The sequence below is a fragment of the Mesorhizobium sp. M0870 genome (genome assembly GCF_040319775.1).
Taxonomy (GTDB): Bacteria; Pseudomonadota; Alphaproteobacteria; order Rhizobiales; family Rhizobiaceae; genus Mesorhizobium.
The window spans coordinates 55260-166388 of sequence record NZ_JAMYOI010000004.1 but is presented as its reverse complement, the minus strand read 5'-3'; the positions used below and the strand labels follow the sequence as shown (position 1 = coordinate 166388).

The following is a 111129-nucleotide window of genomic DNA, read 5'->3' as shown; positions in this document are numbered from 1 at the left end:
GAGACCGAAGAGGAGGCGATAGCACTCGCCAACGACACCGAATTCGGCCTCGCCTGCTATTTCTACACCGGCGATCTCGGCCGCGCCTTCCGCGTCATGGAAGGGCTGAAATACGGCATGGTCGGCGTCAATGAAGGCCTCATCACCACGCCGGAGGCGCCGTTCGGCGGCGTCAAGGAATCGGGTCTCGGCAAAGAAGGCGGACATCAGGGCATCGAGGATTATCTCGACACCAAATATGTCTGCATCGGCGGCCTCGGCCTCTGATAGGATATTCCCTGAGATGGGGAGGCCGATGGCCTGCCTGTCTCTCATGGGAAAACCAGCCGAAGTCTTCTGGATCAACTGGCATTTACGGGCATGGCGATGAAGGACGGCGAGGTTTTCGGCACGACGCAGCCTGGCGAGCAGGTGCGTCGCTTCACGATCAGGGGCGGCGGCATCACAGCCAACATCATCGGTCTGGGCGCGATCATCCAGGATCTGCGCCTCACCGGGCACGATGCGCCGCTGGTGCTCGGCTATGACAGTTTGGAAAGCTACGAGACGGATACGGCGTTCTTCGGTGCGGTCGTCGGTCGCTACGCCAACCGCATCCGCGACGGCCGTTTCACCATCGCCGGCAATCGCTATCAGACCGAGCAAAACTTCCTCGCCAGGCATACGCTGCATGGCGGTTCGCAAGGTTACTCCCACCGGCCGTGGACGGTTTCCTTGCATGGCAGGGATTTCGTCACGCTGACCCTGCACGATCCCGAGGGCGCGATGGGTTTTCCCGGCGCGCTCGATGTCACCTGCACCTACCGGTTGAAGATCCCCGGCACGCTCAGCGTCGAGCTGACCGCCACCTGCGAGGAGCCGACGCTGTGCAATCTGACCCAGCATTCCTATTTCAACCTGGATGATGGCGGCGCCGGCGACATTCTCGACCACAGGATGATGCTGAATGCCGGCGCCTACCTGCCGGTCGATGGCGACATGATCCCGACCGGCGTGGTCAAGCCGGTTGACGGTACGCCGTTCGATTTCCGCCAGGCGCGGCCGCTGCGCATGGAGACCGAGGGCGAACAGCTGCCCTACGACCAGAATTTCTGCCTCGCTTCGGCACGCGGGCCGCTCAAGCAGGCGGCATGGGCGCAAGGCGCCAGTTCCGGTGTCGAGATGGAGGTCTGGACCACTGAGCCGGGCGTCCAGCTCTATACCGGCCAGTACGTGACGCCGCGCACCGGGTTGGAAGGCCGCGACTACAAGGCTTTTTGCGGCTTCTGCCTGGAGCCGCAGATTTGGCCGGACGCGCCGAACCGGCCTTATTTCCCGCAGGCGACGCTGTGGCCGGGCGCGATCTACCACCACGTGACGGAATACAGATTCCGTCTGCCCTGAGGCCTGCCAATGTTCAGGTGAAGCCCGCCTGACCTGAATCGCAACAGACTTTAGCCGGCGAAGGCCGCGCGCAGCGTCTCGAACGGCGCCAGCGCGCCGCGCACCTGCACCACGGCGGCGGCGACGCGATGCGCACGGCGTGCTGCTTCAAGCGGGTCGTGGCCGGCAAGTCGAGCCGCAAGATAGCCGCCGTTGAAGGAATCGCCGGCGCCCGTCGTATCGGCGGGAGCGGCGACATGGATTGCCGGGACTTCGCGCAGCGTTCCTGCTTGGGCAATCAGTGCCGGTGCTTCGCCGTTCTTGACGACGACCTCGCCGACGAGTTGCCCGAGCCGCTTCGCTGTGGCTTGCGGTGTTGGATCGCCGAACAGCATCTGCTCGTCGGGGAAGGTCGGCAATGCGATGTCGGTGACGGCAAGGGCTTCGACGATCGCTGCCTGCGCATCCTCGCGCTCACGCCAGAGCCGCGGCCGATAGTTGGGGTCGAAGGCGATAAGTGAACCAGCCGAACGCGCCTTGGCGACGGCGGCCAGCAACTCAGCGCGCGCGGCTTCGTCCAGAATTGCCAAAGTGATTCCGGAAAAATAGACAAGTGCCTGATTTTCCAGGTTTTTCGATAATGCGGCCGGGTCCGAGACAAGCTGCCGCGCGGCGGCGTCGCCACGCCAATAGGTGAAGGAACGTTCGGCTCCCGTCAGCGTGATGGCATAGAGGCCGGGCCGCGCGCCCGCTATGAGCGGGCTGGAGCCGATGCCGATGCCGTTTTCAGCGAAGAAATCGATCTGGCCTTGCGAGAATGGATCGTCGCCGAAGGCCGAGACATAGGTTGCCGGCCGCTCAGCGCTCAGTGCATGCAGCGCCCACAGCGTGTTGAACGTGTCGCCGGCAAAGCCTATGCGCCAGTTCGGTCCCGTCTGGCCCGACAGTTCGAGCATGCATTCGCCGATCGAGGCGACGCCGTTTCCCGCCATCTGCAATCCTCCAGTGATCTCGGTGCTGTAGCTTTTTGCCACCGGCAGCGCCATGCTTGGCAAGCAGGGTTTTTTCCGCCACAGCGTTTTCCCACAGGCTGGCGGGATGCGATCCGTTCGGCAGAGCGTTGTCTGCAGAAGAGGAACCGGTTTGGCATCGATATGGCGTTATCTTCTGGCAGGTCTTGGTCTGGCTGCCTTGCTGGTCGGCATTCTCGCGGTCGTTTACCTGACGGCGCCGCGGTCGGCGCGGCCCGCCGGCCCGGATGTCTCTCGGACGAAGAACACCGCCAACGGGCTGTTCGTGGCAAGCTTCGCGCCGGAGCGAGGCGTTGTGCGGCTAGGCCAACTGCAATCCTGGCTGCTGACGCTGAAGACAAAGGCTGGAGCTCCGGTGGAAGGGGCGGCGATCGCGATCTCCGGCGGCATGCCGCTGCACAGTCACGGCCTGCCGACCAGCCCGCAAGCGACCGACTATCTCGGCGACGGGCGTTACCGGATCGAAGGGGTGAAATTCACCATGAGCGGCTGGTGGCAGCTGCATTTCGCCATCTCGGCCACCGCAGGCTCCGATACGGTGCTCTTCAACGTGGTGCTGTGAGCAGGACATGAGGCGGCGTTCGCGTTTTCTGGCGCTAATGGTGGCCGTTGTCCTTACCGGCTGCACGAAGCCGGATTTTTCCGACGCCGAGAAGACGACCATCGCCTCGCTGGCGCTGTCGTCGCTGCCGGCGCTCAAGCCCGACACCACCGATCGTTTTGCCGACGTGCCGGCGGCTGCCGCACTCGGCTCGACGCTGTTCTTCGACCAGGGCATGAGCGGTGACGGGTCGATATCCTGTTCGACATGCCACAAGATCGACCGCCAGTTCCAGGACGACCTGCCGCAAGCCGTCGGCGTCGGCCGTACCAGCCGGCGGACCATGCCGCTGGCCGGCGTCGCGCGCGATCCCTGGTTCTTCTGGGACGGCCGCCGCGACAGCCTGTGGGCGCAAGCGCTGACGCCGCTCGAAAACCCGCTGGAGCAGGCGGGAAACCGCACCGCCTACGCGCATTACATCAAGGCGCGCTTCGGCGAGCGCTATGAGCGCATCTTCGGGCCGCTGCCCGATCTTTCGGGCATGCCGTCGAATGCCAGCCCGCTTGGAAACGATGCCGAGAAGGCGGCCTGGAATGCGATGAGCGGCGCGCAGCGCAGCGCAATCGACGGCGTCTTTGCCAATATCGGCAAGGCGATCGCCGCCTTCGAACGCTCGATCGAGCCGGCGCCGACGCGTTTCGACCGCTTTGCGCTGGACCTCGCCACCGGTGCCGAGCCGAAGGGCGATGCTGTCTTTTCCAAACAAGAAATCCTTGGACTTAAACTGTTCATCGGCAAGGCCAATTGCGTGACCTGTCATAACGGCCCGCGCTTCACCGACAACAGCTTCCACAACACCGGCGTGCCATCCGTTGCGGGCCTGCCGCCGGATCGCGGCCGTATCGATGCCGTGCGCCAAGTCGAGGCGGACCCGTTCAACTGCTTCGGCGCCTATCGCGATGGCGACGCCAGCGCCTGCGGCGAGTTGCGCTTCATGGTCAAGGATGCGCCCGAACTCGTTCGCGCCTACAAGACGCCATCGCTGCGCGGTGCGGCAACGCGGTCGCCCTACATGCATGCCGGGCAGTTTTCGTCGCTCGACGAGGTCGTGGCGCACTACGCCAAGGCTGCACCCAGCGTGGAGGGTACGTCCGAAGTTCATCCGCTGGGGCTGTCGGATCGTGAACGTGCGGCGCTGGTGGCTTTCCTGAAGACGCTTTCGGAGTGAGTTAGAGCCCGATCCATCCCGATGTATCGGGATGGGGCTCTACGTTTGACCATGATCTTGTCCGAAAACCGGCTTCCACTTTTCGGGATCATGGTCATCGATCCTTGACTGTCTCCATCGCCACGAAGGTCGAGGTCTGGGCGACGTGGGGCAGGGCCGAGATGCGTTCGCCGAGGACGCGGCGGTAGGCGGCGATGTCCCTGGTGCGGACTTTCAGCAGATAGTCGAAGCTCGACGCCATCATGTGGCACTGCTCGATTTCCGGCACGGCCTGCACGGATCGGTTGAAGGCATCGAGCGCGGCGGACCTGGTGTCGGACAATTTCACCTGGACGAATGCAACATGGCCTTCGCCCATGCGCTCGCGGTCGATGATCGCCTGGTAGCCCCTGATGTAGCCGTCCTTCTCCAGCCGCTTCACCCGCGCCTGCACCGGCGTTTTCGACAGGCCGACGTTTGCCGCCAGTTCTGACATCGAAAGCCGGCCATCGCTTGCCAGCGCCGCCAGGATATTCCTGTCGATGCGGTCCAATTGGTCTTCTGTCATCGAAAATGCAGTCCATATGTCGGTTTTGAGCTGCTACGATAGATCGAATGACCTGCAATGTCGATTTCTTCGGACCGATTGAAAATTCGCATCTGTGCTAGCTTCCACCATTCGGTCCGGTGACCGCCGGCCCGATCCCTTTGCTCGATCCATGGGACCGCCATGCCAGCGCTCGATGCCATCCGCCAGCAGATCCGCGCCAACTACCTGCCCGATGAAGACGAGGCCGTGAAGCGGCTTGCCGACGCGACGGCGCTCTCCGGGAAAGACCGCAAGGCGATCTCGGCCCGCGCCGCCGATCTGGTGCGGGCGGTGCGCGGTTCGTCCGATCCCCGGCTGATGGAAGTCTTCCTCTCGGCCTATGGTCTCTCCACCAAGGAAGGCGTCGCGCTGATGTGCCTGGCCGAGGCACTGTTGCGCGTGCCCGATACCGAAACGATGGACGACCTCATCGCCGACAAGATCGCGCCGCACGACTGGTCGGCGCATTCGGGCGGTTCGAGCTCCATCTTCGTCAACGCCTCGACTTGGGCGCTGATGCTGACCGGCCGCGTCCTCGATGAGGGCGAGGGCGGCATCGAAGGCACGCTGCGCTCGATGGTGCGGCGGTTGGGCGAGCCGGTCATCCGCAAGGCGGTGGCCGCCGCCATGCGCGAGATGGGCGAGCAGTTCGTGCTCGGCCGCACCATCACGGAAGCCGTCAAGCGCGGCCGGCCGATGACGCAGAAGGGCTACCTCTATTCCTTCGACATGCTGGGCGAGGCGGCCCGCACCGAGGCCGACGCCTTGCGCTATCACAAGGCCTATGCCGACGCGATTTCGTCGCTCGATTCCGGCTCCAACGGTCCTGACATCAGGCAGAACCACGGCATTTCGGTCAAGCTTTCGGCGCTGCATCCTCGCTACGAGGTGGCGCAGAAGGAAGAGATGCTGCCTGTGATGGCCGAGCGGCTCTTGTCGCTGGCGCTTGCCGCGCGCCATTCGCGTATGGGCCTCAACATCGATGCCGAGGAGGCCGATCGCCTCGATCTGTCGCTCGACGTCATCGAGCGGGTGCTGGCCGAGCCGGAGCTCGCCGGCTGGAACGGCTTCGGCGTGGTGGTGCAAGCGTATGGGCCACGCGCGGCCTTCGCCATCGATTGGCTCTATGCGCTGGCCAGGAAATACGACCGCAACATCATGGTGCGGCTGGTCAAGGGTGCCTATTGGGACACCGAGATCAAGCGGGCGCAGACGCTCGGACTGTCAGGCTATCCCGTCTTCACCCGCAAGACCAACACCGACGTTTCCTACATGGCTTGCGCGAAAAAGCTGCTATCGATGACCGACCGCATCTATCCGCAATTCGCCACCCACAATGCCCACACCGTCGCCGCCATCTTGGCGATGGCGGATAATCGCGATTCCTTCGAGTTCCAGCGCCTGCACGGCATGGGCGAGGCGCTGCACGAGACGGTGCGACGGTCCGAAGGCACACGCTGCCGCATCTACGCGCCGGTCGGTGCGCATTCCGATCTGCTGGCCTATCTGGTCCGCCGGTTGCTGGAGAACGGCGCCAATTCCTCCTTCGTGCACCAACTGACCGACGAGGACGTCGAGCCGGAGGACATTGCGCGCGATCCGCTCGAAACGGTCGAGAGCCAGGGTCCGGCCACCAATCCGGCGATTGCCCGGCCTTCCGAGATTTTTGGGGCCGGGCGTCGCAATTCGAAAGGATTCGACATCACCGACACGGTGACGCTGGCGGCGATCGACAAGGCCAGGGTGGCCTTCGCTGGGCCGGATCGTTGGCATGCCAAGCCGATCACCCGTGCCGCCGGCTACGGCAAGCAGCGTCCCATAGTCAACCCAGCAAAGCCTTCCGAAGTGGTCGGTACGGTCAGCGAAGCCGCCGCCAAGCAAGTCGCGACCGCCGTGCGCTTTGCGGTGGAAGCGCAGCCGGCATGGGCAAAACGTTCCGTCGCCGAGCGCGCTGCCATCCTCAACCGTGCCGCCGTTCTCTATGAATCCAAAGCCGTCGAGTTCTTTGCACTCGCCACCCGCGAGGCCGGCAAATCGCTGGCCGACGGCGTCGCCGAAGTGCGCGAGGCGGTCGACTTCCTGCGCTACTACGCCACCGAGGCGGCCAATGCGGAGGCGGGCACGCAAGCGCGCGGCGCCATCGTGTGCATTTCGCCGTGGAATTTCCCGCTCGCCATCTTCACCGGCCAGATCGCGGCCGCACTTGTCACCGGCAATTCGGTCATCGCCAAGCCGGCCGAGCAGACGCCGCTGATCGCCTTCCGGGCTGTCGAGCTGCTGCGCGAGGCCGGTGTGCCGGAAGACGTCATCCAGTTGCTCCCTGGCGACGGCCCGTCGGTCGGCGGGCCGCTTACATCAGATCCGCGCATCGCCGGCGTCTGCTTTACCGGCTCGACCGAGGTCGCCAAGCTGATCGAGAAGCAACTGGCCAAGACGGCCGCGCCCAACGCCATGCTGATCGCCGAGACGGGCGGCCTCAACGCCATGATCGTTGATTCCACCGCGCTGCCCGAACAGGCGGTGCGCGACATCCTCGCCTCGGCATTCCAGAGTGCCGGCCAGCGTTGCTCGGCACTGCGCGTGCTCTATGTGCAGAAGGACGTGGAGAAGAAAATGCTGGAGATGCTGAAGGGCGCCATGGAGGCGCTCAGCATCGGCGATCCCTGGCGGATTTCGACCGATGTCGGCCCTGTCATCGACGACGAGGCGCAAAGCTCTATCCGCGAGTACTGCACGAAAATGGGCTTGCAGGGCCGGCTGATTGCCAAGCTCGAAGCGCCGAAGGAAGGTCGCTTCGTTGCGCCGCATGTTTTCCGCGTCAAGGGCATCGAGGACATGGAGCGCGAGGTGTTCGGGCCGGTGCTGCATGTCGCTACGTTCGACGCCGACGAAATCGACGCGGTCATCGCCGCCATCAACCGCAAGGGCTATGGCCTGACCTTCGGCCTGCACACCCGTATCGAGGGCCGCGTGCAGCATTTCGTCGACGGCATCCATGCCGGCAACATCTACGTCAACCGCAACCAGATCGGCGCCGTGGTCGGCTCGCAGCCGTTTGGTGGCGAGGGGCTTTCAGGCACCGGGCCGAAGGCCGGCGGCCCGCACTACCTCCGCCGGTTCCGCAAAGGGCCGGAGGCTGGCACCCATTTGCAGGATGGCCATAAGGTCACGGCGACCGAGCTTGCCGACAATCTGCCTGATCCCACACTTGGCGGCTGGTCGACGCGTCCGGACCGGATCGCCATTCTGAGGAAGCATCTGCGCGGCAAGGGTGCTGCGGCCATAGGTGCGGCCGCCGGCATCGATTTCGGCCAGATCGACCTGCCCGGGCCGACCGGCGAGGCCAACACGCTCTCGCTCTCGCCACGCGGACGGGTGCTGTGCCTCGGTCCCGATGGCGATACGCTGCTGGCGCAGACGATCCAGGCGCTCGCCGCCGGCAATGCGGTGCTGGCCGTGGCGCCCGGCGCACCGGCTGCCCTTTCCCCATTGACCGGCAAGGGCTTGCCGCTGGCCGCCATCGATGGTCGGCCGGATCCGGTCGAAGCACGCTCACTGCGCGTCGATGTCGTCGCCTTTTCGGGCACGCCGGAGGCTGCACGCATCGTGCGCAAGGTCATCGCCGACCGCTCCGGCCCGATCGTGCCGCTGGTCAGCGAGGTACTGAACCCGGCGGCCTATGCACATGAACGGGCTGTCTGCGTCGACACCACCGCCGCCGGCGGCAATGCGAGCCTGCTGGCCGGAGCTTGAGCCCGGCCAGTATTTAAGCGCCTTCGACGACCGAAAAACCTTCGAACTGGGGGTGACCGAGATAGTGGACCTTCGTCGTGCCGACATTTCGATGGGCGGCGCGGAAATTCTCCGACTTGGTCCAGGCGATGAAATCCTCGTGGCTCGCCCACACCGTGTGCGACGCAAACAGCGTGTAGCCTTCGGTCTCGTTGACCGGGCCACGCAGCAGGTGGAATTCCCGAAAACCCTTCATCTCAGCGAGGCTGGAATCGCGGTTCTTCCACACGGCTTCGAAATCGTTCTCCGAGCCGGTCTGCACCTTGAAGCGGTTCATGGCGATGTACATGGCGGTTCCTCTCGTGCGGATGTTGATGATTGGCGGCTGCAGCGTTTGTTCTGCGCACATTCAAAATGGGCCGATTTCGGTCTCGAACTCCAAATTTGCGCTTGCTGCCTGTGGTGGAATTGGAGGGAAGGGGGCTGCCTTGCGGACAATGCCAAGCGCCGCCTGATCGAAAGCCGCCGACCCTGAGGTCTCCAGGATGCGCAACTCGTTTATGTTGCCCTTCCTGCCTATGACGAAGGTGACAACCGCATTGTTGCGTGCCGCCAGCTGTAGGGAAGGCGGGAGGGTGCGATTGACGCTGCCGAGTTTTCTAAAAACATCGCCGCGGTAATTGTCTTCCGCGGCCGTGCCTGCCTCTTTTTGCCTTTTGCCCTTGCTGGCTGCTTGCGCCGACCGGTCCTCGCCATTCGCCGTGCCGCGCTTCTCATCCGCCGTCTTTGAAGGGGCAGCTGCCGACGTTGGCCTGGCGCTGGGGATCGGTGGCTGCTTTGGAACGGCGACAGGCACTTCGGCGCTCTCGGCCTGCACGATCGGCTGCGCCGGCGTTTCGGCCTTGGGAGCCACGCTCTGGTCATCGGGGCGAGGGGCGCCGGCCACCAATATGTCGGGCGTCACCGTCTGCTGTTTGGCAGGTTCCGGCAAAGGCTTGAGCGGCTTTGCTGCGTCCTTCGCGGGTTGCGAAGGCTCTGTTGGCGGCGTTGGCTTGGGCGGCGTTGCCGGCTGTGGTTTGGCGGGTTGCGGGTTCGGCACCAGTGCAACGTTTATTGCCGTCGGGTCCTTGTCCAGCGCGCTGCCGACCACGTTGGTGCCCGACTGTTCACTGCCTTCCGGCTGCTCGGCATCTTGGAAACTGGAAGTCCCCGTAGGGGAGATCAGAAAGGCCGCTGCCACCGCGGCATGGAGCAGGCAGGAGACGACGATCGCCGCCGTCCACTTGCGGTTCCAGGCCGATGGCCGCGGTAGCGCGAGCGGCTCGGTTGGCTCTATCGCCAGCTCGGCGCTGGCTTCGGGGAGGGGACTGATATCCTGCATGTCTCGCCGCGAGACCTGCAGCGACAAGAGCAGAATTGTCAAATCAAGATCGTTCGCTCGCAGCGGCAGTCGGCAGTGGCCGGCAACTGGCCACGCCGCATTGTTTTGCAGGAATGCGGGATGCAGTCCCACCTTAGACTCCGAAAGCGATCCCGGTCTTGGTGTCCGTCTTCAGCTTGCGCATGCAGGCGTTCGGTTCGACGCCGGTACCGGTGCATTCGGTCGCGCTGTTGATCAGCACGCGGCTGACTTTCGAGCACTCGGTGCCGGCCAGATCGAAACGCGTCACCTTGGTCTTGCCCGCCGGCAATTCCTTGAAATCGAGCACGGTCAGCCGGTCGACGACGCCTGCCTCGTTGAACAAGGCGATCTCGAACGCAGCCTTGGACAGGTCGGCGCCGAGATTGTTGTTGACCACGAACGTCAGGCGGCAACCCTTGTCGGAAGGTTGCGCACCATTGAGTTCTAGGGTGAGTGCGGGGACCGGCGCGGACTCTTGTGCCCACGCCGGAACCATCGCAAGCGACATCGCCAGCATCGAGGTCAGCAGACGAAGGGATGTCATCAAGCTCGTCATGGTCATCAGCCTCCAAATCGCATCGTCGCCGCCAGCTTCAGGGTGACGCCGGGCTCGTAGGCCGCGAAGACCGGCTGCGGCGGCTGGCCGGCCGTGGTCAGGTTGAGCGGGTTGGCGTATTTGACATCGAACAGATTGTCGGCGCGGAAATCAATCTTCAAATTGTCCGTCGCCTGGTAGCTGGCAAAAGCATTGACCAGCGTGTAGTCCTCGGCGATCGGGTTGCCCTTGGGCTTGCCATTGTATTGCACTTCGCCGCCCACGGTTAGCTTGTCCTCGAGGAAGCGCAAGCCGAGCTGCGCGGTGACCTGGGATGAGGGGATGGTCAGCAGATCGGCCCGAACGTCCCTGTAGGAAATGGTATGACCATTGGTGATTGAGGCCGAAAGCCCGGCATAGCCCCATCCGGCATCATAGACGCCCTCAAGTTCGAAGCCGTCGATCTTGGCCTTGGCAAAATTCTGGTACTGGAAGCATATCGGGATACCGGGTCCGCTCGGGCAGCCGGCTGTCGGGTCAAACCGCGACAGGGTAACGCCATCGATGTAGTCTTCGACATCGTTGTTGAAATAGGCTGCCTTGATGCGCAGCGCATCGTCGGCTTCGAGGATATCATTCTGCTTGTAGTTGACGCCGAATTCGACGGTCTTTCCGGTTTCCGGCCGCAGATTGGGATTGGGCAGGAACGGGAAGGTGACACCCGCCGGATGGCGACCGCTGATCAGTGTTTCCGACAGGGAGGGTGACCGGTATCCTTCCGCATAGGTGCCGTAGAATTGCAGGCCGGCAAGGCTGGCGCTGTCGAAAGGCGAGACGCCGACGGTGATGCGCGGCGACAACCGGTCCCCCGACGTTTCGTGTGTGTCATCCTTGAGGCTGTAATTGTCGTAACGCAGCCCGGCGATGACTTCGAGCCACTCCCAGGTGAGCTTGTCCTGGACATAGGCGCCGGAGACGTTCCGCTTACCGGAAGGCGTATAGAAGCTGTCGCCACCGGCCGTGCCGCCGGTCTCGACGTTATCGCCGGCCCAGTCGCCGCCATAGGTCAGTTCGTGCGCGATTCCCGCGGTCTCGAATCTGGACGTGTTCCAAATGTCGATGCTGGTCGTGCCGATGTCGAATGTCGATGTCGAGCCAGCCGGCAAAACAACTGGAAGGCCGGTGCTCGGATCAAACCGGTTGAGAGGCACGAGGCTGGTCAGATCGAGATTGGTCTTGTTGTAGGAGGTGTTGATATGGAGATCGAGCCAGCTCTTGTCCTCATCCGTAATGTTGTAGCGGGCGGTGAAGGTGTTCGACTTCAGGTCGACGTCATTGACCGGCACGCCGCCGCTGATCTCGTTCCAGCCGTCGCTCGAGCCGACCCAACCGAGCTTCAGTTCGCTGTTGTCGGTCGGGCGGATGGTGGTCTTGAGCAGACCGCTCAGCACATCGAAGCCGGTGCCCTTGACCGTGTCGCCACCGCCATCCTTGTAGTCGTCATAGTTGCGGTAGACGATGTTGCCGAGCACATCCCAGTTCTCGTTGAGGCGGTAGGCACCGGATGCGCTTGTTGTCCAGCCCTTGCCGTTGCTCTCATAGCGTCCCGTGACGGAGCCGGCCCATGTTTCTTCCGGCTTGAGGAAATCCCCGGCGTCCTTGGTATCGAAGAAGACAACGCCGCCGATGGCGCCCGAGCCGTAGGTGTTGGCGACAGGACCGCGGATCACGTCGACGGATTTGACGAGTTCGGGGTCGATGTAGAAGGTCGACTGCGTGCCGTGGTCTGAGCGCTGGAAATTCTGGCGCGCGCCGTCGACAATGACCGCGACGCGGCCGAAATCCTGCAAGCCGCGGATGTTGATGCTGGTGCTGACACGCCTGGCGTCGGCCTGCGCGGCGACACCGGGCACGCCGAGCAGCATCTCGTTCGGCGTCGTCGCCATGCGGCGGTCGAGCTGTTCCTGGCCGACATGGCTGGTCGATGCCAGCGATTCGATCGCCGTTTCGCCGGTGCGGCTGATGACGAGGATCTTGTCGAGCAGCGTTGCGCCCGCTTGTGCCGCCTTTTCTTCGTCGGCCTTCTTCGTTTGATCTGTCTGCTGGTCCGCCGGCTGCGCCGCCTGCTGAGCGTTGGCCAGCTGCGCCGACAAGGCGATCGCCGCCACGCTTGCCAGCAAAGCCGCTGCGCCGTTCGCCGCCGACCGGCCGCGCCATTCCCAAGTCACAAACCCCATGCCCCAACTCCAAAGTCCAGGTTTCATGCTGGCTGGCCCGGGGCTGGCTGGCATTTTTGATCATGTCCGGGGTCTTAAATGTTGACTCATTTAATCCGGTATTGCACTGACTAGTAAACATGATTATTCAAGTCAAGAAATGAATCGGATTACGCAACGCCTAGCCAGACGCCCGGCACAGGAAAGGGATCCATCCAGATGAACACCCACAATCCCAACGATTTTCGCTATCGCGTCCGCCGTTCCGACGATGCCTCCGCCCGTTTCGACCGGGTTCCGCTGGCGGTGCGAACCCTGTCCAGCAACACCCTGTTCCAGGGCGAGCACGAGATCGGCATCGAGCATCATGGCGCGCTCTATCGGCTGAAGATCACCCGCCAGGGCAAGCTCATTCTCAACAAGTAAGGCAAGGCCACAGGGACCAAGACATGGACCAGCGCGTAAAACCCGCCCCGCATGAAATCCGGCGGGCACGGACAGACAATCCGAAGACGCGCGAGCGTGATCTCGCCGCCCAGCTCGGCATTTCGGAGGCCGAGCTGGTCGCAGCCCACTGCGGCGACGGCGTCGTCCGTGTCGAGCCACGCGTCAACGATCTTTTGACCGGTCTCGAAGCCGTCGGCGAGGTCATGGCGCTGACCCGCAATGAAAGCGCGGTGCACGAGAAGATCGGCGTCTATGACAAAGTCGTCACCGGCAACCACAATGCCATGGTGCTTGGCGAAAACATCGACCTGCGCATCTTCCCGAAGGTCTGGGCACACGGCTTTGCCGTCGAGAAGCGAGACGGCGACGAAATCCGCCGCAGCCTGCAGTTTTTCGATGCGGCGGGCGAGGCCGTGCACAAGGTGCATTTGCGTCCGGCCTCCAGCCTCTATGCCTATCAGAAACTGGTTGCCGCGCTCGAATCGTCCAATCAGGAGCCGACGGTCGACATTTCAGGACCACTCCCCGATGACGAGATCCATGGCGACGAAGCGAGCGCCAATCTCGACGATCTGCGCGACCGCTGGAGCCGGCTGACCGACGTGCACCAGTTCTTCGGCATGCTGAAGACGCTGAAGCTGAGCCGCCGGCAGGCGGTCCGCCTGGTCGGGCAAGACTATGCCTGGCAACTCGACAATGATGGCGTCCGTGCCATGTTCCATCACGCCGCGGAGGGCGAGATGCCGATCATGTGCTTTGTGGGAAACCGCGGATGCATCCAGATCCATTCCGGTCCGATCAAGTCGATCAAGCCGATGGGGCCATGGATCAACGTGCTGGACGAAACCTTCCACCTGCATTTGCGGACCGACCACATCCAGGAGGTCTGGGCGGTGCGCAAGCCGACCAAGGACGGTCATGTCACCTCGCTTGAGGTCTATGACGCCGACGGCAAGATGTTCATCCAGTTCTTCGGCAAGCGTCATGAAGGCGAAAGCGAGCGGGACGACTGGCGCTTCCTGGCGGAAAACCTGCCGCGCATCCCAAGCCCGACCGCAGCCTGAGGAAAATGCGATGCGTTTTTTCCCAAGATTGTCGACCGTGCGCGGATCTATTTTCGGGCCGGTGATCGGTCTCTCCATGGCTGTTATCGCACTGCAATCCGCCAGCGCCATGGAAGGCACGGCCGTGTTTGCCGATCCTTCGAAAATCGTGGCCGTTGGCGGCTCGATCACCGAGATCGTCTATGCGCTCGGCGAGGAAAAGCATCTGGTGGCTCGCGATTCCACCAGCCGGTACCCAAAGGCGGCGCTTGAGCTGCCCGATGTCGGCTACATGCGCGGGCTGTCGCCGGAGGGGGTGCTGTCGGTTAACCCGACCGGCATCCTGGCGCTGCATGGCAGCGGTCCCAAGCAAGCCGTCGATGTCTTGAAGAAGACGAGCGTCCCGTTCATCGAAGTGCCCGAGCACTATAGCCACGAAGGCATCCTCGAAAAGGTCCGTATCGTCGGCAAGGCGCTCGGCGTCGATGCCAAGGCCGAGGTGCTCGCCGGGGAGCTCGATGCCAAGCTCACGGCAGCTGAGAAGCAGACGGCGTCGATCAAGGAGCGCAAGCGCATCCTGTTCGTGCTGTCGATACAGGGCGGCAAGATCCTGGCGGCCGGCAGCGAGACCGCGGCCGACGGTATGGTCAAGCTGGCTGGCGGCGTCAACGCGGTCGAGGGCTTTTCCGGCTACAAGCAAATGTCCGACGAGGCGATCATAACCGCCAGACCGGACGTGATCCTGATGATGAGCAATGCCGGGCCTCCGGTGTCGGACGACGAACTGTTCGGCAATCCGTCGATCGCCTCGACGCCGGCCGGAACGGCGCGCAAGCTGATCCGCATCGACGGTGCCTATCTGCTCGGCTTCGGGCCACGCACGGCCGATGCCATCCACGACCTCGCTGTCTCGCTTTATGGCGGGCAGGTCACGGACTGAACGGGCGGATCATGGTCGATCAATCGATCGCCGGCCCGGTGATGGCAAGCGTATCCGAAGGCGACCGGTCGGGCCGCGCCCGCATCGTCATCCTTCTGCTGTGCCTGGGGCTCGCGGCTGCCATTTTTCTGTCGCTGACATCGGGGGCTTCGGACGCTTCGGCCGTCAACGTCATTGGCGACTGGCTGTTCGGCACAGTGCCTGATGACGCCGCGGTGAGCGCCCGCGACAGCCTGATTGTCTACGACATCCGCCTGCCGCGCATCATTCTCGGCATGCTGGTCGGCGCGGCGCTCGCGGTCTCCGGCGCGGTCATGCAGGGACTGTTCCGCAATCCGCTGGCCGACCCCGGCCTGATCGGCGTCTCGGCCGGCTCCAGCCTCGGCGCGGTTGCCGTCATCGTGCTCGGCGCCACGATATTGGCTCCGGTGACCGTCTTGCTCGGCACGCTCGCATTGCCGCTGGCGGCCTTCTGTGGCGGGCTCGCCACCACGCTGGTGCTTTATCAGGTCGCGACGCGGCGGGGGCAAACCTCGGTTGCCACAATGCTGCTTGCCGGCATCGCGCTGGCGGCGCTCGCCATGGCGCTGACCGGCATCCTCATCTTCATGGCCGACGATCGCCAGTTGCGCGACCTGACCTTCTGGCAACTCGGATCGCTCGGTGGCGCGACCTGGGCGAAGATCGCGTCGGTAGGGCCGATCATCGTGCTGGCGCTGGCGGCGATGCCGTTCCTGGCACGCGGCCTCAACGCGCTGGCGCTTGGCGAGGCGACCGCCGGTCATCTCGGCATTCCGGTGCAGCGGTTGAAATACACGGCTATCGTCGGCGTCTCTGCCGCGGTCGGCGCATCCGTCGCCGTCAGCGGCGGCATCGGCTTCGTCGGCATCGTGGTGCCGCATCTGCTGCGCCTGCTGATTGGTCCGGACAATCGCTATCTGCTGCCGGCGTCGGCGCTGCTCGGCGCCTCGCTGCTGCTTCTGGCCGATGCGGTCGCACGCACCATCGTTGCGCCGGCCGAACTGCCGATAGGCATCGTCACCGCGATAGCGGGCGCGCCGTTTTTCCTTTGGATCCTGCTGCGCAAGCGCGGCGTGGTTGATTTGTGAGGCTTGATGATCGAGGCCAAGGATGTTTCGGTTGATATCGCCGGCAAGCCTATCGTCAGTGGTGTCGATTTCCACGCGCGGCCCGGCGAGATCGCCGCCATCGTCGGCCCCAATGGTTCGGGCAAGACGACCTTCCTCAAAGCACTCTCCGGCGAACTCGCCTATACCGGGCGCGTTGCCCTCAACGGCCGAGATCTCTCGACGATGAAGCCGGTCGAGGTGGCCGTCCATCGCGCTGTGCTGCCGCAGGCGACGACGCTGTCGTTCCCGTTCACCGTGCGGGAAGTGGTCAAGCTTGGCCTTGTCGGCGGCCGCTCAGGCGTCCTGCCGGGCGAGGATGCGCGGCTGCCGGAACGGGCGCTGGCGCGTGTCGATCTCGACGGCTTTGCCGGCCGTTTCTACCAGGAGCTTTCGGGCGGCGAGCAACAGCGCGTTCAGCTCGCACGCGTGCTGTGCCAGGTCTGGGCGCCGGTGCTCGACGGCAAGCCGCGCTTTCTGTTCCTCGACGAGCCGGTTTCCAGTCTCGACATCAAGCACCAGCTGATCATCATGAACATTGCCCGCGACTTCGCCAGAAGGGGCGGCGGCGTGGTCGCCATCCTGCACGACCTCAATCTGACGGCCATGTATGCCGACCGGATCTTCGTCATGCATCGCGGCCGGCTCGCCGCCACCGGGTCGCCGCGGGATGTGCTGAGCGATGACCTGATCGAAAAAGTGTTCGACTGCCGGCTCAGGGTCGGCGTGCTGCCGGCCGGCAATATGCCGTTCGTGCTGCCTCAGTCAGCAGCTTAATTTATTGCAAACCTAGCCCGCGCCCCTGGCTGGGCTAGGCAGCCGGGGCGCGGCGCTCCAACATGTCGATGCCGAGCAGGTTGCGCACATTCGGCCGCGCCGCTACCAGATCGGCGATCGTGTAGCGGGCGAGCACGGCGAAGAACGCGTTCAGCGCCTCGCGCAGCGCCGAGTTCAGCGCGCAGCTGTCGACCAGCGGGCATTCGGCGGCATCGTTCTCGAAGCATTCGGCCATGGCGAAGCTCTCTTCTGTCACGCGCACGACATCGAACAGGCTGATGGCTTCGGCGGCACGGCCAAGCTTGACGCCGCCATTCCTGCCCCGCACGGTCTGGACAAGGCCGTGCTCGACCAGGGGCTGCAGGATCTTGAACAGGAAAAGCTCCGACACCGAATACGCGGCCGCGATCTCCGGGATGCGGCTCAATCGGTCATCATTGGCCGCGCAATACATCAAGATGCGCATGGCATAATTGGTCTGGCGCGTAAGCCGCATTTTGTCCTCACAAGGCACTGGTGCGGTGCAACCACGCCAGATCTGGAAATTCTTGCTGATGCGGCTTTGACCCGAATTTCCGGATTCGCCACATTGGCTCGGGCGGAATATGGCCTATACCTTGGAATAATTCCAGACTAGCTTCGTGCGATAGATGAATTTTCTCCTCAACTTTGTGTGCGCAGCCGGAGAAGATGCCGGACGAAACCCGCTGTCGCGGGTATTTCGGCGCTCGGAACACTAAATAGGCTGAGATCGACGAGGAGCGGCTCACCCATGTCACAATCGGCTTCGCCCCTGGCGCCGGTCCGTTTCGATGCCGAAGCGGATGCCAAGCTTTCCGCGTTGCGGCGGACGAAATTCCTCGCGGCCGCCGCGCTGGCGCTTTGCGTGGCGGTGTTTGCGCTCGCCAAATCGTTCGAGCACATCCACCCGTGGCTCGGCTTCGTCGCTGCCTTTGCCGAGGCGGCGACCATCGGCGGGCTGGCCGACTGGTACGCGGTGGTGGCGCTGTTCAGGCGACCTCTGGGGCTGCCGATCCCGCACACCGCCATCATACCCGAGAACCAGAACCGCATCGCCGACAATCTCGGCCGCTTCATCGAGGTCAACTTCCTGGCGCCTGAACCGGTGCGTGAAAAGCTCGCCGAGGTCGATTTCTCGGCACTCGTCGCCGACTGGCTGGCCGATGCGGAGCGCGCCGCCGGCCTGTCGCGCTTCGTCGTGCGGCTGGTGCCGCAGACGCTGGCGGCGATAGAGCAATCCGGCCTGCGCGGCTTCGTCACCAGCCGCATGCTCGAACAGATTGAAAAGGTGCCGCTGGCGCCGCTGGCCGCCGAGCTGTTGTCAGCGCTTACCGACGACCGCCGCCACCAGAAACTGTTCGACGAGTTCACCAAGGTGATCGGCAGGTTCCTCAATGACGAACAGGCGCTGGCGACGATGCGCGAGAAGATCCGCGAGGAACTGCCGTCGCTGTTCAACCTGTTCCGCGCCGACGCCTATCTCCTGAAGAAGATCGTCGCCTCGGCCGGTTCGCTGCTCGACGAGGTGAGGGCCGATCCCGATCACCCGATGCGCGCCGAATTCGACCATTTCGCTCAAGGCTTCATCGAAAAGCTGAGGACATCGAAGCAATACGCCAAACGTGCCGAGAAGCTGAAGCGCGATTTCCTGGCCCGGCCGGAAGTCAGGGGATTGGCCGGCGACATGTGGGCAAGCCTCAGCCAGTTCATCGAGCAGGACGCCAAGGCGCCGAATTCGGTTGTCCGCGCGCATCTTGCCAACATGTTCGTCGAGGTCGGCCGCCATCTTGCCGGCGATGCGCAGATCCGGGCCGACATGAACCAGGGGTTCGTGGTGGCGCTGGCGTCGTTCGTGGAGAGCCAGAAGGCCGGCGTGTCGACATTCATCGCCGACCAGGTCAAGCGCTGGGACCTTGCCCAGCTGACGCGGCTGATCGAGATGAACATCGGCAAGGACCTGCAATACATCCGCTTCAACGGCATGATCATCGGCGGCCTCGCCGGTGTCGTGCTCTATGTGGCCGAGCGGCTGTTCCTCGTGAATTGATGCGCGGCCCGATTGGCGCTCATTCCTCCGCGTTCATGGACTCGCGGCATGCGAGTGCTATTCTCCCGCCGAGGGTGCCCGCATCATGCGGCAAAGGGGAGCAAACGAGCATGGCAAAACAACCGGAATCCGATTCTTTCATGGACATGTTCGGCAGGTTCGGCCGCGACCTGAAGGTGCCCAATGTCGATGTCGAGGCGATCCTCGCCCATCATCGCAAGAACATCGAAGCGCTGGAGAAATCGGCACGAGCCGGTGCCGCCGGCGCCACCTCGCTGTTGTCCCGGCAGCGCGAGATGCTGCAGGATACGCTGCGCGAGGTCACCGATATCGCGCAAAGCTACAGGGCGCCGGGCAATCCGCAGGAACTGATGGCCAAACGGAGGGAGTTTGCCAGGAAGTCCTTCGAGGCCGCGTTGAAGAATGCGGGCGAAGTGGCTGAACTGGTCAAGAAATCCGGTGCCGAATCGGTCGACATCCTGCGCACCCGCATCAAGGAGGCGATGGAGGAAATCCGCGCCGGCTACGAGAAGAAGTAGCGGATGTGGCCGGGGCCGGCTCATTGCTGCCGACAGCGCCCTGAAGCCCGGAAAGCCCGATTTGACCTGCGACTGCGCCGGCGGCGTGGCACGATTGCGGCCGAAATCGACGGAACGGATTCGCGCAGAGCGAATTGACAGAGGCCGTCAGTTCGTGGTCCGGAGGCTCTGGAAGCGATCGGGAAACCAGGAATGAACGAAATACGGCCTAAAACGCCGCCTACCTACGAGCAGTTGAGGACGATGGCCGGGCTGGAACTCGGCGTGTCGGAGTGGACGACGGTCGACCAGAACCGCATCGACCAGTTCGCTGAATGCACCGGCGACCATCAATGGATTCATGTCGACCCTGAAAGGGCGCGGCGGCAAAGCCCGTTCCGCACGACGATCGCGCATGGCTATCTGACGCTGTCGATCATCGGCGCACTGGCGCTCGGCATGGGCATCGTGCCCGAGAATACGCAGGCCGCCTTCAATTATGGCTTCGACAAGGTACGCTTCCTGGCACCGGTCAAGGTCGGTGCCCGCATCAGACTGCGCATCACGCTGCTGTCCATGGAGGACAGGGGCCCCGGCCAGTATCTGATGAAGGCCGCCAACACGGTCGAGATCGAAGGCGAGGAAAAGCCTGCTTTGATGGCCGAAACGCTGGTCATGCTTTATGAACGCCGCAAGCGGGCAGGGGCGTGAGAGGCTGTTCACCTGGAGCGCAAAATCAGAGGTCTTGTGATACTTCCACCAGCCTCTGCCGCTTGAACTCGGCGCGGGCCGAGAGCAGTGCGAGGAACAGTGCAGCCAGCGCCAGCACCGTGGCCGTCTGAAATGTGACCTGCATTCCCCGTGCTGCGGCCTCGGAACTCAGAAGTCCAATGCCTTCCTGCCCTTTGGCCGATGCGACGGCGAATATGGCGCCCATCACCGATGCGCCGGTGATCAGCCCGAGATTGCGCGAAAGGTTGAGCAGGCCGGAAACGACGCCGCGCTGGCCGGCGCCGACACCGGTCATGACGGCTGCATTGTTGGATGTCTGGAACAGGGCATAGCCGATGCAGGTGACGGTGATCGCAACGACATAGCCGGCAATGCCGAGTCTGGTCACGGCGAGCGACAGCAGGAACGTGCCTGTCGCGAGGCTGAGCAGGCCTGCGACCATCATCCTGTGGGCGCCGAAGCGGTCGGCCAGGCGTCCGGCCACCAGCGCCGACAAGGTCGAGACGAGCGGCCCGGTCGACAGCGCGAGGCCGACCATTGCGGCATCGAGCCCAAGTCCTCGCGACAGGTAGAACGGGGCCACCACCAGGGTCGCCATCATCACCGTGGCGACGACGAGGCTCATGGCGAGACTGGCGCTCAGTTGGAGGTCGCGGAAGCTGGCAAGCTGGATCAAGGGGTTTTTCACTCTCGCCTGCGCGGCGGCGAAGAGAAACACGCCGATGCCGGCAGCTATCAGCAGGCTGATGTTGAGTGCGCCGAAATTGCCTCGGCCAAACGTCATGGCCAGTGCATAGGCGGCCAGCGTCAAGGCCAGCAAGGCGGTGCCCACGACATCGAACGTGCCTCGGTCGACCTGCTGCGCTGTCTTGCTGTGTGCCGGCAGGGCACGCCAGGCGAGAGCGAAGGTGAGCACACCCAGCGGGACATTGACGAGGAAGATCGCTCGCCAGCCGAAGCCGGCGATCAAAAGGCCGCCGAGCGAAGGGCCAAGTGTCGTGCCGATCGCGGACATGGCGCCGAGCAGGCCCATGGCGCTGCCAATTCTGTCTTTGGTCACGGTTTCGGCGACAAAGGCCAGCGTCAGCGCCATCATCAGCGCCGCGCCAAGTCCCTGCACGGCGCGTGCGGCAATCAGCAGCCAGAGTGTCGGCGCCAGGCCGCAGAGCACCGATGCCGATGTGAACAGCGCGATGCCGCCAAGCAGCAACGGCCTGCGCCCGAACATGTCGGCCAGCCGTCCGGCGCTGACGATCAGTGTGGTGATGGCGAGCAGATAGGCCAGAACCACCCATTGCACGGACTGGAACGTCGCGTCGAAATCCTGCATCAGCGACGGTAGCCCGACGCTGGCAATGCTGGTTCCCAACGACGACAGCAGCGTGGCGAGCGACAGGCTTGCCAGCGCCCAGCGGGCGGATTGCATCCGTGGCGGCGCCGATGCGCGCCCGTCCAGATTTTGCTCGGCAATTGCCACGGCGATCCCCTTCCATCAGTCCATAACCGGAACTGCTGGAGATCTAGTCCCTTGGCAGATGTGGCGGAAGGCGCAGCGTTTGCATCTTACTCGTGCGTTTGGCGCCATATCATGCCATGATCCGCCGATGACATCGCCCGATCTCAATCTGCTGTTCGCTCTCGACGTCCTGCTGACCGAAGGCAGCGTGGCGCGCGCCGCCAACCGCCTGCGCCTCAGCCCCTCGGCGATGAGTCGGACGCTGGCGCGGCTGCGCCAGGCGACGGGCGATCCGCTGCTGGTTCGCTCCGGTCGCGGCTTGGTGGCGACGCCGCGTGCGGAAGAACTGCGACAACAGGCTGGTCGTGTCGTCCAGGATGCGGAGGCGCTGCTGCGTCCTGCCACCTTGCTCGATCTCCCGAGCCTGGACAGGGTCTTCACGCTGCGCACCAATGAGAGCTTCGTCGAAGAGTTCGCCCCTCGTCTCGTTGCCCGTATCCAGGCCGATGCGCCCGGCGTGCGGCTCCGCTTTGCACCGAAGTCCGATGGAGACGTCATGTCGCTGCGCGATGTGGCGATCGACCTGGACATAGGCGTCGCTGGCGAGACCGGACCGGAGGTGCGCATCCAGGCATTGCTTCGCGACCGCTTCATCGGCGCCGTGCGAATGGGCCATCCGTTGAGCGAGGGCACGGTGACGCCAGAGCGCTATGCCGCAGGCCGGCACATCAGCGTTTCACGGCGTGGCCGCGAGAAAGGGCCGATCGACGAGGCTTTGAACCGGCTCGGGCTGCAGCGGACAATCGTGTGCATGGTGTCCGGGTTCTCGGCAGCCCTTGCCATGGCCCGCACATCAGACCTGATCGCCAGCGTTCCGGAGCGGCACACCGAGGGCGCACGCGTCGGCATGCACAGTTTTGCCCTGCCTGTTGCCACGGCTGGGGTCACCATCTCCATGCTGTGGCACCCGCGCCTGGATGCCGATCCGGCGCAACGCTGGCTGCGCGACTGCGTGCGGGAGATCTGCGCGGCGTCTCGCTGACAACGATGAGAAGCCTGCGCCAATCGCCCAGGCTTCTCATCTGTCCCGTTTATTCGGTTTGGCGTTTCCGCAAATATCTCAGCGCGCTTAGTGTGAGCGTCGCCATGACCGAACAGTAGCCCACCAGCGGCCACGCCGTGTCTCCATCAAGCAGGATGATGAACAGCGTGCCGAGGATGCCGACGACAAGGCTCTGGATGCAGAAGTAGAGCGCGACGGCGGTTCCCGCGACATCGCCGAAGGCCTCGAGTGCGCCGTTCGCGGTGACCGAAACAGTGAAGACGATGCCCACGGCGATGACCCACATCGGGCCGACGAATGTGACGAAGGACGGTGCCGCGAATACCTGTCCGAATGCCAGCAGTGCCGCGCCGAGCAGCAACATCGCCATGCCGCGCGCGACGCTGCCCGCGATGTCCCAGTGTGCAATGAACCTTTTGGCGAAGCGGGTGGTCACGATCATGACCAGTGCCGCGGTGGCAAAGGCAAGGCTGAAACCGAGTTGTGAAAAGCCGGCGCGATCCATGAGCACCCGTGGCGCTGTCGAAAAGAACACGAAGAAGGCGCCCATGGCGGCGCTGAAGCCGAGCGTATAGGTCCAGAAGGCTAAGCTGGAGAGAATGGGACGAAACGCCATTCGCCTGTCGTTGCCATTGGTGGGCCGTGTTTCATGCCATCTCGGCCATGCGTTGAGGGTGGCGGCTACCGCCAGACCGCCGAGCGTCAGGAAGATCGCGCGCCAGCCGAGATTGTCGGCGATCAATGCACCGGCAACCGGCCCCAACGCCGGCACGAAGGCCAGCATCGAACTGAACAGGCCGTAGATGACGGCACTTTCAGGCCTCTGCGCATAAACGTCGCGAACCGTTGCAAAGGTCGCAACGAGAATGGCGGATGCACCGATGGCCTGCACGACCCGCAAGGCGACGAACACCATGGCCAGCGAGGTGCAGGCGAGCAGGCCGGAAGCGCCTGCAAATAAAAGCGCGCCGCCGATCAGCACCGGACGCCTGCCGATCCTGTCGGAAATCGGGCCGAAGACGATTTGGCCGAGCCCAAGACAGATCATGTAGAGGCTCAGCGTCAGCTGGATGACATCAGGCGATGTCTTGAGGATTCCCGGCATCGCCGGGACGATCGGGAGGTAGATATCCATGGCCAGCGAGGCCAGGATGTCGAAGGGCGCCATCAGCACCATGGCTGCTGGCAGGGAAGTGGTCCATGTCGGGTTTTTTGGACAAGGCATGATTGAACATCCGCTCAAATGGCTACATTTGGCGGCGATCTGCCGTTCTCACTGAAAATGGGAAATGACGGGCCGCCGCAACAACGAACTGCTGTTGCGGCCTACTTGTCTGCTGACTTGCTGGTTCCCATAACCACTATCCCGGAATGATTGCGCGGACATTCTCTCGAGTGCGCTCGCGGTTCCCTAGCAGCCGAAGGTTGCCCAGGCAACAGGATCAGCTTGATGGGCATCAACGCGCCATCGCAGCTTCGATCACCGTGAAAATCCGCTCGTCCGTGCATTGGGCGACGTTGAAGCGCAGGAAGCGGCTGGCCGTTCCAGACAGGCTGAACGCGTTGCCGGGCGCCAGCACGATGTTGTCGGCCAAAGCGCGGCGGGCCACTTCAGCCGCATCGACGCCATCCGGCAGGCTGCACCACAGGAACAGGCCGGCCGGCTGGTCGATCCAGGGTGAGATACCGATCGCCTTCAGACGAACGCTGGTCTCGCCCATGGCGCGGGCAAGCTTCGCGCGCAGCAAATCCATATGCTTGCGGTAGCTGCCGTCCTTGAGCAGCGTCAGCACCAGTTCGGCCGCGAGCCGGCCGCCGCCGAAGGTAGTGGCGATCTTGAGGTCGGTCAGGGGCTCGATCCAGTCGCGCGGTGCAGCGATGAAGCCGCAGCGAACCGACGCCGAAAGCGTTTTGGAGAAGCTGCCGATGTGGACAACGCGGTTGAGACCATCGAACGCCGCCAGCCTCGGGGCGGGCGCATGTTCGAAATCGGCGAAGATGTCGTCTTCGACGATGGTCAGATCCGATTGGTCGGCGAGCTTGAGCAGCCGATGGGCGGTGACTGGCGACAGCACCGCGCCGGTCGGGTTGTGGATGGCGGAATTGGTGATGTAGAGGCGCGGCCGGTGCTCGGCCAACGCTTGCGCGAATAGATCGATATCCGGCCCCGACGGCGTGTAGGGGACACTGACGACCTTGGCCCGGTGGGCGCGCAACAGAGCGTGGAAGTTGAAGTAGCAGGGGTCGTCGACCAGCACGGTGTCGCCCGGCTCGATCAGGAACCGGCACAACAGGTCGATGGCCTGCGTGCCTGATTCCGTCAGCATGATCTGCCCGGGAGAGGCCTCGATGCCGTGCCCGGCCATACGCCGCGCCAGCAATTGCCGCAGCGGTGGCAGGCCGAGCGGCGTGCCGTAATCGACCAGTGCGATATCGTCGGCACGCGCTACCGTGCGCAGTGCCCGGCGCAGACCTGCCTGCGGCATCCACGAGGCCGGCAGCCAGCCGCAGCCGGGTTTCAGCATGTCGTCGCCGGCCTCCAGGGACTGGCGTGAGATCCAGAGGGGGTCGACCGCGCGGTCGAGGCGAGGACCAATCTCGGCCAGCGACAGCGGCGCCAGCGATCCGGCGGCATAGAATCCGGAGCCCGGCCGCGAGCGGATCGCACCTTCGGCGGCGAGCCGCTCATAGGCTTCGACCACGGTGGATTTGGACACTCGCATGGATTTGGCAAAGGTGCGGATCGACGGCAATTGCGCTCCCGGCGTCAGGCTGCGCGCCGCGATCCGCTGGCGGATCGTCGCCATGACGCCTTCGACCAGCGTTCCGCTGCTCTCGCTTCCTGTTGTCTGTTTGTCCATCCGTACTGCTCTTCTAAGCATGACAGTTGTGTGTAATTGTACCGCATTGTCTCTGGCGATACTACCGGCTCCGCGCGATACGGAGCCGACAAACGGAGCATACGATGGACAAGACCGCGAGCGGCTGGATGAATGGATTCATCGGCGTGTTGATCTTCAGCGGCTCGCTGCCGGCAACGCGCGTGGCGGTCAGGGATTTCGATCCGACATTCCTGACTTCGGCCCGAGCGGCGATTGCCGGACTGCTTGGCCTGGCACTGCTGCTCCTGTTTCGGCAAAAGCGTCCGGAGCGCGGCGACCTGCTGTCGCTGGTGATCGTCGCGCTTGGCGTGGTGGTCGGCTTTCCCTTGCTGACCGCACTGGCGCTCAAGCACGTCACCACGGCCCATTCCATCATCTTCGTCGGCCTGCTGCCGCTGGCCACTGCGATTTTCGGCGTGCTGCGCGGCGGCGATCGGCCGCGCCCGGCGTTCTGGCTGTTTTCATGCATCGGCAGCGCGCTGGTCGCGGGTTTTGCCCTGACGCAGGGCGTGACGGCCTCGCCGGTGGGTGATGGTTTGATGCTGGCCGCCATCATCGCCTGCGGTCTGGGCTATGCCGAGGGTGCCGCGCTGTCACGCAAGCTTGGCGGCTGGCAAGTGATCTGCTGGGCGCTGGTGCTGTCGCTGCCGATCATGCTGGTGCTGACGCTGATGACCATGCCGCCGTCGTTCGACGGCGTCGGCGTCAGTGCGTGGATAGGGCTTGCCTATGTCTCGCTGTTCAGCATGCTGATCGGCTTCGTGTTCTGGTATCGCGGGCTGGCGCAAGGCGGCATCGCCGCGGTCGGGCAGTTGCAGCTGCTGCAGCCATTTTTCGGACTGGCACTGGCAGCGACGCTGCTGCACGAGCAGGTCAGCCCGCTGATGGTGGTCGTCACGCTTGGCGTCGTGCTTTGCGTCGTCGGCGCCAAGCGATTCGCGAAGCAGGAATTGCCACGACGCGCGATCGCCTGACGACGGTACCGTCCTCGCCTAAAACTTCGTGACCACCCCAATACCAATGCCCTCGAAGCCGCCCATCGCCATCAGGGCCGCGGGCGCCTCGTCGAGGCTGATCCTCTTGCCGACCAGCAGTTCGGGCTTCAGCTTGCCGTTGCGGATCATGTCCATCATCGCCTGGTAGCGGTAGGCCTGCATGCCGTGGCTGCCGAGGATTTCGAGTTCAAAGGCGATCACCTTGTCCATCGGCACCTGCGGCCGGGCATGCTCGCCCAGCATCAGGCCGACCTGCACATGGCGGCCGCGCCGGCGCAGATTGGATATCGAATTGAACGAGGTGGTGGGGTGGCCGAGCGCGTCCATCGACATGTGCGCGCCGCCATTGGTGATCTGCTTGACCGCCTTGACCACGTTCGGTGTCGTGGATGCATTGATGGTGGCGACGGCGCCGATCTTTTTGGCGAAATCCAGTTTCTCGTCGGTGAGATCGATGGCGATGACATTGGCGCCCATTGAACTGGCGATCATGATCGCCGACAGGCCGACGCCGCCGCAGCCATGCACCGCGACCCATTCGCCCGGCTTCACCCGGCCCTGGTCGACGATGGCTCGAAACGAGGTGACGAAGCGGCAGCCGAGGCTGGCGGCGGTGGCGAATTCCATCTCGTCGGGCAAGCGCACGAGATTGGTATCGGCGTGTTCGATGGCGACATATTCGGCGAACGAGCCCCAGCCGGTGAAGCCAGGCTGTGTCTGGTGTTCGCAGACCTGGTGATTGCCCGAATTGCACTCGAAGCAGCGGCCGCAGCCGACGGCGAACGGCACGGTGACGCGCTCGCCGGCTTTCCAGCGGGTGACCTGCTTGCCGGCGGCAACAACGACGCCGGCCAGCTCGTGGCCCGGCACATGCGGCAGCGTGATGCCGTCGTCATGACCCATCCAGCCATGCCAGTCGCTGCGGCACAGACCGGTCGCCTCGACCTTGATGACGACGCCATCAGCGGCCGGCTTCGGATCAGGAACGGTCTGGATCCTCGGCGCTTCGCCGAATTTCTCGAAGACGACGGCTTTCATCGGTCACTCCACCCTCTGTGCTGCAGGAAACGATAGCCGATTCCCTGTCTGGTCGAGCAGAAATCGATTCCGCCAGGCCTGTTGGCAGGCAGCAGCTCTTAACCGGTTCCGCGGTTGCGAAAGTCGGCAAGCCGGGTTTCGCCGGGGGCAAGCTGCCGCCCGTCCTCGGCATGTACTTCCAGTCGCTTGATCGGCCGGCTGGTGAGATTGTCGACCATGAAGGTATAGGGTTCGCCCGGTCCGGCGAAGTAGGTTTCGCCCCATTGCCGCAGGGCAACCAGGACATAGAACAGGCCGCGTCCCTTTTGCGTCAGCACATATTCATGATGCGCGCTGCCGTCGGGCGCCGGGACCGTTTCGAGGATGCCATGCGCGACAAGATTGCGCAGCCGCGACGACAGGATGTTCTTGGCGACGCCGAGGCTCTTCTGGAATTCGCCGAAGCGCCGCAAGCCGTCGAAGGCGTCACGCACGATGAGCAGCGACCACCAGTCGCCAATCGCGTCCAGTGGTCGCGCTATGAAGCAATCCGCTTCGTGGTGGCTCGTTCGTTTCACCATGGCAGTCGTCGGTCCAATGCTCTAATTTCGGTTGCAACATAAAACTGTTCCGCCTATCCAGCAAGAGGTTTCAAGTTGAAACCTTTTGTGGAGAGAGACATGAACATGCAGGTGGCGAACAGCGGTGCAACAAGCCTCGAGCAATCCGATGGGCCGCATCGGGTGGCGCCGCCGCCTACGGGATTGTCACGATTGACCGCGCTGATCTTCGCCATCGCCTGCGGCCTGAGCGTCGCCAATATCTATTCGCTCATCCGCTGCTCGACGCCATAGCGCATGATTTTGCTATCGCGCCGGCCTCGGTCGGCATCGTGGTGACGGTCACGCAGATCGGCTATGGGCTCGGCCTGTTCTTCATCGTGCCGCTGGGCGACCTGTTCGATCGCCGCAAGCTGATTGCCGGGCAGGCGATTCTGTCTGCCGTGGCGCTGGTGGCGGTCGGGATCGCGCCCAACGCGGCGATGCTGCTGGCGAGCCTCGCGGTCGTCGGGCTGCTGGCGGTGGTGGTGCAGGTGCTGGTCGCCTTCGCTGCCGACCTCGCTGTAGCATCGGAGCGGGGGCGGGCGGTCGGCACCGTCACCAGCGGCGTCATCCTGGGCATCCTGCTTGCCCGCTTCGCTTCGGGGGTCGTCGCCGATTTCGCCGGCTGGCGCTGGGTTTATCTTGTCTCGGCCATGTTGACGCTCGTCATGGCGATGGTTCTCTACCTGATCCTGCCGCGCCACGAGGCGGAGCGGCCACGCACATCCTATCCACGCCTGCTCGCTTCGGTGCTGCTGCTGTTCGCGCAGGAGCCGCTGCTGCGCGTGCGGGCGGTGCTGGCCATGCTGATCTTCGCCAGCTTCAACGTGCTGTGGGCGCCGCTGGTACTGCCGTTCAGCGTCGCGCCATTTTCACTTTCGCATACCGAGATCGGGCTTTTCGGCCTTGCGGGCGTCGCCGGCGCGCTCGGTGCGCGCTGGACCGGCGGCCTCGTCGATCGTGGATGCGGCCAGTTGGTCACCGGCCTCAGCCTGCTGCTGATGATGGCGGCTTGGCTGCCGATCGCCTTCATGGGCATGTCTCTGTGGTTGCTCGTCGCCGGCATAGTCATGCTGGATCTGGCGATCCAGGCCGTCCACGTCACCAACCAGAGCCTGATCTTCGCCCGGCGGCCGGATGCGCGCAGCCGACTGGTTGGCGGCTACATGATCTTCTACTCGGTCGGCAGCGCCCTGGGCTCCATCGCCTCGACCATGGCTTATGGTGCAATGGGCTGGAATGGCGTCTGTGTGCTTGGCGCCGGCATCGGCCTGTTGGCGCTGCTGTTCTGGGCGTTGACGCTGCGCGTCGGCAGATAAGCCTATGGCCACGGCGCGGTGTCGAGAAGCGGCTGCCAGGCTCGGAACCAGTCGCTCGCCTCGGCCTGCCACGGCCAGATGCCGTCCACAGTGGGATAGATCAGCTGGAGAACACCGAAATCCAGGCCGTCGTAGAACCAGAGGTCCCAGCCGAAATGCTCGCGATAGTGTTCGATATGAACGGCGCCGAATTGACAGTCGAAACCTTCGATAAAACCGGACGATCGCTGCCCTGGTTGGAAAACCTCGCCGGAGCGGACGCGGCTGCAATACTCGTTGATGATGAACTGGGAGATTTCCGGCTTCAGGCCGATGACGATGAGTTCCGGCGCCTTGAAGTTGTGCTCTATTCCAACCGAATAGGTGAAAGGCGGATCGTCGCCTTCCTCCAGCACATGCAAGATGTGGCAGCCATAAGCCTCTATATCGGCCAGCGCCTTGGCTTCACCTGGGTCGGTGGCTTTTCTACTCGGCATCGATCTGGTTCCGGGGCGCGGCTTTCTGGAAGGCCGGCAGCGCCATGCAGGCGGCATTGATGCGCGCGATCGTCGGGTAGGGGGTCAAGTCGACGCCGAAGCGGGCGTTGCTGGCAATCTGCGCGGCGAGGCAGATGTCGGCCAGGCCCGGCGCGTCGCCATGGCAGAATGTACCCCTCTCCGCCGCCGACGCCATGATCTTTTCAAGCGGCTGAAAGCCCTCGTTCACCCAATGGCGGAACCAGTTGGCGATGTCTTCGTCGCCGGCGCCGAACAGCGTGCGCAGCGAGGTCAGCACGCGCAGATTGTTCACCGGGTGGATGTCGCAGGCGATCATCTGCGCCAGCATTCTCACGCGTGCCCGGCCGGCCGGGTCCTTCGGCAGCAGCGGTGGTTCCGGTTTGGTCTCGTCGAGGAACTCGATGATCGCCAGCGATTGCGTCAGCAGCGTGCCGTCGCCGAGCACCAGCGCCGGCACCAGGCCTTGCGGATTGACCGCGAGATAGGCTGGTTCCAGATGTTCGCCATGGCGCAGATGATGCGGGACATAGTCGTAGCTCAGCCCCTTCATCTCCAGCGCGATCCGCACCCGGTAGGAGGTGGAGGAACGGTAGTAATTATGCAGGACGAGGCCGCTCATGCGCTCACTTCGGCTGGCCGATGGTCACTTCGATGGTGCCGATGCCGTCGACGCCGCCGGTCATCGTGTCGCCGGGGCCAACCGCGCCGACGCCTGCCGGCGTACCGGTGAAGATCAGGTCGCCGGGCTCGAGCTCCATCGCCTCGCTGCAGATCGACACGATATCCGATATTGGCCAGATCAGTTCAGCGAGGTCGGCATCCTGCCTGACCTTGCCGTTGACGGCGAGCCAGATGCGGCCCTTCTGTGGGTGGCCGGATTTCGCCGCGGGGATCAGCGGGCCGCAAGGCGCGGAGCGGTCGAAGGCCTTCGACCAGTCCCACGGACGGGCGGCCTTCTTGGCCTCGTCCTGCAGATCGCGGCGAGTGAGGTCGATGCCGACGCCGTAGCCCCAGACGTGGTCCAGCGCCTTGTCGCGGGCAATGCGGAAGCCGGCTTTGCCGATCGCAGCCACCAATTCGATCTCGTGGTGTAGATCGGCCGTCAGCGGCGGGTAGGGGATAGCGGTGCCGGAATCGACCACCGCGTCGGCCGGCTTGGTAAAGAAGAAGGGCGGATCACGCTCGTCATTGCCGAATTCGCGGGCATGCGCCGCGTAGTTGCGGCCGACGCAGTAGATACGGCGCACCGCGAAACGATCGGACGAGCCCGCAATGGCCACCGATGCGGTTGCGGGCAAGGGAAGGACGAATTCTGTCATGTGGGTCTCTGCTTGGTTGCCGGAACATTCGACCGATTTGGGGGCCTGGACAAGGCGATTTGGTCGAGAAAGTGCCGGCGGCACTTTCCGCCGGAGATGGCGATATACTATTTGGCAATAATCTGGCCATGCTGACGAGGCTATTCTAATCGCCCACGAACTGAAATGAACCCCTATGACCGCAACCCACGATCGCGCCCGGTTCCTGATCATCGACGATCACCCGCTGTTTCGCGAGGCGCTGCACAGCGCCGTGCAGATGGCCTACCCGGAAGTCGACACCGTGGAGGCGCGCTCGATCACCGAGGCGCTGGACCTTCTGGCCGGCGCCAAGCCGTTCGATCTCGCGCTGCTCGACCTCAACATGCCCGACGTGCATGGCTTTGAAGGCCTGCTGCAGCTCCGGACCCGCTATCCGCGCCTGCCGGTGGTCATCGTCTCGGGCTATGAGGAGCCGAAGATCATTTCCGAGGCGCTGTCGTATGGTGTCGCCGGCTTTATCCCGAAATCGGCGCGCAAGAGCGACCTCGCCGCCGCCATACGCTCGGTGATGGAAGGCGCGATCTATGTGCCGGAAACTTATGAAGGCCGCACACCCGACGCTGAAAGCGTCGACCGCGCCGACATGGTGCAGCGCCTGTCGACGCTGACGCCCCAGCAACTGCGCGTGCTGCAGATGCTGCGCCAGGGCCTGCTCAACAAGCAGATCGCCTACGAGCTGCAGGTGGGAGAGACCACCGTGAAAGCGCATGTCTCGGAGATATTGCGCAAGCTCAATGTCTACAGCCGCACGCAGGCGGTGATCGAGGTTTCGAAGCTGGACAATGCGGAGCTGTTTCGGGATCAGGCTGGGTTTTGAGGCTCGCCGTCCCTCATCCAAGTAGGGTTGTCACCACCACGCTCAACACTGGCTGGGCGAACGTGGTAAAAGTGCACTGTCACCGTAATTCGAAAATCGCAACAATTTCGGCCTCTACATCTATTGGTACAGTAGCTCATCCCTCGCCGCATATGCAGCCATCGTTTCTCTAAATAGTCTTATCATACCAAACGCGCCGATAACCATTTGAGCAGCGCCTCGCCTTCCTTTCAGTTTCTCCATTAATATATCCCTCTTCGCAAGAATGTGGCCTTGAGATGCAGCGCTTTTTAGAAATATTTCAGCATCCGGATCAGTCGGTTCATTTTTCTGTATCAAGCGATAGCACCAGTAGGCGGCGGACGGGTTCCGGGTGGAGATTTTTTTAAACAGCTCTAAAGATTCAATATTGTCGCCAATTCTTTGTTTCAACCCAGCAATTCTATAAGTTGCCATTTCGATTCCGCCACTTTCTGCCATCGAATAGTAACTTACCGCCAGATCATCATCGTGACAATCGGTATTACTGTCATAAACTATCCCCAGAGAATACGCCGCCGCCGCTTTCTTGCTCTCATAGTTCATTGCGTCTAAGAGAATTGATATTGCTTTCTCCACTTCACCCTTGTGGAGGGCTTCCTTGGCTTGAACTAAATGCGTGTCGTCATCGGACATAGGTAGCTCCTCTTTCAATCATCACCTTTGCGCTATCAAATGCGTTGACAGTATGCACTATGGGCCGGGAGGACATATTAAGAGTGCACTGTCACCGTAATTGCCGGATCTCACAGTCGCGCCTGGACGATGCCCCTCATAATCACGGCACCGCGTCAGCGCGCATGAGCGTTACCTTCCTTATCCCATCTGCCGTGCCGCTTTTTATGGGGACGCCAAAATTATCAAGCACGTCCTTGCGACTGGATGAAAAGGAATGTCCAAGAGGTCTCGATCCAAATTGTCAAACTACTGCGTGCGGATACGTAATGTATGCGGACTTCCGGAAGATCATCGTCAACTTTTTTTCGGAATTTCCAATATTTAAACGGTGGCGATCTCAAAAGTGACGCCTCCGTCTTTCCAAGTAGTTAAGCATCGAATTGGTTATTGTCTAAGCCAGCAAATGTGCCAGCAGCGCCCTTAGCTGTGCCGGCTTCAGCGGCTTGCGCATCAGTTCGATGCCGCCGGAGCGGGCGGCTTTGGCGACCGCTTCCGAACTGTCGGCGGTGACGATCAGCGCCGGCACGGCGCGGCCGAGATAATCGCGGACTTCGGCGATGGTCGTGGTGCCGAGATCGCCGCCGTCGAGATGCTGGTCGGCAATGACGATGTCGGGCACCCAGTCGGTGTCGCCAAGCATGTCGAGCGCATCGTCGGTCGAGGTCGCGGCCCGCACCAGGCATTGCCAGCGTTCGAGCAGGAAGGTCATGGCCTGCAGCACTTCGATATCGTTCTCGACCAGCAGCACCTTGGTGCCGAACAGGCCATAGCCGCGCGGCCGTTCCATATCGGCAACGCTAGCGATGGCATCGGCTGGCGCACCGATGCCGACGGGAACATCGATGTGGAAGATCGTGCCGCGTCCGACCTTCGACGAGAATGTCACGGGATGGCCGAGCGCGCTGGCCATGCGGCGCACGATGGCAAGCCCGAGCCCGAGACCGCCACCGTCCAGTTCGGCATTGGCCGGCGAGGTGCCGCGATGGAACTCCTCGAATACCGCCTCGCGCTGGTCGTCGGGAATGCCGCAGCCCGTATCGGCGACGTCGATGCGGATGGTGTCGCCGCGATGTCTGGTGCCGACAAGCACGCCGCCCGAGCGTGTATAGCCCAGCGCGTTGGAAAGAATGTTCTGCAGGATGCGGCGCAGCAGCGTGCGGTCGGAGCGGACCACCGCATGGACCGGCCGGAATTTCAGCGACAGGCCTTTCATCTCCGCCACCGGCAGGAAATCCGAGCGAAGCGACGAGAACAGCGCCTCCAGGCTGACATCGCTTATGTCGGGCTGCACCACGCCGGCATCGAGCTTGGAGATGTCGAGCAGGGTTCGCAGCAGGTCCTCCATCGTTTCCAGCGAGCGCTCGACCTGCCGCACCAGTTTCTTGCCCTCGTCACTGGTCTGAACTTCGGCGAGCGCCGAAACCGAGAGATGGGCCGCGTTCAGCGGCTGCAGCACGTCGTGGCTGGCAGCGGCGAGGAAACGGGTTTTCGACAGGTTCGCCAGTTCGGCGTTTTCCTTGGCGGCGCTGAGGTCGATGTTCGACTGCTCCAGCCGGCGCAAGGTCGAGTGCAGTTCCTCGGTGCGGGTGCGCACCCGGTTTTCCAGCGAAATCGCGGTCTGGAACAGCGAAAAGGCGTTGCCTTGCTGGTCCATAGAGCGCTCGACGCGGCTGACCAGTGCCGCGTTGATCTTCTTCAGCTTTTCAAGATCGTTTATGTCCCTCAGCGGCATCTTGTTGCGCCGTCCTATTCCGCCGCCTGGCGCTCGCCGAAGGCGATGCCGGTAAAAGTCTGATTCAGATGCATCGACCGGTACTGTTCGCCATAGGTGCCGAAGCCGATGACATTGTTGACCCGGTAGAGTTCCGAAATCTCGCGAAACACCTGCCGATTGCGCGCGTCGAGCCGGCGCAGCACGCAGTCGAAGCCGAGGATCATGTCGATGCCGCCAAGCCTCTCCTCGACATCGCGCAGGGCGGCGCGCGTCGATTCGACCATGTCCTTTGGTTGGGCGATCGACAGCACGACGCCATCGTCTATGGCGCAGAAGAACGACAGCGAGCCGTCGGCATGCATCTTCTGGATCGATCGGCAATAATATTGGCCGCCCACCTTCACCACCACGGGATGCGAGGCGAAGCTCAGTGGCGTCAGCATCTGCGCGACGATGCCGACGGACGCGGCATATTCCTGCGCTGCATTGGTGGCGTTGAATTCGCGCACGATGCGGTGATCGGGATCGGAAGCCGTCACCACCAGTTTTTCATCGGTGGGAACGAAGTTGTCGGTCTTGAAGACATGGAAGGGAATTTCGGTCGATATCAGCACGATGATGGCGCTGTCGGAGGTGACCTTGCCGTTCGAGATCAGGCGCGTCGTCTCGAATTTCAGATCGTCGCCGGCGGAGCCGCCAAGCAGCGGTATGTCATCGAGGCCCCAGTGGATGGCTGAACTCACCGCTTCTTCGGCATAAGAGAGCCCGTCGATGAAGCAGAGCGCGAAAGTGCCTTTGGTCCGATCGCAACCGAGGCGCGCGCGCAGCGATCGCCGCAGGGTCTCCACCTCGCCGGTGATCCTGTCCATACCCGACGAGGACAGATTTTCGACCATCACGCTAACGGCGGTGAACGCGGTGGACGGAAGCAGCATGGCCAGCACATGACCATCCTCGAGACCTTGCGGCGTGATCTCGCCGGCAGTCGAACAGCCGGCGTGGTGGAGCGCCGGTGCGTGGGTCATGAGCGCCTGGGAAAGGGCGCTGGCTTCGACTAGGCTCTGGGAAAAGAACAGCAGGGCAAAGCCTGCGTCGATGGCGGCTGCTTCCAGTGCGATCGCCTTGGCGAACGCCTCCATGTCGGGCTCGTCCGTGGTGAGCGCCGACAGGCCGCATGCATAGCGCGTCTGTGAATTGGCCAGCGATGTTCTCCGCATTTCCTCCGACGCTTTTTTGTGCGCGGCTGTTTTTAAATGCTTCTGGCGCGCGGGCGTCGACCGACATTGTTGCCTTCAATCGGCGGTTTGGCAATGGGGCCACCGGCACCGCATGTTTGGGCGCGGCCATGACCGAAAGTACAATGTTCCGCGTTTGCGACGTGCTGTTTTTTGTCCGATGTGCGGTGTACGAATAATGCACCACCGAAGCGCGAATACCGCGTCGGCAGCGTGGATACCAAGGTTGATACCCAGGGAGGGACCATGTCGGACGTTTCGTTGATGGTGAACGGAAAGCGGGTCAGCGGTGCTGCCGAGGACCGAACACTTCTGGTTCACTTCCTACGGGAAAATCTCGGTCTTACCGGCACGCATGTCGGTTGCGACACCTCGCAATGCGGTGCCTGCGTCGTCCACGTTGATGGCAAGGCGGTCAAATCCTGTACGATGCTTGCGGTGCAGGCCTCCGGCTCCACCGTGTTGACGATCGAGGGCCTGGCCAATGGCGCCGACCTGCATCCGGTGCAGGCCGCCTTCAAGGAACATCACGGGCTGCAGTGCGGCTTCTGCACGCCGGGCATGATCATGACGGCGACCGACATGATCAGCCGCCACCCCGAAGGGCTCGACGAGGCGACGGTGCGCGCCGAGCTCGACGGCAACATCTGCCGCTGTACCGGCTACCACAACATCGTCAAGGCGATCCTCGCCGCATCGACGACGATGAAGGGGTCGAAGGGTAAGGCGAAACAAGCTGCTTAGGCAAGGGAATAAGGGAGTAGGGCAGTAGGGGAGTAGGGCAAAAAGGCCAACGCAACGAGGCCTCTTTTTCCCTACTCCCTTACTCCCCTACTGCCCTACTCCCATAAATTCCGGAGGAATTTCTGATGGGCATTGAAGGTGTTGGCGCTCGGGTCGCGCGCAAGGAAGACAAACGGTTCATCACGGGCGCCGGCCGCTATGTCGACGACATGGTGGTTCCCGGCATGAAGCACGCCGCGTTCGTGCGCAGTCCGCACGCGCATGCGCAGATCAAGAAGATCGATGTGAAGAAGGCCCAGGGCATGCCCGGGGTCATCGGCGTGCTGACCGGCAAGGAACTCAAGGCCGACGGCATCGGCAATCTCATCTGTGGCTGGATGATCCACTCCAAGGACGGCTCGCCGATGAAGATGGGGGCATGGTCGCCACTGGCGTTCGACCGGGTCCGTTATGTCGGCGACGCCGTCGTCATCGTCGTCGCCGAGACCAAGGGGCAGGCGCGTGATGCCGCCGAGGCGGTCGAGATCACCTACAAGGAGTTGAAGGCCGTCGTCGATGCCTCCAAGGCGATGGACAAGGGTGCGCCGCAGATCCACCCCGAAGCCGACAACAATCTGATCTTCGACTGGGACATCGGCAATGCCGACGACACCGCGGCGGCCTTCGGGAAGGCGGCCCATGTCGTCAAGATGGACATCATCAACAACCGGCTGGTGCCCAACGCCATGGAGCCGCGCGCCGCACTTGGCCATTACGACAAGGCCGAGGATCACTATACCTGCTGGACGACCTCGCAGAATCCGCATGTGGCGCGGCTGGTGATGAGCGCCTTCTACAATGTCGCGCCGGAAAACAAGCTGCGCGTGATCGCGCCCGATGTCGGCGGCGGCTTCGGCTCGAAGATCTACATCTATCCCGAAGAGATCGTCTGCCTGTGGGCGTCAAAGAAGACCGGCGTGCCGGTCAAATGGGTGGCCGACCGGACCGAAAGTTTTCTGACCGACGCGCATGGCCGCGACCATCACACCCATGCTGAAATGGCCTTCGACAAGGACCACAGGATCCTCGGCCTGAAGGTGGAAACCCAAGCCAATCTTGGCGCCTATATGTCGCTGTTTTCATCGGCGACGCCGACCTATCTCTATGCGACGCTGCTGTCGGGCCAGTACAACATCCCGGCCATCCACGCCAATGTGAAGGCGATCTACACCAACACCGCGCCCGTCGATGCCTATCGCGGGGCGGGGCGGCCGGAAGCGACCTTCGTCATGGAGCGCATGATGGAGACGGCGGCCCGCCAGTTCGGCGTTTCGCCGGCTGAGCTGCGGCGCAAGAACTTCGTCACAGCGTTTCCGCATCAGACGCCGGTCATCATGTGCTATGACGCCGGCGACTATGCCGCTTCGCTCGATGCGGCAATGCAGGCGTCGGATTATGCCGGCTTCGCCAAGCGCAAGGCCGCCGCCGCCAACAAGGGGTTGCTGCGCGGCATCGGCATGAGCTGCTACATCGAGGCCTGCGGCATCGCGCCGTCTGCGGCCGTCGGCTCGCTCGGCGCCGGTGTCGGCCTTTGGGAATCGGCGGAAGTGCGCGTCAACGCGGTCGGTACGATCGAGGTGCTGACCGGCTCTCACAGCCACGGCCAGGGCCATGAGACGACCTTCGCGCAACTGGTCAATGAGCGCTTCGGCGTGCCGCTCGATTCGGTCTCGATCGTCCATGGCGACACCGACAAGGTGCAGATGGGCATGGGCACCTATGGCTCGCGCTCGGGTGCGGTCGGCATGTCGGCCATCGTCAAGGCGCTCGACAAGGTCGAGGCCAAGGCCAAGAAGATCGCGGCGCACCTGCTCGAGGCCGACGAAGGCGACATCATCATCGAGAACGGCGCGCTGAAGGTGGCCGGCACCGACAAGAACGTGCCGTGGTTCCAGATGGCGCTGGCCGCCTACACTGCCCACAACCTGCCGGGCGGCATGGAGCCCGGGCTCAAGGAGACGGCGTTCTACGATCCGTCGAATTTCACCTTCCCGGCGGGCTGCTATATCTGCGAGGTCGAGGTCGACCCGGAAACCGGCGTCACCGAGATCGTCCAGTTCGTCGCCGCTGACGATTTCGGCAACATCATCAACCCGATGATCGTCGAGGGCCAGGTGCATGGCGGGCTGGCGCAAGGCATTGGCCAGGCACTGCTCGAAGGCGCCTATTACGACAACAGCGGACAATTGCTGACCGCGAGCTACATGGATTACACCATGCCGCGCGCCGGCGATCTGCCGTCGTTCAAGGTCTCGACCTCGAACACGCCTTGCCCGGGCAATCCGTTGGGGATCAAGGGCTGCGGCGAGGCCGGCGCCATCGGCTCACCGCCGGCGGTGATCAACGCCATCACCGATGCCATCGGCAGCAACGATCTTGCCATGCCGGCTTCGCCGTCCACCGTGTGGGCCGCGATCCGCGCGACGAAACATTGAACGCGAATGGCGAATAGGGAGTAGCGAATAGGGGGAGAACGCGATGTTCGCTACTTCCTGTTCGCTCTTTCACCCAGGGGAGAAAGACAAATGTACGCAGTCAACTATCACCGCGCCGCCTCGGTCGCCGATGCCGCCAAGCTGATCAAGACCGGCGACGCCAAGCTGCTTTCGGGCGGCATGACGCTGATCCCGGCGATGAAGACGCGGCTTGCCGCGCCGTCCGACCTTGTCGACCTGTCGCGGATCACGGAGCTGCAGGGCGTCACGGTGTCGGGCAAGACCGTCGCCATCGGCGCCGCCACCACGCATCACGCTGTTGCCAATGACGAGAAGCTGAAGAAGGTCTGTCCGGCGCTTTCTCATCTGGCATCGCTGATCGGTGATCCGGCGGTGCGCCACAAGGGGACGATCGGCGGCTCGATCGCCAACAACGATCCGGCGGCCGATTATCCGGCGGCGCTGCTGGCGCTGGGCGCCACCATCATCACCAACAAGCGCCAGATATCAGCCGACAAATTCTTCAAAGGCCTGTTCGAAACGTCGTTGAAGGATGGCGAAATCGTCACCGCCGTCACCTTCACCGCGCCGGCCAAGGCGGCCTATGAAAAATTCCGCAATCCGGCATCGCGCTACGCCATCGTCGGCGTGTTCGTGGCCAAGGGCAAGGATGGCGTCAGCGTCGCCGTCACCGGTGCCGGCGACGACGGCGTTTTTCGTTCGAAGGAGATCGAGGCAGCATTAGCCGGGAACTTCGCGGCCTCGGCACTCGAAGGGGTAAAAGTGCCGGCGAAGAATTTGATGACCGACATCCATGCCTCGGCCGACTATCGCGCCAATCTGATCGCGGTGATGGCCAAGCGCGCGGTGGCTGCCGCCAACGCCTGATACGGTCAGTTGTGAACACGGGAGAAGGGGTCATGCGGCCCCTTTTCCTTTTTGGGACGACCTGTAGTTGTCCAATTTTGATGGAATCGCCCCCCGCACCAATCGTTTGCCTGAGCAATTTCTTCCGCCGACACTTCACCTGGAACTGCACCGGCGGCAATCTCGCACTTGCACAAATCCATATTGCACTGCAATATGGATTTGGGCGGGAATGCGAGCTGGGTTCGAAATGTACCGTCGTACCCTTCGCATACCTATTGCGAGAGGATCGGCATGACCGACATTTCCGCGACGCATGTCGTTCCGTCCCGATCCGCCGCCGACAGATCAACCAGAACAAGACTGGCCTATCTCGACGGCTGGCGCGGCCTTTCGATCGCGCTGGTGCTGATCGGCCATTTCTTTCCGGTTCCGGGAATCAATCTTGGCGTGCTGGGCGTCGAATTCTTCTTCGTGCTCAGCGGCCGGCTGATGGGCGAGATCCTGTTCATCGAACGCTACCCGCTGAAAAAATTCTTCAAACGCCGCTTCTCCCGCATCTATCCAGCTCTTCTGGTCTTCGTAGTCGTCGCGATGATCGCGCTGGCCGGCACGTTCATCGCCTTCAAATGGAAGGCGGCGCTGACGGCGCTGACATTCACCTACAACTATGCCGGCATTCTCCTGACGCGGGCAGGGGCGCTCGACCATATCTGGTCGCTCTGCATCGAGGAGCACGCCTACATCATCCTGGCGCTGATCAGCGTCATCGTCTCAAGTCGCTCTCGCGTGGTCGTGCTGCTCCTGGCGCTGGCCTTGCTGGCCATGGCCAATGGCGCGGTTTCGTACTGGGTCTTCGGGATGGACTACGAAACCACTTATTGGCGCACCGACGTGCACATCGCGTCGATCCTGCTGTCGGCTTCGATCTGCCTGCTCAAGGCCGATGGCAGGCTGCCTGCGTTTTTGAGAGGCAAGCATGTGGCCCTGGTGGCAACGTTCTGTGCCGTTGTCCTGTTCCTGGATCAGGTGCCGACGCCGATCCACTATCTCTTCGCGGTGCCGCTGCTGGCGCTGGCCGTCAACGCACTCGATTTCAGCCCACGGTATTTTTCCGGATTGCTGTCCTCCTGGCCGATGGCGACGCTGGGCCTGTGGTCGTACTCGCTCTATCTGTGGCAGCAGCCGTTCTACAAATTCGTCTATGAACAAGGCAGCGCGCCGATCCCGATGCTGGCCGGCGTTTTTGCCTGCGCGCTCTGCAGCTACTACCTCATCGAGCGCCCGGCGCGCGAATGGCTCAACCGCAACTGGTGAATGCCGTCGTGCCCGGCCAGATGATCGCGAGTGCAGGTGGAGTGGATCGCGCTTCATAAGCAGACAATCAATTAATTATCTCTAATATAATTTTTTGGAAAGTAATGACCTGCTTTCGATATAGGCCAGTCTCATTAGACATTGGTCTTATGACGGGCATTCCTTATTGCCTCACCGGCTCACCCTCCTAGTTTGTTCGCAGGACACATCTGAGAAGATGGTTCGAAGACGCATCTGGGAGGATGGAATGGACACGACCGGGGAGAGGGCGGGCGGCTGGCTCGACCGCTCACGCACCGTCGCCGAACCTGGCTTCAGCAGGTGGATGGTGCCGCCAGCGGCGCTCTGCATACACCTTTGCATCGGCCAGGCCTATGCGTTCAGCGTTTTCAACCTGCCGATGTCGAAGTTGGTCGGCATCACCGACTCGGCGCCCGACGACTGGAAGCTGACCGGCCTTGGCTGGATTTTCTCGATCGCGATCCTGTTCCTGGGCATTGCGGCGGCGTTCGGCGGCGGCTGGCTGGATCGTGTCGGGCCGCGCAAAGCCATGGTCGCTTCTGCCTGCTGTTTCGGTGGCGGCTTCATTGTCTCGGCGCTCGGCGTCTATCTGCACCAGTTGTGGATCATCTATCTCGGCTACGGCGTGCTGGGCGGCATCGGTCTCGGCCTCGGCTACATCTCGCCGGTCAAGACGCTGATCACCTGGTTTCCGGACCGGCCGGGCATGGCAACCGGCATGGCGATCATGGGCTTCGGCGGCGGCGCCTTCATCGCCTCGCCGCTGTCGGTTTATCTGATGAAGCTGTTTTCGACGCCTGAGCATATCGGCGTCGCTGAAACCTTCCTCGTGCTGGGCATCGTCTATTTCGTCTTCATGCTGATTGGGGCTGTTATCGTCAGGGTGCCGCCGGAGGGCTGGCGGCCCGCCGGATGGACGCCGCCGGCGGCACAGGATGCGATGGTGACGACGTCCAATGTCCATCTCGACGATGCGTTGAAGACGCCGCAGTTCTGGCTGCTTTGGGGTGTGCTGTGCCTTAACGTCACGGCAGGCATTGGCGTGCTCGGGCAAGCCTCGGCCATGAGCCAGGAGATGTTCCCGGGACGCATCTCGCCGGCCGCTGCTGCCGGTTTCGTCGGCCTGTTGTCGATCTTCAACATGCTCGGCCGCTTCTTCTGGGCCTCGACCAGCGATTATATCGGCCGCAAGACAACCTATGCCATCTTCTTCGCGCTGGGCGTCGTCCTCTATGCGGCGGTGCCTTGGACCGGCCAGACCGGCAGCGTCTTCCTGTTCGTGCTGTTCTACGGGATCATCCTCAGCATGTATGGCGGCGGCTTCGCCACCATTCCCGCCTACCTGCGCGACGTCTTCGGCGTGCGTTACGTCGGCGCCATCCACGGCCGATTGCTGACCGCGTGGTCGGTGGCGGGCGTGCTTGGCCCGGTGCTGGTGAATTATATCAGGCAGTCCCAGATCGACAGCGGCGTGGCGAAGGCCGACGCCTACACGGTCACCATGTACATCATGGCCGGCCTGCTGGTCATCGGCCTCCTGCTCAACCTGATGATGCGGCCGGTCAATGCGCGCTTCCACATGAAGACCGAACCAGCGGTGGCTTAGAGCCAGTTCCATCCCGATAGAATCGGGATGGGCTCTATCGTATTGTTTGAGCATGATCTTTTCCGAAACCGGAGCCCAATTTCGGGATCATGCTCTGAGGAGACCGACCATGGCGCAAGACAACGGCAATTCGATCAAACTGACGCTGGCCTGGCTGCTGGTCGGCATCCCGTTGGTCTGGGGGTTCTGGATGACGCTGGTGAGTGCGACAGCCTTGTTCCAGTAGCCCTGTCTTCAGTTCGATCCGCCTGGCCTCAGACGGAGGTTCGTCTGATGTAATAGCGGACCGCTTTCTTGCCGCCATGGATGACGGCGTCGCCGGCCTCAGTGAAGCCAAGGGCGGCGTGAAAGGCATCCGAGGCAGGGTTCGGCGGGGCGGTGTTGACTTCGCAGGTGACCAGATTGTAGCCGGCGCGCTCAACATGGCCGAACAGATCCTGATAGAGCCGGCGGGCATGGCCGCGGCCGCGCGCATGCGCCGCCACGACGACGCGGTCGACATAGACGAAGCGCTTATAGCGCTCGCGGAACCACAGGAAATTCGGGCTGTCGTAGCGGGCGTCCTGGTCGAAGGTCATGATGAAGGCTTCGAGATCGCCGATGCGCCTGGTGTAAAACGCTTCGCCAAGCAGGAAAGACAGCCGCTCAGCCTCCAGCCACGACAGTTCGGCGGCATGCTCGTTGTTGAGCGCCAGGATCGCCGCTTCGTCTGCGGCCGATACACGGGCTATCGGGGCAGGGGTAGAGGTCATGCCTTGGCTGCCGCAATCGTTGCCGCCACCAGCGGTGTGTCGGTCAGCGTGTTGCGATACTCGCGATCGAGATCGGAACCACCCATGCCGACATGGGGATTGCGGTAGTCCATGGCACTCGGCACATCCTTGAGGGCGGCAAAATGCATTTCGGACAGGCCGGTTTTGCTGCGCACTTCGGCAATGTTGTGCAAATCCAGGCCGCCGCAGCCGAGGATGACGATGCGGTCGCCGGCCTGCCGCACCAGATCCGCCAACAGCGGCAAGCCTTCGACGGCAGTGTCACGCTGGCCGCTGGTCAGCACGCGGCCGACCTTGCTGCGGATCAGCGATTCGAGCGCCTCGGCCGGATCGCGCGTCATGTCGAAGGCGCGATGGCAGGTGACGTTCAAGGGGCCAGCGGCTTGTGTCAGTTCGCTCATGCGCGCCTCATCCATGGTGCCATCGGCGTTCAGGCAGCCAAACACCACGCCGGGCACGCCGAGTTCGCGCAGTGCCGAGACATCGGCCAGCATCGAGGCGTATTCGGTCTCACTGTAGAGAAAATCGCCGCCGCGCGGCCGCACCATGACGTGAAACGGCACGCTTGCCTGCTCGATGGCGGCGCGGACCGTGCCGAGGCTCGGCGTGATGCCGCCTTCGATGAGGCTGGCGCATAATTCGACCCGGTCGGCGCCAGCGGCTTGCGCCGCGAGCAGGCCGTCAATGCCTTCGACACAGATTTCGATCAGCGGCAGGCGGAGAGCTTTGGTCAAGGGGCGATCCAGTCCATGATTTCCCGGCCAGCCCTAGCACCGGGCCGGCTGCTGCGAAAGCGCGAACAGCCTTCCGCCTTCGGGCACAGACTTCGCGGTTATTGGCGCAATTCCGTATTCTTGGCGCCTTGCTCGACCTGATCGATCACCAGAAGCTTCACCTCGACATCACCGATATTGGTGGCCTGATGCCACTGGCCGATCATTTCGATGATGAAATCGCCAGCCTTGTAGGTGTTGCTGATGCCGGTCTCGACATTGGTGACCTTCAGCGTGCCGGCCTGGACATAGGCGTAGCGCGGAAAGGGGTGCCTGTGGACCGGCAAGGTCGCGCCCGACGCGATGTCGTAGCTCGAGACCAGCACCTGCACGTTCTTCTGCGGCAGCGTGATCGGCTGGCCGGACGCGGTCGTCGTGCGCGACGCAAGAGGGGTCACGACGACAGGCGTGCCGCTGCTGTCCAGCGCGTGGGCCGGGTTCGCGGAAAAGGCCACCGCGAGCAGCAGTCCGGACATCAAAATTTTTCGCATGATTCGCTCCACCCCGCCGCCAACATCGCGCAGTGACCGCCAGCACGCAAGGCAGCGCCTTGGGCACCCGCTTCAGCGGACCTCGTACGGTGTGGCGGAATTCCCCGCCGAAGAGCATGGCTCGCTGGATCTGCCTGCCGGCCAGAAAATTTTTTACGCCCCTCTTGACGGAAAAAAACACGATTACCAGATCGTTTTCCGTCGAGGCTTCGGCTCGACATATTGGCGTCGCAGCGGCGCTGCGACAGCCTCGTAACCCATGTTGCTTCACGGAGGATATGGCTATGAGAAGCTTTGATTATACCCCTCTTTACCGCACAACGGTCGGCTTCGACCGTCTCTTCGATATGCTCGAGAAAAGCGGGCGCTCCGACTGGCCTCCCTACAATATCGAGAAGATTGGCGAGAACGACTATCGCATTACGATGGCTATCGCCGGCTTCGCTCTCGATGAAGTCGAACTCATACAGAACGGCCCCGAATTGTCTGTCATCGGCCAAAGGAAACCCGACCAGGAAAATCGGGAGGTCCTTCATCGCGGCTTGGCGACGAGCAACTTCAAGCAGGTGTTCAAACTTGCCGATCACGTAAAGGTCAAGGCGGCCAACCTCGAGAATGGCTTGCTGTCGGTGGACCTGATCCGCGAAGTGCCCAAGGAACTCAAGCCTCGGCGCATTGAGATAGGGTCCGAAGCCAAGGCGGTTTCGCTCGAGCAACCCGGCAAGAAGCAGTTGATCGATTCCGATGCGGAGCCTCAGCGCGAGGTCGCCTGATTCCCTGGAACCTAGATCTACGGTCCGCCTCCCGGTTCGGCCGGGAGGCACAGCTCGCGGAGAATGGAGATGAGAACCGAAGCTTACAGTTTTTACCAACCCGAACCGAAAAATCTTGCCGCGGAATCCGCTGAGTTGCGGACGCCAGATGACGTCCTGAACGAGGAGACGATGACAATCGGCGCAAAGCGGGCTTTGCTCGCTTTCTGGGCTTCCGACGTTCATGCGGTTCCTGACAATCCCGCGTTGCGGCAATTGGACAACGGCGCCATCGTGGAAGTCAGCGACATACTTCGCGCCCTCCACCTCCTGGACGAATCCGGGCGGGAACCGCGTATTTCAAAGATGCCGGGCACCGTCAGCCCGTCTTTCGACCGGCGCCGCAGGAAGAGCCGCCTCGGTTGGATGCGGCACCCCTGGCGAGATGACGACGATGATCCGCCGCCAATCCCGGCCATTGCAACGGTACCGCCTGGGCGTGGAGGTGGCGGCATGTTGGCCGAGCCGGAGCATGCAATCGCATGATGACCCGAACCAGCAACAACCCACCGTGCCGAATGGAGGATTACATGAGTGACAGGACGTTCGACCAACCGGTCCTGGTCAAGAATGGCGAGTTCATTCAAGAAATAGGGTGCCTCGACGACGCCTTTGACTTCTTTGACGAGTGGCCAAGGGAAAGGCGGGGTCCGATTTTCGAAACGGCCTTTCGAGCCTGCCAGCGTGCTTACGACGGCCAGGTTCCGCTGACGGTGGCGCGCGATGCCGTCGCCGGCTTCGCAAGATCCGTCAAGATCCTGCAGGACCCGCTTGCTCAGTTCCCTTGGATGGACACAAGGTCAGGTCGCGGTGGGATTACCGCTTAGCCTTGATAAAAGGGGCGGCGCTACCAGGACGGCTGGGCCTGCATCGTCGTTTTCACATCGCTGCAAGGTGAGCTGCCCTACCAGTTCACCTTGTAGCGGGGCGGCTCGATCTTTTGTTCGAACTCCCTGGTGCGGTTTTTGGCGACTGGCTAGGTCAGCCTCGCAACAGTCAACGCTAATATAATGTTCGAAGCGTCGCCACAGGAGGTTCAATGGTTTCCGCTATCGTAAGTCAACATCCGCATGTCCCGGAAAAACAAACGGCAGTGGGGAAGCCGCAAACCGGGGAAGGATTTTCGCCGGGCCGCAGCGCGGACGCCGTGGGACATCTGGCCAAAATCATGGTTGCCGCAGGCGGCGATATGGATGCTGGCGCGCAAGGCCGCGCGGCATCCAAGATCGCCAGGATGGACATCACGGTTCTGGCCGCACCACCCGTAGAAACACCAACAGAGTAAAATATGCTCGTTCGGGCGCCTCCGCGCCGTCATCAGCGGCATGCGCGGCTCTCGCAGATTACGCCACGGCTCTCAGCGGAGGCTCCGCCATCGTCCCCAGGCCGTCGCATTCCGCGCAGGCGCCCGTCTTTCCAGGGCAGCCACCCCGATGGGTTCCCTGCGGGCAGCAGTGCCCGTTTGACGCATACCACTTGGAGCAGTCGAAAACCCTGCCGCTGCCATGACAGCGCGGGCATTCCATATTCGATGAAATCATACTAATTCTTGCCCAACCCAAACGCACTCGCCCAACGTCGCAAGTAACAGGAATAATTGTGCTTTCAAGCACATTGCCCTGACTTAAATTGGGGGGATCGACGGATGGCCGGCATCGATGGCGAGCTATTGTTGCGCCGTAATTACGTTCCTCGTGAAGACCTTGCTCGCCACAAGCCGCGTTGGACATTGGCCGGCAACAATAGGTTGCGCCGCCTTGTCCCGTTCGTTCTCAATGGTGACGGCGACTGCGTCGCCGGGCTTCGCGTCGGCGGCCTGTGTGGCCGTGGACGCGAAGAGGACCGTCTGGGTGATGAGAGCCGAAAACGCGGCAACCTGGACCAGCACGGCGGCGAGGGCGATCTTCTTCAGCATGCGAGAAAACGCTCTTCGATGTTCCCGGTTCCCCACGCATTCAGGTTTTCTGCTCGCTACGGAACAAGAGACCGGCAGGGCGGTTAACTCGATTATGCCGAGCAAGATCAAAGAGCCACCATCGAAGCCCGCACCGGAGAAGATACCTGTGCAACGCCGGGACAAAGAAGTCCCGCCAGAGCTTAAGCATGTCGACCCGCCACCGCGAGATGTGCGAGAGGCACCGGCACCCAACCCGAACGGTGACAAGAGATGAGATCGCCGAGATCGAAGCAAGGCCTTATGCCTGCTCCCGCGAACCGTCCCGATGCCGCGGCGTCATCGACGGCGCTGGACAGCGGGGCCAGGTCAAGTTGAGAATCAACCTGCTGACCGCGATTTTGCAGACATGCCATAGATCAGCCCCTATGGGCGACCTGACCGTCTCAAGGCTTTGAAAAGATTGGCTCCCCGGGCCGGATTCGAACCAGCGACCAACCGGTTAACAGCCGGTTGCTCTACCACTGAGCTACCGGGGAACGGATGCTCTTATGTGAGTGGCGCAGCCTATAGCTGCCCTTTTCGGCTTTGCAAAGAAGCTTTTCACATTTTTCCGAGGCTTTTTCGCGCAGGCGTTTCTCGCAATCGTCGAAGGAAGCCCTCATATTAGCCGTCTTGGCGGGGATATGGAACCGAAAGCGCGGCGGCTGCTTTGGTTCAAGCATGCTTGCGAACAATCAAACGGGTCAATCTTTCGAGACGATGACAGCACAAGACAACCAGATGCCGGCGCGGAAAATCTCCGTTTTCGGGCGCGAGTTCAAAATGCCGCGCTCGCGCGGGCTCAGAATCACGATCGGCATCCTGCTGACCGTTGGCGGCGTCCTCGGTTTCCTGCCGATCCTCGGCTTCTGGATGGTTCCGCTCGGATTGCTGGTGCTGTCCTATGAATTCGCCATGGTTCGCCGTCACCGGCGTCGCTTTGTCGTCTGGTGGGAACGGCGTCGCCGGCCCGATTGACCGCCGATAGCGCAAGGCGGGTGTTCAGCGGGCGGCGTGCTCTTCCAGCGCCTCACGGATCTGCTTGAGAATCGCCGCGGCCGAGGCAAGCCTTGCCCTGTCATGCGGCGACAGGCTGTCCGCACCTTCGATGGACAGACGGTCGATTGCGTAATGCAGAGGCTCTCCGCATTGTGGCAGGGACAGGCCGGACGAGGCACTTGTATTTGCTGCCACTGTCCGGTGCATGGCTCTTCCTCCTGCCATGTCCAACGCACGGCCGCCGATGAGTTTCTTCTCCGGGCAGGCTATGCTTAATTGTCCGCTAATGGAGCGGTCAGGCCCGATCCGACGATTTGCCGGGTGCCGTCCGGACTGACGCGAGGAAACCGTTCGGAATGCACGGTGGCCGCTTGACGTCATTTTCGCCGCAACCTATTGGAACCGGGTGGAACGCCGGGAGCAATGAGGCCTCGTGGCGGAGTGGTTACGCAGAGGACTGCAAATCCTTGCACCCCGGTTCGATTCCGGGCGAGGCCTCCAATGCCCGGGCCCCCGCGCGGCAGCGCAGGGGCCTGAAGTTCCTGACACAATGGACCGCGGTTCTGGCGCGGCAAGCGGATTGGTTGGGACATGAGCGCTGATTTCTCCGAACTACGCGTCAAGATGGTCGACGGCCAGGTCCGCACCACCGATGTGACCAGCGCGCCGCTGCTCGATGCAATGCTTGTCGTCCCAAGAGAGATGTTTGTCGGCGCCGCCCAGCGCGATCTGGCCTATATCGACGAGGACATCCGCATTGCCGCCGGCGCGGACGGCGCGCGCTACCTGATGGAAGCATCGCCGTTGGCCAAGCTTATCCAGCTGGCGGAGATCAACCCGACCGATTCGGCGCTCGATGTCGGTTGCGGAACCGGCTACGCCTCGGCCATCCTGTCGCGACTGGCCAGGTCCGTGGTGGCGCTCGAAAGTGATTCGGCGCTGGCGGAAACCGCCAGATCGACGCTTTCGTCGCTGGGCTGCGGCAATGTGACCGTCGTCCAGGGCGCGTTGCCGCAGGGGCATGCCGCTAAGGCGCCTTATAACGTCATCTTCGTCGGTGGCAGCGTCGCGGAAGTGCCGGTGGCGCTGCTGGACCAACTCGCCGAAGGCGGCCGCCTTGTCGCCGTCGAAGGGCAGGGCAATTCCGGCGTGGCCCGTCTCTTTTTCAAGGCCGGGGGGGTTGTAACCGGAAGACGTGCATTTAATGCGGCAATTAAGCCACTACCGGGGTTTGAACGCATTCGTGCTTTCGAATTCTGAATGATTTGGCCTTGCAGGAGAGGCTGTGTCATGGTCGCTTGCATTTGAACGATCGCTGCGGATCCCAGACTGGGGGCACTTTGGGGTGAGCAGCAGGGAACATCGAACACGCGGCGCCGGCTGATCTATGAGAGAAGCAGGCGCGGCGCGGTTCCCATGGAAAACGAATGAGGGTTTAACCGTGCCGTCTTTACGCAAGTCACTTTTCACCGCCGTCCTCGTTTCGGCGACCATGCTGTCCCCACTGGCGGCTTCAGCCGAAAGCATCTCCGGCGCGCTTGCAAAGGCCTATCAGTACAATTCTTCGCTGAATGCATCCCGCGCCGGCGTTCGTGTCACCGACGAGGGTGTCGCCATCGCCAAGTCGGGCTACCGCCCGATTGTCACCGGCTCGGCGGATATTGATTATTCGAGCAGCCATCTCAATGGCACCAATTCAAGCGTGAGGCTGACCACCGGAAATTTTGGCGTCCAGATAAACCAGATGCTGTTCGATGGCTTTCAGACCAGGAACAATGTCGCTGCCGCCGAAGCGCAGGTCCGCGCTTCCGTCGAAAGCCTGCGCAACACCGAAGAGGGTATCCTGTTCAGCGCGGCCCAAGCCTATATGAACGTGATTCGCGACCGGCAGGTCGCCGTGCTGACTGAGCAGAACCTTCAGTTCCTGACCGAAACGGCGCGCGCGGCGCGTTCGCGTTTCGAAGTTGGCGAAGGCACGCGCACCGATGTCGCCCAGGCCGATGCTTCGCGGGCCGCCGCCGTGGCATCGCTGAGTGCCGCCCGGGCGCAGGCGCTGGCAAGTGCGGCGATCTACCGCCAGATCGTCGGCGACGAGCCGGGCAAGCTCAAGGGCGCTTCGCCGGTGGCAAAGCTGTTGCCGTCGAGCCTCGCCGCCGCCGTCGGGGTGGCCTCGAACGAGCATCCGGCCATCCTTGCCACGCAGCATCTGGTCGACGCGGCCGCGTTTTCGGTGAAGTCGGCCGAAGGCGCGCTGTTGCCGCAGCTGTCGGCTTCCGCCGGCGTTTCGAGCGCCTATCGCAATACCTCGCCTTTGCCGGGCGTCGGTTCGCAGGATGGCACGACCAATTCGGCCAGTGTCGGGGCAACGCTGACCATCCCGATCTATTCGGGTGGCCGCACCTCGGCGATCGTGCGCCAGGACAAGGAATCGCTCAGCCAGGCCCGCATCCAGGTCGACGTCAGCCGCGACCAGGTGCGCCAGGCCGTCACCGCCGCCTGGACCGAGTACACCGCCGCGCAGCAGCAGCTGACGGCCAACAGGCAGGTGATCGAGGCCGCGAAGCTGGCACTGAACGGTGTCATCGAAGAGCGCAATGTCGGCCAGCGCACCACGCTCGACGTCCTCAACGCGCAGGCGACGGTCATCACCGCCCAGATCAACCAGGCCGGTTACGAACATGATGTGGTGGTGGCGAGCTACGCCATCCTGCAGGCGACCGGCCGTCTGTCCGTCGACCGCCTTGGCTTGCAGGTAGCGAAATACAAGCCTGAAGAGCATTACAACGCGGTCAAGGACAAGTGGTACGGCCTGCGCACGCCGGACGGCCGCTGAAGCGTTCGGCCAGGACTGGCCGTGCTCCTCGTTTGAGCAGGATCTTTCGTACTGCGCTCTCGGGTTCAGATCGCGCTAATCTGTTGAAATCCCACAAGTCCCCAGATTGGGGATTCTCGTGCGGCGATCCGTCGGTTACGCTGTCGCCATGATTCGATCCGGCTCTGCCGGATCGGAAAACCCAACAGGGGTCACAAGGGCGGCGGATGTGACGATGGCAACGGCAAGCAGCGCACAGCGCGAACCTTCCATGGAAGAGATACTGGCTTCCATCAGGCGGATCATCGAGGACAGCGACGGCGGCCGCAAGCAGCCGGGCGACGCCGATGAGTTGAGCCAGGATCTGGAGCGCGCGTCGAGCGCCTATGCAGCCCCCGACGTGGAAGCATTCCGTGCCGACCTGCATGCCGCCCCCGACGGCAGGAAGCCGGTCACGCTGGCGGAAGTCCAGGCACAGTTGCCGGCGGCCGAGCCGGTGGCCGCACGCATGGAAACGCCGGTGCGCCCCGATCCCGGCCCGGCAAAGCCATCGATGACACTTGCCGAGGTCAGCGCCCGCGTCGCCGCCGAGCCAATCACGGTTGAAGCGCCGGGATCGCGTCCTGTCGCCGACGCTTCCATCGCCGATTGGCGTCGCGAGATCGCCGCGGTCGGTGAGCAGGCGAGGGCGGTGTCGGACCGGAGCGAAGCCCCCAAGACCGCTGCCCAGCCGTCCGTGGAGACTCCAAGTGACGAACCGACCGCGAAAGCAGCCGTCGAGCCGTCTCGTCCGGATGCAAGCGTGGTGCGACCGGTGGCGGCCAGCGACGCGCCGCGTCCGGCGATCGTTTCCGAGCACACCGGCCGGCAGGTCGCGGCTGCCTTTGGCGAGCTTTCCGACGCGTTTGCCAGCCGCAGCAAGAAGACATTCGACGAAATGGCCGAAGAGATGCTGCGGCCGATGCTGCAGGATTGGCTCGACAACAATCTGCCGACACTGGTCGAAAGGCTGGTGCGCGAGGAGATCGAGCGCGTGGCGCGCGGGGCGCAGTAGTTCCCCATGCCGATCACCAAAGGAAGCGGCGCCCTCGTGGCGCCGTTTCCTTTGGTGAGGTCAGCTTGTTGGCAGGACGACGGATCGCTTTCCGTTGAAATGACCAAGGCCGCGCCTATCTGGTTGTGAGGGTCCGAGACAGCCCTTGCGGTTGACTTGGTCAAAGCCTTCCGATTTACAGCGGACCAGCAAAACTCCCGACAGCGCGGACCATTTTCCCATGCTTGAAAAGACCTACGACGCCAAAACCGTCGAGCCGAAGATCGCCAAAGTCTGGGAAGAGGCCGACGCGTTTCGCGCCGGTGCCGGGGCCGAGGAGGGGGCGGAAGCCTTCACCATCGTCATCCCGCCGCCGAACGTCACCGGCTCGCTGCATATGGGACACGCGCTCAACAACACGCTGCAGGATATACTGGTGCGCTTCGAGCGCATGCGCGGCAAGAATGTCCTGTGGCAGCCGGGCATGGACCATGCCGGTATCGCCACGCAGATGGTGGTCGAGCGGCAGCTGATGGAAAAGCAGATCCATCGCCGCGACCTGACCCGCGAGCAGTTCATCGAGAAAGTGTGGGAGTGGAAGGCCGAATCCGGCGGCGCGATCTTCAACCAGTTAAAGCGGCTCGGCGCCTCGGCCGATTGGTCACGCGAACGCTTCACCATGGACGAAGGCCTGTCCAAGGCCGTGCTCGAAGTGTTCGTCACGCTCTACAAGGAAGGGCTGATCTACAAGGATAAGCGCCTTGTGAACTGGGATCCCAAGCTGCTCACCGCGATCTCCGATCTCGAGGTCGAGCAGCAGGAGGTCAACGGCAATCTCTGGCACTTCCGCTACCCCGTAGAGGGCCAGGTCTTCGACCCGGAAAACCCAACAACCTTCATCACCGTGGCGACGACGCGCCCGGAGACGATGCTGGGCGATACGGCCGTCGCCGTGCACCCTGACGACGAGCGCTTCCGGCATCTGGTCGGCAAGAACATCGTCCTGCCGATCGTCGGTCGCAGGATTCCTGTGGTGGCGGACGAGTACTCCGATCCGGAAAAGGGTTCGGGCGCGGTCAAGATCACGCCCGCGCACGATTTCAATGACTTCGAGGTCGGCAAGCGCCACAAGCTGCCGGCGATCAGCATCCTGACCACGGAGGCGGCGGTAAGTCTCAGGGATAATGAGGATTTCCTTGCCGGCCTCGAGGTGACGCCGGAGCGCCAAATTGTCTGGGACGAACTCGACGGCCTCGACCGCTTCGTCGCGCGCAAGAAGATCGTCGAGCTGATGGAAGAGGGCGGCTTCCTCGAAAAGGTCGAGCCGCATCGCCACGCCGTCCCGCATGGCGATCGCGGGGGCGTGCCGATCGAGCCGTTCCTGACCGAGCAATGGTATGCCAATGCGGCGGAACTGGCCAAGCCAGCGATCGCTTCGGTGCGCGAGGGGCGCACCAAGATCATACCCGGGAATTGGGAAAAGACTTATTTCCAGTGGATGGAAAATATCGAACCCTGGTGCATCTCACGCCAACTGTGGTGGGGTCATCAGATCCCGGCATGGTACGGGCCGGATGGGCGCGTCTTCGTCGAGAAGACCGAGGAAGAGGCGCTCGGCGCCGCGATCGAATACTACCTGGCTCTGGAAGGACCCTGGAAGGGCTGGGTCGAGGACAAGTTGGAGAATTTCCAGCCGGGCGAGATCCTGACCCGCGACGAGGATGTACTCGACACCTGGTTTTCGTCGGCGCTGTGGCCGTTCTCGACATTGGGATGGCCTGATGAGACGCCGGAGCTGAAGACCTACTACCAGACCGACGTGCTGGTGACCGGCTTCGACCTCATCTTCTTCTGGGTTGCCCGTATGATGATGATGGGCCTGCACTTCATGGACGAGGAGCCGTTCCACACCGTCTACATGCACGCGTTGGTGCGCGACAAGAACGGGCAGAAGATGTCGAAGTCGAAAGGCAACGTCGTCGACCCCCTCGACCTGATCGACGAATACGGGGCCGATGCGCTGCGCTTCACCCTGACGGTGATGGCGGCGCAAGGCCGCGACGTGAAGCTCGACCCGGCGCGCATCGCCGGCTATCGCAATTTCGGCACCAAGCTGTGGAACGCCACGCGCTTCGCCGAAATGAACGAGGTCGCGCGCAATGACGAGTTCTGGCTGAATGACGCGAAGCTGGCGGTCAACCGCTGGATCCTGACCGAACTGACGCGCGCGGCGCGCGAAATCACGGACGGCATCACCTCATACCGCTTCAACGAGGCGGCGGGTGCCGCCTACCGCTTCGTCTGGAACCTGTTCTGCGACTGGTATCTGGAATTGCTGAAGCCGGTGTTCATGGGCGCCGACGAGGCGGCCAAGGCCGAAAGCCGCGCCTGCGTCGCCTTCGTACTCGACGAGATCTACAAGCTGCTGCACCCGATGATGCCGTTCATGACCGAGGAACTGTGGGCGCAGACCGCTGGCGAAGGCAAGCAACGCCTCTCGCTGCTGTGTCATGCGGCATGGCCGTCACCGGATTTCGAAGACGCCGAGGCCGCAGCGGACATCAATTGGCTGGTCGAACTCGTCTCCGGCATTCGCTCCGTGCGTTCGGAGATGAACGTGCCGCCGGCAGCCATTGCACCGCTCGTCGTGGTCGGCGCCAATAATGTGACACGCGAGCGCCTCGTTCGCGAGGATTCGGCGATCAAGCGGCTGGCGCGGGTCGGCGACATCTCGCTTGCCGATGTCGCGCCCAAGGGCTCGGCGCAGATCGTGCTCAATGAGGCGACGGTCTGCCTGCCGCTTGGCAGCCTGATCGACCTCGCCGCCGAGGCGGCACGGCTGCAGAAGGAACTGGCCAAGGTGACCGAGGAGATCGCGCGCCTGCACAAGAAACTGTCGAACGAAAGGTTCGTCGCCAGCGCGCCGGCCGAGATCGTCGATGCCGAGCGTGAAAAGCTCGCCGAATACCGCGATGCGCAGGGCAAGCTGTCAGTCGCGTTGGCCAGGGTTCGCGACGCCGGCTAAGGATAGATTCGCGAGACTTTAGCCCTCTCTAAACTGCTGGTTTTCCGCCTCGAAAATCAGCATGCCGTTGCGTTAATTTTGACGTAAACGGAAGTTTTAGCCCCATTGTTGCCATAATGTAACAATGGGGCTCCCGGACCGCAAAAAACGCTGTTTTCGAACCTTTTTGGATGGGTTTCCTCTGTTTTTTGGAAGCAGATCCGCCATCACGGACCGTTTTCGGCCTTGCCGCATCCGGTTGCATTTCCTCGAAAATGCGCCTGGCGAATGTGTACATGTACGCTCTTGAATTCGTTGTTGCACCGTTAACCCGAATTGGTTCTAGCTTGATGCACTCGAATTCGGGGAGGACATTTCATGACTATTCTGCGACTGAAAGCGCTGCTTGGGGCGGGCTGCTTTTCGCTGGCTTTGATCGGGACGGCGATGAACCCGGCACATGCCGGCGGCCTGGAGCGTGCTGGCTACGATATCGACCTGTTGTTTGATCCGGCTCCGTTCGCGACCGAAGCGGAAGCGACCTATGTGATGCCGGACCGCAAGTACAAGAATGCGCGCGGCCCGGGCGGAGCCGATCTCGGTTTGGGCACCTCGGCCGACGGAGCCGAGGGCTATTGGGTTCCACGCATTGGAGCCAAGGTCCAGGTCGTGCAAGGCGTGGATTGCATGGTCGATTATTCGCAGCCCTGGGGTGCACATACCGCGCCGGGAAATGCGTGGAACGGCGCGTTTTCGAATATCGAAACCGACATCAAGAGCGACAACTACGCGGCTACCTGCTCCTACAAGATGGACGCCGGCAAAGGCCAGCTTCGGTTCATAGGCGGTGTTTTCTACCAGAAGATCTATGGCTTCAAGGAGAACTACACAGATATTGGCTTCGGCACGATGGTCGGTCGTGTCGATCTGGAGGCCGATGGCTGGGGCTGGCGTGCGGGCGTCGCTTATGAAATTCCAGATATCGCGCTGCGCGCCAGCCTTGTCTACAATTCGCAAGTGAAGCTCGACAATATCTCTGGTACTCTGAACATCGGCGGCGTCGTCTCTGTACCGATTTATGGTGCGACGGAGTCAATGCCGGATTCGCTCGAATTGAAACTGCAGTCGGGCATCGCACCTGGCTGGCTCGCTTTCGGTTCGATCAAGTGGGTCAATTGGAGCGTCCTGCAAAGCGTTCCGATCTGTGCCCAGGGTACACCCTCCTCATTCTGCGTCACGAATGGTCTGGGCCAACTAACTTCACTCGACCTGATGTATCGTGATGGCTGGACTGTCACGGGCGGTATCGGTCACAAGTTCAATGATCAGTGGAGTGCCGCTGGGCAGCTTTCCTGGGATCGTGGCACGTCGCATGGCTATGGTGCACAGACCGATACCTGGACGCTGGGTGGTGGCGTTGCCTATACGCCCAGGCCGAATATCGAGGTTCGTCTGGCAGGTGCGGTCGGTGTGCTGACCAGCGGCCATTCAGGGGAGTTGGCTGGCGAGAACGGCTATATCGCGGGCACCGATGACAGCTATGACTTCGGCAACGATCTGGTCACGGCAATTTCCGGCGGTATCAAGATCAAGTTCTAAGCAACTGAAAATTCTAAGCAAAAGGCCGGGCGTTGCTCGGCCTTTTTCGTTTGAGCCGGCATCGCCCGTGCGCCCCGTATCCAAGCTGCGTTGCATATTAGCCGCACCTCTTTCGCCCCGTGCGATTGTGACGTTTTGGCAACACTTTCTGAACAACCCCTGCGCTGGAAGCCGGGCTGAGGAAATTGCCCATTTCCCGCCATAAACCCGGCGCACCTCGATCTTGTCTCGGGACACGCGCCAAAAGGCTCGGCGAGGGGGCAGGCCGCTCCGCCCCATTTGCAGGGAAGATGGGGCAAGGAAGAGTATGGACGCCAAAGTCATCTCCAAGGCTAAGCTCCCCAGCCGCCATGTGACCGTCGGTCCGGCGCGTGCGCCGCATCGTTCCTATCTCTATGCGATGGGTTTGTCGGCGGCCGAGATTGCGCAGCCGCTGGTCGGGGTCGCCTCCTGCTGGAACGAGGCGGCGCCCTGCAACATCTCGCTGATGCGCCAGGCGCAGGTGGTCAAGAAGGGCGTCGCTGCGGCCAGCGGCACGCCGCGCGAATTCTGCACCATCACCGTCACCGACGGCATCGCCATGGGTCACCAGGGCATGAAGTCATCGCTGGTGTCGCGCGAGGTCATCGCCGATTCGGTCGAACTCACCATGCGCGGCCATTGCTACGACGCGCTGGTCGGGCTGGCCGGCTGCGACAAGTCGCTGCCCGGCATGATGATGGCCATGGTGCGGCTCAACGTGCCGTCGATCTTCATCTATGGCGGTTCGATCCTGCCCGGCAGCTATCGCGGCCGCCAGATCACCGTGCAGGATGTTTTCGAGGCGGTCGGCCAGCACTCGGTCGGCACGATCAGCGACGACGAACTGCTTGAGATCGAGCAGGTCGCGTGTCCCTCGGCCGGTTCCTGCGGCGCCCAGTTCACCGCCAACACCATGGCCACCGTCGCCGAGGCGATCGGCCTGGCGCTGCCCTATTCCTGCGGCGCGCCGGCTCCCTATGAAATGCGCGACCGGTTCAATTTCGCCTCCGGCGAAAAGATCATGGAACTGATCGCGAAAAACATCCGGCCGCGCGACATCGTCACGCTGAAGGCGCTGGAGAATGCGGCGACCGTGGTCTCGGCCACCGGCGGTTCGACCAACGCGGCACTGCATCTGCCGGCGATCGCCCACGAGGCCGGCATCAAGTTCGACCTGTTCGACGTGGCCAAGATCTTCGAGAAGACGCCTTACATCGCCGACCTCAAGCCGGGCGGCAAATATGTCGCCAAGGACATGTTCGAGGCCGGCGGCATTCCGCTGCTGATGAAGACGCTGCTCGACCACGGCTATCTGCATGGCGACTGCATGACCGTGACTGGCCGCACTTTGGCCGAAAACATGCAGCACGTTGTCTGGAATGAGCATCAGGACGTGGTCCGCCCGGCCAACACACCCATTACCCAAACCGGCGGTGTCGTGGGCTTGAAGGGAAACCTTGCCCCCGAAGGCGCGATCGTGAAGGTCGCGGGCATGGCGGAGTTGAAGTTCTCCGGCCCGGCACGCTGCTTCGATTCGGAAGAGGAATGTTTCGAGGCGGTGACGCAGCGCAACTACAGGGAAGGCGAAGTTCTCGTCATCCGCTACGAGGGGCCGCGCGGCGGCCCCGGCATGCGCGAGATGCTGTCGACGACGGCAGCACTTTACGGCCAGGGCATGGGCGGCAAGGTGGCGCTGATCACCGACGGGCGCTTCTCGGGCGCGACGCGCGGTTTCTGCATCGGCCATGTCGGCCCCGAAGCAGCCGTAGGCGGCCCGATCGGACTGCTCAGGGATGGTGACGTGATCTCGATCGACGCGGTGAACGGCACGATCGACGTGGCGTTGTCCGATAGCGAACTGGCGGCGAGGGCAAAGACATGGAAGGCGCGCGCGACCGATTATCAGTCGGGCGCGATATGGAAATATGCACAGACGGTAGGGCCGGCGCGCGATGGCGCCGTGACCCATCCAGGCGGTGCGAAAGAAACACACTGTTATGCGGACATCTGAGTTGTTGAAGTCAACACCAGAGTTGTTGAGGTCGTCTGTCTTTTCGGCACTGGTCGTGATCGCCACTTTTGGCGCGACCTTTGGCGCCGTGGGCCAGGCCATGGCCTTCGACGACAAGGTGTTCGACGACAAGACCGGGGTGAAGCCGCAATCCAGCCCATGGGCGGTCTTCCAGTTCGGCTTCTCCGCCTACAAGAACGGCCACAAGGAACAGGCTGCCGAGGCCTACAAATACGCCGCCGAAAACGGCCAGATCGGCGCCACCTGGAAGCTTGCCCGCATGTATGCCGAGGGCGACGGCGTGGCGCGTGACGACTACGAGGCGTTCAAGTTCTTCTCCGAGATCGTCGATCAGGACGTCGAGCCCGGCTCGCCTGAGGAAAGCTATGTCTCCGACGCGCTGGTGGCGCTTGGCGACTATTTGCGCACGGGCATTCCCGGCAGCCCGGTCGCCGAGAACGAGGTGGCGGCCCAGGAATATTACATGCGCGCCGCCGCCAACTACCGCAATCCGAACGCGCAGTTCGAAATGGGGCAGATGTTCCTGAAGGGCGAGGGCGGCGTGAAGGCCAGCGTCAAGCAGGCCGGGCGCTGGTTCCAACTCGCCGCCGAGAAAGGCCATGCCGGCGCACAGGCGACACTGGGCCATTTGTTGTTCCAGAGCGGCAAGATCGTTCGTGGCCTGGCGATGATGACGGCAGCGCTCGAACGCGCTTCGCCGGCTGACCAGCCCTGGATCCGCGGCATGCAGGAAGAGGCATTTGCCACCGCCGGCGAGGCCGACCGCCGCACCGCCATCTCGCTGGCCGATGATATCCTCACCAAGGGCAACAACGCGGATCAGTAATCTCGCGGCCGCGTCAGCTTCACCAGCAGCACTCGATTTTCGATCGTGATCAGTTCTCGATCGGCTCCGTCGGCACCATGCTGGGCGCCGGCGTCGAGATCGGCGTGACATGGGGTTGTGGCGCCAGCGTGTTTTCCGGGCAGCTATCCCCGATCTTCGTCCACGATGTGTTGTTGAGCACCATGTCGCAGCGAGCCAGATGGCTCCGGTCGGCAAGCGTCAGGCAGGCGACCTGGCCAAGCTGGTAGGATTTTCCATTGGCCAGGCATTCCTGGTCGGCAAATGCCGCACCGGGAGCGGCCATGGCAAATGCCAGGCCGATCGGACAAAGATGAAATCGTGTGCTCATGGAACCCCAGCCGCCATGCTGGCCCGCAATGAGCGGCGCGAAATGTGGCGATATGAGGTCCAGCGCAGACGTGCCCGGCGAGGGTTCTCTCAGGCCGGCTGAAGTGCGAGATCGATCGCCACCGGCACGTGATCGGACGGTTTTTCCCAGGCGCGCACGTGCTTTTCGATCGACGCGGAAGAAAACCGGTTGGCGGCTTCCGGCGACAAGAGCAGGTGGTCGATGCGGATGCCGTTGTTCTTCTGCCACGCGCCGGCTTGATAGTCCCAGAATGTGTAGGTGTCGGGTGCGTCGGTGACCGCGCGCACCGCCTCGGTGAAACCAAGGTTGAGCAGCCGCCGGAAGGATTGTCGCGTCTGCGGCTGGAACAGCGCGTCGCCCAGCCAGTTCTCCGGAAACCGCGCGTCGATCCGCTCGGGAATCACGTTGTAGTCGCCGGCGAGCACCAGAGCCTCCTCCAGTCTCAGCCGTTCTTCGGCCCAGCGCTCCAGCCGCGCCATCCAGGACAGCTTGTAAGGAAACTTCTTCTCGTCATCGATCGGATTGCCGTTCGGCAGATAGAGCGAGGCGACGCGCAGCGCGCCCTTGTCAGTCGAGAAAACCCCTTCGATGAAACGCGCCTGTTCATCGGCATCGTCGCCGGGCAGGCCTCGGATCACCTCGTCGAAGCGCAGCTTCGACAGCAGGGCGACGCCGTTGAAACCCTTTTGGCCGTGGGTTTCGACATTGTAGCCAAGCGCCTCGATCTCGGCGCGCGGGAATTGCTCGTCGACCGACTTGATCTCCTGCAGGCAGACGATGTCGGGTGCGCTCTCGGTCAGCCAATGGGTGAGGTTGCCAATGCGGGCGCGGACACCGTTGATGTTCCAGGTGACGATTTTCATGGCGGTCTCGATGCTGTTCAGTTGGATTCTTGCGGCGGATGGCGTTCGACGAGGCCAATCGTATTGCCAGCCGGGTCCTTTAGGAAGGCCATCCATTCGCTTTCCCCCGCTGGACCGAACTGGCCCTCTGTGTCGCGATGGACAAGTGTTGGCGGCGCGGTGAAGGGTACGCCTGCCGCGACCGCAGAGGCATGGAAGTCATCGAGGCCCGATATGTCGAGATAGACGGTTCCGGCCGGTATGCCGTCGGTGAACAGCAGCCTGATATCGCCGGCCATGATGAAGGCGATGCCCGGCGGGTCGAAGCGCGCATGAACCGCCATGCCGAGCACGTCGCGCCAGAAAGCCAGCGTGGCGTCGAGATCACGGCCAGCCGACAGCGCGATCTGACGGACCGCACCGATAGCAGGCATTCTATATGGAGAAACTCGTGCCGCAGCCGCAGGAGGCGACGGCGTTCGGATTGCGGATCTGGAACGACTGGCCCATCAGATCGTCGACGAAATCGATCACAGAGCCGCCCATATAGACCAGCGACAGATCGTCGATCAGCACGGTGGCACCGTCCTTCTCGATGGCGACGTCGTCGTCATTGCGCGTATCGACCAGATCGAACTTGTAGGAGAAGCCCGAGCAGCCGCCGCCTTCGACCGACACGCGCAGCGCCGTCTTGCCGGCCTCGTTCGAGACAATCCTGGCGATCCGCTTGGCGGCGGCCTCGGTCATATCGACTTTCATGGCAGTCTTGGCATCAGCGCCCATGGGCGTCACCTTGCTTTCGGTTTCACATGATAGGTATGAAGCGCGAGGGGCCAAGTCAACCTGGCTAAGTCAAACGCGGCAGCATCAGCCATGACCAATGAGTTGGGCGACATCGGATTCGGCTATCGGCCGCGCGCCGCCTATGCCTGCGACCCGGCAAAGTCGCGCGGACGGCTGTTCGACGAGGTGGAAAGCCCGACCCGCACGCCATTCCAGCGTGACCGTGACCGCATCATCCATTCGACGGCCTTCCGGCGCCTGAAGCACAAGACGCAGGTCTTCATCGCGCATGAAGGCGACCACTATCGCACCCGGCTGACCCATTCGATCGAAGTGGCGCAGATCGCGCGCGCCCTGGCACGGGCGCTGCGCGGCGACGAGGATCTCGCTGAGGCGGTGGCGCTGGTGCATGATTTCGGCCACACGCCCTTCGGCCACACCGGCGAGGACGCGCTGAACGAAAAGATGGCCACCTGGGGCGGCTTTGACCACAACGCGCAATCGCTGCGCATCGTGACGAGGCTGGAGGCGCGCTACGCCGAGTTCGATGGGCTCAACCTGACCTGGGAAACGCTGGAAGGCCTGGTCAAGCACAATGGACCGCTGACGGACGCCAACGGCAAGGGTCTGAAAGGGCCGGTGCCGCAGGCGATCCGTGATTACTCTGAACTGCACGATCTCGAACTCGACCGGTTCGCCGGCATCGAGGCGCAATGCGCGGCGATCGCCGACGATATAGCCTACAACACGCATGACATCGATGACGGCTTGAGGGCAGGGCTACTGACGCTGGACATGCTGGAGACGGTTTCGCTGCCGGGAACGATCCTGAAAGGCGTTCGCTCACGCTATCCCTCCCTCGATGATGTGCGCACCGGCCACGAGCTGATGCGGCGGCAGATAACCGCCATGGTCGAGGACGTGATCAAGTCGACGACCGCCAATCTCGATCGCATCAAGCCGCGGAGCGCCGATGCAGTGAGGGCAGCTGGCGAGACGATGGTAGTTTTCTCGGCCGAAATGGCTGCCTTGGAGAAAGAACTGAAGGCCTTCCTGTACAAGCACCTCTACCGGCACGCGGAGGTTATGCGGGTGCGCGCGGACGCCGAGCAGATCGTCAAAAATCTGTTCGACGCCTATTTCGCCGATCCGCGCGCCATGCCGGACGGCTGGCGCGAGGGGCTGGATCGGGCCGACGACCGCATCAAGGCGCGCAGCGTCGCCGACTTCCTGGCGGGTATGACCGACACCTACGCGCTCAAGGAACACCGGCGTTTGTTTGACCATACGCCTGAATTGGGCTAGGGCGGGCTCGATTTTGCCGGCCAACGAGCCGGATTCGCTGCAAAGCCGCCAGAGCCAGACCCCAGAGTCACACAAATGAACATCTTCGCCGATTTCACCGCGCGAATCATAAAAGCCGTCGAAGCGCTTGATCTGAAAGACAAAGACGGCGTTTCGGCTGACCTGTCGCGCATTGCCGTCGAGCCGCCGCGCGACGCCAGCCACGGCGACCTGGCGACCAATGCGGCGATGGTGCTGGCCAAGCCGACCGGCCAGAACCCGCGCGCGCTGGCCGAAAGACTGGCGCAGGCGCTGCGTGACGACAAGGATGTCGCGGCGACGGAAGTGGCAGGGCCCGGTTTCGTCAATCTCAGGCTCAAGGACGGCTTCTGGCAGACACATCTGACCGCACTGCTCGGCGAGGGCCGCAACTATGGCCGCTCGACGGTTGGCGGCGGCAGGAAGACCAATGTCGAATATGTCTCGGCCAATCCGACCGGGCCGATGCATGTCGGCCATTGCCGGGGTGCTGTCGTCGGCGACGCGCTTGCCAATCTGATGGCCTTCGCCGGCTACGATGTGACCAAGGAATATGTCATCAACGATGCCGGCTCGCAGATCGACGTGCTCGGCCGTTCCGCATTCCTGCGCTACCGCGAAGCGCTGGGCGACGATATCGGCGAAATACCCGCCGGTCTCTATCCCGGCGATTACCTGGTGCCCGTCGGCCAGGCGCTGGTCGCGGAATTCGGCCGCTCGCTTCTGCAGATGCCCGATGACGAGGCGCTCGCCATCGTCAAGGATCGCACCATCGATGCGATGATGGCGATGATCCGCGAGGACCTGGCGATGCTCAACGTGCATCACGACGTGTTCTTCTCCGAGCGCACGCTGCACGCCGACAATGCCAGGAAGATCCGCTCGGCGATCAACGATTTGACGCTGAAGGGCCATATCTACAAGGGCAAGCTGCCGCCGCCCAAGGGCGAGAAACCCGACGATTGGGAGGACCGCGAGCAGACGCTGTTCCGCTCGACCGCGGTCGGCGACGACATGGACCGGGCGCTGGTCAAGTCCGATGGCTCGTTCACCTATTTCGCCGCCGACGTCGCCTATCTCAAGGACAAGGTCGATCGCGGCTTCGTCGACCTGATCTATGTGCTCGGCGCCGACCATGGCGGCTACGTAAAGCGGCTGGAGGCCTTGGCGCGGGCGATTGCCGGCGACGAGGTGAAGCTCACTGTCCTGCTGTGCAATCTGGTCAAGCTGTTTCGCGAGGGCGAACCGGTGCGTATGTCGAAGCGGTCGGGCGATTTCGTGACGCTGCGCGAAGTGGTGGAGGAGGTCGGCCGCGACGCGATCCGCTTCATGATGCTCTACCGCAAGAACGATGCGCCGCTGGATTTCGATTTCGTCAAGGTGACCGAGCAGTCCAAGGACAATCCGGTGTTCTATGTCCAGTACGCCTCGGCGCGCTGTCATTCGGTGTTCCGGCAGGCGAGCGAGCAACTGGGCGAAGCCAATTTCGACCGCAACAGCCTGGCGTCGGCCGCGGCATTGCTGACCGATGAGGGCGAGATCGGCCTGATCCGCAAGCTCGCCGAATACCCGCGGCTGATCGAGTCCGCCGCCCTTGCGCTCGAGCCGCATCGGCTGGCATTTTACCTCTATGATCTGGCTTCCAGCTTCCACGGACACTGGAACCGTGGCACGGATAATCCGGACTTACGTTTTGTTAAGGTTAACGACCGACAATTGACGCATGCCAGACTAGGGCTGGTGCAGGCTGTTTCGGACGTTTTGACGTCCGGCCTGACGTTGATCGGGGCCGCCGCGCCCACCGAAATGCGTTAGGTTTGACTAAATAACCTGTCACCTTTTGCCCACATTGCGCTGGTAAGGGCCAACCCTACGCGACGTCCATGGCGTCCGAATGAGTGCGAGTTCGGGAACAATAATGGCAGACAGAACCCAGCTGAGAGTAGCCGACAACAACGACATCGCTGACGATGATCCGTTCGCGGAACTGACCAGGATCATGGGATTCGACCCGCGCCAGCCGGTCAGGCCGCAATCGCCCGCCCAGCCGCAGGCCCCAGCCGCCGATCGCGGGCTCGAAGAGGGCGATTTCGATATCGATCTCGAGAAAGAAATGATGGGCGAGTTCGGCGCTGACGACAGCGACGCCGCTCCGGTTGTCCAGGCTCATGAGCCGACCTTCGAGCATGAGCCGGCATTCCAAGCGGCTGACGCCAGCGCGATGGACGACGAGCTTTCGGTGTCGCTCGACGACGATTTCCAACTGGACATGGCTGAGATCGACGGCCACGTCGCCGGCACCAGCCATGCGGTCGCAGCTGAAGCCGCGCCGTCCGTCGAGCCGGCTTTCGCGTCTGATTTTGACGATGCCGTCGCCGGTTCGCTTGAGGACGTCTCCCCCTTCGAGGACGATCAGTCGATGGCGGACGAGCTTGCCACTTCGCTCGACCAGGACCTCCGGATCGATGAGGAAGCCGAAGAGGCCCAATACGCCGTTGCCGACACGCACGCTTCTGTCGAGCCAGTTGCCTCAGATGACGAATTCGACGATGCGGTGGCAGTCTCGCTTGAAGACGAGCTGGTGCTCGACGACCATTCGGCGGCCGAACAGTCATTCGTGGTCGCCGAGCCCGTCGAGTATCCCATGCCGGAGCAAGCGGCGGCGCGTGACGGCCATGCAATCTCCGATGAAAGCTTTGCCGGCCATTTCGACGACGCCATGGCTGATGTCGACATGGATTTCGACGTTCGCGCGGATGAGCCGAATGCCTTCGACGAGCCGCCAACGCATGATGCGTTTGCCGATGTCGCTGACGCGAAGGGCGAGCTTCCCAGCCCTGAGAGCGTGCCGGACGATGCTTTTGACCTGAATTTGGACGACGCGTTTGCCGAAACGGTCGAAGAGCCGGTCACAGAGGTTGCCGCCGTTGCCGCCCAGCCGGCGGCGCCGGAAGCCTACATCGCAGCCGCGGTGCATGCCCCGACCGCGGACGAACGGAGCCTGGAAGACGAGTTGAATGCGCTGCTGGGTGCCATGACTGCGCGCACAGTGCCGGTGGCCAGTGAGCCCGTCACGGCTCAGCCGGCTGTCGCTGCCCTGCCGCCTGTTGCCGAGCCCGCCGAGGAACCGGCCGACCTTGTCGGCGACCTCGACTGGGATCTTGACGAACCCGCGCCTGAGCAGGACCGGCATGTTGGCACGGCCCAAGCGGCCGATGCGGATATTGACGACCTTATGCTTGATGAACTCCAGGATACGACCTGGAACACGGTTGGCGATGTCGATTTCGACGATGATGCGTTCGACGCGGCTTTGCCCAAGGATCTTGATCCGCGTGACGAAGCCGCTGACCGGGACAATTCGGCGGATTCTCTCGATTGGCTTGCGGAGCGTTCCCAACCGGCAGAGCCGCCGCGTTCGTGGAGCCGCGTGACGCCGGTTCCGCAGCAGCCGTCATTCAGCGCTCAGCCTGCGTTTGGTGCTCAGCCGGCCGCTTCGGTGGCATCCGTGGCCGCCCGGCCGGCAGTCGCCGCCATGACATCCTACCGTTCGTCCGAGCCGGTCGAGGCCGTGGCTCCCGCTGCCCCGGTATCGGCGCCGCAATCGCGCCAGCCGGCGCATTACGAAGACATGCCCGACGTCGAAACGGTCGATGTACCCGAGCGTGTCGTCGCGCTGGCGGACGATCTCGATATTCCCGAACTGCACTTCGAGGAAGACCAGCCAGCGTCGCCTGGCTACGACGATCTCGATGCGGAGTTCTCCAGCCTTCTCTCCGAGATGAACGCGGTGGAGGTCGCTGCCGCTCCCACAGGCAATTTGGCCGGCGCGTCTTACGATGATGACTCCTATGCCGCGGGCTTCAAGCCGGGCTATGACAGCCTCAAGCCGGCATATGACGGGGTCAAGCCGGGCTATGATGGGATCAAGCCGGGCTATGAGCCGGAAGCGCGGACCTATGCCGCGCGGCCGATGGACATGTCCGCCCGCGCGGCGGCGCCCACGGGTTATGCCGACGCCTCTGGTTTCGACCTTGACAGTCTGCCAGGGAGCCAGCCGGTTTCCCAAGCCGATGATTTCACCGTCGATGAACTCGACTACGATCCCGAACTCGACGAGGCTATGGCTGTCCCGGGGCTCGGCGAGCGTGAGGCCGCGAGGCCGTCGCGCGGACGCGGCCTGTTCATCGCCGCGATTGTCGGCGCGGTCGCCGTCGCGGGCGGTCTCGGTGCCTTTGCGCTGTCCTTTGGCGGCAAGGGCGGCAGCGAAGCGCCTGTCATCGTCAAGGCCGACAACGCGCCGATCAAGGTTAAGCCGGAGAATCCGGGCGGCGCCGTGGTGCCCAACCAGGACAACAAGGTCTACGACGCGGTCAGGGGCGCAAAGCCAGCCGAGCCGGTCCAGGAAAAGCTGGTCACCAACGTCGAAGAGCCGGTTGACGTGCAGGCGAAGGACCCGGCCCGCGCCATCGATCTTTCGCCGGACCAGAATGCAGCCGCCGCTGGAACCGATGTCGGCAATGCCGCGCCGATGTCCGGCGCCGCTTCGGCCGACAACGCTTCTGCCGATAGCACTGCGCCGGCGCCCAAGTCCGAGGATCGCATCGCGCAGGTGCTGCAGGATGCCGACAAGGGCACCAATGCCGATGTCGTCGCCGTTGCGCCGCGCAAGGTGAGGACCATGGTGGTCAAGTCGGACGGTTCGCTGGTGCCGCGTGAAGATCCGGCAGCGCCCGCCGCTCCGCAAATGGCCGCTACCGAGCCGGTCGATCCGGCGCCGCAGCATGTCGCCCCGGCGGCGCAAGCCGATGCGGACCAGACCGGCACCGTGGCGCCTGCCGCCGCCCAGGCGGACGACGAGCCGGCCCTCAAGCCGGTCGCCAAGCCGAAAGCCGAGGCCCAATCGGCGAACACGCCGGCAAAGGTTCCGCTCGCGCCGCAGCGTCCGTCCGACCAGCCGGTCGATGTTGTCGGCGAGGTCAAGCCCGATCAGGTTGCGTCCATAGATCCGGCATCGACCGCGGCCGGCGGTGGCTCGTGGTCGATGCAGATCGCCTCGCAGCCGACCGTCGAAAGCGCCCAGTCCAGCTATCAGGATCTGCAGCGCCGCTATGGCAGCGTGCTTGCCGGGCGTACCGCCAACATCGTCAAGGCCGAGATCGCCGGCAAAGGCACGTTCTACCGCGTGCGCGTTCCGGCCCAGTCACGCAATGACGCGATCAATTTGTGCACCAGTTACAAGGCCGCCGGCGGCAACTGCTTCGTCTCGCGCTAAAGCCGGAGCCAACCATCAAAAGCCGGCGCGGTCCACCGCGCCGGCTTTTTCATGGGGAAAGCAGATCCGGCATTGTCCCGGATGAATCCCTGGCGATTCCCTTTGATCGCACAAAGCCCTAAACTGCCGACATGACCGAATCAAAATCCATGATCCTCGGCTGTGCCGGGAAATCGCTTACCCGCGAAGAAATCAATTTCTATCGCAATGAATGCCCGTGGGCCTTCATCCTGTTTGCGCGCAACATTGGCGAGACCGAACAGATCCGCGATCTGGTCGCCGAGATGCGGGACTGCCTAGGGCGTCCGGACGCGCTGGTGTTCATCGATCAGGAAGGCGGCCGTGTGCAGCGCTTGCGACCGCCGCTGGCACCGAACTATCCCGCCGGCGGCGCGCTCGGCGCGCTGTGGCGCGACGATCATGATGCCGGCGCCCGAGCGGCCTGGCTGATGGCGCGGCTGCATGCCTTCGACCTGCTGCGCTACGGCATCACAGCCGATTGCCTGCCGGTGCTCGATGTGCCGATCGAAGGCGCCAGCGATGTCATCGGCGCGCGGGCCTATGGCAAGGATCCGCGACCGGTGATCGAGCTCGGCCGCGCAGCCGCGGAAGGGCTGATGTCGGGCGGCGTGCTGCCGGTCATGAAGCATATTCCGGGTCATGGACGTGCCTTTGCCGACACGCATTTCGAACTGCCGGTGGTCAATGCCTCGCTCAGCGATCTGCAGCGGCATGATTTCGCCCCGTTCAAGGAGCTTAGCCATCTGCCGATGGCGATGACAGCCCATGTCGTCTACAGCGCGATCGACCCCAACAATCCGGCGACCACCTCCGGCAAGGTCATCGACGAGATCATCCGGCGCGAAATCGGCTTCGACGGACTGCTGATGAGCGACGACACCTCGATGAAGGCACTTTCTGGGGATTTCCCGACAAAGGCGGCCTCGATCCTTGCGGCGGGCTGCGATCTGGTCCTTCACTGCAACGGGGTTTTTGAGGAGATGGCCGGCATCGCATCGCGCACCATGGGGCTTGAGGGCACGTCGCTGGAGCGCGCAAAGCGGGCGCTGACCTATATAAAGAACCGTGACACGGTTGAAGAAACCGAAATACGTGCCGAATTCGCCACCTACTTCGATGCGGTGGCATAGCAAAGGGAAAGCGACAGGCAGTGGCGGAAACATTGGAAAGCAAGGCCGCGAAGGCCGCACCGATGGACCGTCTGTGGGCCGAGAATGACGATTCACGCGTTACCGGCGACCCGTCGCTGGTCGTCGACGTGGCCGGCTTCGAAGGTCCGCTCGATCTTCTGCTGCATCTTGCCCGCACCCAGAAGGTCGATCTGGCTCGCATTTCGATCCTGGCGCTGGTCGAGCAATATCTGACCTTTGTCGAGACGGCGAGGGCGCTCAGGCTGGAGCTTGCCGCCGACTATCTGGTGATGGCGGCGTGGCTGGCCTTCCTCAAGTCCAAGCTCCTGGTCCCCAAGCAGCCCGGCGACGAGGGCGAAAGCGGCGAGGAACTGGCGGCGGTGCTGCAGTTCCGCCTGAAGCGGCTGGAAGCCATGCGCGACGCCTCGGCGCGTCTGGTCAACCGCAACCGGCTCGGCCGAGACGTGTTTGCGCGCGGCATGCCGGAAATGGTCATCGTCGAAAAGCGTAACGCATATTCGGCCTCGCTCTACGATCTCTTGACCGCCTATGCCCAGCAGCGCCAGAAGCAGGCGATCAACAATGTGACCATCGCCAGGCGCGGTGTCTGGTCGCTCAAGGACGCGCGCGACATCCTGACCCGCCTGGTCGGGGCTGCAAGCGACTGGACGGCGCTGGAGAGTTTTCTGATCGCATACATGACCAGTCCCGAGGAGCGGCGCACGGCGATCGCCAGTTCGTTTGCGGCCACGCTGGAGCTGGTGCGCGACGGCACGATGGACGTGCGGCAGGATCAGACGTTCGCGCCGATCTACCTGCGCGGCCGCACGCAGGCAATCAAGGCAGTCGAGGTGGCATCATGAGCGAACGCTTCAACGCTTCGGTTGTCCCGTTCAAGGTCGGCGATGAACCCGAAGAGGAGTTGCTTTCCCAGGATCCGGCCGAGCAGCAGCTACAGAACCCGGCCGAACGGCTGCATCTGGCCGAGGCCGTGCGCATGGCCGAGGCGATCGTGTTCGCCAGCGCTGAACCCGTCAGCGAAAAGCAGCTTGCGGCCCGCCTCCCTGACGGCATCAACATTGCCCTGGCCATGGCCGAGCTGCAGCAGATCTATGCGCGGCGCGGCGTCAATCTGGTGCGTGTGGGCGACGCCTGGGCGTTCCGCACCGCCGGCGACCTGGCTTTCCTGATGAGCCGCGATACCGTCCAGCAAAGGAAGCTCTCCCGCGCGGCTCTCGAAGTGCTGGCGATCATTGCCTATCACCAGCCGGTGACGCGTGCCGAGATCGAGGACATCAGGGGCGTGGAGACCTCAAAAGGTACGCTCGACACGCTGCTGGAAACGGAATGGGTGCGCATGCGCGGCCGGCGAAAGACGCCCGGACGCCCTGTGACCTACGGCACGACGGAGACCTTCCTCGACCATTTCGCGCTGGAAGAGATTCGCGATCTTCCTGGCATGGAGGAACTGAAGGGGGCCGGACTGCTTTCGGGCCGCATGCCGTCGAATTTCTCCATTCCGCAGCCGCCGGCCGATCCCGACGCATTGACCGACGACGAGGATGCGCTGACCGATATCGATCTCGAGGAACTCGGCCTGCTGACGCCGCGCGTCACGGAAGATTGACTGGCATTGGCGGCGAACTTGATGAGGATGCGCGGATTCGTAGCGGGCGTTCCCGTCGAAAATGCGTGACATCCGTCACCCTTTCATAAACTCTGTCGCAGTTGTGTTTGAATCCCAACGCGAAAACGCATAGATCATCGCCAGGGAAAACATTCGAGAGAGATTTGCTATGGGTTCATTTTCGATTTGGCATTGGCTGATCGTGCTGGTGATCGTGCTTTTGGTGTTTGGCCGCGGCAAGATTCCCGAGCTGATGGGCGATATGGCCAAGGGCATCAAGAGCTTCAAGAAGGGCATGGCCGACGACGAGGTTGCCGAAGACAAGCGCACCGTCGAACACCGTGCCGACGAGACCGTTGCGGCCGCGAAGGAAAAAGCCAGCAAGAGCTGAGCCAAAGGTTCTAGTCGGAACAGAGTGCCATGTTTGAAGTCGGCTGGACCGAAATGCTGGTCATCGCGATCGTCATGATCGTGGTCGTCGGACCCAAGGATTTGCCCAATATGCTGCGCACCTTCGGCCGCACGACGGCGAAGCTGCGCGCCATGGCGTCCGATTTCCAGAAACAGTTCAACGAGGCGCTGAAGGAAGCCGAGCTCGACGACGTCAAGAAGTCAGTCGACGAGCTCAGGGGTCTCAGCCCGATGGCCGAGATCAGGAAGCAGCTCAATCCGTTCGAACAGGCCGCGGCCGATGTTCGCTCCGGCGTCGATGCGGCGATGAAGCCGAAGCCGGCCGATCCGGCAAGCTCTGTCGCTTCGACCCCGCAGGCGGCCGAGCCGTTGAAGAACGGTGCAACGACCATGCCTGGCGTCAACGGACCGGAAGCAGCGCCAGCAGCGCCGATTTTCCCGGCGATGACCGACGAATCGGTGGTGACGACGTCAGTACCGGCGGCACCTGTCGTGGCGCCGAAGGCATCCGCGGCGAAGAAACTAACCAAGCCTGCACCGGCAAAAGCGACGCCGGCTGCAAAAGCTTCGGCAAATGGTGCAAAGGTTGCCGCGAAGGCAGCGTCTGCGTCCAAGACGCCGGCGAAGGCCGTGACGACGGCACAGCCTGAAACGCTCAGGGCCAAGACGCCCGCTGCGGCCAAGGCTATCGCGGCCAAGACTGTAGCGACCAAGACGGGGGCGAAAGCCGAACCGAAGCTTGCAGCGGTGAAGAAGCCGGTGGCCAAGAAGACGGCTGGAGCCGCCAAGTGAGCGTTTCGGACACCGAAAAGGACGAGATCGAGAAATCGTCGGCGCCGCTGATGGAGCATCTGATCGAGTTGCGCCGGCGGCTGATCTGGTCGCTGGGCGGCTTCTTCGTTGCCTTCCTGGTCTGTTTCTTCTTCGCCAAGAAACTGTTCAACCTCCTGGTCGTGCCGTTCAAATGGGCGACGCAATGGGCAGGGCTCGATCCGCACAAGGTCGAGCTGATCTACACGGCGCCGCAGGAATTCTTCTTCACTCAGGTCAAGCTCGCCATGTTCGGCGGCATGGTGATCGCCTTTCCGCTGATCGCCACGCAGATCTACAAGTTCATCGCGCCCGGCCTGTACAAGAACGAGCGGAATGCCTTCCTGCCGTTCCTGATCGCGTCGCCGATCCTGTTCCTGATGGGTGCGTCGCTGGTCTATTTCTTCTTCACGCCGATGGTGATGTGGTTCTTCCTCGCCATGCAGCAGGCCGGCACCGACGATCAGGTGCAGATTTCGCTGCTGCCGAAAGTGTCGGAATATCTCAGCCTGATCATGACGCTGATCTTTTCCTTCGGCCTGGTGTTCCAGCTGCCGGTGGTGACCAGCCTGATGACACGGGTCGGCATGCTGTCGTCCAAGGGACTGGCCGAGAAGCGCAAATGGGCGATCGTCATTGCCTTCGTCGTCGCGGCGATACTGACGCCGCCCGATCCGATGAGTCAGATCGGCCTGGCCATCCCGACCATCCTTCTCTACGAGGTGTCCATCTGGGCTGCCCGGCTGATCGAGCGCGATCGGGAAAAGCAGCGCGTGGCACGCGAGAAGCAGGATGCGGCGGACGAGGTGGCGGACAAAGCACCGGACGAGCCCCCGGCACCTGCCTCCTCATAGGCAACAGAGCGGCTGCAGCGGCGGAAAAACATAGTCGTCGCCCCGCCCATCTTGCATCGATCTCGGATGCGGTTTACGCCCTCTGGCTGAAACGCATCGCGCTCAAAGCGATGCGTTTCAGTTTTGTTTTGAGCATATCGTTGTCCCAAAATCGCTGTGCACTTTTGGGCGACATGCTACCCAGGAGCGTTCAAACCATGCTTGACATCAAATGGATTCGCGACAACCCGAAGGCCCTTGTCGAGGCGCTGGTGAAGCGCTCGTGGTCGGCTGACGAGGCGCAGTCCATGGTCGACGGGCTGATCGCCTCGGACGAGGCGCGGCGCGAGCACGTTACCGAACTGCAGACCAAGCAGGAGCGCCGCAATGCCGCGTCCAAGGAGATCGGTAACGCCATGCGTTCGGGCGATGCCGCCTTGGCCGAAAAGCTGAAAGCCGAAGTCGGCGAGATCAAGGTCTTCATCCAGAACGGCGAGGCGCGTGAACGCGAACTCGACAAGGCGCTGAACGACGCGCTGGCAGTGCTTCCCAACGTGCCGCTCGACGATGTGCCGGTCGGCAAGGACGAGCACGACAATGTGGTCAAGCACATCGTCGGCAAGGTGCCGACGCGGCCGAACTGGGTGAAGGAGCATTTCGAGATCGGCGAAGCGCTCGGCATGATGGATTTCGAGCGCGCGGCAAAGCTGTCGGGCTCGCGCTTTACGGTGCTGAAAAGCGGACTGGCCCGGATGGAACGTGCGCTCGGCCAGTTCATGCTGGACCTGCATACGACCGAACACGGCTACGAGGAAGTCATCCCGCCGTTGATGGTCAAGGACGATGTTCTGTTCGGCACCAACCAATTGCCGAAGTTCGAGGAAGATCTGTTCTTCACGCCGCACGGGGAGGGCAGGCTTGGCTTGATTCCCACCGCCGAGGTCCCACTCACCAACCTTGTGCGCGAAGAAATCACCGCGCATGAAAAACTGCCGCTGCGCTATACCGCGCTGACGCCGTGCTTCCGCTCGGAAGCGGGTTCGGCCGGGCGCGACACGCGCGGCATGCTGCGCCAGCACCAGTTCTACAAGGTCGAGCTGGTGTCGATTACCGACCAGGAATCGTCACTCGCCGAGCATGAGCGGATGACGCAATGCGCCGAGGAAGTGCTGAAGCGGCTCGGCCTGCCGTTCCGCACCATGACGCTGTGCACCGGCGACATGGGCTTTGGCGCGCGCAAGACCTACGACATCGAGGTCTGGCTGCCCGGCCAGAACGCCTATCGCGAGATCTCGTCCTGCTCGATGTGCGGCGATTTCCAGGCGCGCCGCATGGACGCCCGCTACAAGGACAGGGACGGCAAGGGCAACCGCTTCGTCCACACGCTCAACGGCTCGGGCACAGCCGTTGGCCGCGCGCTCATCGCTGTCATCGAAAACTACCAGAATGAAGATGGCAGCGTAACCATTCCTGAAGTGCTGCGGCCTTACATGGGCGGTCTGGAAAAGATCGAAGCGAAATAATGCGTATCCTCCTGACCAACGACGACGGCATTCATGCCGAGGGCCTGGCGTCGCTCGAACGCGTCGCACGTACGTTGTCCGACGATGTCTGGGTGGTGGCGCCCGAGCAGGACCAGTCCGGCTACGCGCATTCGCTGTCGATCTCGGAGCCGCTGCGGCTGCGCAAGATCGGCGAGAAGCATTTTGCCGTGCGCGGCACGCCGACGGATTGCGTCATCATGGGCGTCAAGAAAATTCTGCCTGGCGCACCCGACCTGATCCTGTCCGGCATCAATTCGGGCGCCAACATCGCCGATGACGTCACCTATTCGGGCACCGTCGCCGGCGCCATGGAAGGCGCGCTGCTCGGTATCCGCTCGATCGCGCTCAGCCAGGGCTACAGCTATGTCGGCGAAGATCGCGTCGTGCCCTACGAGACGACAGAAGTGCTGGCGCCGGCGCTGCTGAAGAAACTTGTCGCGACGCCGTTGCCGGACGGCGTGCTGCTCAACGTCAATTTTCCCAACTGCACGCCCGAAGAGGTCGCGGGCACGGTGGTCACCACGCAAGGCAAGCTCGTGCACTCCCTGTGGGTGGACGAGCGCCGCGACGGGCGCGGCCTGCCTTACTACTGGCTGCGCTTCGGCGGCGAGCCGGTCGAGGGCAAGCAAGGCACCGATCTCTACGCGTTGCGCAACAGGCTGGTGTCGGTGACGCCGCTGCAGCTCGACCTGACCGCGCATGAAATCCGTGACCAATTGAGCAAGGCGCTTGCATGAACCAAGGCCTCCCGATCGATGACCGCGAAGGTTTTGCTGCCTTTCTGCTGCGCCTGCGCGGCCGGGGGACTGTGCCGAAGGCGCTGATCGCGGCCTTCGAGGCGACGCCGCGGCGCGGCTTCCTGGCGGCCCAGTTCCATCAGATCGCCTGGTCGGACCGTATGCTGCCGATCGAATGCGGCGAGGCGATCGAAGGTGCCGACATGCAGGCGGCGGTGATCGCGGCGCTCGCTATCGAGCAGGGCAACCGCGTGCTCGAGATCGGCACCGGCTCGGGCTACACTTCGGCGGTGATGTCGCGGCTGGCGGCGCGGGTCATCACCACCGATCGCTACAAGACGCTCGCCGAGCAGGCGCGGCAGCGCTTCGAGGCGCTCGGCATCGGCAATGTGATCGTGCGCCACGCCGATGGTTCCGGCGGGCTGCCGAATGAAGGGCCATTTGACCGTATCGTCGCCTGGGCTGCCTTCGACAGCCTGCCGCGCTTCCTGCTCGACCAGTTGTCGAGCGGCGGTATCGTCATCGCTCCGATCGGCCCCGAAGAGGGCGAACAGGTGCTGGCCAAGCTGACCAAGGTCGGCAGCCGCTTCGAGCGTGAAGACATCGGCCTCGTTCGCCTGCAGCCGATCCTGCGCGGTGTCGCCGCTGTCATCTAGCGCGTATGTCGATGTTCAGGCCGCGCCGCGTCGGGTGCGCGCGCCGTCTTCGACCCCGGCCGGCATGACCTGAAAATCTCCCCTGGGCTCGCTCTCTAATATTTTAAGAAAAATTGCGTCGGATTCCATGGGGTTAACCGTCGAGTAACATTAACGCGCTTTAATCATGCCTAGTTTGTACCGGGTATGTGCGGGTTAGTGCGATGCAACTCAGTGTTTTGAAGACAAACGGTCGCAATCTGGCGCGAGGCTGCGCCATACTGATGGTCGCGGGTGCCGCTGCGGGGTGCAGTTCCCAAGTTTCGCGGTTCAATGGCGTCGACGATGTCTTTACATCCTCGACCAACAATCAGCGCGCCATCATCAACAAGCAGGATGCCGTACAGCAGCCCTATCCGGGCGATGTCGCCGCCGCTCCGATCGATGGCAGCCATACACAGTCGGTCAGCCGCTCCAGCCTCGATCCGGTCTCGACGCGGCCGCTGCCGCCGCCGGTTGCCCAGGCTTCCGAAGTGGCGCCGGTGTCGAAGCCGGTACGCACCGCATTGGCCCCGGCACCGCATGTCGACAGGACCACGACCGGCACCGTCGCCCCAGTGGCGTCGCCTTTCAAGGTTTCGCAACCTGACGAACCCCGCGTGGCTGCTTCCGGCACTCCGCATGCAACCGAGATCGTCGTCAGGGACGGCGAAACGATCGGCGGCCTGGCGCAGCGCTACAAGGTGCCGTCCGACGTGATCATGAAGGTCAACGGGTTGAGCGCGACCAAGGGGCTGAAGACCGGCCAGAAGCTGGTCATCCCGGCCTACGCCTATTCGAGCAAGAGCGAGCCGAAGCTCGCGGATGCCAAGCCGGCGAAAGACACCAAGCACAACCTGCCGGCCACCGCGCCCGACAAGGTGGCCGTCCTGCCGCAGCAGCCGAAGCCTAGGGAGGGCAAGTCCGCCGCTCCGGTCGACACGTCGGCCGCCGCGAGCCAGCCCAAGGAGCCCAAGCCGCAGGTAGCTGCGGCCAAGGCGACCAATGCAGCTGGCACCTATACGGTTCAGTCGGGCGACACGCTTTCCTCGATTGCCAGGAAGACCGGTGTCGGTGTCGTTGCCATCAAGCAGGCCAACGGCATGCAGGATGGCTTGCTCAAGATCGGCCAGACCCTGAAGGTGCCTGCCGGTGGAACCGCGATCGTCGCCGCCGCCAAGCCGGCCAAGGTCGATCCGGTGACGACGGCCACGACGCAGCCCGCGGCAAAGACCACGCCGTCGGAAACGCTGGCGTCCTACACGCCGCCGAAGAAGGATTCGAAGGTCATCCAGCAGGCCGAGGCCGACGACGCCGTCGCGCCAGACGCCACCGGCATCGGCAAGATGCGCTGGCCGGTGCGCGGCCGCGTGATTTCCGGTTTCGGCTCCGGCAAAGACGGCGTTGACATCGCCGTACCCTCTGGCACACCGGTCAAGGCAGCCGAAAACGGTGTCGTCATCTATGCCGGCGACGGCCTCAAGGAATTCGGTAACACGGTGCTGGTGCGCCACGAGAATGGCCTGGTCACCGTCTACGGCCACGCCAGCTCGATCGAGGTCCAGCGCGGCCAGAAGGTCAAGCGCGGCCAGGAAATCGCGCTGTCGGGCATGAGCGGCACGACGGACTCGCCGAAGCTGCACTTCGAAGTGCGCAAGAACTCCGCCCCGGTCGATCCGTCCGGCTATCTCGAATAGTCGAGGCTATCTCGAATAGAAGAAAAAAAGCAATTTTGCGGGCCGTCTGACCTCCAGTCCGGCCCGCCGGCTCAGCCCGTTCCGAAAGGAGCGGGCTTTTTCAGCTTCAACGCGACGCGCCAGTCTTCAAGCTTCAAAGATGATCACGCAGGGTGTCGGCGATCATGACGCCAAGGCTGCTGGCCTTGATGCCGAGAAGCGTCTCCGCGTCGGAGGAATCGACCAGCAAGGGATTGTCGAAGAGGTAGCTCATTTCGATGAGCTCATGCATGCCCGATGCCTCCATTTCGGGGATGGAATAGGAACGTGTCTCTGGAATTTCACGGTGAAGCATTGCCGCCGTCGTTAGGATGAGTTCCCGGGGTGAGGCGTGTTGCGATGGAACATGGAATGCTCGTCCCCATTCGCCCGTGTAGCGGGAAGCGGCGACCAGTGTCCTGGCCACGTCCTTCGTGAAGGACCAGGCATGAGTCGCGTCGAGGTTTCCAATGAAAGCAGTCGGCCTCCCCTCGATTATGGAGGGCAGCGCGACCAGTGAGAAAGAGCTGATCGCGCCATGTCCAAGATAATCGCTGGACCGCACTTCGACTGCCGGCACGTCCGCACGGACCGCGCGCTGCCACATGATCGTCCGGGCGGTTCCTTTCTTCGAAGTCGGATCCAGAGACAGGTCGGAGTGAAGCGGACTATCGGCATGTTCGCCATAGCCATAGAGGTTTCCGAGTATCACAAGCTTCGCGCCGACCGCTTCCGCGGCCCGCACGGTGCCGTCGATGATTGGGAAAAAGTCGGTCGGCCACCGGTGATAGGCGGCCATGGCACACATGAAAACGGCGTCGGCGTTTCGGCAGATACGCGCCAGTTCAACGCCATCGGTGGCATCGGCCTGCACCGCCCGGACGTTCCGCAACCCGTTTGAGCCGACACTCCGGCTCGTGAGAACGACATCATGTCCTTCTTCTCCCAGAAGGCGCGCGGTCTCGTGCCCGACCGGGCCTGCTCCGACAACTACATAAAAACCCATGGCAACCTCTCGTCCAAACTCTATGGAGAGGCGTAGGTACATGTCCCCGGCATTGAAAATCGCGCGGAAATTGCCAATTCTTGGACAGGTTTTGCCATGAAGTGAGAAAGCATGCATTCGCAGTCTGTTCCGGCTCGATTTCCGCCCGACGTCACAATGGCCTTCTGGCATATCGAAGCGGGCGTCCATCGTCTCTCCAAAGCGGCCCATCATCGCATCATGGTGCATGCGCGGCGACGCGTTCCTACTGCAATGAGGTTGGTCGATATTTCGTGAGGCGCGCCGGCGATATTGACCTGGTGCCCGCTGGCCAAGAGGGCGGTTTCGAGACTGAAACCCCGTTCGACACGATCGAGATCGCGTTACAACCAGCCCTGATGGAAAGGGTGGCGGCTGAGCTTGGCGGCAAGGCGCGCGCATTGCCGCTCGACACACGTCACCTGCTTCGTGATCAGCGCATCCAACATCTCGCCCGAGCACTCGAGAGCGATGTCAACGCAAACTCACCGAGTGGACCTTTGTTTGCCGACAGCATTGGCGCAGCTCTTGCGGTGAGGCTGCTCGGTCTTGACAATCTCGATGTCGACCGAAGAAACCGGTTGTCAGATGCCCAGCTCAAGCGTGTGTTGGAGCATATTGAGGCTGGCCTGCACGAGCCCCTTTCGATCCTCCGACTGAGCCGAGTTGCCGGGGCGAGCAGCTCGCACTTGCGGGCTTGGTTCAAGGCGGCGACAGGCTTCACCCTGCACCGGTACGTCTTGCGACGCCGGGTCGAACGCGCACGCGTCCTGCTCCGGCGCGGGGATCTCAGCACAAGCGAGGTTGCGGAATTGACGGGCTTTGCGCACCAGTCACACCTGGCGCATTGGATGCGTCGTGAGATCGGCCAAACGCCGCGTGACTTGCGGCGGTCGCAGCCCAAATGATCTTGTCATTGGATGGCGTTGGCGACGCCACCCAACGTATCAGTCCCTCAGTGGCTTGCCGAGCCGGCCAGCCAGGTCCTGGGTGAACTGCCAGGCGACGCGACCTGAGCGGCTGCCGCGGGTGGTCGCCCATTCCAGTGCTTCGGCGCGCAGTTGCTCGGGATCCACGACAAGGCCATGGTGCCTGACATAGCCGTCGATCATGTCGAGATACTCGTCCTGCGAACATTTGTGGAAGCCGAGCCACAGCCCGAACCGGTCGGACAGCGACACTTTTTCCTCGACCGCCTCGGACGGGTTGATGGCGGTCGAGCGCTCGTTGTCGATCATGTCGCGGGGCAAAAGATGCCGGCGGTTCGAGGTGGCATAGAAGATGACATTGGCGGGGCGGCCCTCGACGCCGCCTTCGAGCGCTGCCTTGAGCGATTTGTAGGAGGTGTCGTCATGGTCGAAGGAGAGGTCGTCGCAAAACAGGATGAAGCGGAAGGGCGCCGCCTTGAGCAATCCCATCAACTTCGGCAGCGTGTCGATGTCCTCGCGGTGGATTTCGATCAGCTTCAACGGCAGGTCGGACTTGGTCCTGGCGTTGATCTGGGCATGCACGGCCTTGACCAGCGACGATTTGCCCATGCCGCGCGCGCCCCACAACAATACGTTGTTGGCCGGATAGCCGCCAGCGAAGCGTTCGGTGTTGTCGACAAGGATGTCGCGGACGCGGTCGACGCCACGGATCAGGCCGATGTCGACGCGGTTAACCCTGCGCACCGGTTCCAGATAGCCCGGATCGGCCTGCCAGACGAAGCAATCGGCCGCGCCGATGTCGGTTTGGGGTACCGGCGGCGGGGCAAGACGGCTCACCGCTTCGATCAGCCGGTCGAGTTTCTGGTTCAGGGCTTCAATGCTGCTGTCGGTCATGGCTGTCTTTTGTTTCGCGTTTTGACGTGTGGGGGCGTGAAGCTGGCCGATTCCGTCTGATACAAAACCGGCTGCAACCTTTTGTTCGAGCGTGATCTTTTCCAAAAACTGGCTCGCGCTTTTCGCGATCCTGCTCTAACACGGCTCAACAGGCCGGAAAAGCAGCCGATTTGGGCGGCCGCGCAGTTGCATTGACAACTTTACCGACTATATTCCGGCCAAATTTCAAGGGGCCGCCAGATTGGCGGCTGTTTTCAAAATTCAGGAGTACCTCGATGTTCGTGACACCGGCATACGCCCAAGGCGTCGGCGCTTCTCCAGACATGTTCATCAGCATTTTGCCGTTTGTCCTGATTTTCGTGATCATGTATTTTCTGATCATCAGGCCGCAGCGCACGCAGCTGAAGAAGCGCGGCGAGATGCTGGCCGCGGTCCGTCGCGGCGACACGGTCGTCACCGGCGGCGGCTTCGTCGGCAAGGTGACCAAGGTGATCGACGACAACGAGCTCGAGATCGACCTCGGCGGTGGCATGAAGGTGACGGCGCTGCGTTCCACGATCGCCGATGTGCGCGTCAAGGGCGAGCCGGTCGCCAACCAGAACGCCAAGAAATAACCGAATTGTCGGCGGAGGGATCCGCCAGCATGCCTGACGGAGGACGCCATTTGCCGCCTTCTTCGCGCTTCAGGATAGTTCTGATCTGTGTGGCTGCGGTCATTACAGCAGTGCTTGATGTGTCCATCCTTTTCGCGGCAAGTCCGCTCGCGAAGCAGCCTTATTGGGCACCAAAAATCCAGACGGCGATTGGCCTCGATCAAAAGGGCATTTCGCGCTTCGTATTCGGCCTGGATCTGGACGAATTGATCAAAGGCAGGCTGGAGACGACCCAAGACGAAATCCGCTCACTGCTGCGTTCCGCTCACATCGGCTATACCGGTCTGGCTGTATCGGGTCGCGCGGTTCAGGTACACATTTCGGATGCCGCTCAGCTTGTTTTGGCCAAAGTAACGCTAAAGACACTGACCGATCCGTCTGCCGATGATGACGCAGTCCAGGAGCTGGTGCTGGATGAGTCCGGACCAGTCTTGCTCAAATTCGTCATCACGGGCGCCGGCATCAAATACCTAACGTCCGCGGCTTTGAAGCAGTCAGTGGAGGTCATCAAGCATCGCATCCATGACTTCAGGAGGGTTGAATCGGGCATTTCGGAGCCGATCGTGCGGCAGCAAGGCGATGATCGGATTATGGTCCAAGTGTCGGGCCTCAAGGATTCGCATAGGCTAAGTAATATCCTTGTTCGTGCCGCCAAGCTGACTGTCCAGATGATTGATGGATCGATGCCGGTGAAAGACGCGCTTAATGGGCCGCTGCCCAATTCGTCCAGCATGCTTTATTCACACGACGATCCGCCGGTCCCCTACCTGATCGAGAACCGTGTCATCGTTTCGGATGACAACCTGATCAATGCGAAGCCGGCCTACAGCCCGCAAAGTAACAAGCCGATTGTCCTGTTTCGGGTCGATTCAAAAGGAACCGCACGGCTAAGCCGGGAGACCTCGCAGAATGTCGGCAGTTCGTTTGCAGTCGTGCTGGACGGTCGGGTGGTTTCAGTACCGGTAATCCGCGAGCCCATCCTTGACGGCATCGGCCAGATATCGGGCAATTTCACTGTCGAGGACGCTAACGATCTCGCCGTGCTATTACGCAATGGCCGCTTACCCGCACGATTGACAATAGTTGAAGAAAGTCCGATGGCAGCACCAAAGTGACCGCCTTGTGCTCGACAACCACAGATGCGCGGATGAATGGTGAGCCGGTGGCGAACCAGAATGCCAAGAAATAACCGAATTTTAGGCGGAGCGATCCGCGGACACGCTCTGACGGACGACGCCATATGCTGTATTTTTCGCGCTTCAAGATGATCCTGATCTGGGTGGCCGTGGCCATCACGGTGATCCTCGCCGCGCCCAATCTCATCCCCGCAAGCACTTTGGCCAAGCTTCCCGACTGGGTGCCGAAGCGGCAGATGACGCTCGGCCTCGATCTGCAGGGCGGCTCGCACATCCTGCTGGAGATGAATCAGAACGATCTGATCAAGGACCGGTTGGAGACGACGCGCGACGAAATCCGCACGCTGCTGCGTGACGCCAAGATCGGCTACACCGGCCTCGCCGGCACCGGACGTGTCTTGCAGGTCCGTATCACCGATCCCGCCCAGATCGATGCCGCCAAGACGGCGCTGAAGACGCTGACCGATCCGGTCGCTGCCGGCCTGTTCACCGGCGGCTCCATCCAGGAAATGACGCTCGATGATTCCGAGCCCGGCCTGCTCAAGTTCAACGTCACCGACGCCGGCATCAAATATCGCACATCGACGGCGCTGACGCAGTCGATCGAGGTGGTCGAGCGCCGTGTCAACGAACTCGGCACGACCGAACCTATCGTGCAGCGACAGGGCGACGACCGTATCCTTGTCCAGGTGCCGGGTCTTCAGGACCCGCAAAGGCTGAAGGAAATCCTCGGCCAGACCGCCAAGCTGACCTTCCAGATGGTCGACCAGTCGATGCCGGTGCAGGATGCCCTCAACGGCCGTCCGCCAGCCGGCTCGTCGGTGCTGTACTCGCAGGACGATCCGCCGGTTCCGTATCTGATCGAAAATCGCGTCATCGTCTCGGGCGAAAACCTCGTTGACGCACAGGCGACATACAATTCGCAGAACAACGAGCCGGTGGTGTCGTTCCGCTTTGATTCGAAAGGGGCGGCGCGCTTCGGCCAGGCCACTGCGCAGAATGTCGGCAAGCTGTTCGCCATCATCCTCGACAACCAGGTGATTTCGGCGCCGCAGATCCGCGAGCCGATCCTCGGCGGCACCGGCCAGATATCCGGCAACTTCACCGCCCAGAGCGCCAACGACCTTGCGGTGCTGCTGCGCGCCGGTGCGTTGCCCGCAACGCTTACGGTCATCGAAGAACGCACGGTGGGTCCGGGCCTTGGCCAGGATTCGATCCATGCCGGCAAGGTCGCCGGCATCATCGGTTCTATCCTCGTCGTCGCCTTCATGTTCGTCGCCTACGGCTTCCTCGGCTTCCTGGCCAACATCGCGCTGGCGGTGCACGTGGCGATGATCGTCGGCGTGCTCTCGTTGCTTGGCGCGACGCTGACCTTGCCTGGTATCGCCGGTATCGTGCTGACCATCGGCATGGCGGTCGATTCCAACGTGCTGATCTACGAACGAATCCGCGAGGAGCGACGCGCCGGCCGCTCCGTGATCCAGGCGATCGATACCGGTTTCACCAAGGCGCTGGCGACCATCGTCGATTCCAACATCACTTCGCTGATCGCCACCGTGGTGCTGTTCTATCTCGGTACCGGGCCGGTGAAGGGCTTTGCCATCACTTATGCCATCGGCATCCTGACGACCGTGTTCACCGCTTTCACCTTCACCCGGCTGCTGGTCTCGATCTGGCTGCGCCGGGCTCGCCCGAAGGAACTGCCGCGCGCGCCGGTGACCTTCGTTCCGCCCGGCACGAAAATTCCGTTCATGGGCATCCGTCGCTGGACGTTCACGCTGTCAAGCGCACTGTCGATCCTCTCGGTGGTGATGTTCATGACCGTCGGCATCAATTACGGCATCGATTTCAAGGGCGGTTCGCTGATCGAGGTACAGGCCAAGAGCGGCAATGCCGACCTCGCCGACCTCCGCTCGCGCCTGACCGAGCTCAACATCGGCGAAGTCCAGGTCCAGCAGTTCGGTACGCCCAACGACGTGTTGATCCGCGTCGGCACGCAGGATGGCGGCGAGAATGCCGAGCAGACCGTCATCGACAAGGTGCGCGGCGAACTGCAGGACAATTATGACTTCCGCCGCGTGGAAGTGGTGGGACCGACAGTCTCCGGAGAACTCGCCAAGCAAGGCACCATCGCCATGCTGATCGCGCTGCTCGGCATCCTGGTCTATGTCTGGTTCCGCTTCGAATGGCAGTTCGCGGTCGGCGCCATCGTGGCGACGGTGCACGATGTGGTCATGACACTTGGCTTCTTCGTCATCACCGGGCTGGAGTTCAACCAGTCGTCACTGGCGGCGATCCTGACCATCATCGGCTATTCGCTGAATGACACGATCGTGGTCTATGACCGTGTTCGCGAGGATCTGCGAAAATACAAGCGGATGCCGCTGCCGCAACTGTTGAACAACGCCATCAACGAGACTCTGTCGAGGACGACACTGACATCGGTGACGACGATCCTGGCGCTGCTGGCGCTGGTGCTGTTCGGCGGCGAGGTGATCCGCTCGTTCACCATGGCCATGCTGTTCGGCGTCGTCTTCGGCACCTATTCCTCGATCTTTATCGCCGCACCGCTGCTGATCCTGTTCAAGTTGCGGCCGCAGGCAACTGCCGACGAGGAGAAGCCGGTCAATGGCGGCAAGGCGGTCGCGACCTGACGCGCCGCCCCGAAGGGATGACAGAACGATGACCAGCAAAGGCATCGTCATCCGCGAGGCGCATTTTCCGGGCCGCGCGCCGATCGAAGCCTACGGCAATGGCGGGTTCCGCTTTGCCGACATGTCGCACCGTGGTTCGCTCATGTGCCTGCCATCCGGCATCCATGGTTGGGAACCGGCTGATCCCCTGGCGCTGACGGTGGCGGATTTCGACAGGCTGCTGGCTGAGGCCGACAAGGTCGAAATCCTGCTGGTCGGCATGGGCAGGGATCTCAGGCCATTGCCCGCCGCATTGCGGGCCGCGCTGAAGGCCGCCGGCATTGCATCCGACCCGATGTCGACGGGGTCCGCGGTGCGGACCTACAATGTCCTTCTGGCGGAAGAGCGCGCGGTGGCCGCAGCGCTCATTGCCGTCGATTGACATGTCTCGAAGCGCTGAAATCGTCATGGACGCGGTGCGCGCCGCCGACCATGACCGCTATCTGACCGCGCTCTATGCAACGGCGGACAAGCGCGACGCGCTGTTTTCGCTCTATGCCTTCAATGCCGAGATCGCAGGCATTCGCGATCGCATCCATGAAGCGCTGCCGGGCGAAGTGCGGCTGCAGTGGTGGCGCGATGTCATTGCCGCCGGCGGCGAGGCCGGCGCCGGCCATCCCGTTGCCGAAGCCTTGAACGCCACGATAGCGACGTTCGGCCTTCCGGAGCCGGCCTTCGAGAACATGCTCGATGCGCGCATCTTCGACCTCTACGACGACCCGATGCCGTCGCGCACCGATCTGGAAGGCTATTGCGGCGAGACGGCCGCAGCACTCATCCAGCTTGCGGCGATGGTGCTCGATCCCGTCGAGGCGCCGCGCTTTGCCGATCTGGCGGGCAGGGCAGGCTGTGCGCAGGCGATGACCGGCCTGCTGCTGCTGTTGCCGCTGCATCGCCGGCGCGGACAGTGTTTTGTCCCGGCCGATATCCTTGCAGCGGCCGGCTCTTCGCCGCAGGAGTTCGTTGCCGGTGATGGCGGACCCGGCGCCAAACGCGCGGTGGCGGCGATGATGGCGCTGGCACGGGAACATCTTTCCGCCTTCGAGCGAGGCGCTCCGGCTCTGCCTGTATCGCTGCGTCCGGCATTCCTGCCGCTCGCCCTGTCACGTGCCTATCTCGGCAAGATGGAGAATGGTTCGCCGCTCGAAGGCGTGGCGCGGCTGTCGGCCTTGCGCCGGCATTGGCTGCTGCTGCGTCGCGCGAGCAAAGGCTGGCCTGCGCTTTGACGTAAACGTCAATCATGTTAAGACGTCCCCGCGCCAAACTGTTGCTGAAGACAACAGGCCGGCCCGGAGGAGATGAATGAGCTTACCCATATTGGTAGCGATCGTTACCTTCGGCATCGCGCTGTCGGTTGCGGCGGTGCATTTCACCGGCGGCAGCAAGACGGCGACGCTCAGCAGTGTCGATCGCGCAGTGAGCCGATTCACTGAGGATTTTCCCGACGAGATCGCGACGGTGGTCCGCCTGACAGCGGATGCCAAGACGGCGTTTCTGGATATCGGGCGAGGGCGCATCGGCATCGTTCACAGCATCGGCGATCGCTTTTTGACCCGCATCGTCTCGCCTCAGAATGTCGCGGTTTTGAACGCCGGAGATGCGAACACGGTTTCGCTGCGGCTCGCCGATTTCACCTGGAAGGGCGGCCGCTTCCGCTTTGCCAGCTCAACGGATGCACAGGGCGTGCTGAAAGCGCTTGAGCCGCAAGGTTCAAATTCCACTGGGCAGGCCGCGTGATGGACAGCTACAATTTCCCGCAAGTCACCCAACTGGCCATCCCGTTCTTCGTGGTCGCGATCCTGATCGAGCTTTGGTTGGTGCGCACCGGCCGCGCCAGGGATTCGTTCGAGACGCGCGACACCTTGACCAGCCTGATGATGGGCACCGGCAATGTCGTTGCCGGGCTGCTGCTTGGCGTCGTGTCCTACTGGGCACTGCTGTGGCTGTGGCAATTCCGCGTCTTCAATCTCGGCCTGTCGTTTGGGTGTTCCTGGCCGCCTTCCTGCTCGATGATCTGCGCTACTACGTCTATCATCGCATCGCGCACCGGGTGCGCTGGGTGTGGGCCGAACACGTAAACCACCATTCCAGCCAGCACTACAATCTGTCGACGGCGCTCAGGCAAAGCTGGACCGGTCTGTTCACCTTCATGTTCGTTTTGCAGGCGCCGCTGGTGCTGCTCGGCTTCCACCCGGCGGTGATTGCCTTCACCTTCGGCTTCAACCTTGTCTGGCAGTTCTGGATCCACACCGAGACGATCGGCAAGATGTGGAGCTGGTTCGAGTTCGTCTTCAACACGCCGTCACACCACCGCGTCCATCACGCCACCAATCCGCGCTACCTCGACGCCAACTATGCCGGCACGCTGATCATCTGGGATCGCGTGTTCGGCACCTTCGTCGGAGAACTGGAAGAAGACCGGCCGCGCTACGGCATCGTCAGGAATCTCGGCACCTTCAATCCGCTGAAAGTGGCGTTCCATGAATGGATCGGCATGTTCAGGGATGCCTTTGCGCCCGGTCTGACGTTGAGCGACCGCCTGAACTATCTGATCAAGCCGCCGGGCTGGAGCCATGACGGCTCGCGCGAAACTTCCGAGACATTGAAAGCTGCCTATGTCAGGCGAAATCCTGATGAGGCGGGCAAGCCGGGGTTGCCGGCGGCTGGTGTCGAGCCAGCCGAATAACCATCGCCTCAGGATGGTTCGCTCGACCCGCCCTCGCGCATCAGCGTTTCATAGTCGCGACCGCCATGGAAGATGTTGACGATGCGGACGAAGTTATCGTCGATGATGTAAGCGATGACTGCAGAGTGCTCGAACGGAACTGTTCGCAATCCTGGCAGGATGTCGTCGCGGGAACGACCGCCGCGAGGCGCGTTGCCGATGCTCTGGCACCGGTCTTCGATGCGCAGAACGAACTTCAGCGCGACGTCAGGACTTCCATTGGCTTCGACTATATGTCTGAAAATGTTGGCCAGATCATTTCTGGCATCTTCACGATACTCGACCTCAAGCCGCCGAATCATCGGCACGGCTCGAATACTGGGCGAAGAGTCCCCGGAGGTGAGTGCGAACCTCTTCTCCCGAATGGCCCGGCCTTGTATCCTCGATCGACGCCTTCACCCGGGCTCTGATCGACGCCATGCGCTCGGCATGCTCTTCCTCTTCGCGCTGGAAGGCGCGAAGGGCTGCACGGATGACTTCGCTGGCCGATCCGAAGGAGCCATCTTCGACCTTTTCGCGGATCATGCGCGCCATTGCGGGCGTGACGGTGACCGATAGTTTCTCGGCGGATTCCATGGCTGTCTCTCTTAGGCAAGAAGTGAGATAGTATCCTACTTGACGCCTATGGTCCAATCAGAGAGGAAGCTGGCTACTCTGCAGCTTCGGCCGTTTCCGTTTGCGCCGCCAATCCCAGCCATTGCCGGCAATCGGCGCGTGCGCGCGATGTGATGGCATGCCGCTTGGCAACGGTCTTGTCCTTGCCGCGCATGCGCTTGCCCTCGGTCTTCGGCGCTTCCACAGGCGGGAACAGGCCGAAATTGACATTCATCGGCTGGAAAGAGCGCTTTCCCGGCTCGTCATCCGAAACGATGTGGCCGCCTGTGATGTGGTTGAGCAGCGCGCCGAAGGCCGTGGTCAGCGGCGGCAGCGACGGCGCATGGCCGAGCCTTTCCGCGGCGGCGAAACGGCCGGCGAGCAGGCCGATCGCGGCACTCTCGACATAGCCCTCGCAGCCGGTGATCTGGCCGGCAAAACGCAGGCCGGGGCGCGACTTCAGCTGCAGCGAAGCGTCGAGCAAGGTCGGCGAGTTGATGTAGGTGTTGCGGTGCAGGCCGCCGAGGCGGGCGAAATCGGCGTTTTCAAGACCCGGTATGGTGCGGAACACGCGCACCTGCTCGGCGTGCTTCAGCTTGGTCTGGAAGCCGACCATGTTATAGAGCGTGCCCAGCGCATTGTCCTGCCGCAGCTGGACGACGGCATAGGCCTTCACCGTCGGATTGTGTGCATTGGTCAGCCCCATCGGCTTCATCGGGCCGTAACGGAGCGTCTCGACGCCGCGTTCGGCCATGATCTCAATCGGCAGGCAGCCGTCGAAATAGGGCGTGCCTTCCCATTGCTTGAATTCGGTTTTCTGGCCGTCGACCAGCGCCTGAACGAAGGCAAGGTACTGGTCCTTGTCCATCGGGCAGTTGATGTAGTCCTTACCGGTGCCGCCGGGCCCGACCTTGTCGTAGCGCGACTGGAACCAGCAAATGTCCATGTCGATCGTGTCGAAGTGGACGATCGGCGCGATGGCGTCGAAGAAGGCTAGCGCATCGGCGCCGGTCGCTTCCGCGATCGACTGGGCAAGTGAGGGCGCGGTCAATGGACCCGTGGCGATGATCGCCTGGTCCCAATCCGCCGGCGGCAGGCCCGGCACTTCCTCGCGCTGGATTGATATCAGCGGGTGCGCTTCAAGCCTTTTCGTCACCGCGTCGGCAAATCCGTCGCGGTCGACGGCGAGCGCGCCGCCAGCAGGCACCTGGTTGGCGTCGCCGGCGCTCATGATCAGCGAGCCGGCCAGCCGCATTTCGGCATGCAACAGGCCGACGGCATTGTTGTCGGCGTCGTCGGAGCGGAAGGAGTTCGAACAGACCAGCTCGGCCAGGCTGTCGGTCTTGTGCGCATCGGTGCCGCGAACGGGCCGCATTTCATGCAGGATGACGGGCACGCCGGCCTCGGCTGCCTGCCATGCGGCTTCGGAACCGGCGAGGCCGCCGCCGATGATGTGGATTGGGTTTTTGCTCATGAACGCCGGAATAATCGCTTGGTGCGGCGATTGCAATTGCCGTGCGCGGTGCGGAGCAAACAGCTGCTGATCGGAGCGCCCCTGAAAACAACAACACCCGCCGGGGGAGGAGGTCCGGCGGGTGTCGTTTTTGGGGTCGACCCTCGGGAGGAGGTGAAGGCCGACCATATTCGTCATCGCCGGGGAGGAGGTCGGCTTTGACGAAAACTCTTTCGCTAATTTTGAAAGGGGCGAAACCCTTCTGGGGCCGGGAAACAGCGCCCGCCGCGGGAGGAGGTGCGGCGGGCGCCGTTTTGGTGGCCAACCTTCGGGAGGAGGTGAAGGTCGGACCTATTCGTCATTGCCGGGGAGGAGGTCGGCTTTGACGAAATCTCTTTCGCTAATTTTGAAAGGGGCGAAACCCTTCTGGGCAAATTTGATTTGCCCCGGGGAAACAGCGCCCGCCGCGGGAGGAGGTGCGGCGGGCGCCGTTTTTGTGGTCAACCCTTGGGAGGAGGTAAGGGGTGACCGTATTCGTCAAGGTCGGGGAGGAGGTCGACCCTGCCGAAATTCTGTCTAGATCGCCTGGCGGGCGATGATCTTGATTTCGTCGCGGACGATACCGAGATCATGCAGCTGGCGGTTGGAAAGGCGACCCAGCTCGGTAACCGTCTCGCGATAAACGCGCCAGTTACGATAGTTGCGGATCAGGTTCATTGTCGTTCTCTTTTTCAAAACTGGTTCGGACCATTCGCGGTCCGAAGAATTAGACCGCCTTGCGAGCGACGTAAGGAATGTCGCTGCGGCTGATGCCGAGGTCGGTCAGTTCACGGTTGCTCAGGCGGCTCAGCTCGGACACGGTGTCCCTGTAGCGGCGCCAGTTGCGGTAGTTGCGGATCAGGTTCATGGTAGTTCTCGTTTCGTCTTTCTTGCGGATCATTCCGTTTGTGTACGAACTATAAATAGGCGGACCCATATCGATTTAAAAGCGCTATGGCTGCATGGCAGCAATGCAAATTGTGCAATGCAGCATTAACGGGCGTTCACGGACCTGACACAAAGAAACCCGAATCGGAAAATGCCGCCGCGTCAACGATTTGACCGGATCGGCTGAAAAAAGACCAAACGTGGGGGAGACACAGCATGGCGAGCTATTCGTCGCGGGTCAGGGCGGATATCGCGCGCTGGCTGCAGGCCGGGCTGATCGACGCCGCCACAGCCGATTCGCTTTCGTGCAATGTCGAGGCCAACGCGCGCGAGTCGCTTAGCTTCGGCTCTATCCTGGCAATGATGGCCGCCTTGCTGTTCGGCGCCGCCATCCTGATTTTCGTCGCCGCCAACTGGGACGCGATCCCGCGCCTGGCACGCGTGGCGGCACTGTTTGCCGTCATCCTCGGCGGCTATGTCGGGGGCGCGGTGCTGAAGACCCGCGACCATCCGGCGCTCGGCGAAGCGCTGTGGATCGTGGCGGCCGCGGCTTTCGGCGGCTCGATCGCGCTGATCGGCCAGATGTATCATCTCTCGGGCGACGAGGCGTCTGCTCTGGTCACCTGGGGCGCCGGCACGGCGCTGGCGGCGGTTGCGCTGCGTTCGAATCCGCTGACGGTCGCTTCGGTCGGCATCGCCGATGCCTGGCTGTTCCTCAAAGGCTTCGACTACTACAGCCGCAGCGAATTTCCGCATGCCTTCGTGATCATGGCGATCGTGCTGTTTGCCGTATCGTTCTGGACCCGCAGCCAGGCGGCGCGCCACCTGATCATCCTGTCGGTTCTGTTCTATCTTGTGCTGCTCGTCACCAACCACGACACGCTGCAGGTGGCTATCCCGCTGGTCGTCGTCTCGGCGCTGCTGTTCGCGGCCTCGGTCTTCGCGCCGGATCCGGTCGACCGGGTCGTGCAGCTCGGCGGCCGCTTGCCCTTGCACGCACTGCTCGGCTTCCTCACCGGCCTCGCAATGATCCAGTTCGAACTCGCCGACGAGAGCACCTACAACAGCGGTTTTGCCCTCGCTTCGGTGATCGCGCTTGCCGGCATTGTCGCCGCAATCGTGCTGGCAGGACGGGAAAGCCGTGGGCTGCGCTGGTTTGCCTATCTTGGCTTCGCCTTCGAACTCGCCATCATCTATGTGGTGACCTTGCAATCGATGCTCGATACAGCCGGCTTCTTCCTGGCCGCCGCAGTGCTGCTCGGCATCCTTGCGATCGTCATCATCCGCGTGGAAAAGCGTATGAAAGGTCCAGATGCCAAAGGAGCCACGGCATGATCACCGGGAAAAGGCTTGTCATCTCGGCACTGCTGCTGGCGCTCGTCCAGATCGGCTTCCTGAGCTGGATCATCGCCGGCCGCGCGGCGATCCTGCGCAACGGCAAAGAGGTGCTTCTGAAGATCGAGCCCGTCGATCCGCGCGACCTCCTGCGCGGCGATTATATTATCCTGGGCTACGATATTTCGCGCATACCGGTGAAAATGATCGCCAACATTCCGCCCGACAAGTTTTCCAGCGACGACACCTCGATTGTCGTGCGCCTGAAGAAGGGCTCCGACGGCTATTGGCAGCCGACGACAGCCTGGTTCGGCAAGGCGCCGAAGCCGGCCGCTGCGGACGAGGCCGATATTTTAGGCCACATCGCCGAGGGCTGGGATCTTCGCGGCGAAGGGATGACCATCGCGCCGGACTATGGCATCGAACGCTTCTATCTGCCGGAAGGCGAGGGGATGGCGATCCAGAACGACATGCGGGTGCGGCCATTCGGCATCCGTCTTGCGCTCGCCGGCGACGGCACCGCGCAGATCAAGGCGCTGGTGGACGGCGACAAGACGCTGTTCGAGGAACCACTCTACTAAGTCCCTTATTTGCAGTGGTGTGAAACATGCCAGTTAGCCTGTCGACGCGTGAGGACATCAACCTCGACACTGTTTTCCGCGTCGCCTGGAAGAAGGACACGGTGGACATCGACGAGAAGGCCTTGCAGCGCATCGCCGAATGCCGCGCCTCGTTTCTCAGGCTGATTGAATCCGATCCGCCACCGGTCATCTATGGCGTCACCACCGCCATGGGAGAGCTGGCGAGCCGCAAGCTCGAACTCGACGAGCGGGATCGCCATGCGCGCATCAAGGCGTTTGCCGCCGCCACCTCGTTCGGCGATCCCTTGCCGGATCGCGTGGTCAGGGCGATCGTGCTTGCCCGCCTGACGAACTTCATCGAGGGCAACGCCGCCACCTCGCCACGCATCGCGCTTGCCGTGGCCGCAATGCTCAATGGTGGGCCGATGCCAACAGTGCCGGCCTCGGGCCAGGGCGGCGCCGGCGAAATCCTGGCGCTCTATCCGCTGTTTGCCGAGCTTTCGACGCGCTTCGATCTCGAGGTCAAGGAACGCGGCTCGCTGATCAACGGCTCGCCCTGCGCTGCAGCCCTCGTAGCGGACGCGGCGCTCGCGGCGCGCCGCCGGATCCGCATGGCGCAAAAAGTGTTCGCGCTGTCGATCGAGGCGTTTCGCGCCCCGCTCGAACACTATGACGCCGCCCTCGATACGCTCTGGGGTGATGAGCATGAGGCCGCGGCCCTGCAGGGTTTGCGGGAATTTCTGGTTGGCGCCGGCGATGGGCGACGCAATTATCAGGCGCCGGTCAGCTACCGCATCGTGCCGCGCGTCCTCGGCCAGGCGCATCGTGCGCTGTCGTCGGCCGAGCGGGCAGCCAATGTGTCGCTGGCCTCTATATCGGACAATCCGGTCTATATCCCGCCCGAAGATGCACATCCGCTCGGCCGCTGCATCTCGACCGGCGGCTATCACAACGCCATGGCGACGCCGGCGCTGGATGATCTGGCGGCGATATGGGCCGACATCTGCCTGCTTTGTGATCGCCACGCCTCCAAGCTGCTCAACGGCAAGGTGTCGCTGCTGCCCGATCTTCTGATGACCGGACGACACTCGGCCGACAGCGATGGCCACGGCAATGTCGGCTACGTGCCGATGGCGATCACCGGCTATCTCGAGCAGGCCAAGCTGGCGGCGCAACGTACCTTCATTCCGGGCACGGAATCGGCCGGTGCGGGGCAGGACGACGTCGCCACGACGGCATTCTTCGCATGGACCAAGGAAGCGACCGCCGGCCGCTGCGTCGATGCCGCCATGGCGATGCTGGCGATGATCGCCTCGCAGGCGCTGCACGTCACCGAACGGACGCCGCCGCCGGCACTGCGCTCCTTCGTCGATCAAATCAGAGCTATCGTGCCGCCTGTCGGTGCCGATCGTGTGCTGGGGCCTGAGCTTGCCAGGCTGGCGGAATGGTTCACACAGAAAGTGTTCGAGGCGTAGAGATGCCAACAAGCCCTGGCTGGTGAAATTGGTGCGCCTGAACGGATGAAATTCGAACCGGTCCTCCTTGGCCAAGGCTTCGGAGGACGCTCCTTTGTCTAAGCGGTGTCGCGCCTTCAGGCGACCCGCTTCAGGTCTTTGTCTTTGTGCATGTCGCTCTCCCAAAACCGAGGTCACTTTGGGCGACATGCACTAACGAGCTTCAGGTGGCTCGCCACTCGAAGCTCGAAGAGCGAAGGCTGGTGCGGACGACGGGAATCGAACCCGTACGATCAGAGATCGAGGGATTTTAAGTCCCTTGCGTCTACCAATTCCGCCACGTCCGCAGGCCAGCCCTTTTCAGACGCCTGACACAGGCCGTCAAGTCATGTTGTTGAGCGTTCGACGAACGTGCAAACAGACGGGGCGACTTGATGATACTGGCGCGATCACGGAATTATCGGCGGGGCGGGTAATGGTAGGATGCGTGTGGTGGATTTGATCTGCCAAGGCCGGCGCCTCTCAGGCCCAACCCATTCCCCCCGCCCACTGGGAGCGTCGGCCACCCTTCCATGAAAGAGCCTTTGAGTGGTTGCCTGGTCCGGCAGCGTCGCGATTGTGGCCCTGCTCAGAACTTGTAGCTCAAATTGATGCCTACCGTGTTGAGCTTCACGTTCTGATCGCGATCGTTGAAGGGTTCCGCCACGTCGTAGTGCTCGGAGCCGAAATCATAGTAGCGATACTGTGCGCCGACGACGAACTTGTCGGTCAACGCGTAGTCGACGCCGGCACCCACGGTCCAGCCGACATTCGTGCGCGTGCTGGCGAACGCCGGACCCGCGACTTGCGATGTTTCGATGCCGGCAAAGGCGACGCCGCCAATGCCGTAGACCAGCAGGCGATCCATGGCGTAGCCGGCCTTGGCGTTGACCGACCCGAACCACTTGATGTCGGTGCCGAATGTGCTTCCCAGCGCCGATACCGTCGTGCCGCCGACCGAGGAATAGTTGAGGTCCGCCTCGGCGCCGAGCACCGCCTGGTTGAACTGCAACAGGCCTGCGACATGGCCGCCGACAAAACCGCCGTCAATGTCGGGCGCGATGGAAAACGGCGCGCCTTCTGTCACCGATATATCGGATTGGCCCCAGCCATAGCCGGCCTGCAGACCAGCGTAGTAGCCGGTCCAGTCGAAGCCGGGCGCGGTCATAGGCACGTCGACCGTTGGGTCGGCTGCAAAAGCCGGCACGGCCAGAACGGCGAGAAAACCGGCACTTGCGACTATCAGTCGACGCATCGAACTCCCCAAATGACGATTCAGAAAGATCCTCGCCAGAAGGATAACCGCATTCGCCGCAATCGCAATCCCCCTGTCGCCGCACAGAATCCTCTATTTGTCGTCGATGAAGTCCAGCACAGCCTGGTTATATTCATCCGGCGCTTGCAGCATGGCGAAATGACTGGCGTTGGGCAGGATAATCAGCTTCGCGCCCGGGATGGCGGAGGCGATATATTCGGTGTGTTCGCGCTTGATCGCTTCGTCATGGTCGCCGGCAACGATCGCCGTCGGCGTGGTTATCTCAGCGAGCTGCTCCTTGGTCCACGCCGGCTCGGTCTCCCACATATGGCTCATCTGCGCCACGAAGGCGTCATACTGGTCCGGTGTTTTCGACATCTTCTTGTAGTCGCGGCCGGAGCGGTCGATGTAGGCGGCAAAGGTCTTGTTGGTCATCACGCCCGGATCGACGCCGTCGGTGGTTACGTTGGCGGCTTGCGCAAACAGCCTTGTCAGCCGCTCCGGATGATGCAGCGCGATGTCGATACCGATGATGCCGCCGTCGCTCCAGCCGACGAGCGCGATCTTGTCGATCTTCAGGTAATCGAGCAGCGCCAGATAGTCCGACGCCATCAAGTCATAGCCATAGGGCTGCTCGGTGCGGGTGGAGCGGCCGTGGCCACGGCTGTCGGCGACGATCACCTTGTGCGTCTTGGAAAGCGTGGCCACCTGGCTGGCCCAGATGTCGGCGTGGCCGAGGCCGCCGTGAATGAGGAGCACCGGGTCGCCCGCGCCGAAAACGGCGTAGTACATCTGGATGCCGTTCACCGGCGCATATCCGCTCTGATCGGGTTTGGGCATGGCCGCAGGCTCCGGCAAGGTCTGCCAACGTTCCTCGGCGGCGGCAAAAGCGCTCGAAGCGGCGAACAAGATGACGATGGCGAACACTTTCCAAAAACGGGTCATGTTTTTTCCCTCATATGGTTCGGTCCGCGGTCAGCATCGCCTTCCAGCCGGATTAGTCAACAAGCCCGGCCTGCGCGGCGTGTCGGACCGACGGCTCTGGCGGCGCCCGCCGACGTTTGCGAGACTGGCCGTAACCGAGGAATCGCCAATGACGAAAGCAACGCCCACAAAACCCAGACCGTGGACCGAGATGGCGACACATCTGGTCGATGTCGCCATGGGGCGGAAGCCCGCTGACCTGGTCGTGCGCAACGGCCGCTGGGTGAACGTCCATTCGGGCGAGATCATCGCCGGCACCGACATCGCCATTGCCGGCGGGCGCTTCGCTTATTGCGGGCCCAATGCCAGCCATGCCATCGGGCAGGGCACCACGGTGGTCGACGCCGGCGGGCGCTATCTGGTGCCCGGTCTCTGCGACGCGCACATGCATGTCGAAAGCGGCATGGTGACGGTGACCGAGTTCTGCCGTGCCGTCATTCCGCACGGCACCACCTCGATGTTCATCGACCCGCACGAGATCGCCAATGTTCTGGGTCTGCCCGGCGTGCGGCTGATGCATGACGAAGCGGTCGCCATGCCCATCAACGTGCATGTGCAGATGCCGTCCTGCGTGCCTTCGGCGCCGGGGCTGGAACATGCCGGCGCCGAGCTGACGGTCGCCGATGTCGAGGAGGCGATGACCTGGGAAAACATTATCGGCCTGGGCGAAGTGATGAATTTTCCCGGTGTCGCCGCCAATGATCCTGTCATGTCGGGCGAGATCGCGGCGACGGTTCATGCAGGCAAGACGGTCGGCGGCCACTATGCCTCGCGCGATCTCGGCCTGCCGTTCCATGGCTATGTCGCCGGCGGCCCCGAGGACGACCATGAGGGCACACGCGCCGAGGACGCCATTGCCCGGGTGCGCCAAGGCATGAAGGCGATGCTGCGGCTGGGCTCGGCCTGGTACGACGTCGCCTCGCAGATCAAGGCGGTGACGGAGAGCGGCATCGACCCGCGCAATTTCATCCTGTGCACCGACGACAGCCATTCCGGCACGCTGGTCCAGGAAGGCCATATGGACCGCGTGGTGCGCCACGCCATCAGCCAAGGCTTGAAGCCGGTGACGGCGATCCAGATGGCGACGCTCAACACCGCCCAGCATTTCAGACTGGAGCGCGAGATCGGTTCGATCGCGCCGGGCCGGCTGGCCGACCTGCTGATCGTCTCGGATCTCGCCGCAATGACCATCGACGAGGTCTATGCACGCGGCGTCAGGCTGGCCAAGGGCGGCAAGCTCGAAATCGATATTCCGGCCTATGATTACCCGAAGACGGCGAAGAACACCGTCAAGCTTGGCAAGAAGCTGAAGGGCGGCGACTTCGATATCGTTGCTCCCAAAGGCGCCAACGAGGTGCGGGTGCGCGTCATCGGCGTCATCGAGAACCAGGCGCCGACGCGCGCGCTGGAGGCCGATCTGCCGGTCGAGGACGGGCTGGTCGCCATGGACCGCCGCAACGACATCTGCCAGATCGCGCTGGTCGAGCGCCACCGGGGCACGGGCGGCGTCACCAACGCCTTCGTTTCCGGCTTCGGCTATATGGGCGACTGCGCCATGGCGTCCAGCGTCGCGCATGACGCCCATCACATCATCTGCGTCGGCACCAACAAGCAGGACATGGCGCTGGCCGTCAATCGCCTGGGTGCGATCGGCGGCGGCGTCGTGCTGTTCTCCAAGGGCAAGGAACTGGCGCTGGTCGAAATGCCGATCGCCGGGCTGATGTCGGACGAGCGGGCGGAAATCGTCGCGGCCAAGGCCGAGAAGCTCACCGAGGCGATGCGCAAGATGGGCTGTTCGCTGAACAACGCCTACATGCAGCACTCGCTGCTGGCGCTGGTCGTCATTCCCGAACTCAGGATTTCCGATGTCGGCCTGATCGACGTGACGACGTTCCAGAAGGTTGATCTTTTCGTTTGAGATCAGCCGTCTGCGCTCGGCCGGTTCACCCGCCGGTGGCGATGGTCAGCACCTTGAACGGCGTGGTGATGACGATCTCGGCGACCGAGCCGACGGCCTTTCCGAGGCCCTGGCCGAGATTGTTCAGCTGAGTCGGGACGGGCTCGTCCGAGGCAAGGCCGGCAGGCGCCCGCAGCCGGTCGCCCAGCAGTTGCACCAGCATCGGGTTGTCGGCGAATTTGGCGTGGTTGAGGCGGTCACCGCCCTTGGCCTGGGAAAGATCGACCACCGACACGCCATAGCTGGCGAGGTCCGCCGCATCGCCATAATCGCCGACGCGCGGCTTGTCGCCCGAGATCAGGGAGGACAGCTTGAGAGCCCGGTCATCCGCCGAGAGCAGGATGGCGAATGGCTTGTCGGGTTTGCCGTAGCGGATCATCTGCTTCTTGAAGACGTCGACATCGATGTCGGGCGAGGCCAGGATGACGTAGCCGAGTTTGTCGTCGAGATCGCGATCGCCGGTGATGGCAAGCTGGCGCAGAGCCTCCATGGTCACCCAGGTCCCCATCGAGTGGGCGATGATGTCGATGCTCTTGACCTTGGTCTTGGCCAGCATCCTGAGCGTCGCCTCGAGGTCGTCGCGCGCTGCGTTGGCGCTTTCCTTGTCGTAGATGTAACCCGTGGTCTTGCCGCTCGAAGCCCACGAGAACAGCACCGGCGTGCCGGGATATTTCGTGTCGTGGGCGATCTGCGTCAGCCGGTAGATGCCGTCGTCGAAACCGTTGTTGAAGCCGTGCACGAAAACCAGCGTACGGTCGCCGCGCATGGAAATGTCGGCGCCGACCGCCTTGGCGAATTGCGGCGCGCCTTCATAGAAGGTGACGTCCTTGGCGGTGAAATCCTTGGCCGGATTGCTGTTCGCGGATCCCTTGGCCCGCTCGATGGCGCCGACCTGATGGTTTTTCGGGACGGTGACGTCGACACGGGCAAAGCTGGTGGTCAGCGAGCGATCGCCGTCGAACACCTGTCGCGGGTCTTTTGTTGCCCTCTGGCGTGTCGTGGCGACGAAGATCTCATGCGTGGCCGCGATGTCGGAAGCGGGCACCGTGACCGTCGTCCTGTTGAGCAGGTCGTGCGTTTTCCCGCCGGCGCAGCCGGTGACAGCGAGCGTCAATGCAACGACGAGATAACTCTTCGAACGCATGGTCATACGCCGGCTCCCGCAAAGGGGGACGTCAAACGCATGACGTCGCTGGCTATTCCGATAAGGCCGGAGACCGGCGCGGTCCAGTTCAAAGTGAATCGATACATCCGCAGTGGTGAACAGGCACGGCGAAAACCGCGGGACCGCATCTATTGTCCAAGCAGGCCGATACGATCGGTCACGTCACGGTCGCTGGCAAAGCCGTCATCCTCGCGCAGCCGCTGTCCGATCATCTTCACCAGCGTCGGATTGTCGGCGAACTTCGTATGGTTGAAGCTGTCCGATCCCTTGACCTTGGACAGGTCGACGACCGTCACGCCATAGGAGGCAAGATCGGCGGCATCCTTGTAGTCGCCGACGCGCGGCCGTGAACCGGCGATCAGGCCGGAGAGCCGCAGCGCGCGGTCGTCGTCCGACAACAGCAGGATGAATGGCTTGTCGGGCTTGCCATAGCGCCGCATCTGGCTCTTGAACACGTCGACATCGATGTCGGGCGAGGCCAGCACCACGTCGCCGAGCTTGCCGCCGAGGTCGCGGTCGCCGGTGATGGCCATCTGGCGCAGCGTTTCCATGGTGACCCAGGTTCCGAGCGAATGCGCGACGATGTCGATGCGCCGCGCGCCGGACTGCTCCAGCATCCTGAGCGTCACCTCCAACTGGTCGCGGGCAGCGCTGGCGCTTTCCTTGTCATAGACGTAGTCGGTGGTCCTGGCGCCCGATGCCCAGGAAAACAGCACTGGTGTGCCGGGATAGCCGGAATCATGGACGATCTGGGTCAGGCGATAGACGGCGGCATCGAAGCCGGTGTTGTAGCCATGCACGAAGACCATGACGCGGCCGCCACGCGCCGCGATGTCGGCGTTGAGCGCGCTGGAGAATTTCGGCTGCGTGTCGTAGCCGACGACCTCGGAAGCCATGAAATATTTGGCCGGGTCGTCCGACTTGCCGCGCGAGCGGCGCTCGATCTGGCCGGTCTTGTGAAGCCCCGGAACGGTGACGTTGACGCGGGCATAGTTCAGCGTCGCCGAGCGTTCGCCGTCGAAAACCTTGTTGGGATCGTCGGATTTCTTGCGCGTCGTGGCGATGAAGATCGAGTGGTTGCCGGCAATCTCCGTCACCGGCGCGGACACCATGGCGCTGCCCAGCAATTCCTGTGTTTGCTGGCCGGCGCAGCCGGCGACGAACAAGGCCAGGACAACGGTAAAAATCTTCTTCAAAGGCACGCCTGAATTTCCAACTCCGGCCGAAAGGCCTGTCTATCCTCACGATACCTCCCGGACAGGCAGAGTGCGGCAGAACTAAGTCATGTCCAGTCGAAATGTGATCGGCGCCCCGCTGCGGGCATCGCAGTGTTGCGCGAAAGCCAAAATGGCGGAAAACGCCTGCGTGATCCGCGCAATAAGCGCCGTCGCCGCCGGCCTTCCAATTCCCGCAGAGATAGCGATTTCAAGCCGCCCGGTGCGAGGGGGCATTAGAATGCACCCGCAAGTAGCTGAAAGTATTCCGCAAAATTTCCGCCCGGAAGGACGCACATGATGGACGATGGCGCCGCGTAGCCGGATATGCAATACGCGGCCTCGCGCCGCACCTTGTCCGGGCGCTCAACAACCGACGTGCGCGACCCGATCAATGATAGAGGTCCGCGGACAGCGTGCAACGCAAGGCGGCTTTCCCAAGGGTGGTTTCCGATGAACAGTTTCTCTTCCCGTGTTGCTGCCGCTGCGGCCGCGATCCGCCAGATCTTCCCTGAAACGCCGCTGCAGGAAAACGATTATCTGTCGAAAAAGACCGGTGCGCGGGTGCTGTTGAAGCGCGAGGATCTGTCGCCGGTCCGCTCCTACAAGATCCGCGGCGCCTTCAATTTCTTCCGCAAGACACTGGCGGCCGGCAACGAGGCTGAACTGTTCGTCTGCGCGTCGGCCGGCAACCACGCGCAGGGTTTTGCTTTCGTCTGCCGCCATTTCGGCAGGCGAGGCGTTGTGTTCATGCCGGTGACGACGCCGCAGCAGAAGATCGACAAGACCAGGCTGTTCGGCGGCGATTTCATCGAGATCAGACTGGTCGGCGATTTCTTCGACGACTGCTATCGCGCTGCCTTGGAATTCACCGGCAGTTCCGGCGCCTATATGGTGCCACCCTTCGATCACAAGGACATCATCGAGGGCCAGGCAACCGTCGCCTACGAGATCGCAGACCAGATGCCGGGCGCCCGCATGCCCGATATCGTCATGCTGCCGGTCGGCGGTGGCGGACTTGCCGCGGGCGTCACCCATTATTTCGCCGATCAGGGCAGGCAAGCACGGTTCGTCTTCTGCGAACCGGCCGGCGCGCCGAGCCTGCGCGAGAGCCTCGCGGCGGGAAAACGGCTCAAACTCGCCAAGGTCGACAATTTCGTCGATGGCGCCGCGGTGGCCGAGATCGGCCGCGAGCCGTTGCGTCATCTCAAGGATTTTCCAGCTGACACGGTGCGACTGATCCCGGAAAACCGGCTCTGCGCCACCATGATCGAGATGCTCAATGTCGAAGGCGTCGTGCTGGAGCCGGCCGGCGCGCTGGCGATCGATGCGCTCAAGGATTTCTCCAAGAAGGAGATCAGGGGCAAGACCATCGTCGCCGTGGTTTCGGGCGGCAATTTCGATTTCGAGCGGCTGCCGGACGTCAAGGAACGGGCGCTGCGCTTCGAGGGCCTGAAGAAATACTTCATCATCCGTTTTCCGCAACGGCCCGGCGCGCTGCGCGACTTCCTCGAACTGCTCGGGCCCGACGACGACATCGCCCGTTTCGAATATCTGAAGAAATCGGCGCGCAATTTCGGTTCGGTGCTGATCGGCATCGAAACCAGGGACCGCCGCAATTTCGATCTGCTCAAGGCGAAGTTCGAGGCCGAGGGCGTCCAGTATCAGGACATCACCGACAACGAGACACTGGCCGGGTTCATCATATGAGCGATCGGAGATCAAATGATTGAGCCGGGAAAAATCTTCGTCGCGCTGTTTTCCGGCATCAATGTCGGCGGCAATCGCATCGTCAAGATGGCGGAGCTGCGGTCGTTCTTCGAGGGGCTCGGCTTCTCCGATGTCGCCACCTATGTGCAGAGCGGCAATGCCGTGTTCCGGGGGAAAGAGGGCGAAGCGGTCACGTTGACGAAACAGATCGAAGCAGCCTTCGAGAAGAAATGGGGTTTTTATTCGCGCATCATGGTGCGTGATCTCTCGTGGTTCGAGCGGCTGGTGAGCGAAAATCCCTATCCGGAAGTTGCCGCGGACCACACGAAGCTGCACGCCTATGTGCTGGAGCGCGAGCCGACCGCCGACGAGGTGGCGCGGCTGGCCGAAAAATGCATCGGCCCCGAACGCTTCGAGATCAAGGGCGATGTGCTCTATCTGCACGCGCCGGACGGGCTGGGCAAATCGGTGTTTGCCGGACTGATCCCGCGCACGCTGAAAGTGCCGGGCACCGCGCGCAACTGGCGCTCGGTGCAGGCGCTGCTGGAAATGGCCGCTCAGGCCGGCGGGAAGTAGAGCATGATCCCGAAAAGTGGATACCGGTTTTCGCTAGAGATCATGCTCAAACAAACACTTATGCCGCTGGCGCGGGTTTCCAGTCGAAGGCCAGTTCTTCACGGAAAGCAAAGCGCTTGATGTGATCGGCGACAACGCTTTCCAGGCGTTCGAGCGAGCCGCCCTCGTCAGTCGTGACCGCGATATGAAGGGCGCCCGCGTCTGCGTCCAGAACTGTGCGGCCCATTGAGAGATCGATGGTGCCGTGGGTGGGATCGAACTCGACCGGAAATTTGTGCGCCCAGTGCTTGCACAGCTGTTGCAGATAACGGCTGGCGTGTTCGGTGGCGACATCGGCACGGCTGGTCGGCATGGATGAATTCTCCTGGTAAGCGCCGGCCTTGCCGGGCAGGCGCGATAGGCAGGTAGATAGGTGCCGTCGATCAAAACGGCAAAGGCGGCCGGCTGGTCCGCGTGGCCGCCCCATTCAAGATGGCGTGATCGCTACCAGGTGCCGGTGTTCGGCATCGAGGCCCAGGGCTCGGCCTTGGGCTTCGCCGGTCCCTTCTGCAGCAGCTCGAACGAGATGCCGTCCGGCGACTTGACGAAGGCCATGTTGCCGTCGCGCGGCGGCCGGTTGATGACGACGCCGTTGTCCATCAGATGCTGGCAGGTGGCGTAGATGTCGTCGACCTCATAGGCGAGGTGGCCGAAATTGCGCCCGCCCTTGTAGTCTTCCGGATCCCAATTGTAGGTCAGTTCGATTAGCGGCGCCTTGTCGGCGATGCCGCTTTGCTCGTCTTCCGATGCGGCGAGGAAGATCAGCGTGAAGCGGCCTTGCTCGTTTTCGTAGCGGCGCACCTCCTTGAGGCCGAGCTTGTTGCAGTAGAAATCAAGCGAGGCATCGACGTCGGCGACGCGGACCATGGTGTGCAGATAGCGCATGTGATTTCCTCGATAAATTGCGTTGCGGTGCAACATAGGGTCGGCCCTGTAAAAGGGCAATCATGCGGCAGCGCGCAATGCCGGCAAAGAACAAATCCGGTATTGCCCCAATGAACCGTGAAAAAAGGCACGGCAGGTCTTGCACACACCGGAAGCCGCAGTGTTAAGCTAGTGTCAAGAATCAGTCGCGGTGTTCTTGAAAAGAGGGGGCATTCTTATGGGGGAAAAGGCCTCTTTCATGGGGCGGGACGGACCCCTTGGCGACGCCCTGCAGCGTGACGAAGGCGGCGACGCCGCCGACCTGCTCGAAATTGCCGGCGCCATCAAGTGGTTCGATGTGGCCAAGGGCTATGGTTTCATCCTCCCGGATGACGGCATTTCGGGCGACATCCTCCTCCATGTGACATGTCTTCGAAAGGACGGCTTTCAGACGGCCCTGGAGGGCGCGCGCGTGGTCTGCCTCGTCAAACATGGCGACCGCGGATTGCAGGCCTTCCGGGTGCTCTCCATGGACGTCACCACCGCGGTCCACCCGGCCGAGATGCAGGAGCAGCGCACCCATGTCGCGGTGACGCCGGAGAGCGGTCTCGAACGCGCCTTGGTGAAATGGTTCAACCGCACCAAGGGGTTTGGTTTTCTCACCCGCGGCGAGGGCACCGAGGACATCTTCGTCCATATGGAAACCTTGCGCCGTTACGGTATCACCGAGCTTCGGCCCGGACAGGTCGTGCTGGTTCGTTTCGGGCGCGGCGACAAAGGCCTTATGGCCGCCGAAATTCACCCCGATATGGGGACCTTGCCGGTGTCGCACTAGGGCGTTTCCGGCCGAGGATCTCGAATGGCTTACAGGAACTGGCTGACCGCGGGCGCGATGTGCGCGATTGCCTTCATCGCCGCCGCCGGTGGTTACTTCTATTCCGAAAAGCCGACCTCGGCGGACAGCCGGGCGATGATCCTTCCGGCCGATCCGGCGCCATTGGTCGTGGTGACGAAAGGCGGTGATCGCTCTTTTTCCATCGAAGTCGCCGACACCGCTGCGGAGCGCGAGGCCGGCTTGATGTACCGCCAGGACATGGCGGACAACCACGGCATGCTGTTCGTCTTCGAGGTCCAGCAGCAGGTTGGCTTCTGGATGCACAACACGCCAATGCCGCTTGATCTGATTTTCGTCGGCCAGGATGGCAAGATCCGGGCGGTCAAGCACGGCGAGCCGCAATCGGACGCCGTCATCTCGCCCGGCGTGCCGGTGCGCTTCGTGCTCGAGCTCAAGGCCGGCACTGCCGCCAGGAACGGCATCGAGTATGGCGACCTTTTGCGCCACCCGGCCGTGGACACGGTATCCGGCCCCGGCATGCCACCAGCCGACAATAGCGATGCGCCGAATGGCGGTGGCGGTTGAGCACACAGGCGGGATCGCAGATGCAGTTTTTCACCCATGACGGCTTCGAGCTTGCCTTCCTCGACCGCCAGCCGGCATCGGGCGAAGGCGATCCGGTGCTCATGATCCATGGCTTCGCTTCGAGCCATTATGTCAACTGGGTGTCGCCCGGCTGGTTCAAGACGCTGAACGATGCCGGTTACCGCGCCATCGCCTTCGACAATCGCGGCCACGGCTCGTCGTCGAAGAGCTATGAGGAGGCCGACTACACGCCGGTCAAGATGGCTTCCGATGCCGCTGCCTTGCTCGGCCATCTCGGCATCGGGCGCGCCCATGTCATGGGTTATTCGATGGGCGCCCGCATCGCGGCGTTCATGGCGCTGTCCGATCCGGACAAGGTGGCGACGCTGGTCTTCGGCGGTCTCGGCATCGGCATGGTCGACGGTGTCGGCGATTGGGATCCGATCGCCGCCGCCCTGCTTGCCGATGATCCGGCCGCCACCAGCCATCCGCGCGGCCGGTCGTTTCGCGCCTTCGCCGACCAGACCCGCAGCGATCGCCGTGCCTTGGCCGCTTGCATCGCCAAATCGCGCGAATTGCTGAGCGAGCAGGATATCGCGCGCATCGCCCAGCCGACGCTTGTCGCCGTCGGAACCACCGACGACATTGGCGGCTCGCCCGACGAGCTTGCAGCGTTGATGCCGAACGCCAGCGCCTTTCACATCGAGGGCCGGGATCATATGCTGGCCGTCGGGGACAAGACCTTCAAGCAGCGCGTGCTGGAGTTCTATGCCGAGAATCCGCTCTGAGCGGACGGCGAGGGACGCGGGACGTGACTGCCCTCAGCCTGTGGTGAGAGCCGCCAGCGACCGCGCCATGTTTTCCCGGGCCTGCCGTTCAAAGCGTTGCCGGAATTCCTCGGTGTGGAAAATGTGTGGGCGGGCGAGGAAATTCTTCAGCACCGCACTGCGTCCGGCTCGCCACATCGGCTCCTCCACCCAGTGATACTCGCGCCGCACGGCGCGCTCATAGGCGTCGAAGGCGTCCGGCGCGGCTCCCAGGATCGACAGGTCCATATCCAGAAAAAGACTTGCGTCCCGTGTGGCCGCCGCGTCGTCGAACGGCGGCACCTGGTGCGTGGCGGTGGCGACGATCATTGCCGAGATGCGGTCGAGACGTGAAGGATCCGCGCGGCCCGCCAGCTCTTTCTCGGCAAGGGCCGCACTTTGCGCCTCATTGTCCTTGGCCTTGCTGTCGTAGATGGCATCGTGGAACCAGATCGCCGCTTCGATCGCCTCGGGGTCGCCGAGCAATTCTCGACAGTCGCCAGCGAGCGCCAGCATTGCCTCGATATGGGAAAGGTTGTGATAGTGGCGGCCTGGCGCCCGGTAGAGAGCCGAAAGCTCGCTTTTCAGCGCGTCGTCGATCAAGGGTTCGTTTTCCATGGCTGCTTGAATTCCCGCGAACCAAATCCATTTGACAAAGCACTAAGGAAAATTGAGTTCAATCGTGCTATGATCTGGCTTATATGTGCGGCCAGGCAACAGGCAAGCACTACAGGCAAGCCAGGCAGGACGCAGGACCAGACGGCGATGAACAGCATCAGCATTTCCCGACACAGCGCATTGAAGCCGGTCGATCCGATCTGGCGTTCGATCCGCGACGAGGCCATGGAGGCTGTCAACCGCGATCCGCTGCTCGCTGCATTCCTTTATTCGACCATCCTCAACCAGGACAGCCTGGAGGAGGCGGTCATTCATCGGCTGGCCGAGCGGCTGGCGCACCAGGACATCGGCTCCGATCTCATCCGCCAGACCTTCAAGTCCATGCTGGCCGACGACAAGGAGTGGCCGACGACGGTGCGTGTCGACATCCAGGCCTATTACGATCGCGATCCGGCTTGCGACCGCTTCATCATGCCTGTGCTCTATTTCAAGGGTTTCCACGCCATCCAGACCCATCGGCTGGCGCATTGGCTGTGGAACCAGGGGCGCAAGGATTTCGCGCTCTACCTGCAGAGCCGCTCGTCCTCGGTCTTCCAGACCGACATCAACCCGGCCGCCCGCATCGGCAAGGGCATCTTCATCGACCACGCCACCGGCCTCGTGGTCGGCGAGACCGCGGTCATCGAGGACGACGTGTCGATCCTGCATGGCGTGACGCTGGGCGGCACCGGCAAGGCCGGCGGCGACCGCCACCCCAAGATCCGCTATGGCGTGCTGATCGGCGCCGGCGCCAAGATCCTCGGTAACATCGAAATCGGCCATTGCTCGAAGATCGCGGCCGGCTCGGTGGTGCTGTCGCCGGTGCCGCACAACAAGACGGTTGCCGGCGTGCCGGCCCGCGTCGTCGGCGAGACCGGCTGCGATCAGCCGTCGCGCCAGATGGACCAGCTTCTACCGTCGCAGACGATGGATCAGGTCGTCAGTTTCGACATCTGATTTTCACGGCGCCGCCGTCTGCTGTCGAATTCCGGCCGCGGGCAGGAGCGGGCGGTTGTCTCGCCTTATCAGGCCGCTTGCCTTTACATCGCCATTGTCGACGTGCCAGAAGCGCGTTGAACGAGCAAGCCCGATGATCGGAGAAGACTGTTGAAGCCGGACGAAATCAGAAAGCTGGACGCCTATTTCAAGCGCGTCTTCCAAAACCCCAAGCTTGAGGTCAAGGCACGGCCGCGCAAGGATGATTCGGCCGAGGTCTATGTCGGCGACGAATTCCTCGGCATCGTCTTCAAGGACGAGGACGACGGCGATTACAATTTTTCGATGGCAATTCTCGACATCGATCTGGCCTGAGCCAGCAAATCTTGCGGTCGGTCGGCTCATGCGGCCGGCCAGCCGGTTCCCTCGAAGCGTTCTTAGCGTCCCGCCTTCAGAACGCGCCCGGCTTCAGTGGCGATTGCCGCGTCGAGCGCCTGCCAATCGCCCAAAAACTCCCTTGGGAAGCGATAGGTGAGGCTGAGTTCGTCGCCGACCTGAATGTCGCGCTCGCAAGGCGCCAGCGATTGCTCGGCACTCGGCCCGCTCAGGCAACGGGCCACGAACGGCTCCTTGCCGGGGCGATTGCCGACAACCAGCACCTCGTTCAGATAGCCTGATTTCTCGTTGAAACCATAAATCATCGTGCCGCCAGGCCCGGCAATGCCGGGTCGGGTGATCAACGCGCTGTAGATCGGCGTGAAGCGGCCACTCATGTCACGCGACATCATCTGCTGTTCGAAGGACAGAAAGACGACGTTCTTGACTGTGCCCGTGTGGTTGAAATCGTTGCGCGCCGGCTCGCTGTAGCCGTCCATCTGGGGATAGCGCAGATAGAGGTCGAGCCGCGAGGCGATGCCGTCGCGCCGGGCTTGGGCGAAACGGATGGCGTTGGCCGGGACCGTGATGACATTGTTGCCGATCACCACCTGGTGCACCGTTGCGTCGTCGGTGTATCCGGCCATGGCGATCGAGTGGCCGAACCATTTGCCGGCAAGGCTGATCGCCACCGACAACAGGGCGAGCGCCGCGAACCCGTAGAGCACCCGCTTCATCAGCGTGGAATCGACCACGGTAAGTTCGTTGGCGAGCGCTGCCTGCTTCATCTCAGTCCTCGAATCTCGGGCCGCCCGTCCGCCTCCAGTGTCCCTGGGCGGCACACATCGCACGGCACGGCTCTTGCAGCCTGCATGGAACGACTGTGCAATTTCATGGTAAATGGAAAGTTAAGATGGGACCGCTGGAACTCACACTCTTTGCTTTTGCCGTCGGGTTGACGGCCTGCGGGCTGGCCGGATCGGCCATGGAACTGGTGTCGGGCCGCAAGGTCGCCTTCACCGAACCCTATGTGTCGCCGTCACATGTCTTGCGCTCGCTGCTCGCCACGGCCTGTGCCGGACCCTTCATGCTGGTCAACGATGCCATCGATGCCCGGCGTCAGCGCCGCATTTCAACGTTGGCGCTGATGTCCTGCGGCTGCACGGCAATTGCGTGGACCTTCGCGCTGGGCGTCGTCGTGCTTGCCATTGCCTCATGGACGGTCCGTCTCCTAGGGTCCGAACTGCCAGGCTGAGACGATTCGGAGACCAGAAATGCCGCTTTATGCGATCGACGGAACAGAGCCCAGCTTCGCCGATGCGGACTCGAACTGGATCGCGCCCGATGCGACGCTGATCGGCGACGTCAGGGTCGGACGCAATGCCGGCTTCTGGTTCGGCGCCGTCATCCGCGGCGACAATGAGCCCATCGTCATCGGCGCCGACACCAATGTGCAGGAACATACCGTCATGCACACCGATCCCGGCTTCCCGCTGACGATCGGGGAAGGCTGCACGATCGGCCACCGCGCCTTGCTGCATGGCTGCACGATCGGCGACAACAGCCTGATCGGCATGGGCGCCATCGTGCTGAACGGCGCGAAAATCGGCAGAAATTCTCTGGTCGGCGCCGGCGCGCTGGTCACCGAAGGCAAGGAATTCCCGGACAATTCGCTGATCGTCGGTTCACCTGCCAAGGCGATCAGGGTGCTGGACGACGCGGCCGTGGCCAGGTTGCGCGGCTCGGCGGCGCATTATGTCGCCAACGGCAAGCGCTTCAAGGTTGGGTTGAAGAAGGTCTGAGGCCGGTTTGGCCACCTGTCGGCGAGGGTTCGTCGCGCCCCAACTCACTGTTCGTTGGAGCTGCGCCCGGCCATCGCATCGCGCAGCAATGAAGCACCGGCTTCAAAGCCGGCAATCTCGGCCTCTTCCACGGCCGTCCTGTAGTTATCGATGCGGGTTTCGAGTGCCGGGTCGGCGCCCGCCACCAAAAGCAGGCGGATCGCATCGGCACTGCGGATTGCCACCGAATAGTGAAGCGGCGTCCAATCGTTCACACCCCGCATGTTCGGGTCGGCGCCGCCGTCGATCAATACCCGCACGATGTCCAGCCTGTCGGCCCGGTCGGTGGACAGCGCCGCAATGACGGACGGAAACCCGCCGTGATCCTGATAGTTCGGATCCGAGCCAACATCCAGCAAGGTCGAGATGAAACCGACGGGGCTCCAATAGATCCCATATTCCAGCGGATGCCCGAGGCCGAGTTCAAACGGCATGCGCTCATCGAACCAGCGGGGCGAGCCGCCCAGGGCTACGCCGAGGCCTTCGAAATCGCCGGCCTTGAAGGCATCGTCGATCACCTTGAACAGACGATGACGTTCGCACCGATCTTCCGGGATTTCCAACATCGCCGTGATCCAGAAGGCGAAACTGACGGCCTATAGTGCCTCGATCTGCTGCCGGCGGAAAGGTGGTCGCGACGTTCTGATGCGCTCGTTGGGATATGTGGTCCCCTGGCCACCGCTACGCGGCTTTGTTTTTTGCTTTCTTCCCTGCCG

At 62.6% G+C, this 111129-nt stretch carries 113 protein-coding genes, 3 tRNA genes and 1 pseudogene (2 of these 117 running past the window's edge); 71 read left to right on the top strand and 46 right to left on the bottom strand.

Translation table 11 applies throughout. From position 1 onward, the window contains the following. Both NKH97_RS07105 and NKH97_RS07100 read left to right on the top strand, forming a co-directional pair. Positions 1-267, top strand: partial view of an NAD-dependent succinate-semialdehyde dehydrogenase gene (locus tag NKH97_RS07105; RefSeq protein WP_352720050.1) — the final stretch only. Its footprint begins 1191 nt before the window's first position; only the last 267 of its 1458 coding nucleotides appear in the window; its start codon lies off the left edge, out of view; the stop codon is at positions 265-267. A gap of 93 nt (positions 268-360) precedes the next feature. After that, a complete protein-coding gene (locus NKH97_RS07100; RefSeq protein WP_352795859.1) occupies positions 361-1383 on the top strand; it encodes an aldose epimerase family protein in 1023 nt (340 codons plus the stop codon). A gap of 50 nt (positions 1384-1433) precedes the next feature. Here NKH97_RS07100 and NKH97_RS07095 read toward each other — a convergent pair whose 3' ends face one another. Further along, positions 1434-2354 carry a sugar kinase gene (locus NKH97_RS07095; RefSeq protein WP_128304045.1) on the bottom strand — a complete coding sequence of 307 codons (921 nt, stop codon included), beginning with the start codon at positions 2352-2354 and terminating at the stop codon, positions 1434-1436. A gap of 151 nt (positions 2355-2505) precedes the next feature. Here NKH97_RS07095 and NKH97_RS07090 point away from each other — a divergent pair, with 151 nt between their 5' ends. Together NKH97_RS07090 and NKH97_RS07085 are read left to right on the top strand one after the other, a co-directional pair. After that, positions 2506-2955 (top strand): FixH family protein, encoded by a 450-nt coding sequence (locus NKH97_RS07090; RefSeq protein WP_023812254.1) that lies wholly within the window; start codon positions 2506-2508, stop codon positions 2953-2955. A gap of 7 nt (positions 2956-2962) precedes the next feature. Beyond that, the gene (locus NKH97_RS07085; RefSeq protein WP_352439884.1) at positions 2963-4162 is read left to right on the top strand and encodes a cytochrome-c peroxidase; all 1200 of its coding nucleotides are present in this window, start codon (positions 2963-2965) and stop codon (positions 4160-4162) included. Between the two features lie 94 nt (positions 4163-4256). Here NKH97_RS07085 and NKH97_RS07080 read toward each other — a convergent pair whose 3' ends face one another. Further along, the gene (locus NKH97_RS07080; RefSeq protein ID WP_023812252.1) at positions 4257-4709 is read right to left on the bottom strand and encodes an Lrp/AsnC family transcriptional regulator; all 453 of its coding nucleotides are present in this window, start codon (positions 4707-4709) and stop codon (positions 4257-4259) included. A 162-nt stretch (positions 4710-4871) separates the two neighbouring features. On the opposite strand from NKH97_RS07080, the gene putA reads away from it, so the two are divergent. Next, the gene (gene putA / locus NKH97_RS07075) at positions 4872-8483 is read left to right on the top strand and encodes a bifunctional proline dehydrogenase/L-glutamate gamma-semialdehyde dehydrogenase PutA (protein WP_023812251.1); all 3612 of its coding nucleotides are present in this window, start codon (positions 4872-4874) and stop codon (positions 8481-8483) included. A gap of 13 nt (positions 8484-8496) precedes the next feature. Here putA and hmuQ read toward each other — a convergent pair whose 3' ends face one another. From hmuQ to NKH97_RS07055, 4 genes are all read right to left on the bottom strand, one after another. Next, complete coding sequence (gene hmuQ, locus NKH97_RS07070; RefSeq protein WP_023812250.1) at positions 8497-8811, bottom strand: heme-degrading protein HmuQ; 315 nt, start codon at positions 8809-8811, stop codon at positions 8497-8499. Between the two features lie 60 nt (positions 8812-8871). After that, a complete protein-coding gene (locus NKH97_RS07065) occupies positions 8872-9885 on the bottom strand; it encodes a TonB family protein (RefSeq protein ID WP_352795856.1) in 1014 nt (337 codons plus the stop codon). Positions 9886-9976: 91 nt separating this feature from the next. After that, positions 9977-10420: a hypothetical protein gene (locus NKH97_RS07060; protein WP_023812248.1), complete on the bottom strand. Its 444-nt coding sequence runs from the start codon at positions 10418-10420 to the stop codon at positions 9977-9979. A 5-nt stretch (positions 10421-10425) separates the two neighbouring features. Continuing rightward, the gene (locus NKH97_RS07055) at positions 10426-12636 is read right to left on the bottom strand and encodes a TonB-dependent hemoglobin/transferrin/lactoferrin family receptor (RefSeq protein ID WP_352609578.1); all 2211 of its coding nucleotides are present in this window, start codon (positions 12634-12636) and stop codon (positions 10426-10428) included. 198 nt (positions 12637-12834) lie between these two features. Here NKH97_RS07055 and hemP point away from each other — a divergent pair, with 198 nt between their 5' ends. From hemP to NKH97_RS07030, 5 genes are read left to right on the top strand one after another with little or no spacing between them, the layout of a single operon-like run. Beyond that, positions 12835-13041: a hemin uptake protein HemP gene (hemP, locus tag NKH97_RS07050; RefSeq protein ID WP_023757683.1), complete on the top strand. Its 207-nt coding sequence runs from the start codon at positions 12835-12837 to the stop codon at positions 13039-13041. A gap of 23 nt (positions 13042-13064) precedes the next feature. Next, positions 13065-14126 (top strand): hemin-degrading factor, encoded by a 1062-nt coding sequence (locus tag NKH97_RS07045; RefSeq protein WP_023812246.1) that lies wholly within the window; start codon positions 13065-13067, stop codon positions 14124-14126. 10 nt (positions 14127-14136) lie between these two features. Further along, entirely contained in the window at positions 14137-15045 is a 909-nt protein-coding gene (locus tag NKH97_RS07040; RefSeq protein ID WP_023812245.1) for a heme/hemin ABC transporter substrate-binding protein, read from the top strand. Positions 15046-15056: 11 nt separating this feature from the next. Next, positions 15057-16154, top strand: a complete 1098-nt coding sequence (locus tag NKH97_RS07035; protein ID WP_128303990.1) for a FecCD family ABC transporter permease — start codon at positions 15057-15059, stop codon at positions 16152-16154. A gap of 6 nt (positions 16155-16160) precedes the next feature. Continuing rightward, a complete protein-coding gene (locus tag NKH97_RS07030) occupies positions 16161-16949 on the top strand; it encodes a heme ABC transporter ATP-binding protein (protein ID WP_023812243.1) in 789 nt (262 codons plus the stop codon). 34 nt (positions 16950-16983) lie between these two features. On the opposite strand, the gene rirA is transcribed toward NKH97_RS07030, so the two are convergent. Next, entirely contained in the window at positions 16984-17445 is a 462-nt protein-coding gene (gene rirA, locus NKH97_RS07025; protein ID WP_023812242.1) for an iron-responsive transcriptional regulator RirA, read from the bottom strand. A gap of 276 nt (positions 17446-17721) precedes the next feature. Between rirA and NKH97_RS07020 the strand changes: the two genes are divergently transcribed. The 3 genes from NKH97_RS07020 to NKH97_RS07010 all read left to right on the top strand — a co-directional run bounded on the left by NKH97_RS07020 (position 17722) and on the right by NKH97_RS07010 (position 20246). Beyond that, entirely contained in the window at positions 17722-19017 is a 1296-nt protein-coding gene (locus tag NKH97_RS07020; RefSeq protein WP_128303991.1) for a DUF445 domain-containing protein, read from the top strand. A gap of 110 nt (positions 19018-19127) precedes the next feature. Continuing rightward, a complete protein-coding gene (locus tag NKH97_RS07015; protein WP_128303992.1) occupies positions 19128-19556 on the top strand; it encodes a phasin family protein in 429 nt (142 codons plus the stop codon). A gap of 192 nt (positions 19557-19748) precedes the next feature. Then, positions 19749-20246: a MaoC family dehydratase gene (locus tag NKH97_RS07010; protein ID WP_023812239.1), complete on the top strand. Its 498-nt coding sequence runs from the start codon at positions 19749-19751 to the stop codon at positions 20244-20246. 25 nt (positions 20247-20271) lie between these two features. Here the strand turns inward: NKH97_RS07010 and NKH97_RS07005 are convergent, their stop codons facing one another. After that, entirely contained in the window at positions 20272-21744 is a 1473-nt protein-coding gene (locus tag NKH97_RS07005) for an MFS transporter (protein WP_023812238.1), read from the bottom strand. A 127-nt stretch (positions 21745-21871) separates the two neighbouring features. Between NKH97_RS07005 and NKH97_RS07000 the strand changes: the two genes are divergently transcribed. Continuing rightward, on the top strand, positions 21872-22765 hold the full coding sequence (locus tag NKH97_RS07000; protein WP_023812237.1) for a LysR family transcriptional regulator: 894 nt from the start codon (positions 21872-21874) through the stop codon (positions 22763-22765). Positions 22766-22814: 49 nt separating this feature from the next. Here the strand turns inward: NKH97_RS07000 and cml are convergent, their stop codons facing one another. Both cml and NKH97_RS06990 read right to left on the bottom strand, forming a co-directional pair. Continuing rightward, positions 22815-24011, bottom strand: coding sequence for a CmlA/FloR family chloramphenicol efflux MFS transporter (cml, locus tag NKH97_RS06995; RefSeq protein ID WP_023812236.1), 1197 nt, complete (start codon positions 24009-24011; stop codon positions 22815-22817). 232 nt (positions 24012-24243) lie between these two features. Continuing rightward, on the bottom strand, positions 24244-25647 hold the full coding sequence (locus NKH97_RS06990) for an aminotransferase-like domain-containing protein (protein ID WP_023812235.1): 1404 nt from the start codon (positions 25645-25647) through the stop codon (positions 24244-24246). Positions 25648-25751: 104 nt separating this feature from the next. Here NKH97_RS06990 and NKH97_RS06985 point away from each other — a divergent pair, with 104 nt between their 5' ends. After that, a complete protein-coding gene (locus tag NKH97_RS06985) occupies positions 25752-26642 on the top strand; it encodes a DMT family transporter (RefSeq protein WP_023812234.1) in 891 nt (296 codons plus the stop codon). Between the two features lie 18 nt (positions 26643-26660). Here the strand turns inward: NKH97_RS06985 and NKH97_RS06980 are convergent, their stop codons facing one another. Both NKH97_RS06980 and NKH97_RS06975 read right to left on the bottom strand, forming a co-directional pair. Further along, positions 26661-27701 (bottom strand): zinc-dependent alcohol dehydrogenase family protein, encoded by a 1041-nt coding sequence (locus tag NKH97_RS06980; protein WP_023812233.1) that lies wholly within the window; start codon positions 27699-27701, stop codon positions 26661-26663. A 98-nt stretch (positions 27702-27799) separates the two neighbouring features. Beyond that, the gene (locus NKH97_RS06975; protein ID WP_023812232.1) at positions 27800-28261 is read right to left on the bottom strand and encodes a winged helix-turn-helix transcriptional regulator; all 462 of its coding nucleotides are present in this window, start codon (positions 28259-28261) and stop codon (positions 27800-27802) included. Between the two features lie 99 nt (positions 28262-28360). On the opposite strand from NKH97_RS06975, the gene NKH97_RS33300 reads away from it, so the two are divergent. Both NKH97_RS33300 and NKH97_RS06970 read left to right on the top strand, forming a co-directional pair. Next, on the top strand, positions 28361-28534 hold the full coding sequence (locus tag NKH97_RS33300) for a hypothetical protein (protein WP_502897071.1): 174 nt from the start codon (positions 28361-28363) through the stop codon (positions 28532-28534). A 38-nt stretch (positions 28535-28572) separates the two neighbouring features. Then, a complete protein-coding gene (locus NKH97_RS06970) occupies positions 28573-29601 on the top strand; it encodes an MFS transporter (RefSeq protein WP_502897070.1) in 1029 nt (342 codons plus the stop codon). A 2-nt stretch (positions 29602-29603) separates the two neighbouring features. Here NKH97_RS06970 and NKH97_RS06965 read toward each other — a convergent pair whose 3' ends face one another. Genes NKH97_RS06965 through NKH97_RS06955 form a run of 3 tightly spaced genes read right to left on the bottom strand, consistent with a single transcriptional unit; the run spans position 29604 to position 31417 of the window. Next, positions 29604-30077, bottom strand: a complete 474-nt coding sequence (locus tag NKH97_RS06965) for a DUF4262 domain-containing protein (RefSeq protein ID WP_023812230.1) — start codon at positions 30075-30077, stop codon at positions 29604-29606. Beyond that, on the bottom strand, positions 30067-30717 hold the full coding sequence (gene maiA, locus NKH97_RS06960; RefSeq protein ID WP_023812229.1) for a maleylacetoacetate isomerase: 651 nt from the start codon (positions 30715-30717) through the stop codon (positions 30067-30069). Before maiA ends, NKH97_RS06965 begins: the two co-directional genes overlap by 11 nt. Before the next feature lie 4 nt (positions 30718-30721). Then, positions 30722-31417: a fumarylacetoacetate hydrolase family protein gene (locus NKH97_RS06955; protein WP_023812228.1), complete on the bottom strand. Its 696-nt coding sequence runs from the start codon at positions 31415-31417 to the stop codon at positions 30722-30724. Positions 31418-31592: 175 nt separating this feature from the next. Between NKH97_RS06955 and NKH97_RS06950 the strand changes: the two genes are divergently transcribed. After that, positions 31593-32276: a response regulator gene (locus tag NKH97_RS06950; RefSeq protein WP_023812226.1), complete on the top strand. Its 684-nt coding sequence runs from the start codon at positions 31593-31595 to the stop codon at positions 32274-32276. 120 nt (positions 32277-32396) lie between these two features. Here the strand turns inward: NKH97_RS06950 and NKH97_RS06945 are convergent, their stop codons facing one another. The 3 genes from NKH97_RS06945 to NKH97_RS06935 form a co-directional block, all read right to left on the bottom strand. Beyond that, complete coding sequence (locus NKH97_RS06945; protein WP_352795848.1) at positions 32397-32951, bottom strand: tetratricopeptide repeat protein; 555 nt, start codon at positions 32949-32951, stop codon at positions 32397-32399. A gap of 433 nt (positions 32952-33384) precedes the next feature. Further along, positions 33385-34725 carry a hybrid sensor histidine kinase/response regulator gene (locus NKH97_RS06940; protein ID WP_023812224.1) on the bottom strand — a complete coding sequence of 447 codons (1341 nt, stop codon included), beginning with the start codon at positions 34723-34725 and terminating at the stop codon, positions 33385-33387. A 14-nt stretch (positions 34726-34739) separates the two neighbouring features. Then, a complete protein-coding gene (locus NKH97_RS06935; protein ID WP_050592709.1) occupies positions 34740-35924 on the bottom strand; it encodes an FIST signal transduction protein in 1185 nt (394 codons plus the stop codon). A 264-nt stretch (positions 35925-36188) separates the two neighbouring features. On the opposite strand from NKH97_RS06935, the gene NKH97_RS06930 reads away from it, so the two are divergent. The 6 genes from NKH97_RS06930 to NKH97_RS33295 all read left to right on the top strand — a co-directional run bounded on the left by NKH97_RS06930 (position 36189) and on the right by NKH97_RS33295 (position 43197). Further along, positions 36189-36686: a (2Fe-2S)-binding protein gene (locus NKH97_RS06930; RefSeq protein WP_023812222.1), complete on the top strand. Its 498-nt coding sequence runs from the start codon at positions 36189-36191 to the stop codon at positions 36684-36686. Positions 36687-36811: 125 nt separating this feature from the next. Beyond that, entirely contained in the window at positions 36812-39160 is a 2349-nt protein-coding gene (locus tag NKH97_RS06925; protein ID WP_023812221.1) for a xanthine dehydrogenase family protein molybdopterin-binding subunit, read from the top strand. Positions 39161-39250: 90 nt separating this feature from the next. Beyond that, the gene (locus NKH97_RS06920; RefSeq protein ID WP_023812220.1) at positions 39251-40048 is read left to right on the top strand and encodes an FAD binding domain-containing protein; all 798 of its coding nucleotides are present in this window, start codon (positions 39251-39253) and stop codon (positions 40046-40048) included. A gap of 273 nt (positions 40049-40321) precedes the next feature. Continuing rightward, positions 40322-41344 carry an acyltransferase family protein gene (locus NKH97_RS06915; RefSeq protein ID WP_023812219.1) on the top strand — a complete coding sequence of 341 codons (1023 nt, stop codon included), beginning with the start codon at positions 40322-40324 and terminating at the stop codon, positions 41342-41344. Between the two features lie 247 nt (positions 41345-41591). Further along, complete coding sequence (locus NKH97_RS06910; RefSeq protein ID WP_352795844.1) at positions 41592-42971, top strand: L-lactate MFS transporter; 1380 nt, start codon at positions 41592-41594, stop codon at positions 42969-42971. A 109-nt stretch (positions 42972-43080) separates the two neighbouring features. After that, entirely contained in the window at positions 43081-43197 is a 117-nt protein-coding gene (locus tag NKH97_RS33295) for an MFS transporter small subunit (protein WP_128304000.1), read from the top strand. Positions 43198-43225: 28 nt separating this feature from the next. On the opposite strand, the gene NKH97_RS06905 is transcribed toward NKH97_RS33295, so the two are convergent. The 3 genes from NKH97_RS06905 to NKH97_RS06895 form a co-directional block, all read right to left on the bottom strand. Beyond that, positions 43226-43723: a GNAT family N-acetyltransferase gene (locus NKH97_RS06905; protein WP_023812216.1), complete on the bottom strand. Its 498-nt coding sequence runs from the start codon at positions 43721-43723 to the stop codon at positions 43226-43228. Next, positions 43720-44478, bottom strand: a complete 759-nt coding sequence (locus tag NKH97_RS06900) for a copper homeostasis protein CutC (protein ID WP_023812215.1) — start codon at positions 44476-44478, stop codon at positions 43720-43722. Before NKH97_RS06900 ends, NKH97_RS06905 begins: the two co-directional genes overlap by 4 nt. Positions 44479-44576: 98 nt before the next feature. Beyond that, a complete protein-coding gene (locus NKH97_RS06895) occupies positions 44577-45008 on the bottom strand; it encodes a cupin domain-containing protein (protein ID WP_023812214.1) in 432 nt (143 codons plus the stop codon). A 284-nt stretch (positions 45009-45292) separates the two neighbouring features. Between NKH97_RS06895 and NKH97_RS06890 the strand changes: the two genes are divergently transcribed. The 4 genes from NKH97_RS06890 (at position 45293) to NKH97_RS06875 (ending at position 47105) form a co-directional block, all read left to right on the top strand. Continuing rightward, entirely contained in the window at positions 45293-45781 is a 489-nt protein-coding gene (locus NKH97_RS06890; RefSeq protein ID WP_023812212.1) for an Hsp20 family protein, read from the top strand. Between the two features lie 69 nt (positions 45782-45850). After that, positions 45851-46306 carry a hypothetical protein gene (locus NKH97_RS06885; RefSeq protein WP_023812211.1) on the top strand — a complete coding sequence of 152 codons (456 nt, stop codon included), beginning with the start codon at positions 45851-45853 and terminating at the stop codon, positions 46304-46306. Between the two features lie 44 nt (positions 46307-46350). Then, complete coding sequence (locus NKH97_RS06880) at positions 46351-46647, top strand: DUF982 domain-containing protein (protein WP_023812210.1); 297 nt, start codon at positions 46351-46353, stop codon at positions 46645-46647. A gap of 212 nt (positions 46648-46859) precedes the next feature. Further along, entirely contained in the window at positions 46860-47105 is a 246-nt protein-coding gene (locus tag NKH97_RS06875) for a hypothetical protein (RefSeq protein ID WP_023812209.1), read from the top strand. A gap of 381 nt (positions 47106-47486) precedes the next feature. On the opposite strand, the gene NKH97_RS06870 is transcribed toward NKH97_RS06875, so the two are convergent. Both NKH97_RS06870 and NKH97_RS06865 read right to left on the bottom strand, forming a co-directional pair. Then, a complete protein-coding gene (locus NKH97_RS06870) occupies positions 47487-47735 on the bottom strand; it encodes a hypothetical protein (protein ID WP_023812208.1) in 249 nt (82 codons plus the stop codon). A 443-nt stretch (positions 47736-48178) separates the two neighbouring features. Beyond that, a tRNA-Asn gene (locus NKH97_RS06865) sits at positions 48179-48253 on the bottom strand. A 223-nt stretch (positions 48254-48476) separates the two neighbouring features. On the opposite strand from NKH97_RS06865, the gene NKH97_RS06860 reads away from it, so the two are divergent. Then, positions 48477-48734: a hypothetical protein gene (locus NKH97_RS06860; RefSeq protein ID WP_023812207.1), complete on the top strand. Its 258-nt coding sequence runs from the start codon at positions 48477-48479 to the stop codon at positions 48732-48734. A 24-nt stretch (positions 48735-48758) separates the two neighbouring features. Here NKH97_RS06860 and NKH97_RS06855 read toward each other — a convergent pair whose 3' ends face one another. Then, positions 48759-48962, bottom strand: a complete 204-nt coding sequence (locus tag NKH97_RS06855) for a hypothetical protein (protein WP_128304002.1) — start codon at positions 48960-48962, stop codon at positions 48759-48761. Positions 48963-49182: 220 nt separating this feature from the next. Here NKH97_RS06855 and NKH97_RS06850 point away from each other — a divergent pair. From NKH97_RS06850 to NKH97_RS06815, 8 genes are all read left to right on the top strand, one after another. Then, positions 49183-49256 (top strand) — tRNA-Cys (locus tag NKH97_RS06850). Positions 49257-49346: 90 nt separating this feature from the next. Next, the gene (locus tag NKH97_RS06845) at positions 49347-50015 is read left to right on the top strand and encodes a protein-L-isoaspartate O-methyltransferase family protein (protein WP_023812205.1); all 669 of its coding nucleotides are present in this window, start codon (positions 49347-49349) and stop codon (positions 50013-50015) included. Between the two features lie 181 nt (positions 50016-50196). Beyond that, positions 50197-51588, top strand: coding sequence for a TolC family outer membrane protein (locus NKH97_RS06840; RefSeq protein ID WP_023812204.1), 1392 nt, complete (start codon positions 50197-50199; stop codon positions 51586-51588). Between the two features lie 214 nt (positions 51589-51802). After that, entirely contained in the window at positions 51803-52621 is an 819-nt protein-coding gene (locus tag NKH97_RS06835) for a PopZ family protein (RefSeq protein WP_128304003.1), read from the top strand. Positions 52622-52841: 220 nt separating this feature from the next. After that, complete coding sequence (locus NKH97_RS06830; protein WP_128304004.1) at positions 52842-55625, top strand: valine--tRNA ligase; 2784 nt, start codon at positions 52842-52844, stop codon at positions 55623-55625. Positions 55626-55982: 357 nt separating this feature from the next. Continuing rightward, complete coding sequence (locus tag NKH97_RS06825; protein WP_128304005.1) at positions 55983-57203, top strand: OmpP1/FadL family transporter; 1221 nt, start codon at positions 55983-55985, stop codon at positions 57201-57203. A gap of 307 nt (positions 57204-57510) precedes the next feature. Further along, complete coding sequence (gene ilvD / locus NKH97_RS06820) at positions 57511-59235, top strand: dihydroxy-acid dehydratase (RefSeq protein ID WP_352439900.1); 1725 nt, start codon at positions 57511-57513, stop codon at positions 59233-59235. Continuing rightward, positions 59222-60082 (top strand): tetratricopeptide repeat protein, encoded by an 861-nt coding sequence (locus NKH97_RS06815; protein WP_031213511.1) that lies wholly within the window; start codon positions 59222-59224, stop codon positions 60080-60082. The genes ilvD and NKH97_RS06815 overlap by 14 nt, the downstream gene beginning before the upstream one ends. Positions 60083-60131: 49 nt before the next feature. Here NKH97_RS06815 and NKH97_RS06810 read toward each other — a convergent pair whose 3' ends face one another. The 4 genes from NKH97_RS06810 to erpA form a co-directional block, all read right to left on the bottom strand. Further along, entirely contained in the window at positions 60132-60431 is a 300-nt protein-coding gene (locus NKH97_RS06810; RefSeq protein ID WP_023812198.1) for a hypothetical protein, read from the bottom strand. An 89-nt stretch (positions 60432-60520) separates the two neighbouring features. Beyond that, positions 60521-61315: an exodeoxyribonuclease III gene (gene xth / locus NKH97_RS06805; RefSeq protein WP_023812197.1), complete on the bottom strand. Its 795-nt coding sequence runs from the start codon at positions 61313-61315 to the stop codon at positions 60521-60523. Positions 61316-61332: 17 nt separating this feature from the next. Beyond that, positions 61333-61728: a VOC family protein gene (locus NKH97_RS06800; protein ID WP_128304007.1), complete on the bottom strand. Its 396-nt coding sequence runs from the start codon at positions 61726-61728 to the stop codon at positions 61333-61335. A 1-nt stretch (position 61729) separates the two neighbouring features. Further along, the gene (gene erpA / locus NKH97_RS06795; RefSeq protein WP_013531288.1) at positions 61730-62077 is read right to left on the bottom strand and encodes an iron-sulfur cluster insertion protein ErpA; all 348 of its coding nucleotides are present in this window, start codon (positions 62075-62077) and stop codon (positions 61730-61732) included. 90 nt (positions 62078-62167) lie between these two features. On the opposite strand from erpA, the gene NKH97_RS06790 reads away from it, so the two are divergent. The 13 genes from NKH97_RS06790 to NKH97_RS06730 all read left to right on the top strand — a co-directional run bounded on the left by NKH97_RS06790 (position 62168) and on the right by NKH97_RS06730 (position 78159). Further along, the gene (locus NKH97_RS06790; protein WP_023812194.1) at positions 62168-63382 is read left to right on the top strand and encodes a deoxyguanosinetriphosphate triphosphohydrolase; all 1215 of its coding nucleotides are present in this window, start codon (positions 62168-62170) and stop codon (positions 63380-63382) included. A gap of 75 nt (positions 63383-63457) precedes the next feature. Next, positions 63458-65215: an arginine--tRNA ligase gene (gene argS / locus NKH97_RS06785; RefSeq protein WP_352609614.1), complete on the top strand. Its 1758-nt coding sequence runs from the start codon at positions 63458-63460 to the stop codon at positions 65213-65215. 103 nt (positions 65216-65318) lie between these two features. Then, on the top strand, positions 65319-68675 hold the full coding sequence (locus NKH97_RS06780; protein ID WP_352795835.1) for an SPOR domain-containing protein: 3357 nt from the start codon (positions 65319-65321) through the stop codon (positions 68673-68675). A 131-nt stretch (positions 68676-68806) separates the two neighbouring features. After that, positions 68807-69826 (top strand): beta-N-acetylhexosaminidase, encoded by a 1020-nt coding sequence (gene nagZ / locus NKH97_RS06775; RefSeq protein ID WP_128304010.1) that lies wholly within the window; start codon positions 68807-68809, stop codon positions 69824-69826. A 62-nt stretch (positions 69827-69888) separates the two neighbouring features. Further along, complete coding sequence (locus NKH97_RS06770) at positions 69889-70689, top strand: segregation and condensation protein A (RefSeq protein WP_352773778.1); 801 nt, start codon at positions 69889-69891, stop codon at positions 70687-70689. After that, positions 70686-71453, top strand: coding sequence for an SMC-Scp complex subunit ScpB (scpB, locus tag NKH97_RS06765; protein WP_128304011.1), 768 nt, complete (start codon positions 70686-70688; stop codon positions 71451-71453). The genes NKH97_RS06770 and scpB overlap by 4 nt, the downstream gene beginning before the upstream one ends. A 169-nt stretch (positions 71454-71622) precedes the next feature. Further along, complete coding sequence (locus tag NKH97_RS06760) at positions 71623-71844, top strand: twin-arginine translocase TatA/TatE family subunit (RefSeq protein ID WP_023812188.1); 222 nt, start codon at positions 71623-71625, stop codon at positions 71842-71844. A 29-nt stretch (positions 71845-71873) separates the two neighbouring features. Next, a complete protein-coding gene (gene tatB / locus NKH97_RS06755) occupies positions 71874-72656 on the top strand; it encodes a Sec-independent protein translocase protein TatB (RefSeq protein ID WP_128304012.1) in 783 nt (260 codons plus the stop codon). Further along, positions 72653-73528: a twin-arginine translocase subunit TatC gene (tatC, locus tag NKH97_RS06750; RefSeq protein ID WP_023812186.1), complete on the top strand. Its 876-nt coding sequence runs from the start codon at positions 72653-72655 to the stop codon at positions 73526-73528. Before tatB ends, tatC begins: the two co-directional genes overlap by 4 nt. Before the next feature lie 197 nt (positions 73529-73725). After that, the gene (gene serS / locus NKH97_RS06745; protein WP_352773756.1) at positions 73726-75030 is read left to right on the top strand and encodes a serine--tRNA ligase; all 1305 of its coding nucleotides are present in this window, start codon (positions 73726-73728) and stop codon (positions 75028-75030) included. Next, on the top strand, positions 75030-75788 hold the full coding sequence (gene surE, locus NKH97_RS06740; RefSeq protein WP_023812184.1) for a 5'/3'-nucleotidase SurE: 759 nt from the start codon (positions 75030-75032) through the stop codon (positions 75786-75788). Before serS ends, surE begins: the two co-directional genes overlap by 1 nt. Then, on the top strand, positions 75785-76444 hold the full coding sequence (locus tag NKH97_RS06735) for a protein-L-isoaspartate(D-aspartate) O-methyltransferase (RefSeq protein ID WP_023812183.1): 660 nt from the start codon (positions 75785-75787) through the stop codon (positions 76442-76444). Before surE ends, NKH97_RS06735 begins: the two co-directional genes overlap by 4 nt. Before the next feature lie 203 nt (positions 76445-76647). Beyond that, entirely contained in the window at positions 76648-78159 is a 1512-nt protein-coding gene (locus tag NKH97_RS06730; protein WP_128304014.1) for a LysM peptidoglycan-binding domain-containing M23 family metallopeptidase, read from the top strand. A gap of 133 nt (positions 78160-78292) precedes the next feature. Here NKH97_RS06730 and NKH97_RS06725 read toward each other — a convergent pair whose 3' ends face one another. After that, positions 78293-79183, bottom strand: a complete 891-nt coding sequence (locus NKH97_RS06725; protein ID WP_023812181.1) for an NAD-dependent epimerase/dehydratase family protein — start codon at positions 79181-79183, stop codon at positions 78293-78295. Between the two features lie 272 nt (positions 79184-79455). On the opposite strand from NKH97_RS06725, the gene NKH97_RS06720 reads away from it, so the two are divergent. Next, positions 79456-80109: an AraC family transcriptional regulator gene (locus NKH97_RS06720; protein ID WP_352795830.1), complete on the top strand. Its 654-nt coding sequence runs from the start codon at positions 79456-79458 to the stop codon at positions 80107-80109. 39 nt (positions 80110-80148) lie between these two features. Here NKH97_RS06720 and NKH97_RS06715 read toward each other — a convergent pair whose 3' ends face one another. Then, on the bottom strand, positions 80149-81024 hold the full coding sequence (locus tag NKH97_RS06715) for an ATP-binding protein (protein ID WP_023812179.1): 876 nt from the start codon (positions 81022-81024) through the stop codon (positions 80149-80151). A gap of 275 nt (positions 81025-81299) precedes the next feature. Here NKH97_RS06715 and yajC point away from each other — a divergent pair, with 275 nt between their 5' ends. From yajC to NKH97_RS06680, 7 genes and pseudogenes are all read left to right on the top strand, one after another. Further along, entirely contained in the window at positions 81300-81638 is a 339-nt protein-coding gene (gene yajC, locus NKH97_RS06710; RefSeq protein WP_023812178.1) for a preprotein translocase subunit YajC, read from the top strand. A 29-nt stretch (positions 81639-81667) separates the two neighbouring features. Further along, a complete protein-coding gene (locus NKH97_RS06705) occupies positions 81668-82792 on the top strand; it encodes a SecDF P1 head subdomain-containing protein (RefSeq protein WP_155930585.1) in 1125 nt (374 codons plus the stop codon). 125 nt (positions 82793-82917) lie between these two features. Then, positions 82918-85467, top strand: a complete 2550-nt coding sequence (gene secDF / locus NKH97_RS06700) for a protein translocase subunit SecDF (RefSeq protein WP_128304016.1) — start codon at positions 82918-82920, stop codon at positions 85465-85467. 28 nt (positions 85468-85495) lie between these two features. Beyond that, the gene (locus tag NKH97_RS06695) at positions 85496-85888 is read left to right on the top strand and encodes an Mth938-like domain-containing protein (protein WP_352795827.1); all 393 of its coding nucleotides are present in this window, start codon (positions 85496-85498) and stop codon (positions 85886-85888) included. A 1-nt stretch (position 85889) separates the two neighbouring features. Next, positions 85890-86732 carry a phytoene/squalene synthase family protein gene (locus tag NKH97_RS06690; protein WP_352795825.1) on the top strand — a complete coding sequence of 281 codons (843 nt, stop codon included), beginning with the start codon at positions 85890-85892 and terminating at the stop codon, positions 86730-86732. Positions 86733-86868: 136 nt separating this feature from the next. Continuing rightward, a complete protein-coding gene (locus tag NKH97_RS06685; RefSeq protein ID WP_348629836.1) occupies positions 86869-87243 on the top strand; it encodes a hypothetical protein in 375 nt (124 codons plus the stop codon). Beyond that, a pseudogene (locus tag NKH97_RS06680) lies at positions 87243-88192 on the top strand (sterol desaturase family protein). The gene NKH97_RS06685 and the pseudogene NKH97_RS06680 overlap by 1 nt, the downstream one beginning before the upstream one ends. Before the next feature lie 8 nt (positions 88193-88200). On the opposite strand, the gene NKH97_RS06675 reads toward NKH97_RS06680, so the two are convergent. The 5 genes from NKH97_RS06675 to NKH97_RS06655 all read right to left on the bottom strand — a co-directional run bounded on the left by NKH97_RS06675 (position 88201) and on the right by NKH97_RS06655 (position 91185). After that, positions 88201-88533, bottom strand: a complete 333-nt coding sequence (locus tag NKH97_RS06675; RefSeq protein ID WP_128304048.1) for a type II toxin-antitoxin system RelE/ParE family toxin — start codon at positions 88531-88533, stop codon at positions 88201-88203. Continuing rightward, complete coding sequence (locus NKH97_RS06670) at positions 88517-88807, bottom strand: type II toxin-antitoxin system ParD family antitoxin (RefSeq protein WP_128304019.1); 291 nt, start codon at positions 88805-88807, stop codon at positions 88517-88519. Before NKH97_RS06670 ends, NKH97_RS06675 begins: the two co-directional genes overlap by 17 nt. Positions 88808-88880: 73 nt before the next feature. Further along, positions 88881-90299 carry a methylenetetrahydrofolate--tRNA-(uracil(54)-C(5))-methyltransferase (FADH(2)-oxidizing) TrmFO gene (gene trmFO / locus NKH97_RS06665; protein WP_352439910.1) on the bottom strand — a complete coding sequence of 473 codons (1419 nt, stop codon included), beginning with the start codon at positions 90297-90299 and terminating at the stop codon, positions 88881-88883. Between the two features lie 555 nt (positions 90300-90854). Next, positions 90855-90995, bottom strand: coding sequence for a DUF1127 domain-containing protein (locus NKH97_RS06660; protein ID WP_013531314.1), 141 nt, complete (start codon positions 90993-90995; stop codon positions 90855-90857). Positions 90996-91044: 49 nt separating this feature from the next. Continuing rightward, a complete protein-coding gene (locus NKH97_RS06655) occupies positions 91045-91185 on the bottom strand; it encodes a DUF1127 domain-containing protein (protein ID WP_013531315.1) in 141 nt (46 codons plus the stop codon). Between the two features lie 236 nt (positions 91186-91421). On the opposite strand from NKH97_RS06655, the gene NKH97_RS06650 reads away from it, so the two are divergent. The 3 genes from NKH97_RS06650 to NKH97_RS06640 are packed head-to-tail and all read left to right on the top strand — an operon-like array spanning position 91422 to position 94596. Next, complete coding sequence (locus NKH97_RS06650; RefSeq protein ID WP_352609627.1) at positions 91422-92540, top strand: DUF2157 domain-containing protein; 1119 nt, start codon at positions 91422-91424, stop codon at positions 92538-92540. Next, the gene (locus tag NKH97_RS06645; RefSeq protein WP_352439912.1) at positions 92537-93121 is read left to right on the top strand and encodes a GDYXXLXY domain-containing protein; all 585 of its coding nucleotides are present in this window, start codon (positions 92537-92539) and stop codon (positions 93119-93121) included. Before NKH97_RS06650 ends, NKH97_RS06645 begins: the two co-directional genes overlap by 4 nt. 26 nt (positions 93122-93147) lie before the next feature. Further along, on the top strand, positions 93148-94596 hold the full coding sequence (locus tag NKH97_RS06640; RefSeq protein ID WP_023812169.1) for an aromatic amino acid lyase: 1449 nt from the start codon (positions 93148-93150) through the stop codon (positions 94594-94596). A 240-nt stretch (positions 94597-94836) separates the two neighbouring features. On the opposite strand, the gene NKH97_RS06635 is transcribed toward NKH97_RS06640, so the two are convergent. From NKH97_RS06635 to NKH97_RS06625, 3 genes are all read right to left on the bottom strand, one after another. Beyond that, a tRNA-Leu gene (locus NKH97_RS06635) sits at positions 94837-94922 on the bottom strand. A gap of 281 nt (positions 94923-95203) precedes the next feature. After that, positions 95204-95869, bottom strand: a complete 666-nt coding sequence (locus NKH97_RS06630; RefSeq protein ID WP_352439913.1) for an outer membrane protein — start codon at positions 95867-95869, stop codon at positions 95204-95206. 93 nt (positions 95870-95962) lie between these two features. Then, a complete protein-coding gene (locus NKH97_RS06625) occupies positions 95963-96814 on the bottom strand; it encodes an alpha/beta fold hydrolase (protein ID WP_352439914.1) in 852 nt (283 codons plus the stop codon). Positions 96815-96962: 148 nt separating this feature from the next. On the opposite strand from NKH97_RS06625, the gene ade reads away from it, so the two are divergent. Beyond that, the gene (ade, locus tag NKH97_RS06620; RefSeq protein ID WP_352439915.1) at positions 96963-98771 is read left to right on the top strand and encodes an adenine deaminase; all 1809 of its coding nucleotides are present in this window, start codon (positions 96963-96965) and stop codon (positions 98769-98771) included. A gap of 25 nt (positions 98772-98796) precedes the next feature. Here ade and NKH97_RS06615 read toward each other — a convergent pair whose 3' ends face one another. Continuing rightward, positions 98797-99960 carry an alpha/beta hydrolase gene (locus NKH97_RS06615; protein WP_352795819.1) on the bottom strand — a complete coding sequence of 388 codons (1164 nt, stop codon included), beginning with the start codon at positions 99958-99960 and terminating at the stop codon, positions 98797-98799. A gap of 143 nt (positions 99961-100103) precedes the next feature. Continuing rightward, positions 100104-101177, bottom strand: a complete 1074-nt coding sequence (locus NKH97_RS06610) for an alpha/beta hydrolase (protein WP_023812164.1) — start codon at positions 101175-101177, stop codon at positions 100104-100106. Between the two features lie 465 nt (positions 101178-101642). On the opposite strand from NKH97_RS06610, the gene ilvA reads away from it, so the two are divergent. Continuing rightward, on the top strand, positions 101643-102899 hold the full coding sequence (ilvA, locus tag NKH97_RS06605) for a threonine ammonia-lyase IlvA (protein WP_352795817.1): 1257 nt from the start codon (positions 101643-101645) through the stop codon (positions 102897-102899). A gap of 15 nt (positions 102900-102914) precedes the next feature. After that, entirely contained in the window at positions 102915-103475 is a 561-nt protein-coding gene (locus NKH97_RS06600; RefSeq protein WP_352439916.1) for a DUF1697 domain-containing protein, read from the top strand. Positions 103476-103533: 58 nt separating this feature from the next. Here NKH97_RS06600 and NKH97_RS06595 read toward each other — a convergent pair whose 3' ends face one another. Both NKH97_RS06595 and NKH97_RS06590 read right to left on the bottom strand, forming a co-directional pair. Further along, the gene (locus tag NKH97_RS06595) at positions 103534-103827 is read right to left on the bottom strand and encodes a DUF2218 domain-containing protein (RefSeq protein ID WP_352439917.1); all 294 of its coding nucleotides are present in this window, start codon (positions 103825-103827) and stop codon (positions 103534-103536) included. A 131-nt stretch (positions 103828-103958) separates the two neighbouring features. Further along, positions 103959-104399 (bottom strand): VOC family protein, encoded by a 441-nt coding sequence (locus NKH97_RS06590; RefSeq protein WP_352439918.1) that lies wholly within the window; start codon positions 104397-104399, stop codon positions 103959-103961. A 217-nt stretch (positions 104400-104616) separates the two neighbouring features. Between NKH97_RS06590 and NKH97_RS06585 the strand changes: the two genes are divergently transcribed. From NKH97_RS06585 to NKH97_RS06575, 3 genes are read left to right on the top strand one after another with little or no spacing between them, the layout of a single operon-like run. After that, positions 104617-105213, top strand: a complete 597-nt coding sequence (locus NKH97_RS06585; protein ID WP_502897069.1) for a cold-shock protein — start codon at positions 104617-104619, stop codon at positions 105211-105213. Positions 105214-105237: 24 nt separating this feature from the next. Next, positions 105238-105798 (top strand): DUF192 domain-containing protein, encoded by a 561-nt coding sequence (locus NKH97_RS06580; protein WP_352439921.1) that lies wholly within the window; start codon positions 105238-105240, stop codon positions 105796-105798. Between the two features lie 20 nt (positions 105799-105818). Then, positions 105819-106586: an alpha/beta fold hydrolase gene (locus NKH97_RS06575; RefSeq protein ID WP_352439922.1), complete on the top strand. Its 768-nt coding sequence runs from the start codon at positions 105819-105821 to the stop codon at positions 106584-106586. Positions 106587-106619: 33 nt separating this feature from the next. Here the strand turns inward: NKH97_RS06575 and NKH97_RS06570 are convergent, their stop codons facing one another. Further along, positions 106620-107222 (bottom strand): HD domain-containing protein, encoded by a 603-nt coding sequence (locus NKH97_RS06570; RefSeq protein WP_352439923.1) that lies wholly within the window; start codon positions 107220-107222, stop codon positions 106620-106622. Positions 107223-107369: 147 nt separating this feature from the next. Here NKH97_RS06570 and cysE point away from each other — a divergent pair, with 147 nt between their 5' ends. Continuing rightward, on the top strand, positions 107370-108218 hold the full coding sequence (cysE, locus tag NKH97_RS06565; protein ID WP_013531333.1) for a serine O-acetyltransferase: 849 nt from the start codon (positions 107370-107372) through the stop codon (positions 108216-108218). Positions 108219-108368: 150 nt separating this feature from the next. Further along, complete coding sequence (locus NKH97_RS06560; RefSeq protein ID WP_013531334.1) at positions 108369-108572, top strand: DUF3126 family protein; 204 nt, start codon at positions 108369-108371, stop codon at positions 108570-108572. Between the two features lie 62 nt (positions 108573-108634). Here the strand turns inward: NKH97_RS06560 and NKH97_RS06555 are convergent, their stop codons facing one another. Continuing rightward, positions 108635-109360 carry a hypothetical protein gene (locus NKH97_RS06555; RefSeq protein ID WP_352795811.1) on the bottom strand — a complete coding sequence of 242 codons (726 nt, stop codon included), beginning with the start codon at positions 109358-109360 and terminating at the stop codon, positions 108635-108637. A 125-nt stretch (positions 109361-109485) separates the two neighbouring features. On the opposite strand from NKH97_RS06555, the gene NKH97_RS06550 reads away from it, so the two are divergent. Then, entirely contained in the window at positions 109486-109827 is a 342-nt protein-coding gene (locus tag NKH97_RS06550) for a DUF6949 family protein (RefSeq protein ID WP_023812154.1), read from the top strand. 19 nt (positions 109828-109846) lie between these two features. Beyond that, the gene (locus tag NKH97_RS06545) at positions 109847-110374 is read left to right on the top strand and encodes a gamma carbonic anhydrase family protein (protein ID WP_023812153.1); all 528 of its coding nucleotides are present in this window, start codon (positions 109847-109849) and stop codon (positions 110372-110374) included. Positions 110375-110418: 44 nt separating this feature from the next. Here NKH97_RS06545 and NKH97_RS06540 read toward each other — a convergent pair whose 3' ends face one another. Continuing rightward, positions 110419-110931: an ankyrin repeat domain-containing protein gene (locus NKH97_RS06540; RefSeq protein ID WP_352795808.1), complete on the bottom strand. Its 513-nt coding sequence runs from the start codon at positions 110929-110931 to the stop codon at positions 110419-110421. Positions 110932-111094: 163 nt separating this feature from the next. After that, positions 111095-111129 carry the final stretch of an NYN domain-containing protein gene (locus NKH97_RS06535; protein WP_023812151.1) on the bottom strand. 718 nt of this gene lie beyond the right edge of the window, so the window shows 35 of its 753 coding nt (coding positions 719-753); the start codon falls outside the window, past its right edge — the gene reads right to left on this strand; the stop codon is at positions 111095-111097.

Excerpts from the sequence above, each read along its gene's own strand:
- NKH97_RS07100 (WP_352795859.1), top strand. The coding sequence starts at position 361 with ATGGCGATGAAGGACGGCGAGGTTTTCGGCACGACGCAGCCTGGCGAG.
- NKH97_RS07095 (WP_128304045.1), bottom strand. The coding sequence starts at position 2,354 with ATGGCGGGAAACGGCGTCGCCTCGATCGGCGAATGCATGCTCGAACTG.
- NKH97_RS07085 (WP_352439884.1), top strand. The coding sequence starts at position 2,963 with ATGAGGCGGCGTTCGCGTTTTCTGGCGCTAATGGTGGCCGTTGTCCTT.
- NKH97_RS07080 (WP_023812252.1), bottom strand. The coding sequence starts at position 4,709 with ATGACAGAAGACCAATTGGACCGCATCGACAGGAATATCCTGGCGGCG.
- putA (WP_023812251.1), top strand. The coding sequence starts at position 4,872 with ATGCCAGCGCTCGATGCCATCCGCCAGCAGATCCGCGCCAACTACCTG.
- hmuQ (WP_023812250.1), bottom strand. The coding sequence starts at position 8,811 with ATGTACATCGCCATGAACCGCTTCAAGGTGCAGACCGGCTCGGAGAAC.
- NKH97_RS07060 (WP_023812248.1), bottom strand. The coding sequence starts at position 10,420 with ATGACGAGCTTGATGACATCCCTTCGTCTGCTGACCTCGATGCTGGCG.
- NKH97_RS07055 (WP_352609578.1), bottom strand. The coding sequence starts at position 12,636 with ATGGGGTTTGTGACTTGGGAATGGCGCGGCCGGTCGGCGGCGAACGGC.
- hemP (WP_023757683.1), top strand. The coding sequence starts at position 12,835 with ATGAACACCCACAATCCCAACGATTTTCGCTATCGCGTCCGCCGTTCC.
- NKH97_RS07045 (WP_023812246.1), top strand. The coding sequence starts at position 13,065 with ATGGACCAGCGCGTAAAACCCGCCCCGCATGAAATCCGGCGGGCACGG.
- NKH97_RS07040 (WP_023812245.1), top strand. The coding sequence starts at position 14,137 with ATGCGTTTTTTCCCAAGATTGTCGACCGTGCGCGGATCTATTTTCGGG.
- NKH97_RS07035 (WP_128303990.1), top strand. The coding sequence starts at position 15,057 with ATGGTCGATCAATCGATCGCCGGCCCGGTGATGGCAAGCGTATCCGAA.
- NKH97_RS07030 (WP_023812243.1), top strand. The coding sequence starts at position 16,161 with ATGATCGAGGCCAAGGATGTTTCGGTTGATATCGCCGGCAAGCCTATC.
- rirA (WP_023812242.1), bottom strand. The coding sequence starts at position 17,445 with ATGCGGCTTACGCGCCAGACCAATTATGCCATGCGCATCTTGATGTAT.
- NKH97_RS07020 (WP_128303991.1), top strand. The coding sequence starts at position 17,722 with ATGTCACAATCGGCTTCGCCCCTGGCGCCGGTCCGTTTCGATGCCGAA.
- NKH97_RS07015 (WP_128303992.1), top strand. The coding sequence starts at position 19,128 with ATGGCAAAACAACCGGAATCCGATTCTTTCATGGACATGTTCGGCAGG.
- NKH97_RS07010 (WP_023812239.1), top strand. The coding sequence starts at position 19,749 with ATGAACGAAATACGGCCTAAAACGCCGCCTACCTACGAGCAGTTGAGG.
- NKH97_RS07000 (WP_023812237.1), top strand. The coding sequence starts at position 21,872 with ATGACATCGCCCGATCTCAATCTGCTGTTCGCTCTCGACGTCCTGCTG.
- cml (WP_023812236.1), bottom strand. The coding sequence starts at position 24,011 with ATGCCTTGTCCAAAAAACCCGACATGGACCACTTCCCTGCCAGCAGCC.
- NKH97_RS06990 (WP_023812235.1), bottom strand. The coding sequence starts at position 25,647 with ATGGACAAACAGACAACAGGAAGCGAGAGCAGCGGAACGCTGGTCGAA.
- NKH97_RS06985 (WP_023812234.1), top strand. The coding sequence starts at position 25,752 with ATGGACAAGACCGCGAGCGGCTGGATGAATGGATTCATCGGCGTGTTG.
- NKH97_RS06980 (WP_023812233.1), bottom strand. The coding sequence starts at position 27,701 with ATGAAAGCCGTCGTCTTCGAGAAATTCGGCGAAGCGCCGAGGATCCAG.
- NKH97_RS06975 (WP_023812232.1), bottom strand. The coding sequence starts at position 28,261 with ATGGTGAAACGAACGAGCCACCACGAAGCGGATTGCTTCATAGCGCGA.
- NKH97_RS33300 (WP_502897071.1), top strand. The coding sequence starts at position 28,361 with ATGAACATGCAGGTGGCGAACAGCGGTGCAACAAGCCTCGAGCAATCC.
- NKH97_RS06965 (WP_023812230.1), bottom strand. The coding sequence starts at position 30,077 with ATGCCGAGTAGAAAAGCCACCGACCCAGGTGAAGCCAAGGCGCTGGCC.
- maiA (WP_023812229.1), bottom strand. The coding sequence starts at position 30,717 with ATGAGCGGCCTCGTCCTGCATAATTACTACCGTTCCTCCACCTCCTAC.
- NKH97_RS06955 (WP_023812228.1), bottom strand. The coding sequence starts at position 31,417 with ATGACAGAATTCGTCCTTCCCTTGCCCGCAACCGCATCGGTGGCCATT.
- NKH97_RS06950 (WP_023812226.1), top strand. The coding sequence starts at position 31,593 with ATGACCGCAACCCACGATCGCGCCCGGTTCCTGATCATCGACGATCAC.
- NKH97_RS06945 (WP_352795848.1), bottom strand. The coding sequence starts at position 32,951 with ATGTCCGATGACGACACGCATTTAGTTCAAGCCAAGGAAGCCCTCCAC.
- NKH97_RS06940 (WP_023812224.1), bottom strand. The coding sequence starts at position 34,725 with ATGCCGCTGAGGGACATAAACGATCTTGAAAAGCTGAAGAAGATCAAC.
- NKH97_RS06935 (WP_050592709.1), bottom strand. The coding sequence starts at position 35,924 with ATGCGGAGAACATCGCTGGCCAATTCACAGACGCGCTATGCATGCGGC.
- NKH97_RS06930 (WP_023812222.1), top strand. The coding sequence starts at position 36,189 with ATGTCGGACGTTTCGTTGATGGTGAACGGAAAGCGGGTCAGCGGTGCT.
- NKH97_RS06925 (WP_023812221.1), top strand. The coding sequence starts at position 36,812 with ATGGGCATTGAAGGTGTTGGCGCTCGGGTCGCGCGCAAGGAAGACAAA.
- NKH97_RS06920 (WP_023812220.1), top strand. The coding sequence starts at position 39,251 with ATGTACGCAGTCAACTATCACCGCGCCGCCTCGGTCGCCGATGCCGCC.
- NKH97_RS06915 (WP_023812219.1), top strand. The coding sequence starts at position 40,322 with ATGACCGACATTTCCGCGACGCATGTCGTTCCGTCCCGATCCGCCGCC.
- NKH97_RS06910 (WP_352795844.1), top strand. The coding sequence starts at position 41,592 with ATGGACACGACCGGGGAGAGGGCGGGCGGCTGGCTCGACCGCTCACGC.
- NKH97_RS33295 (WP_128304000.1), top strand. The coding sequence starts at position 43,081 with ATGGCGCAAGACAACGGCAATTCGATCAAACTGACGCTGGCCTGGCTG.
- NKH97_RS06905 (WP_023812216.1), bottom strand. The coding sequence starts at position 43,723 with ATGACCTCTACCCCTGCCCCGATAGCCCGTGTATCGGCCGCAGACGAA.
- NKH97_RS06895 (WP_023812214.1), bottom strand. The coding sequence starts at position 45,008 with ATGCGAAAAATTTTGATGTCCGGACTGCTGCTCGCGGTGGCCTTTTCC.
- NKH97_RS06890 (WP_023812212.1), top strand. The coding sequence starts at position 45,293 with ATGAGAAGCTTTGATTATACCCCTCTTTACCGCACAACGGTCGGCTTC.
- NKH97_RS06885 (WP_023812211.1), top strand. The coding sequence starts at position 45,851 with ATGAGAACCGAAGCTTACAGTTTTTACCAACCCGAACCGAAAAATCTT.
- NKH97_RS06880 (WP_023812210.1), top strand. The coding sequence starts at position 46,351 with ATGAGTGACAGGACGTTCGACCAACCGGTCCTGGTCAAGAATGGCGAG.
- NKH97_RS06875 (WP_023812209.1), top strand. The coding sequence starts at position 46,860 with ATGGTTTCCGCTATCGTAAGTCAACATCCGCATGTCCCGGAAAAACAA.
- NKH97_RS06870 (WP_023812208.1), bottom strand. The coding sequence starts at position 47,735 with ATGCTGAAGAAGATCGCCCTCGCCGCCGTGCTGGTCCAGGTTGCCGCG.
- NKH97_RS06860 (WP_023812207.1), top strand. The coding sequence starts at position 48,477 with ATGACAGCACAAGACAACCAGATGCCGGCGCGGAAAATCTCCGTTTTC.
- NKH97_RS06855 (WP_128304002.1), bottom strand. The coding sequence starts at position 48,962 with ATGCACCGGACAGTGGCAGCAAATACAAGTGCCTCGTCCGGCCTGTCC.
- NKH97_RS06845 (WP_023812205.1), top strand. The coding sequence starts at position 49,347 with ATGAGCGCTGATTTCTCCGAACTACGCGTCAAGATGGTCGACGGCCAG.
- NKH97_RS06835 (WP_128304003.1), top strand. The coding sequence starts at position 51,803 with ATGGCAACGGCAAGCAGCGCACAGCGCGAACCTTCCATGGAAGAGATA.
- NKH97_RS06830 (WP_128304004.1), top strand. The coding sequence starts at position 52,842 with ATGCTTGAAAAGACCTACGACGCCAAAACCGTCGAGCCGAAGATCGCC.
- NKH97_RS06825 (WP_128304005.1), top strand. The coding sequence starts at position 55,983 with ATGACTATTCTGCGACTGAAAGCGCTGCTTGGGGCGGGCTGCTTTTCG.
- ilvD (WP_352439900.1), top strand. The coding sequence starts at position 57,511 with ATGGACGCCAAAGTCATCTCCAAGGCTAAGCTCCCCAGCCGCCATGTG.
- NKH97_RS06815 (WP_031213511.1), top strand. The coding sequence starts at position 59,222 with ATGCGGACATCTGAGTTGTTGAAGTCAACACCAGAGTTGTTGAGGTCG.
- NKH97_RS06810 (WP_023812198.1), bottom strand. The coding sequence starts at position 60,431 with ATGAGCACACGATTTCATCTTTGTCCGATCGGCCTGGCATTTGCCATG.
- xth (WP_023812197.1), bottom strand. The coding sequence starts at position 61,315 with ATGAAAATCGTCACCTGGAACATCAACGGTGTCCGCGCCCGCATTGGC.
- NKH97_RS06800 (WP_128304007.1), bottom strand. The coding sequence starts at position 61,728 with ATGCCTGCTATCGGTGCGGTCCGTCAGATCGCGCTGTCGGCTGGCCGT.
- erpA (WP_013531288.1), bottom strand. The coding sequence starts at position 62,077 with ATGGGCGCTGATGCCAAGACTGCCATGAAAGTCGATATGACCGAGGCC.
- NKH97_RS06790 (WP_023812194.1), top strand. The coding sequence starts at position 62,168 with ATGACCAATGAGTTGGGCGACATCGGATTCGGCTATCGGCCGCGCGCC.
- argS (WP_352609614.1), top strand. The coding sequence starts at position 63,458 with ATGAACATCTTCGCCGATTTCACCGCGCGAATCATAAAAGCCGTCGAA.
- NKH97_RS06780 (WP_352795835.1), top strand. The coding sequence starts at position 65,319 with ATGGCAGACAGAACCCAGCTGAGAGTAGCCGACAACAACGACATCGCT.
- nagZ (WP_128304010.1), top strand. The coding sequence starts at position 68,807 with ATGACCGAATCAAAATCCATGATCCTCGGCTGTGCCGGGAAATCGCTT.
- NKH97_RS06770 (WP_352773778.1), top strand. The coding sequence starts at position 69,889 with ATGGACCGTCTGTGGGCCGAGAATGACGATTCACGCGTTACCGGCGAC.
- scpB (WP_128304011.1), top strand. The coding sequence starts at position 70,686 with ATGAGCGAACGCTTCAACGCTTCGGTTGTCCCGTTCAAGGTCGGCGAT.
- NKH97_RS06760 (WP_023812188.1), top strand. The coding sequence starts at position 71,623 with ATGGGTTCATTTTCGATTTGGCATTGGCTGATCGTGCTGGTGATCGTG.
- tatB (WP_128304012.1), top strand. The coding sequence starts at position 71,874 with ATGTTTGAAGTCGGCTGGACCGAAATGCTGGTCATCGCGATCGTCATG.
- serS (WP_352773756.1), top strand. The coding sequence starts at position 73,726 with ATGCTTGACATCAAATGGATTCGCGACAACCCGAAGGCCCTTGTCGAG.
- surE (WP_023812184.1), top strand. The coding sequence starts at position 75,030 with ATGCGTATCCTCCTGACCAACGACGACGGCATTCATGCCGAGGGCCTG.
- NKH97_RS06735 (WP_023812183.1), top strand. The coding sequence starts at position 75,785 with ATGAACCAAGGCCTCCCGATCGATGACCGCGAAGGTTTTGCTGCCTTT.
- NKH97_RS06730 (WP_128304014.1), top strand. The coding sequence starts at position 76,648 with ATGCAACTCAGTGTTTTGAAGACAAACGGTCGCAATCTGGCGCGAGGC.
- NKH97_RS06725 (WP_023812181.1), bottom strand. The coding sequence starts at position 79,183 with ATGGGTTTTTATGTAGTTGTCGGAGCAGGCCCGGTCGGGCACGAGACC.
- NKH97_RS06715 (WP_023812179.1), bottom strand. The coding sequence starts at position 81,024 with ATGACCGACAGCAGCATTGAAGCCCTGAACCAGAAACTCGACCGGCTG.
- yajC (WP_023812178.1), top strand. The coding sequence starts at position 81,300 with ATGTTCGTGACACCGGCATACGCCCAAGGCGTCGGCGCTTCTCCAGAC.
- NKH97_RS06705 (WP_155930585.1), top strand. The coding sequence starts at position 81,668 with ATGCCTGACGGAGGACGCCATTTGCCGCCTTCTTCGCGCTTCAGGATA.
- secDF (WP_128304016.1), top strand. The coding sequence starts at position 82,918 with ATGCTGTATTTTTCGCGCTTCAAGATGATCCTGATCTGGGTGGCCGTG.
- NKH97_RS06695 (WP_352795827.1), top strand. The coding sequence starts at position 85,496 with ATGACCAGCAAAGGCATCGTCATCCGCGAGGCGCATTTTCCGGGCCGC.
- NKH97_RS06690 (WP_352795825.1), top strand. The coding sequence starts at position 85,890 with ATGTCTCGAAGCGCTGAAATCGTCATGGACGCGGTGCGCGCCGCCGAC.
- NKH97_RS06675 (WP_128304048.1), bottom strand. The coding sequence starts at position 88,533 with ATGATTCGGCGGCTTGAGGTCGAGTATCGTGAAGATGCCAGAAATGAT.
- NKH97_RS06670 (WP_128304019.1), bottom strand. The coding sequence starts at position 88,807 with ATGGAATCCGCCGAGAAACTATCGGTCACCGTCACGCCCGCAATGGCG.
- trmFO (WP_352439910.1), bottom strand. The coding sequence starts at position 90,299 with ATGAGCAAAAACCCAATCCACATCATCGGCGGCGGCCTCGCCGGTTCC.
- NKH97_RS06660 (WP_013531314.1), bottom strand. The coding sequence starts at position 90,995 with ATGAACCTGATCCGCAACTATCGTAACTGGCGCGTTTATCGCGAGACG.
- NKH97_RS06655 (WP_013531315.1), bottom strand. The coding sequence starts at position 91,185 with ATGAACCTGATCCGCAACTACCGCAACTGGCGCCGCTACAGGGACACC.
- NKH97_RS06650 (WP_352609627.1), top strand. The coding sequence starts at position 91,422 with ATGGCGAGCTATTCGTCGCGGGTCAGGGCGGATATCGCGCGCTGGCTG.
- NKH97_RS06645 (WP_352439912.1), top strand. The coding sequence starts at position 92,537 with ATGATCACCGGGAAAAGGCTTGTCATCTCGGCACTGCTGCTGGCGCTC.
- NKH97_RS06640 (WP_023812169.1), top strand. The coding sequence starts at position 93,148 with ATGCCAGTTAGCCTGTCGACGCGTGAGGACATCAACCTCGACACTGTT.
- NKH97_RS06630 (WP_352439913.1), bottom strand. The coding sequence starts at position 95,869 with ATGCGTCGACTGATAGTCGCAAGTGCCGGTTTTCTCGCCGTTCTGGCC.
- NKH97_RS06625 (WP_352439914.1), bottom strand. The coding sequence starts at position 96,814 with ATGACCCGTTTTTGGAAAGTGTTCGCCATCGTCATCTTGTTCGCCGCT.
- ade (WP_352439915.1), top strand. The coding sequence starts at position 96,963 with ATGACGAAAGCAACGCCCACAAAACCCAGACCGTGGACCGAGATGGCG.
- NKH97_RS06615 (WP_352795819.1), bottom strand. The coding sequence starts at position 99,960 with ATGACCATGCGTTCGAAGAGTTATCTCGTCGTTGCATTGACGCTCGCT.
- ilvA (WP_352795817.1), top strand. The coding sequence starts at position 101,643 with ATGAACAGTTTCTCTTCCCGTGTTGCTGCCGCTGCGGCCGCGATCCGC.
- NKH97_RS06600 (WP_352439916.1), top strand. The coding sequence starts at position 102,915 with ATGATTGAGCCGGGAAAAATCTTCGTCGCGCTGTTTTCCGGCATCAAT.
- NKH97_RS06595 (WP_352439917.1), bottom strand. The coding sequence starts at position 103,827 with ATGCCGACCAGCCGTGCCGATGTCGCCACCGAACACGCCAGCCGTTAT.
- NKH97_RS06590 (WP_352439918.1), bottom strand. The coding sequence starts at position 104,399 with ATGCGCTATCTGCACACCATGGTCCGCGTCGCCGACGTCGATGCCTCG.
- NKH97_RS06585 (WP_502897069.1), top strand. The coding sequence starts at position 104,617 with ATGGGGGAAAAGGCCTCTTTCATGGGGCGGGACGGACCCCTTGGCGAC.
- NKH97_RS06580 (WP_352439921.1), top strand. The coding sequence starts at position 105,238 with ATGGCTTACAGGAACTGGCTGACCGCGGGCGCGATGTGCGCGATTGCC.
- NKH97_RS06575 (WP_352439922.1), top strand. The coding sequence starts at position 105,819 with ATGCAGTTTTTCACCCATGACGGCTTCGAGCTTGCCTTCCTCGACCGC.
- NKH97_RS06570 (WP_352439923.1), bottom strand. The coding sequence starts at position 107,222 with ATGGAAAACGAACCCTTGATCGACGACGCGCTGAAAAGCGAGCTTTCG.
- cysE (WP_013531333.1), top strand. The coding sequence starts at position 107,370 with ATGAACAGCATCAGCATTTCCCGACACAGCGCATTGAAGCCGGTCGAT.
- NKH97_RS06555 (WP_352795811.1), bottom strand. The coding sequence starts at position 109,360 with ATGAAGCAGGCAGCGCTCGCCAACGAACTTACCGTGGTCGATTCCACG.
- NKH97_RS06550 (WP_023812154.1), top strand. The coding sequence starts at position 109,486 with ATGGGACCGCTGGAACTCACACTCTTTGCTTTTGCCGTCGGGTTGACG.
- NKH97_RS06545 (WP_023812153.1), top strand. The coding sequence starts at position 109,847 with ATGCCGCTTTATGCGATCGACGGAACAGAGCCCAGCTTCGCCGATGCG.